This is a genomic window from Sphingobacterium sp. N143, assembly GCF_030325625.1.
GTDB lineage: Bacteria > Bacteroidota > Bacteroidia > Sphingobacteriales > Sphingobacteriaceae > Sphingobacterium.
Window position 1 is genome coordinate 378,598 of record NZ_JACAIS010000002.1, and the last position, 115,343, is coordinate 493,940.

94 protein-coding genes and 1 riboswitch (2 of these 95 only partly in view) are annotated in these 115,343 nt (G+C 41.1%); of the genes, 48 read left to right on the forward strand and 46 right to left on the reverse strand.

Annotated elements, in window-relative coordinates:
- Positions 1 to 103, reverse strand: partial view of an alpha-L-fucosidase gene (locus tag HX021_RS05155; protein ID WP_286588948.1) — the beginning only. It extends 1,778 nt beyond the left edge of the window; only the first 103 of its 1,881 coding nucleotides appear in the window; its start codon is at positions 101 to 103; its stop codon lies beyond the left edge, outside the window.
- A gap of 276 nt (positions 104 to 379) precedes the next feature.
- Here HX021_RS05155 and HX021_RS05160 point away from each other — a divergent pair, with 276 nt between their 5' ends.
- Both HX021_RS05160 and HX021_RS05165 read left to right on the forward strand, forming a co-directional pair.
- Positions 380 to 868, forward strand: coding sequence for an META domain-containing protein (locus HX021_RS05160; protein ID WP_286588949.1), 489 nt, complete (start codon positions 380 to 382; stop codon positions 866 to 868).
- Positions 869 to 1,012: 144 nt separating this feature from the next.
- Positions 1,013 to 2,185, forward strand: a complete 1,173-nt coding sequence (locus HX021_RS05165; protein ID WP_286588950.1) for a trans-sulfuration enzyme family protein — start codon at positions 1,013 to 1,015, stop codon at positions 2,183 to 2,185.
- 137 nt (positions 2,186 to 2,322) lie between these two features.
- Here the strand turns inward: HX021_RS05165 and tpx are convergent, their stop codons facing one another.
- Complete coding sequence (tpx, locus tag HX021_RS05170) at positions 2,323 to 2,823, reverse strand: thiol peroxidase (RefSeq protein ID WP_286588951.1); 501 nt, start codon at positions 2,821 to 2,823, stop codon at positions 2,323 to 2,325.
- A gap of 145 nt (positions 2,824 to 2,968) precedes the next feature.
- Between tpx and HX021_RS05175 the strand changes: the two genes are divergently transcribed.
- The 3 genes from HX021_RS05175 to HX021_RS05185 all read left to right on the forward strand — a co-directional run bounded on the left by HX021_RS05175 (position 2,969) and on the right by HX021_RS05185 (position 6,142).
- A complete protein-coding gene (locus HX021_RS05175) occupies positions 2,969 to 4,195 on the forward strand; it encodes an OmpP1/FadL family transporter (RefSeq protein WP_286588953.1) in 1,227 nt (408 codons plus the stop codon).
- Between the two features lie 25 nt (positions 4,196 to 4,220).
- A complete protein-coding gene (locus HX021_RS05180; RefSeq protein ID WP_286588954.1) occupies positions 4,221 to 5,531 on the forward strand; it encodes an SGNH/GDSL hydrolase family protein in 1,311 nt (436 codons plus the stop codon).
- Positions 5,532 to 5,725: 194 nt separating this feature from the next.
- Complete coding sequence (locus HX021_RS05185) at positions 5,726 to 6,142, forward strand: OsmC family protein (protein WP_286588955.1); 417 nt, start codon at positions 5,726 to 5,728, stop codon at positions 6,140 to 6,142.
- A gap of 113 nt (positions 6,143 to 6,255) precedes the next feature.
- Here the strand turns inward: HX021_RS05185 and HX021_RS05190 are convergent, their stop codons facing one another.
- Positions 6,256 to 7,311, reverse strand: coding sequence for a DUF2157 domain-containing protein (locus HX021_RS05190; protein WP_286588957.1), 1,056 nt, complete (start codon positions 7,309 to 7,311; stop codon positions 6,256 to 6,258).
- Between the two features lie 212 nt (positions 7,312 to 7,523).
- Here HX021_RS05190 and uvrA point away from each other — a divergent pair, with 212 nt between their 5' ends.
- From uvrA to HX021_RS05215, 5 genes are all read left to right on the forward strand, one after another.
- Positions 7,524 to 10,364 (forward strand): excinuclease ABC subunit UvrA, encoded by a 2,841-nt coding sequence (gene uvrA, locus HX021_RS05195; RefSeq protein WP_286588958.1) that lies wholly within the window; start codon positions 7,524 to 7,526, stop codon positions 10,362 to 10,364.
- A 196-nt stretch (positions 10,365 to 10,560) separates the two neighbouring features.
- On the forward strand, positions 10,561 to 12,441 hold the full coding sequence (gene mutL / locus HX021_RS05200) for a DNA mismatch repair endonuclease MutL (protein ID WP_286588960.1): 1,881 nt from the start codon (positions 10,561 to 10,563) through the stop codon (positions 12,439 to 12,441).
- 16 nt (positions 12,442 to 12,457) lie between these two features.
- The gene (locus HX021_RS05205) at positions 12,458 to 13,138 is read left to right on the forward strand and encodes a rhomboid family intramembrane serine protease (protein ID WP_286588962.1); all 681 of its coding nucleotides are present in this window, start codon (positions 12,458 to 12,460) and stop codon (positions 13,136 to 13,138) included.
- Between the two features lie 11 nt (positions 13,139 to 13,149).
- Positions 13,150 to 14,028 (forward strand): rhomboid family intramembrane serine protease, encoded by an 879-nt coding sequence (locus HX021_RS05210; RefSeq protein ID WP_286588964.1) that lies wholly within the window; start codon positions 13,150 to 13,152, stop codon positions 14,026 to 14,028.
- A complete protein-coding gene (locus HX021_RS05215; protein ID WP_286588965.1) occupies positions 13,973 to 15,136 on the forward strand; it encodes an endonuclease/exonuclease/phosphatase family protein in 1,164 nt (387 codons plus the stop codon). Before HX021_RS05210 ends, HX021_RS05215 begins: the two co-directional genes overlap by 56 nt.
- Here the strand turns inward: HX021_RS05215 and HX021_RS05220 are convergent.
- Complete coding sequence (locus HX021_RS05220) at positions 15,126 to 16,736, reverse strand: S41 family peptidase (RefSeq protein ID WP_286588967.1); 1,611 nt, start codon at positions 16,734 to 16,736, stop codon at positions 15,126 to 15,128. The genes HX021_RS05215 and HX021_RS05220 overlap by 11 nt on opposite strands.
- A 411-nt stretch (positions 16,737 to 17,147) precedes the next feature.
- Between HX021_RS05220 and HX021_RS05225 the strand changes: the two genes are divergently transcribed.
- The 5 genes from HX021_RS05225 to HX021_RS05245 all read left to right on the forward strand — a co-directional run bounded on the left by HX021_RS05225 (position 17,148) and on the right by HX021_RS05245 (position 22,211).
- The gene (locus HX021_RS05225) at positions 17,148 to 17,717 is read left to right on the forward strand and encodes a hypothetical protein (RefSeq protein ID WP_286588969.1); all 570 of its coding nucleotides are present in this window, start codon (positions 17,148 to 17,150) and stop codon (positions 17,715 to 17,717) included.
- Positions 17,718 to 17,897: 180 nt separating this feature from the next.
- A complete protein-coding gene (fumC, locus tag HX021_RS05230; protein ID WP_286588971.1) occupies positions 17,898 to 19,295 on the forward strand; it encodes a class II fumarate hydratase in 1,398 nt (465 codons plus the stop codon).
- 48 nt (positions 19,296 to 19,343) lie between these two features.
- Complete coding sequence (locus tag HX021_RS05235; protein WP_286588973.1) at positions 19,344 to 19,829, forward strand: fumarate hydratase; 486 nt, start codon at positions 19,344 to 19,346, stop codon at positions 19,827 to 19,829.
- Positions 19,830 to 20,044: 215 nt separating this feature from the next.
- Complete coding sequence (locus HX021_RS05240) at positions 20,045 to 21,199, forward strand: MFS transporter (RefSeq protein WP_286588976.1); 1,155 nt, start codon at positions 20,045 to 20,047, stop codon at positions 21,197 to 21,199.
- Between the two features lie 10 nt (positions 21,200 to 21,209).
- A complete protein-coding gene (locus HX021_RS05245) occupies positions 21,210 to 22,211 on the forward strand; it encodes an acyltransferase (RefSeq protein WP_286588977.1) in 1,002 nt (333 codons plus the stop codon).
- A gap of 19 nt (positions 22,212 to 22,230) precedes the next feature.
- Here the strand turns inward: HX021_RS05245 and HX021_RS05250 are convergent, their stop codons facing one another.
- Together HX021_RS05250 and HX021_RS05255 are read right to left on the reverse strand one after the other, a co-directional pair.
- On the reverse strand, positions 22,231 to 22,695 hold the full coding sequence (locus HX021_RS05250) for a copper resistance protein NlpE (protein WP_286588978.1): 465 nt from the start codon (positions 22,693 to 22,695) through the stop codon (positions 22,231 to 22,233).
- 205 nt (positions 22,696 to 22,900) lie between these two features.
- Positions 22,901 to 23,275 carry a DUF3127 domain-containing protein gene (locus HX021_RS05255; protein WP_028071867.1) on the reverse strand — a complete coding sequence of 125 codons (375 nt, stop codon included), beginning with the start codon at positions 23,273 to 23,275 and terminating at the stop codon, positions 22,901 to 22,903.
- A 77-nt stretch (positions 23,276 to 23,352) separates the two neighbouring features.
- On the opposite strand from HX021_RS05255, the gene HX021_RS05260 reads away from it, so the two are divergent.
- The 8 genes from HX021_RS05260 (at position 23,353) to HX021_RS05295 (ending at position 33,310) form a co-directional block, all read left to right on the forward strand.
- Positions 23,353 to 24,531 carry a THUMP domain-containing class I SAM-dependent RNA methyltransferase gene (locus HX021_RS05260; RefSeq protein ID WP_286589315.1) on the forward strand — a complete coding sequence of 393 codons (1,179 nt, stop codon included), beginning with the start codon at positions 23,353 to 23,355 and terminating at the stop codon, positions 24,529 to 24,531.
- On the forward strand, positions 24,524 to 25,171 hold the full coding sequence (locus HX021_RS05265; RefSeq protein ID WP_286588979.1) for an HD domain-containing protein: 648 nt from the start codon (positions 24,524 to 24,526) through the stop codon (positions 25,169 to 25,171). Before HX021_RS05260 ends, HX021_RS05265 begins: the two co-directional genes overlap by 8 nt.
- Before the next feature lie 242 nt (positions 25,172 to 25,413).
- Entirely contained in the window at positions 25,414 to 26,181 is a 768-nt protein-coding gene (locus HX021_RS05270; RefSeq protein ID WP_286588980.1) for a glycerophosphodiester phosphodiesterase, read from the forward strand.
- A 15-nt stretch (positions 26,182 to 26,196) separates the two neighbouring features.
- Positions 26,197 to 27,033 carry an endonuclease/exonuclease/phosphatase family protein gene (locus tag HX021_RS05275; RefSeq protein ID WP_286588982.1) on the forward strand — a complete coding sequence of 279 codons (837 nt, stop codon included), beginning with the start codon at positions 26,197 to 26,199 and terminating at the stop codon, positions 27,031 to 27,033.
- A gap of 110 nt (positions 27,034 to 27,143) precedes the next feature.
- The gene (locus HX021_RS05280) at positions 27,144 to 27,953 is read left to right on the forward strand and encodes a DUF4197 domain-containing protein (RefSeq protein ID WP_286588983.1); all 810 of its coding nucleotides are present in this window, start codon (positions 27,144 to 27,146) and stop codon (positions 27,951 to 27,953) included.
- Between the two features lie 120 nt (positions 27,954 to 28,073).
- Positions 28,074 to 29,336 (forward strand): peptidase T, encoded by a 1,263-nt coding sequence (gene pepT / locus HX021_RS05285; protein ID WP_286588984.1) that lies wholly within the window; start codon positions 28,074 to 28,076, stop codon positions 29,334 to 29,336.
- A gap of 22 nt (positions 29,337 to 29,358) precedes the next feature.
- Positions 29,359 to 29,928 carry a nitroreductase family protein gene (locus tag HX021_RS05290; protein WP_286588986.1) on the forward strand — a complete coding sequence of 190 codons (570 nt, stop codon included), beginning with the start codon at positions 29,359 to 29,361 and terminating at the stop codon, positions 29,926 to 29,928.
- A gap of 208 nt (positions 29,929 to 30,136) precedes the next feature.
- On the forward strand, positions 30,137 to 33,310 hold the full coding sequence (locus HX021_RS05295; RefSeq protein WP_286588988.1) for a TonB-dependent receptor: 3,174 nt from the start codon (positions 30,137 to 30,139) through the stop codon (positions 33,308 to 33,310).
- Positions 33,311 to 33,378: 68 nt separating this feature from the next.
- Here the strand turns inward: HX021_RS05295 and HX021_RS05300 are convergent, their stop codons facing one another.
- The 9 genes from HX021_RS05300 to HX021_RS05340 all read right to left on the reverse strand — a co-directional run bounded on the left by HX021_RS05300 (position 33,379) and on the right by HX021_RS05340 (position 45,695).
- Positions 33,379 to 34,086, reverse strand: a complete 708-nt coding sequence (locus HX021_RS05300; RefSeq protein WP_286588989.1) for a hypothetical protein — start codon at positions 34,084 to 34,086, stop codon at positions 33,379 to 33,381.
- Positions 34,076 to 34,624 (reverse strand): RNA polymerase sigma factor, encoded by a 549-nt coding sequence (locus tag HX021_RS05305; protein WP_286588990.1) that lies wholly within the window; start codon positions 34,622 to 34,624, stop codon positions 34,076 to 34,078. The genes HX021_RS05300 and HX021_RS05305 overlap by 11 nt, the downstream gene beginning before the upstream one ends.
- Before the next feature lie 110 nt (positions 34,625 to 34,734).
- Positions 34,735 to 37,332 carry a TonB-dependent receptor gene (locus tag HX021_RS05310; protein ID WP_286588991.1) on the reverse strand — a complete coding sequence of 866 codons (2,598 nt, stop codon included), beginning with the start codon at positions 37,330 to 37,332 and terminating at the stop codon, positions 34,735 to 34,737.
- 553 nt (positions 37,333 to 37,885) lie between these two features.
- Entirely contained in the window at positions 37,886 to 39,142 is a 1,257-nt protein-coding gene (locus HX021_RS05315) for a YeiH family protein (RefSeq protein WP_286588993.1), read from the reverse strand.
- A 122-nt stretch (positions 39,143 to 39,264) separates the two neighbouring features.
- Entirely contained in the window at positions 39,265 to 41,046 is a 1,782-nt protein-coding gene (locus HX021_RS05320) for an acyl-CoA dehydrogenase FadE (protein WP_286588995.1), read from the reverse strand.
- A 131-nt stretch (positions 41,047 to 41,177) separates the two neighbouring features.
- On the reverse strand, positions 41,178 to 42,353 hold the full coding sequence (locus HX021_RS05325; protein WP_286588997.1) for an acetyl-CoA C-acyltransferase: 1,176 nt from the start codon (positions 42,351 to 42,353) through the stop codon (positions 41,178 to 41,180).
- Between the two features lie 18 nt (positions 42,354 to 42,371).
- On the reverse strand, positions 42,372 to 42,752 hold the full coding sequence (locus tag HX021_RS05330) for a four helix bundle protein (RefSeq protein WP_286588999.1): 381 nt from the start codon (positions 42,750 to 42,752) through the stop codon (positions 42,372 to 42,374).
- Between the two features lie 35 nt (positions 42,753 to 42,787).
- Positions 42,788 to 45,214 carry a 3-hydroxyacyl-CoA dehydrogenase/enoyl-CoA hydratase family protein gene (locus HX021_RS05335; RefSeq protein WP_286589000.1) on the reverse strand — a complete coding sequence of 809 codons (2,427 nt, stop codon included), beginning with the start codon at positions 45,212 to 45,214 and terminating at the stop codon, positions 42,788 to 42,790.
- A 40-nt stretch (positions 45,215 to 45,254) separates the two neighbouring features.
- On the reverse strand, positions 45,255 to 45,695 hold the full coding sequence (locus HX021_RS05340; protein ID WP_286589002.1) for a MarR family winged helix-turn-helix transcriptional regulator: 441 nt from the start codon (positions 45,693 to 45,695) through the stop codon (positions 45,255 to 45,257).
- A gap of 275 nt (positions 45,696 to 45,970) precedes the next feature.
- Here HX021_RS05340 and HX021_RS05345 point away from each other — a divergent pair, with 275 nt between their 5' ends.
- Positions 45,971 to 46,933, forward strand: coding sequence for an isopenicillin N synthase family dioxygenase (locus tag HX021_RS05345; RefSeq protein ID WP_286589004.1), 963 nt, complete (start codon positions 45,971 to 45,973; stop codon positions 46,931 to 46,933).
- Between the two features lie 110 nt (positions 46,934 to 47,043).
- On the opposite strand, the gene HX021_RS05350 is transcribed toward HX021_RS05345, so the two are convergent.
- From HX021_RS05350 to HX021_RS05360, 3 genes are all read right to left on the reverse strand, one after another.
- Complete coding sequence (locus tag HX021_RS05350; protein WP_286589005.1) at positions 47,044 to 47,811, reverse strand: porin family protein; 768 nt, start codon at positions 47,809 to 47,811, stop codon at positions 47,044 to 47,046.
- The gene (locus tag HX021_RS05355) at positions 47,811 to 48,920 is read right to left on the reverse strand and encodes a PCMD domain-containing protein (RefSeq protein ID WP_286589008.1); all 1,110 of its coding nucleotides are present in this window, start codon (positions 48,918 to 48,920) and stop codon (positions 47,811 to 47,813) included. The genes HX021_RS05350 and HX021_RS05355 overlap by 1 nt, the downstream gene beginning before the upstream one ends.
- A gap of 234 nt (positions 48,921 to 49,154) precedes the next feature.
- Entirely contained in the window at positions 49,155 to 49,517 is a 363-nt protein-coding gene (locus tag HX021_RS05360; protein WP_286589009.1) for an MmcQ/YjbR family DNA-binding protein, read from the reverse strand.
- A 328-nt stretch (positions 49,518 to 49,845) separates the two neighbouring features.
- On the opposite strand from HX021_RS05360, the gene HX021_RS05365 reads away from it, so the two are divergent.
- The gene (locus HX021_RS05365; RefSeq protein ID WP_286589010.1) at positions 49,846 to 50,445 is read left to right on the forward strand and encodes an ankyrin repeat domain-containing protein; all 600 of its coding nucleotides are present in this window, start codon (positions 49,846 to 49,848) and stop codon (positions 50,443 to 50,445) included.
- 91 nt (positions 50,446 to 50,536) lie between these two features.
- Here HX021_RS05365 and HX021_RS05370 read toward each other — a convergent pair whose 3' ends face one another.
- Positions 50,537 to 51,091: a thioredoxin family protein gene (locus HX021_RS05370; RefSeq protein ID WP_286589011.1), complete on the reverse strand. Its 555-nt coding sequence runs from the start codon at positions 51,089 to 51,091 to the stop codon at positions 50,537 to 50,539.
- A gap of 263 nt (positions 51,092 to 51,354) precedes the next feature.
- Between HX021_RS05370 and HX021_RS05375 the strand changes: the two genes are divergently transcribed.
- The 3 genes from HX021_RS05375 (at position 51,355) to dnaK (ending at position 56,905) form a co-directional block, all read left to right on the forward strand.
- Positions 51,355 to 54,039: a TonB-dependent receptor gene (locus HX021_RS05375; RefSeq protein WP_286589012.1), complete on the forward strand. Its 2,685-nt coding sequence runs from the start codon at positions 51,355 to 51,357 to the stop codon at positions 54,037 to 54,039.
- On the forward strand, positions 54,032 to 54,868 hold the full coding sequence (locus HX021_RS05380; RefSeq protein ID WP_286589013.1) for a GLPGLI family protein: 837 nt from the start codon (positions 54,032 to 54,034) through the stop codon (positions 54,866 to 54,868). Before HX021_RS05375 ends, HX021_RS05380 begins: the two co-directional genes overlap by 8 nt.
- Positions 54,869 to 55,000: 132 nt before the next feature.
- Complete coding sequence (gene dnaK / locus HX021_RS05385; protein WP_286589014.1) at positions 55,001 to 56,905, forward strand: molecular chaperone DnaK; 1,905 nt, start codon at positions 55,001 to 55,003, stop codon at positions 56,903 to 56,905.
- A gap of 108 nt (positions 56,906 to 57,013) precedes the next feature.
- Here the strand turns inward: dnaK and HX021_RS05390 are convergent, their stop codons facing one another.
- From HX021_RS05390 to HX021_RS05400, 3 genes are all read right to left on the reverse strand, one after another.
- Positions 57,014 to 57,691, reverse strand: coding sequence for a TIGR02117 family protein (locus HX021_RS05390; protein WP_286589015.1), 678 nt, complete (start codon positions 57,689 to 57,691; stop codon positions 57,014 to 57,016).
- 184 nt (positions 57,692 to 57,875) lie between these two features.
- Positions 57,876 to 58,787 carry a nucleotidyltransferase family protein gene (locus HX021_RS05395; RefSeq protein ID WP_286589017.1) on the reverse strand — a complete coding sequence of 304 codons (912 nt, stop codon included), beginning with the start codon at positions 58,785 to 58,787 and terminating at the stop codon, positions 57,876 to 57,878.
- 134 nt (positions 58,788 to 58,921) lie between these two features.
- Complete coding sequence (locus HX021_RS05400; protein WP_286589019.1) at positions 58,922 to 60,463, reverse strand: helicase HerA-like domain-containing protein; 1,542 nt, start codon at positions 60,461 to 60,463, stop codon at positions 58,922 to 58,924.
- A gap of 193 nt (positions 60,464 to 60,656) precedes the next feature.
- On the opposite strand from HX021_RS05400, the gene HX021_RS05405 reads away from it, so the two are divergent.
- The 5 genes from HX021_RS05405 (at position 60,657) to HX021_RS05425 (ending at position 66,278) form a co-directional block, all read left to right on the forward strand.
- A complete protein-coding gene (locus HX021_RS05405; protein WP_286589021.1) occupies positions 60,657 to 60,968 on the forward strand; it encodes a hypothetical protein in 312 nt (103 codons plus the stop codon).
- Between the two features lie 233 nt (positions 60,969 to 61,201).
- Positions 61,202 to 62,737 carry a SulP family inorganic anion transporter gene (locus HX021_RS05410; RefSeq protein WP_286589022.1) on the forward strand — a complete coding sequence of 512 codons (1,536 nt, stop codon included), beginning with the start codon at positions 61,202 to 61,204 and terminating at the stop codon, positions 62,735 to 62,737.
- 93 nt (positions 62,738 to 62,830) lie between these two features.
- On the forward strand, positions 62,831 to 63,478 hold the full coding sequence (locus HX021_RS05415; RefSeq protein WP_286589024.1) for a carbonic anhydrase: 648 nt from the start codon (positions 62,831 to 62,833) through the stop codon (positions 63,476 to 63,478).
- Between the two features lie 165 nt (positions 63,479 to 63,643).
- Entirely contained in the window at positions 63,644 to 65,314 is a 1,671-nt protein-coding gene (locus tag HX021_RS05420) for a glutamine--tRNA ligase/YqeY domain fusion protein (RefSeq protein WP_286589026.1), read from the forward strand.
- 298 nt (positions 65,315 to 65,612) lie between these two features.
- Complete coding sequence (locus tag HX021_RS05425; protein ID WP_286589028.1) at positions 65,613 to 66,278, forward strand: OmpW/AlkL family protein; 666 nt, start codon at positions 65,613 to 65,615, stop codon at positions 66,276 to 66,278.
- Positions 66,279 to 66,418: 140 nt separating this feature from the next.
- Here HX021_RS05425 and HX021_RS05430 read toward each other — a convergent pair whose 3' ends face one another.
- The 5 genes from HX021_RS05430 to HX021_RS05450 all read right to left on the reverse strand — a co-directional run bounded on the left by HX021_RS05430 (position 66,419) and on the right by HX021_RS05450 (position 73,077).
- Positions 66,419 to 69,448, reverse strand: coding sequence for a glycosyltransferase family 117 protein (locus tag HX021_RS05430; protein WP_286589030.1), 3,030 nt, complete (start codon positions 69,446 to 69,448; stop codon positions 66,419 to 66,421).
- A 273-nt stretch (positions 69,449 to 69,721) separates the two neighbouring features.
- The gene (metF, locus tag HX021_RS05435; protein ID WP_286589033.1) at positions 69,722 to 70,678 is read right to left on the reverse strand and encodes a methylenetetrahydrofolate reductase [NAD(P)H]; all 957 of its coding nucleotides are present in this window, start codon (positions 70,676 to 70,678) and stop codon (positions 69,722 to 69,724) included.
- 70 nt (positions 70,679 to 70,748) lie between these two features.
- Positions 70,749 to 70,851, reverse strand: a riboswitch (SAM riboswitch).
- Positions 70,852 to 70,952: 101 nt separating this feature from the next.
- Positions 70,953 to 71,804, reverse strand: a complete 852-nt coding sequence (locus HX021_RS05440; protein WP_286589035.1) for a hypothetical protein — start codon at positions 71,802 to 71,804, stop codon at positions 70,953 to 70,955.
- A gap of 101 nt (positions 71,805 to 71,905) precedes the next feature.
- Positions 71,906 to 72,430 (reverse strand): ribosome maturation factor RimM, encoded by a 525-nt coding sequence (rimM, locus tag HX021_RS05445; RefSeq protein ID WP_286589037.1) that lies wholly within the window; start codon positions 72,428 to 72,430, stop codon positions 71,906 to 71,908.
- A 122-nt stretch (positions 72,431 to 72,552) separates the two neighbouring features.
- Complete coding sequence (locus HX021_RS05450; protein ID WP_286589038.1) at positions 72,553 to 73,077, reverse strand: 30S ribosomal protein S16; 525 nt, start codon at positions 73,075 to 73,077, stop codon at positions 72,553 to 72,555.
- A 336-nt stretch (positions 73,078 to 73,413) separates the two neighbouring features.
- On the opposite strand from HX021_RS05450, the gene HX021_RS05455 reads away from it, so the two are divergent.
- Together HX021_RS05455 and HX021_RS05460 are read left to right on the forward strand one after the other, a co-directional pair.
- Complete coding sequence (locus HX021_RS05455; protein WP_286589040.1) at positions 73,414 to 76,767, forward strand: UvrD-helicase domain-containing protein; 3,354 nt, start codon at positions 73,414 to 73,416, stop codon at positions 76,765 to 76,767.
- 7 nt (positions 76,768 to 76,774) lie between these two features.
- A complete protein-coding gene (locus tag HX021_RS05460) occupies positions 76,775 to 79,654 on the forward strand; it encodes a PD-(D/E)XK nuclease family protein (RefSeq protein WP_286589042.1) in 2,880 nt (959 codons plus the stop codon).
- Between the two features lie 42 nt (positions 79,655 to 79,696).
- On the opposite strand, the gene HX021_RS05465 is transcribed toward HX021_RS05460, so the two are convergent.
- The 3 genes from HX021_RS05465 to HX021_RS05475 all read right to left on the reverse strand — a co-directional run bounded on the left by HX021_RS05465 (position 79,697) and on the right by HX021_RS05475 (position 82,577).
- Complete coding sequence (locus HX021_RS05465; protein ID WP_286589044.1) at positions 79,697 to 80,563, reverse strand: cupin-like domain-containing protein; 867 nt, start codon at positions 80,561 to 80,563, stop codon at positions 79,697 to 79,699.
- A gap of 260 nt (positions 80,564 to 80,823) precedes the next feature.
- A complete protein-coding gene (locus HX021_RS05470) occupies positions 80,824 to 81,594 on the reverse strand; it encodes a uroporphyrinogen-III synthase (RefSeq protein ID WP_286589045.1) in 771 nt (256 codons plus the stop codon).
- A gap of 11 nt (positions 81,595 to 81,605) precedes the next feature.
- Complete coding sequence (locus HX021_RS05475) at positions 81,606 to 82,577, reverse strand: DUF4271 domain-containing protein (RefSeq protein WP_286589047.1); 972 nt, start codon at positions 82,575 to 82,577, stop codon at positions 81,606 to 81,608.
- 122 nt (positions 82,578 to 82,699) lie between these two features.
- On the opposite strand from HX021_RS05475, the gene HX021_RS05480 reads away from it, so the two are divergent.
- Entirely contained in the window at positions 82,700 to 83,266 is a 567-nt protein-coding gene (locus HX021_RS05480) for a DNA-3-methyladenine glycosylase I (RefSeq protein WP_286589050.1), read from the forward strand.
- A gap of 41 nt (positions 83,267 to 83,307) precedes the next feature.
- On the opposite strand, the gene HX021_RS05485 is transcribed toward HX021_RS05480, so the two are convergent.
- Both HX021_RS05485 and HX021_RS05490 read right to left on the reverse strand, forming a co-directional pair.
- Entirely contained in the window at positions 83,308 to 83,850 is a 543-nt protein-coding gene (locus tag HX021_RS05485; RefSeq protein ID WP_353621019.1) for a phosphoribosyltransferase, read from the reverse strand.
- Positions 83,834 to 86,014 (reverse strand): biosynthetic peptidoglycan transglycosylase, encoded by a 2,181-nt coding sequence (locus HX021_RS05490; protein ID WP_286589052.1) that lies wholly within the window; start codon positions 86,012 to 86,014, stop codon positions 83,834 to 83,836. The genes HX021_RS05485 and HX021_RS05490 overlap by 17 nt, the downstream gene beginning before the upstream one ends.
- A 285-nt stretch (positions 86,015 to 86,299) precedes the next feature.
- On the opposite strand from HX021_RS05490, the gene HX021_RS05495 reads away from it, so the two are divergent.
- Positions 86,300 to 87,361, forward strand: a complete 1,062-nt coding sequence (locus HX021_RS05495; RefSeq protein WP_286589054.1) for an Mrp/NBP35 family ATP-binding protein — start codon at positions 86,300 to 86,302, stop codon at positions 87,359 to 87,361.
- Between the two features lie 111 nt (positions 87,362 to 87,472).
- Here the strand turns inward: HX021_RS05495 and HX021_RS05500 are convergent, their stop codons facing one another.
- The 5 genes from HX021_RS05500 to HX021_RS05520 form a co-directional block, all read right to left on the reverse strand.
- Positions 87,473 to 88,240 carry an exodeoxyribonuclease III gene (locus HX021_RS05500; protein WP_286589055.1) on the reverse strand — a complete coding sequence of 256 codons (768 nt, stop codon included), beginning with the start codon at positions 88,238 to 88,240 and terminating at the stop codon, positions 87,473 to 87,475.
- A gap of 30 nt (positions 88,241 to 88,270) precedes the next feature.
- Complete coding sequence (locus tag HX021_RS05505) at positions 88,271 to 89,029, reverse strand: peptidylprolyl isomerase (RefSeq protein WP_286589058.1); 759 nt, start codon at positions 89,027 to 89,029, stop codon at positions 88,271 to 88,273.
- The gene (locus tag HX021_RS05510) at positions 89,030 to 89,377 is read right to left on the reverse strand and encodes a hypothetical protein (RefSeq protein WP_286589059.1); all 348 of its coding nucleotides are present in this window, start codon (positions 89,375 to 89,377) and stop codon (positions 89,030 to 89,032) included.
- A 138-nt stretch (positions 89,378 to 89,515) separates the two neighbouring features.
- A complete protein-coding gene (locus tag HX021_RS05515) occupies positions 89,516 to 89,956 on the reverse strand; it encodes a low molecular weight protein-tyrosine-phosphatase (RefSeq protein WP_286589060.1) in 441 nt (146 codons plus the stop codon).
- Between the two features lie 311 nt (positions 89,957 to 90,267).
- Positions 90,268 to 91,818 carry a Do family serine endopeptidase gene (locus HX021_RS05520; protein ID WP_286589062.1) on the reverse strand — a complete coding sequence of 517 codons (1,551 nt, stop codon included), beginning with the start codon at positions 91,816 to 91,818 and terminating at the stop codon, positions 90,268 to 90,270.
- A 231-nt stretch (positions 91,819 to 92,049) separates the two neighbouring features.
- Between HX021_RS05520 and dapF the strand changes: the two genes are divergently transcribed.
- Complete coding sequence (gene dapF / locus HX021_RS05525) at positions 92,050 to 92,829, forward strand: diaminopimelate epimerase (protein WP_286589064.1); 780 nt, start codon at positions 92,050 to 92,052, stop codon at positions 92,827 to 92,829.
- A gap of 93 nt (positions 92,830 to 92,922) precedes the next feature.
- Positions 92,923 to 95,808 (forward strand): DEAD/DEAH box helicase, encoded by a 2,886-nt coding sequence (locus HX021_RS05530; RefSeq protein ID WP_286589065.1) that lies wholly within the window; start codon positions 92,923 to 92,925, stop codon positions 95,806 to 95,808.
- A 4-nt stretch (positions 95,809 to 95,812) separates the two neighbouring features.
- On the opposite strand, the gene HX021_RS05535 is transcribed toward HX021_RS05530, so the two are convergent.
- The gene (locus HX021_RS05535) at positions 95,813 to 96,622 is read right to left on the reverse strand and encodes a helix-turn-helix transcriptional regulator (RefSeq protein ID WP_286589068.1); all 810 of its coding nucleotides are present in this window, start codon (positions 96,620 to 96,622) and stop codon (positions 95,813 to 95,815) included.
- A gap of 192 nt (positions 96,623 to 96,814) precedes the next feature.
- Here HX021_RS05535 and HX021_RS05540 point away from each other — a divergent pair, with 192 nt between their 5' ends.
- Both HX021_RS05540 and HX021_RS05545 read left to right on the forward strand, forming a co-directional pair.
- Positions 96,815 to 97,963, forward strand: coding sequence for an HlyD family secretion protein (locus tag HX021_RS05540; protein ID WP_286589070.1), 1,149 nt, complete (start codon positions 96,815 to 96,817; stop codon positions 97,961 to 97,963).
- A gap of 6 nt (positions 97,964 to 97,969) precedes the next feature.
- A complete protein-coding gene (locus HX021_RS05545; RefSeq protein WP_286589072.1) occupies positions 97,970 to 99,547 on the forward strand; it encodes an MFS transporter in 1,578 nt (525 codons plus the stop codon).
- A 202-nt stretch (positions 99,548 to 99,749) separates the two neighbouring features.
- Here HX021_RS05545 and gltX read toward each other — a convergent pair whose 3' ends face one another.
- Positions 99,750 to 101,270, reverse strand: a complete 1,521-nt coding sequence (gltX, locus tag HX021_RS05550) for a glutamate--tRNA ligase (protein WP_286589073.1) — start codon at positions 101,268 to 101,270, stop codon at positions 99,750 to 99,752.
- Between the two features lie 119 nt (positions 101,271 to 101,389).
- Here gltX and HX021_RS05555 point away from each other — a divergent pair, with 119 nt between their 5' ends.
- From HX021_RS05555 to HX021_RS05575, 5 genes are all read left to right on the forward strand, one after another.
- Complete coding sequence (locus HX021_RS05555) at positions 101,390 to 102,619, forward strand: sensor histidine kinase (protein ID WP_286589074.1); 1,230 nt, start codon at positions 101,390 to 101,392, stop codon at positions 102,617 to 102,619.
- Positions 102,600 to 103,148, forward strand: a complete 549-nt coding sequence (locus HX021_RS05560) for a DinB family protein (protein ID WP_286589076.1) — start codon at positions 102,600 to 102,602, stop codon at positions 103,146 to 103,148. Before HX021_RS05555 ends, HX021_RS05560 begins: the two co-directional genes overlap by 20 nt.
- On the forward strand, positions 103,114 to 103,539 hold the full coding sequence (locus tag HX021_RS05565) for a hotdog fold thioesterase (protein ID WP_286589078.1): 426 nt from the start codon (positions 103,114 to 103,116) through the stop codon (positions 103,537 to 103,539). The genes HX021_RS05560 and HX021_RS05565 overlap by 35 nt, the downstream gene beginning before the upstream one ends.
- 300 nt (positions 103,540 to 103,839) lie before the next feature.
- The gene (locus HX021_RS05570) at positions 103,840 to 105,132 is read left to right on the forward strand and encodes a sugar MFS transporter (protein WP_286589080.1); all 1,293 of its coding nucleotides are present in this window, start codon (positions 103,840 to 103,842) and stop codon (positions 105,130 to 105,132) included.
- Positions 105,133 to 105,466: 334 nt separating this feature from the next.
- Positions 105,467 to 106,312, forward strand: a complete 846-nt coding sequence (locus HX021_RS05575) for a DUF2911 domain-containing protein (RefSeq protein ID WP_286589081.1) — start codon at positions 105,467 to 105,469, stop codon at positions 106,310 to 106,312.
- A 47-nt stretch (positions 106,313 to 106,359) separates the two neighbouring features.
- Here HX021_RS05575 and cdaA read toward each other — a convergent pair whose 3' ends face one another.
- Entirely contained in the window at positions 106,360 to 107,154 is a 795-nt protein-coding gene (cdaA, locus tag HX021_RS05580) for a diadenylate cyclase CdaA (protein WP_286589082.1), read from the reverse strand.
- A gap of 60 nt (positions 107,155 to 107,214) precedes the next feature.
- Between cdaA and HX021_RS05585 the strand changes: the two genes are divergently transcribed.
- On the forward strand, positions 107,215 to 107,931 hold the full coding sequence (locus HX021_RS05585) for a pyridoxine 5'-phosphate synthase (RefSeq protein WP_286589083.1): 717 nt from the start codon (positions 107,215 to 107,217) through the stop codon (positions 107,929 to 107,931).
- Positions 107,932 to 108,032: 101 nt separating this feature from the next.
- On the opposite strand, the gene lepB is transcribed toward HX021_RS05585, so the two are convergent.
- From lepB to HX021_RS05610, 5 genes are all read right to left on the reverse strand, one after another.
- Positions 108,033 to 109,601, reverse strand: a complete 1,569-nt coding sequence (lepB, locus tag HX021_RS05590) for a signal peptidase I (protein WP_286589084.1) — start codon at positions 109,599 to 109,601, stop codon at positions 108,033 to 108,035.
- Positions 109,602 to 109,617: 16 nt separating this feature from the next.
- Entirely contained in the window at positions 109,618 to 110,361 is a 744-nt protein-coding gene (dapB, locus tag HX021_RS05595; protein WP_286589085.1) for a 4-hydroxy-tetrahydrodipicolinate reductase, read from the reverse strand.
- A 170-nt stretch (positions 110,362 to 110,531) separates the two neighbouring features.
- Positions 110,532 to 111,254, reverse strand: coding sequence for a DUF5683 domain-containing protein (locus tag HX021_RS05600; RefSeq protein ID WP_286589086.1), 723 nt, complete (start codon positions 111,252 to 111,254; stop codon positions 110,532 to 110,534).
- A gap of 1 nt (position 111,255) precedes the next feature.
- A complete protein-coding gene (locus HX021_RS05605; protein WP_286589087.1) occupies positions 111,256 to 112,191 on the reverse strand; it encodes a ParB/RepB/Spo0J family partition protein in 936 nt (311 codons plus the stop codon).
- Position 112,192: 1 nt separating this feature from the next.
- Positions 112,193 to 112,990 carry a ParA family protein gene (locus HX021_RS05610; RefSeq protein WP_286589088.1) on the reverse strand — a complete coding sequence of 266 codons (798 nt, stop codon included), beginning with the start codon at positions 112,988 to 112,990 and terminating at the stop codon, positions 112,193 to 112,195.
- A 227-nt stretch (positions 112,991 to 113,217) separates the two neighbouring features.
- Here HX021_RS05610 and HX021_RS05615 point away from each other — a divergent pair, with 227 nt between their 5' ends.
- The gene (locus HX021_RS05615) at positions 113,218 to 113,739 is read left to right on the forward strand and encodes an NADPH-dependent FMN reductase (RefSeq protein WP_286589089.1); all 522 of its coding nucleotides are present in this window, start codon (positions 113,218 to 113,220) and stop codon (positions 113,737 to 113,739) included.
- Between the two features lie 155 nt (positions 113,740 to 113,894).
- On the opposite strand, the gene HX021_RS05620 is transcribed toward HX021_RS05615, so the two are convergent.
- A protein-coding gene (locus HX021_RS05620; protein WP_286589090.1) for a M16 family metallopeptidase crosses the window boundary here: on the reverse strand, positions 113,895 to 115,343 show its 3' portion. Its footprint extends 1,497 nt past the window's final position; 1,449 of the gene's 2,946 nt are visible here — the last part of the coding sequence; its start codon lies beyond the right edge, outside the window — the gene reads right to left on this strand; it ends in the stop codon at positions 113,895 to 113,897.

The window sequence follows — 115,343 nt, forward strand, 5'->3', positions numbered from 1 at the left end:
ACTTCAATTGGCGTTCGGTAGGCAAAGCTCCGTAAGCTTTTAATGTATCGGGTTTAACAGTTCCGCTGGAGAGCAAGATGGAGGATAGCAAGATTGTCAACATATTCTTTATTTATCTTCTAGAAAATTAGGTTGTAAAGTCCTAAGATAAGAAGTTTAATCACATTTTAAATGTAAAATTTCTGTATTATGGTCTATCCATATCAATCAATCGATTGTCATAGAAAGCTCCAGCCTTATTCTACTGTCTTCAGTTGTACTTTTTTAAGAAGTTAACCCCATCGCGCAACTCCTCACCTCGGTTGAGGATAAGATTGGCATGATAATTATAAGCTTATAGTACAGAAAAAGGATTGTTATATTATTATTAGAAATGATTATGAAAGGAAACTTGATGATTTTGGCAGTTGCCCTGGCTTTCTCAACGATTGCCTGCAACACAACAGGAAAAAAAACAGAAGCCACCAGCACTGGAGACACAGCGACCATGGTACAAAAACCAAGTACTGTCGATAACGCTTCATTGGAGGGAACCTGGGAGCTTAAATCGCTCACCACTCCTGAAACAGCAGGGAAAGCGCTCAATGAGCTATTTAAAGATAAAATCCCGACATTGACATTTACGACAAAAGACCATAAAGTGGAAGGCAATAATGGTTGTAATGGTATCGGTGGGACCTATGAAAGTGAAAAAGGAAATTCCATCAAAATTGGCGACAAATTGATATCTACCATGATGCACTGTGAAAATGCTGCTTATAATGAATTTATGAATGGTTTGAAATCCACCACAAATTTTGATGTAAAAGACAATACGTTGACCTTCATCTCGGGGGACATTGTTGTGATGCAATTTGTTAAAAAATAAAATAACCATGGTTACATGGCCGGCATGTATGCCGGCCATTTTTTTTTGTTAGGTACGCATGTCTTGTGGTAATGAATCAAAAAAATGAGTTTTTTAGTCAGCAGGTCTACCATTTAAAAGTTTCATCTCGTACCTTTACACATCATGAAACAAGATCAATCTAAAATCATACGAGAACAGGTCGATCGTTCAGCACTTCGCGAACATTCGACTCCGTTATACTTAACGTCAAGTTTTATCTTTGACAGCGCAGAGCAAGGTCGGGCAATCTTTGCGGAAGAAGAGCAGGGAATGGTGTATTCCCGTTATGCGAATCCAAATACGACTGAATTTATCAACAAAGTCTGTATTATGGAAGGCGCTGAAGCAGGTTTATCCTTTGCTTCGGGGATGGCCGCCGTATTTGCTTCTTTTGCAGCAATTATCCAAAGTGGCGACCATATCGTTTCGTCACGTGCGATATTTGGGTCCACTCATCAGTTATTTACACAGCTTTTCCCACGCTGGGGGGTCACAACAACTTACGTCGATGCAGCTAACCCCGAAGAATGGGAAAAAGCCATACAGCCAAATACGAAAATTATCTTTTTGGAATCACCATCTAATCCCGGACTGGAGCTGGTTGATCTGGAATGGTTAGGCAAATTCAAGGAGAAATACCCGCATATCATTCTTTCCATCGACAACTGCTTTGCTACACCATATCTTCAGAAACCGATTCAATATGGATTTGACCTTGTCATCCATTCTGCGACTAAGTATATGGACGGACAGGGCCGTGTCTTGGGTGGTATCGTAGTTGGGAAACAGGAATTGATGGACAAGCTGATGTTCTTTATCCGCCATACCGGGCCAGCCTTATCCCCATTCAATGCATGGATTTTGTCCAAAAGCTTGGACACCTTGGGAATCCGTATGGACCGCCATTGTTCAAATGCTCTTGCTTTGGCAGAGACCCTCGAAAGTCATCCTGAGATCGAGGATGTCAAATATCCATTCTTACCGAGTCATCCACAATACGAGCTGGCGAAAAAGCAGATGAAAGCCGGTGGTGGTATTGTAACCTTTGTGGTTAAGGGTGGTTTTGAACGTGCAAAAGCGTTTGTTGATCAATTGGAAATGATCTTATATACCTCAAACTTGGGGGATTCACGATCAATCGCGACACATCCGGCTTCTACGACACACTCCAAATTATCCGAAGATGAACGCCTAAATTTAGGCATCCAACCAGGCAGTATCCGCCTATCCGTTGGTCTGGAAGATCAACAGGATATTATTGATGATATCCTACAGGCATTGGAAAAAACAAAATAGATGAATAAAAAAAGCGTGCTTCAGAAATTGAGCACGCTTTTTTATTGTCTTGCATCTTGAGGCACTAGTTGTGTTCAGCTTAACGCTTGCTTATATTCTCCTTCATCTTTGTTCCAGCGCTAATCTCCCGTGCTTATTTAGTTCAACGAAGCAATAGCCGCTGCATAGTTTGGTTCATCTGCAATTTCTGCTACTTGTTCTTCATATAATACTTTTCCGTTTTCATCCAATGTGATGACAACACGGCTCAGCAAACCTGCCAAGGGCCCATCTGCAATTGTCAGTTGGTATGCATCCGAAAAATTTGTATTTTTATATTCAGATAATGTCACGACATTATTCAACCCTTCTGCGGCGCAGAAACGGCCTTGAGCAAAAGGTAAATCTTTTGATATACACAACACTACAGTATTGTCCAATTGTGACGCTTCTTTGTTGAAGGCACGTACAGAAGCCGCACAAGTTCCGGTATCTACACTAGGAAAAATATTTAACACAACTTTTTTACCTTTGAAGTCTGCTAGGGATTTATCGGAAAGATCTCCTGCAGTTAATTTAAAATCAGGCGCTTGCTCGCCAACCTGAGGCAAATTGCCTTTTGTGTTTACTGGATTGCCTTTAAAAGTGATTGTAGCCATATAATATGATCGTTTAATTTTTAGTATCCTTGCACTTAAAGGTACGAGCAAAAAAAATATTACACAACATTTATTAATTTTAGTCAAACATTTATTATGTTAGCATTGTATTTTAAAGAGGAATTAACCAAAAATAAACACTAGTATGAAGAAACTATTATTCTCAATACTTTGTGCAAGTCCGTCGCTCTTGTTTGCACAAGGATCACAAGTGAATCTACAAAGTCCCAAAGCTGTCGGCATGGGAGGTGCAGGCTCGGCCTACTTTATAGATGAATCTTCCATTTTCTATAGCCCGGGTGCTTTGGCAAAAATGGACCATAATGCGATTTCCGTCGCAGGGAATGCTGTTATGTACAAATCCGCGTTTCAAGAAGCTGGAAGCACTGTTGTTTATCATACTAGAAATCAGGTTTCAACGCCATTTTCAGTATTTGCTGCCATTGGTCCAAAAAACTCCTGGTGGAAGGCTGGTATTGGTGTTTATACGCCTTATGGTGGGGCTGTAGACTGGGGAAAAGAATGGATCGGCAAATTCAGCCTGGTCAGTTTGTCTTTGCGTGCCATCTACATCCAGCCTACCTTAAGTTTCAAATTGACTGACAATTTCAGTATTGGGGGTGGTTTTGTTTACAATATAGGTACCGTTGATCTAGAAAATTCCGTTCCAGTATTTTATCCAGATGGCCGTGCTGGGCTTGCAACATTAAAAGGTACGGGTACAGGTACGGGCTATAACGTCGGTATCCACTATAACCTAGACGATGATTTTGCTTTATCGTTAAGTTACCGTTCAAAGGTCGTCACCAAGCTTAAAGATGGGGATGCGATTTTTGAAGTTCCTGCATCCGTGGCAAGTAATTTCCCCGAGGGCAATACCTTTAGCGCTGAGCTGCCTTTACCTTCAACATTTGCTGCAGGGATAGCCTTCCCTGTTTCAGAGAAACTGAAGATGGCGATCGACGCAACACTTATCAACTATGATGTCTACAAGGCACTGGATTTCGATTACAAGGAAAATACGCCTGTACTACAGGACACGCATTCGCCGAAAAAATATGATAAAGCGGGCTCCGTTAAAGCCGGATTGGAATACATTGCATCCGAAAGCCTGCAATTGCGTATCGGTGGAGGAATTATTTCAACGCCTGTACAACAGAGTGCATATGTTTATCCGGAGACACCTGACAATACGCGGTACCTGATATCTGGGGGGCTCACGATTAAGCCCTCTCCAAAATTTGATATCACCGGTTCATTTGCCTACCAACGCATCATGGCCCGTCATTCAACGAATGTCGACAGTCACCTTTCGGGCACCTATGCGACCAATATTTTTGCACCCGGTATCGGTATAAGCTATAAATGGTAATTATTAACAGCCTAATTTGATAAAGATGAAAAAAAATAAACTCTATATAGGTGCGGTGTTCGTACTGCTATCGATCGCCTCATGTAAACCGTCTCTGGACGAATATACCCCATCTGCGGGCGCTGTCGACTTTTCGAACTACGTTGCCATTGGAAACTCATTGACCGCAGGTTATGCTGATGGCGGGCTTTATTTAGAAGGACAAAAAGTAGCCTACCCTAATTTGATTGCTGAGCAATTAAAACAAGTTGGTGGTGGCGAGTTTAAATCTCCGTTCTTTAGTGAAGCACAAGCCAACGGTTCGGGTTATATTACCCTGACCGGTTTAGTCAATGGACAGCCGGTAACTGCGCAGGTAACTGATAAGTTGGCTTACCGTTCGGCTTCGCCAAAACTATTGACCAAATATACCGAACCGATCAACAACTTAGGCGTACCGGGTATGCGTATGGATATGGCTTTTGCTGAAGGTATAGGATCTCCAGCAGGAAACATGTATTTTGAGCGTTTATTGCCAGATGCAGATGTCATGAAGACCTATTTTACCTACTCGACGACTCAAAAACACACTTTTTTCAGTTTTGCTCTGGGCAACAATGATGCCCTTGGCTGGGCAACAAATGGTGGTGTACAGGATGGACCAACGTCAACATTGACATCAACGGCTTTATTTACCTCTCTGCTAAACAACTATGTCACGGCTTTAACTGCTGGCAAACAAAAAGGAGTCTTGGCCACCATTCCTGATGTCACTGCAACACCGTATTTTACTACAGTTACACGTACAGCTTTATTGGCAGCAGTCAATGCTACCAATCCGCCACAGCCTGTTAAGGATATTTATATTACTACAAAATCAGGTCCTAGAGCGGCAACCGATAAAGATTATTTTGTTCTTCCTTTTTCATCAACTGGTTTATTAGGGAAACCGAATGGCGCTCAAATCCCATATGGTTTGCACCCACTGAACCCAGTAGAAGACAAATACGTACTTGACGTAAATGAAACTGCGACTGTCGTGGAACGCATCAATGAATACAATGCAGCCATTAAAGCTGCAGCAGCGTCAAAAGGACTTGCTGTCGCGGATGTGCACGAGTTCCTGAATAATGTCAAGGGGGGAGTACGAATCAATGGACTTGCTGTCAGTGCCAAATATATCACTGGAAATGCTTTTTCACTGGACGGCATTCACCTCACTCCCATCGGAAATGCATTGATGGCAAACATTTTCATCAATGCCATCAACAGTACGTACAATACCAAAATCCCTTTGGTGGATGTAGCGCAATACCGTGGTGTAAAATTACCGGATACGGTTGCTCCGACAAAATAAGTTGTAGCCAACATACTGACAAAAGGCAGACGTTTATTCGTCTGCCTTTTTTGTATATTTGTGTAACATGGATCCAGATTGACTAGCCCAAGTATCAATGCATGAAAATAACAGGGTGAAGTGATATTTGGGTTCGCCAATAGTAGCATGACGTTCAATAAAAGCGGGCAAAAAACGAATAAAGAAATACGAAGATGAAAATCAAATTAAACCGTGTCAACCAAGCTGTGCATTTCGAGGCCAGCAGTGAATTATCTCCTGTCAAAGTTAACATCGATGGCTCTGAAGCTATCGGCGGTGAAGGCAAGGGGGTCCGCCCCATGGAACTGGTGCTCATGGCAGTAGGTTCTTGCAGTGTCTTTGACCTCCACAGCATATTGGTCAAACAACGCCAGCAAATCGATGATATCCAGGTCGAAGTCGAAGGGAAACGCCGGGATGAAATTCCACAGACATTTACGGATATCCACATTAATTTCTCTTTAAAGGGTAACATTGACGAGGTGAAGGCCGCAAAAGCTGCTGAGCTGGCTGTCAAGAAATACTGCTCCGTACATGATATGCTTGCTGCTGGTGGGGTAAATATTACCTATTCATTGAAAATCAATTAATATTATCATCCGACAGGATCTCCACCAAGCGATGCCCATTACCCTCACCTATTCTATTCCTGGAAAATAGCTGTGGCAATGGGCATTTTTTAGGTCCGGGATCACCAATACGATCAGCCCTCGATTTCTTCTTTCCGCCTATTCCACAGTTTTTCGGCCCAGCGACCGACAAACCAAAATGAAACTGCAAGGATCAGAAAAAATACAGCCCTATTGATATTGTCCCAAAGGTATTCGACATATCTGGTATAGATATTAAGTACTAAAAACACAAAGCCCACCTCACGGGTGACATTGTCTTTGGCCCTCAACCCATAGATCACCAAGAACGCCGAAACTGCAGTTGATAATATTCCCCAATAGAGCATATGATACTGGCGTACGGTGGTCCACTCATAAAAATCTGCATAGTTACCGAATATAGATAAAGTCCATAATGAGACCATCAGATAAATCAGTCCAATAATATAACTAATGGGCTGAAAAACCCGCAGCTGCTCAAATCGGGGTTGCGCCCAAACCGCTGCCGCCGTGATCAGAGCGCCAAAAATGGTAAAACGCAAGGGATAATTCATCCCCCAAAATTTAAATCCCCAATTACTATGATAAGCTGTTTCAGTGGCAAACCATACCCCTAAGGCAATCAACATAAAAGTCCAGATCAGCTTGCTATGGAGCTTTACGGCCAGCAGCCCATAGATAGCAACAGAAAGCAGGAATAAAAAAGAATAATGCATGGTGTCTTTGTCCAATACCTTTCCCATAAACCCGATGCAAGCAGCTGTACCAAATACACCGATCAGCATCATGGTTTCTGTGGAGAGATGCTTATAGGGGTACCGTTTTTTATACCGAAAACCCAAGGTATAAAACAGTACGGCAACCGCCGCAAAGAAAAAACAAAACAGGATATTGGGAGCTTCATACAGTGAGTCTACAAAAGCTAAAAAAGTAGCATCGGTAAACAAGGAGAACACTGCAAATACTAAAGAGGCAAGGGCGATCCAGAAGGCATAACGTGCCAGCTGTCCCCAGTCAAAACTTTTGACATCGAGACTTTCCATAAGTTCATTGGCCTTCTGTTCGTCCAACAGATTTTCTTTTTTCCAAAATCGGACAATATCTTCAATCGATTGCTTCTCCTGTTTGCTAACGTCGTATTTTCGCATATGTATTACCTTATTGACCTCCATCCCTAATCCGATCACAAGATAGCAATATCCTTTATATTGACAACCACATAACCGCATCACCAGAGAGCTAAATCACTTGTATATCACATTTTGTTCCAAAAGTCAAATGGGCTCGCATAATTCCTTTAAAATCTGTAATTTTGCATGTTTTGCATTTCATCCCTTAACGGGGACTTTAAGGAGTTTTCATGACAGTAAAAAAGGGCCCAGATTTGGGCGAACAAAGTGAAGTTCAAGTATTTGGCGCACGTGTACATAATCTCAAAAATATAGATGTTTCTTTTCCAAGAAATGAATTGGTCGTTGTTACAGGCTTAAGTGGCAGCGGTAAATCTTCCTTGGCTTTTGACACCATTTATGCGGAAGGTCAGCGCCGTTATATGGAAACATTCAGTGCCTACAGCCGTCAATTTTTGGGGGGCATGGAGCGCCCTGATGTCGACAAGATATCGGGACTGAGCCCGGTTATTTCCATCGAACAAAAAACCACAAGTAAGAATCCACGCTCCACAGTAGGAACCATTACTGAAGTCTATGATTTCATGCGCCTTTTGTTCGCCCGTGCCGGGGAAGCTTTTTCTTATATGACGGGAAAAAAGATGGAGCGGATGTCTGACGACCAGGTCATCGAACGGATCCTCACTGAATTTGAAGGACAGGCATTGAATATCCTGGCCCCAGTTGTCAAAGGTCGTAAGGGACATTACCGTGAACTTTTTGAACAGATCCGCAAACAGGGTTACGTCAAAGTACGTGTTGATGGTGAAATACTGGATCTTGTCCCTAAAATGCAGGTGGACCGCTATAAAATTCACGATATCGAAATCGTAGTAGATCGGTTGAAGGTAGAACGCGAGGACATGAAACGCTTGCAGACTTCAGTCATGCAAGCCATGAAAACTGCAAAAGGTATTATCAAGGTTTCTACCAAAGACAATCAGGAACAGTTTTATAGCCGTTATTTGATGGATGCTGAGTCAGGAATTTCCTATGATGAACCACAGCCAAATACCTTCTCATTCAATTCACCCTACGGGGCTTGCCCGACGTGCGATGGACTGGGTTATATTTTTGAAATCGACAAAGATACCGTCATTCCGGACAAAAAGCTAAGTATTCAAAAAGGTGGTCTTGCGCCTTTGGGGCCGACCCGCGAGAATTGGACATTTGAGGTCCTGAAAGCAGTAGCAAAAAAATTAGACTTCACAGTCACCACAGCACTGGAGAAACTTCATGCGGAACAGATCGATCAGCTCTTGTTTGGCAATAAAGAAGAGCCGATTGTCGTTACGGTATCCTATGGGAGCTACGGTGCCCGTGAGTATCGCGTTGAATTTGAAGGTATCTTCAAGATGCTTGAAGAATTTTCAGGAAAATCTTCGGATGAAACTCCTTCTCTGGATGATTTTAGAACGAAGGTAACCTGTCCAAGCTGCCATGGTGCCCGCCTGAAGAAGGAATCCCTGCATTTTAGAATTGCAGACAGAAATATTCATGAGTTATCTACGCTCGATATCGCTACACTGAAAGCCTGGTTTGATCAAGTTGAGCACAAGCTAGATGATCGGCAATTGGTCATCGCTACAGAAATTCTTAAGGAAATCCGTGCCCGTCTGGGCTTTCTCTTGGATGTCGGCTTAAATTACCTGACTTTGGACCGCACTGCCAAAACACTTTCAGGCGGAGAGGCTCAACGGATCCGTCTAGCGACACAGATCGGCTCCCAGCTGGTCAATGTGCTTTACATCTTGGATGAGCCAAGTATCGGTTTACACCAACGGGACAATGAACGCCTAATCAATGCGCTCAAAAACCTGCGTGATATCGGCAACTCAGTACTGGTGGTCGAACATGATAAGGATATGATCTTACATGCGGACTATGTGATCGATATGGGACCTGCCGCAGGCCTTCATGGTGGCACGGTAGTGGCCGAAGGCAGTCCTCAGGAAATCTTAAAATCTGATTCTTTAACTGCGGCTTATCTCAATGGTAAAAAAGAAGTGAAGATCCCTGAAAAACGTCGTACAGGCAATGGTAAAACATTGACACTGCATGGAGCAACAGGACACAACCTAAAGGATATTTCTGTGGCGTTTCCACTGGGTAAGCTGATCGTTGTCTCAGGTGTCTCGGGTTCGGGCAAATCCAGCTTGATCACAGGCACTTTGTACCCCATCTTAAATAAACATTTCTTTCGGGCTAAGGCTACACCGCTGCCGTTCAAGAAAATCGAAGGCTTGGAACATATTGACAAGGTCATTGAAATTGACCAAAGTCCGATCGGACGTACGCCGCGATCCAACCCTTCGACGTATACAGGAGTATTTTCGGATATCCGAACCTTATTTGTTCAACTTCCGGAGGCGAAGATCCGGGGGTATAAACCGGGGCGTTTTTCATTCAATGTCAAAGGGGGCCGTTGTGAAACCTGTCAGGGTGCCGGACTGAAGGTCATTGAGATGAATTTCCTTCCTGATGTTCAGGTTCCTTGTGAAACATGTCATGGAAAACGCTACAACCGAGAAACTTTGGAGGTAAGATATAAGGGAAAATCCATTTCAGATGTGCTTGACATGAGCATCAATGACGCCGTAGATTTCTTTGAAAATGTACCGAGCATCTACCGGAAGATCAAAACTTTACAAGATGTAGGATTGGGTTACATCACTTTAGGTCAGTCATCCACCACATTATCGGGAGGGGAGGCGCAACGGGTTAAGCTCGCTACGGAGCTTTCAAAAAAAGATACTGGAAATACTTTTTATATTCTTGACGAACCGACTACAGGACTTCATTTTGAGGATGTCCATGTACTGATGGGGGTAATTAACCGTTTAGTAGATCGGGGGAATACTGTACTGATCATCGAGCACAATCTCGATGTGGTCAAATCTGCAGACTGGGTCATCGACATCGGCCCTGAAGGAGGAAAAGAAGGTGGTCAGGTGCTATTTGAAGGTACACCAGAGAATTTAATTAAAAATAAGAAAAGTGAGACTGCACGTTTCTTAAAATCGGAGATGTAATTTTGTACGTTTTTCATGGCTCAATTGTGCTAAAAAGCAATTCAGCGCGCGCTCATACGAGCGTTATAGCACATTGGCATGCCATGGTTCTCGTCATGTTTTTTTCATATTTAAAAATAGGTCATACGGAATATCCAGTTGATTTTCATCCGTGTTTGTGCTGTCTAAACATGGATATTTCGTAGCTTTGTACTATATGTCGGATATTATTCAATTACTTCCAGATAATGTTGCTAATCAGATTGCGGCGGGAGAAGTGGTGCAGCGACCAGCGTCTGCCATTAAAGAATTGATTGAGAATGCCATTGATGCTGGAGCTGACAAAATAAAACTTATTGTTAAAGATGCAGGCAAATCGCTCATCCAGGTTATTGACAATGGCTGTGGTATGAGTGTAACAGATGCACGTCTTTGCTTTGAACGCCATGCGACTTCAAAGATCAGAAAGGCTGAAGATCTATTTGCGATCCGCACCATGGGCTTCCGCGGTGAGGCCATGGCCTCCATTGCAGCGATTGCACAGGTTGAGCTCAAAACACGTCGTATAGAAGATGAACTGGGTACTGTCGTTGAAATCGAAGGCTCAAAGGTGGTCAATCAATACCCCGAAGCAGTTGCTGCAGGAACAAATATCTTAGTCAAAAATCTGTTCTACAATATTCCTGCCCGTAGGAACTTCTTAAAGAGCAATTCGGTGGAAATGCGCCATATCATTGATGAATTTCAACGTATCGCATTATCCAATCCGCAGATTTTCCTTACTTTACATAGTGATGGCAATGAAATTTACCATCTGCCAGCCGAAACACTGAAACAACGGATTGTCCATATTTTCGGGAATAATTACAACCAACGGCTAGTTCCTGTGGAAGAAGATACTTCCATTATCAAGATAGAAGGATTTGTCGGCAAACCTGAATTTGCCAAGAAGACCCGTGGTGAACAGTTCTTTTTCGTCAATAAACGTTTTATACGGGATCCTTACTTGCATCATGCGGTTATGAATGCCTATGAAGAAATTCTGCAGGCAGAAACATTTCCTTTTTACGTTCTGTTTATCGATATTGACCCCGCCCGTATTGATATCAATGTACACCCAACGAAGACGGAGATCAAATACGAGGATGACAAAGCCATCTATGCTATCATCCGTTCAGCAGTAAAGCGGTCTTTAGGTCGATATAATATCATGCCTTCGCTGGATTTCGAACAGGAGACGAGTTTTTCCAATTTGATCACAAAAAAATCACTGGATGAGATCATTGTTCCAACGGTGACTTTTAACCCCGACTTCAACCCCTTTGATACGGACAAATCAACGTCAAATTATTCGCGATCGGATCATTATGCTGAAGGATTTGCCAAGAAAACGGGTGGGATACCAAGCAACTGGGACTCCTTGTATCAAATTGTTGAAAAAGAAGAATCTGTTCAGCTCCCCTTACATACCGAAGCGGAATTGGAAACAGACCGCCCACAACATATCCAGGTAGAAGATAAGGCCTCTTCCAAGCTGTTCTTTCAGTTACACAACAAGTATATCGTTTCGCAGATTCATTCGGGCTTTATCCTGATTGACCAACAGTCGGCTCATGAACGTATTCTTTTTGAACAATTCCTTGCGCAACTGGATCAGCATAAAGGTCTGAGTCAGCAGAGCCTGTTTCCGCAGACTATCGATCTGAATGCCGCAGACAACGAATTGATGAAAGACATACTGGATGACATCAATGGGTTAGGATTTCAAATTCGTGAATTTGGAAAAAATTCTTATATTATAGATGGAATTCCTGCAGACCTCGGTACTGGCTTTGATGAAATAAAGATGATCGAGAAGATATTGGAAGATTATAAAAACAATCAATCCGAGTATAAGCTCGCTAAGCGGGAAAATCTCGCGAAAAGTCTTGCCCGCAATGCGGCAATCAAGCCAGGCACACCGCTTGACAACACGGCTATGGCAGAATTGGTTGATAAGCTCTTTGCTTGTCAATCACCCAATACTTCCATCTATGGCAACCCGGTGATCGTAACATTTACATTGCAAGAATTGGCTGAAAAATTTGGCAAAAACTAGAAGATAAAAAAACAAGATGTTTCCACAATTGACTCCCGTTATCAAAAATTTACTGATCGTAAATATTGTATTCTTTTTAGGATCACAATTTGTGCCTATTGCAGATGCCTATCTTCCGGTTTATTATCCTGATTCACCTTTTTTCAAAATCTGGCAGATCATCACCCATATGTTTATGCATGCTGATCTTGGCCACATATTTTTTAATATGTTCTCTTTGGTGATGTTTGGCCCTATGATCGAGCATGTCCTTGGTCCCAAACGTTTTCTGAACTTTTATTTAATATCCGGCATTGGAGCCTGGTTTCTGTATACTGCAGTCAATGGGATCCAGTTATATCAAGCGACAGGATCATTTTTTCCACTCCATGGAATGAGTGGCAGTGAAATCCTTGCCTTATCGAATACGGGCAACTATGAAGCCCTTACGTATAGAATACCGATGTTGGGAGCCTCAGGTGCCGTATACGGTGTGTTACTGGCTTTTGCCTACCTTTTTCCAAACATACCGCTCCAATTTTTGTTTATCCCTGTACCGGTCAAAGCGAAATATATGATCGGTGGTTTTATCTTGATCGAGATCTATATGAGCTTGTCCAGACCCGGCGATTCGGTGGCCCATTTGGCCCATGTTGGGGGAGCCTTATTTGGCTACCTGCTGCTTAAAATCTGGAAGATTAGAAAAGGAATTTATTAATATCGTATGCAATGAATAATATCGGTTTAAAAGATTTCTGGAGACAAACATATAAAACAGGCTCACCAATTCCCTTGGTGATCAGTATTCAGGTATGTTTATTTGTCCTCATCTATTTTTTGGACCTTCTTTTTGAGTTAAAGATTGTTTCCCAGAGTTTTCTACAGCCTATTGTACAACGATTGAGCTTACCAAGTAACTTTGCCGGTTTCCTAGCGCAACCTTGGTCATTGATTTCATCCAATTTTGTATATGTACAGTTGTTAAATTTAATTTTTGACAGCCTTTGGCTTTACTGGGTAGGTCAGATATTCTTCACTTTTCTGAACAAGAGACAATTTTATTTTGTCTATATCTGTTCATGGCTTCTCAGCAGCATACTTTACGTAGGCTTTGGCTCCATTCTTCCGATGCCCAGCACACTGCATCTAATGGGTGGAGCGCATCCTTTAGCAGCCACGCTAGCCGCAGTTGTCGTGCTGGTCCCTAACTACGAATTGCGTCTTTTACTATTCGGCACAGTTAAATTAAAAGTGATTGCCATTATCTATTTTGCATTGGAGTTCTTATTTTTCACGATCGGGAACAGACCTGCTGCAGTTTCGTATTTTGCGGTCATACTTTTCGGAATGGCTTTTACTTATGCCCTCAAGTCGGGTATGGACTGGTCTACAATTTTTCAGAGAAAACAAAAAAAACCTGCAAAAATGAAAGTTGTTGTAGGGAATAACATACCGACACATCGGAAACATCGTTATGACTTACCCAATCAGGACGAAATTGATGCCATTTTGGACAAAATTTCTGTCTCTGGCTACGAAAGTCTGACAAACCATGAAAAAGAAACGCTCTTTAGAGCAAGCAATAGTGGCGACAAGGTTGATGGATAGAAGGACATTTTTAAGACGAAAACTTGGATTCATAAGTAAAACAATGTTCCTGGCGAATATGCTTGCGGTCATTGCATTGCTGTTGAGTTATGCCGCTACTTTTATCAATCCAAAATCTTTTTGGCCAATTGCATTTTTAGGGCTGGGTTACCTCCCTATTCTCATCGTGAATATCGGTTTTATCTGTTATTGGCTACTCCGTAAACGTAAAATTGCACTTTATTCACTGGTGACAATCTTGATCGGCTGGCCCTTTTTAACTAAACACTGGAACATTCGGAAAGAAAATGGTCCTGTGCCACCTGAAACGCGTACGCTGCGTGTCATGACCTTCAATGCGCACTTATTTAAAAAAGTGGACGATGAGAAAAAAAATTTTAAAGCCGATGTGGTCCATATGATCGACAGCATATCTCCTGATGTCATCTGTTTCCAGGAATATATCAGTAAGATCAAAGGAAAACATGTCTTTTCGGAAGAATTCAAAGATAAACTGGATTACGACTATTTCTTCTTTGAACCAAGCTCCAAGAATGACTATGAGGCCTATGGTATGGCTGTCCTGTCCCGGTTTCCGATCTACGATTCGGGCACCATCAGTGATAACCATTACGGCATCAATAGAATCAGCTATGTAGACATCAAGAAGCAGGATACGCTGATCCGTGTTTACAATATACATCTACGGTCATTTGCCCTTCAGAATGAGGACAAGGAGTTTATCCAGAATCTGTCCAACAAGAATGAGAAAGACAATACCGCCCCCCGCCGGTTGAGCAGAAAATTGAAAAATGCGTTTGAACTGCGCAGTGAACAGGCTCATTCGCTGAAAAATCATATGAACAATTGTCAGTATCCCTACGTGGCCGTTGGGGATTTCAATGATACCCCAATGAGCTATTCGGTCAATTTAATCGGTGATGGCATGTATAATGCTTTTAAGGAAAAAGGACATGGCTGGGGTGTTACACATCATGAGCTGCTGCCTATTTTTCAGATCGATTATATCTTTGCCAGCCCCAAGTTTGAAATCCTGAATTATCAGGTAGTCAAACAAAAGTTATCGGATCACTATCCAGTATGGTCCGACCTCCGACTTAAGCCTTAGGCACCTGATATCCCAATGTTTTTAACCCTATTTCAATAAACTTATCCTTCCGGTTTTTGATCTTATAATAGGCTTCTCTTCCGAAATAATAGCGTCCTACTAAGGCCTCAATATCGGACTGGATCAAATCATGGAGATTTTCCGCCTCGCGGGCAGTGACAGCAATATTCTTTTGGGTGTTCAGATAGTGAATAAATAAGTCAAATTCTGAAGCGGGTAAATGGTAGCCACTGATAAAATTTTCAATGGAATATGCGGGTAAATGTCGGGTAAATCGATCGTACACAAATTCCTCTATCGCATTGGAATGAAAAATCTCCCGATACTTTGCACTTGTCTCATTGGTATCGATCGGAATATTCACATCGGGTAAAATCCCACCGCCACCAAAAACCAGCTTGCCTTTACTCGTTGTAAACATTTCTTTCTGGCTATACTCGGTATCGAGTGTCCAGAGATCAAAGCCGGTCATATATTTGGCTACGTCAAAATTAGCACGGGTATATTTACGTTGAATACATCTGCCAAGTGGCGTATAATAACGTGCTACTGTCAGGTTAACCGCAGAGCCATCAGAAAAATCAAACTGTTCTTGGACAAGCCCCTTTCCATAAGATCTTCTTCCTACAATGGTGGCTCTATCCAGATCCTGCAACGCTCCACTCAAAATTTCACTGGCAGATGCGGTACTTTCATTGATAAGGACAATAACACGTCCCTCTCCAAATTCTCCGGCTTTCTCCGAATAATAATCCCGACGTAATTCATTGGCGCCTTCAGTGTACATCAACAACCGCTTCTCTTTAAAAAACTGACCTGCAAGATCAATGGCTGTATGTACAAATCCACCACCATTATTTCGCAGATCCAGGATAAGGTCCTGGGCACCACTTTTACGCAAATCAATCAGGGATTGTTTAAATTCATCGGCCGTTTTGTGTCCAAATCTCCGAATTTTGATATAGGCCGTCTTGGGGGCAATCATATAGGAGGCATCTAAACTGGAAACATTCACCTGATCACGAATGACCTTGAGGGGCGTATGTAGTTCCTGACCATTCCGCTGAATGGAGATCAGCACGGCAGAACCTTTTTTCCCCCTGATCAACCGGTCAATTTCAGTTTCAGTAACTTTTCCGCTGGCTAGGTCTTTATTGCCGATCTTCAAAATGCGATCCCCAATCCGCATCCCACTTTTCTCCGCTGGCCCCCCTGACACCAAGCCTACCACAAGCAAGGTATCTTTCAAACGAAAATACTCCACACCTATCCCATCAAAGGACCCTTCGAGAGTCTGATGTTTTGCCAACACCTCTTTGGGCCGCAAGAAGGTAGAAAAAGGATCAAGCCGGGAAACGACATGTTCAATAGCCTCATCCTGTACGGTATCAATACTGATATTGTCCACGTAGTTTTCAGAAATCAGCTGGATAAGGTATTGCAATTTGTCGGAATTTCCCCGGGAGCTTAAGCTGGAGAAGGTTGTCTTTTGGTTATTTCCCTGTTCTTCGGCATAGTTCTGTCCCAACAGTAAGCCAAGAAGCAATACTGCAGCATATGTAGCAGCTACGAAGATATTTCGCTTAATACTTTTTTGCATGGGGAACCATCATAAACTTATAAAATACCCATTTTTGAAAAACACAAACATGGATAAAAACAAATTATATACATATGAAACCCTCATCAACCCAATACACGCGCATACACAGGAATGAACCAGATTGATTTAAATAATCGGTGCATAATAGTTTTTGATGGCTTCTATCCAAAAGTAGCAAGTTTATTCGGTTAAACGAGTAAATTGACGCATATTTTTACATAAAAAACAAAAACATCAGGCTCCTGTCCCACAGCATTAAACGGGATGATTTCTCTGGTCCAGCAAGTTTTTCATACGGAACGAAGCCATCCCTCCCACACAGCCGTAAATTTGTTGTTATAGCCTGCAAATAAACTTGCAAATAACCGTAAATTTATCTTAGTTTGAAGCAGAAAAGGAATTTATTATATGCATGAAATCGAACCATATTACAATTGGCGTGACTACTATATTGCTGCCGAGGACGAACAGTCTCCATTCTATGGCACGGTTTATAGCGAATTCGATTTTGACAAGCAGATCTATAACTTTTTATTACATCCACAATGGGATGAATTCGGTTCGCTCACCCTATACTTGAAGATCTTATTTGTCGATTATGAGCTTCAATACTGTATTATCGAGCTAATTGGGGAATGGAATGATGCCATCTATAATGACATCATGTTACTCAAAAGAGAGATCATCGATGTATTGATCAGTCAGGGCATCAAATATTTTATCCTTATTGGTGAAAATGTTTTGAATTTTCATGCTTCAGATGATTCTTATTATGAGGAATGGTTTCAGGATATTGATGATGGCTGGATTGCCGGTATCGGCTTCCGGGAGCATGTCATTGAAGAATTCCAGCAGCAGAATATCGATTACTATATCAATTTTGGCGGAGCCCTGCATGAACTTTCATGGCGGACCTTAAAACCGAAACAGGTGTTTCATCATGTCAATGAGTCATTGACTAAGCGTCTGGGCTATTGAGCCGTACGTACTCAGATTCTGGTTACACAAGCCCACGGGCCACTTACTGTTTCCATTTTTTAATTTTTACCGCTTAATTTTGACTTTTTACCGTATTATCCTGTAACTTTGTACATGGTGTATCATGTGCTGAGCACAGATCACTTTTTTATTTTTACGTTTTACTTATACAAACACAATATGTCATTCAGAATTGAAAAAGATACGATGGGTGAAGTTCAGGTACCTGCAGACAAATACTGGGGTGCTCAAACAGAACGTTCACGCAACAACTTCAAAATCGGACCGGCAGCTTCTATGCCACATGAAATCATCGCGGGTTTTGCTTATCTAAAAAAAGCCGCAGCTTATGCAAACCATGAGTTGGGTGTATTACCCGTAGAGAAACGTGATGCTATTGCTGCGGTGTGTGACGAAATCCTGGCGGGTAAACTGGATGATCAATTTCCATTGGTAATTTGGCAAACAGGATCGGGTACACAGTCCAACATGAATGTAAATGAAGTTGTGGCCAACCGTGCCCAAGTATTAGCTGGACATAAAATCGGAGAAGGCGAGCCGGTATTAAAGGCGAATGATGATGTTAACAAATCACAGTCATCTAATGATACCTTCCCCACCGGAATGCACATTGCAGCATACAAAGCTGTGGCGGAAGTGACGATCCCGGGCGTGGAAAAATTACGCGATACTTTAGCAAAAAAAGCGGAAGAATTCAAAAACGTCGTTAAAATTGGCCGCACCCACTTAATGGATGCAACACCATTGACTTTGGGCCAAGAGATCTCAGGCTACGTGGCCCAATTGAACCATGGTTTGAAGGCATTACGAAATACACTTTCCCACCTATCAGAGCTTGCTTTGGGTGGTACAGCAGTGGGTACAGGATTGAATACGCCAAAGGGCTATGACGTGGTTGTTGCCAAGTATATTGCTGAATTTACGGGTCTTCCTTTTGTAACCGCTGAAAATAAATTTGAAGCATTGGCGGCTCATGATGCTATCGTGGAAACTCATGGTGCATTGAAACAGTTGGCTGTAGCATTGAATAAAATTGCGAATGACATTCGTATGCTGGCTTCAGGTCCACGTTCGGGTATCGGTGAAATCCTGATCCCTGAGAATGAACCAGGATCATCAATAATGCCAGGTAAAGTAAACCCTACACAATGTGAAGCCTTGACAATGGTTGCTGCACAAGTAATGGGCAATGATGTCGCCATCACCATCGGCGGTACACAGGGCCACTACGAACTGAACGTTTTTAAACCTGTTATGGCCGCAAACTTCTTACAGTCTGCCCGTTTATTGGGTGATGCCTGCGTTTCATTTGAAGAACACTGTGCTGCCGGTATTGAGCCAAACTACAAACGTATTAAAGAATTGGTTGACAACTCATTGATGTTGGTAACGGCCTTAAATACAAAAATTGGTTATTACAAAGCTGCTGAAATTGCACAAACAGCGCATAAAAATGGCACTACATTGAAAGAAGAAGCTGTACGTCTGGGTTATGTAACTCCAGAGGATTTTGATGCCTGGGTAAAACCAGAAGATATGGTTGGAAGTTTAAAATAAGCTGTGACTGTTATTTCATTAAAAAATATATTATCAAAAACATACCTCTTGGCTTTTGCCATAGGTATGTTTTTCATTTTTTCTGCCTGCCGATTCAATTCGGATATGCAAAGTGAAGGTGCTTCCTTTTTACAGGGGGAATGGGTACAGGATAGTATCCCCGGGCAACAGCAGATGATGCAATTTACCTTGCGGGAATTTAGGTTTACCTGCGACTCCGTGTATGCGGTCATGCACGTAAATAACAAGGTACAAACGGTTCCGGACAGCTGTTATAACCAGGGTTCTTGGACAGAATATGCCAAAGGCATCTATGTTCTACGGGGGGATTCGATCATTGTCGATGGCATCTATACCAAAGTCAATGGCAAGCAGAAAATCTCGGGCTGCTATCTTTCGGGGCAATATATCCCCCGGTTCAAGGTGGTGCACCATTCCGCTGACTCCGTCGTTTTGGAAAGCCGGTTTGACCAACGCCCTATTGTGCTCAGAAAAACCAAAGATATTACCTGCATACCTAAAAAGAGATATTAGTATTAAGATATTAGTATTGAGACTTTACGTGTTCAAGCAAGCGGCTTACGAGCTGTCTTTAATCCTTGTTATCTATACAGGCCTTTGGCAGACCTACTTTTACCTTTTCTTGATCGATAGGCTCGTCTAAAGGGATTATTACATCGATGGACAAATCAACATGTGATAACCCGTTTTTTATTTTTACTTTTGCCTATCAACTTCCAACCATCCATATGAACAAAGGAATTATTGCTTTAGCTTTTGGAGGACTTGCCATCGGGATGACCGAATTCACCATGATGGGCATCTTACCGGATATTGCTAAGGATCTACACGTTGAGATTCCCACTGCAGCCCATTTGATTGCCCTTTATGCATTGGGTGTCGTGGTCGGAGCCCCAACACTGGTCTTATTTACGGGCAAATATCCACCAAAAAAGGTTTTGCTCTTTTTAATGCTGCTCTTTTTTATTTTCAATGGCCTATTCAGTATTGCCCCGGGGCAATTCCTGATCAGCCTATCGCGTTTCATGGCGGGACTGCCGCATGGGGCATTTTTCGGTGTAGGGTCGGTGGTGGCAGCCAAGCTCGCCCCCAAAGGAAAAGAAGCACAGGCCATCTCTATTATGTTTACGGGAATGACCATTGCCAATCTTGCTGGAGTGCCACTCGGCACTTATCTGGGCCATCATTATTCCTGGCGGCTCACCTATGGTATTATCAGTATATTAGGACTCATTACTTTTGCGGCAATCTATGCTTGGATGCCAAAAATTGAGGCTTCCAAAAGCAATAATATCTTCAGCCAATTGAGTTTTTTCAATAAAAAAATTGCCTGGTTATTAATGGCTATCATTGCCATTGGCACGGGCGGGCTATTCGCCTGGATCAGCTATATTGCACCGTTGGTCACCAATGTTTCAGGTATTGCAGCAGATCGGGTGCCACTGATTATGATCCTGATCGGCATCGGTATGTTTTTCGGAAATCTTATTGGCGGAAAATTGGCGGATACCATCTCCCCCACCAAAGCAGCCATTGCAAGTTTTTCAGCCATGGCACTTTGCTTGATCATGGTGTACTTTATATCCCCACTGGGCTGGACGGCTTATCCTTTAGCATTCATTACTGGATTGGTTTCCTTTACCATCGGCTCCCCTACACAACTTATGTTGATACGGGCTTCCAAAGAAGCGGCTACATTGGCTGCTGCCGGTGGACAGGCAGCTTTTAACCTCGGCAATACATTAGGCGCATTTTTAGGGGGGATCCCGATCACGTATGGGTTAGCTTATAATACCCCATCTTTGGTCGGTGTGGGTATGGCCAGCATTGGTGCTTTGTTGACATTGTTGTATCTTCGGGTTTACGACAGCAAAAGCGCATAATCAATAAGCAATGCCCAGAAGTAGTTATATTAGTGTACTGCGTATCCTTGCGATATTTCTCGTTATCCTGATTCATTCTTCTTCGGGGTATCTCAACAGTTATGCCCCCAATTCCTTCGATTGGAATTATGCCAACTGGATCAATAGCTTTTCGCGCTATGCAGTACCCCTTTTTGTCACCATTTCTGGAGCCTTACTGCTACAGAAAGATGAAAATATAGGGCCATTCTACCACAAGCGCTTGCTCAAAATTGTTCCACCGTTTCTCTTCTGGACGGTCATCTATTTAATCTATTATTTCATTAGGTACATCGATTTTGAGCTCGTCAGTTTTCCACAAGTTGTCAACATTGTGTTAATTCGCTTAAAATCAGGAAGCAATGCACATCTATGGTACCTATATATGCTTATCGGACTCTATTTAGCGATTCCTTTTTTACGGAAAATGATCCGAAACTGTTCGAAAAGAGAAGTTGAAATCTTTTTGTACCTGTGGTTTGCAGCATTGTTTTTCACCAATGGATGGCTCAATGCTTATCTGCCCAATCTTGATCTCGTATTTTTCTCCGGTTATATCGGCTATCTCGTACTGGGCTATTATCTTTATCGGTACCCAATTACAAACAATATGTGGTCAAGTCTACTGTATTTTGTGTTCTGCTGCTTGATTACGGGGCTGGGAACTGCCGTCTTAAGCTTTGAAAAAAGGGAATTTGACCCCAGCTTATATAATTATCTTTCGCCCAATATTGCGCTCAGCACGGCTTTTATTTTTATTTTTTTTCAAAGCATGAAACTCCCAGAACGCCTGCATCCATTCTGGGAATTTATCGACAATACGAGCTTTGGCATCTACCTCTGCCATATTCTATTACTGAACTACATTCATCCATTGGTGCCTTTATCTACCTTATGGAAAATTCCTGTAGCCGCCGTGCTCACACTGTTGTCCAGTGCGCTATTGACCTATTGTTTGCGAAAGCTACCACTGGGGAAATATGTCAGCGGTTAATCCAACCGAAGGTTGCTGTTTATTTTTCGCCTTCAACTTTATTATAGACATAAAGGTGCGCGTTTGGTCCTTCAATTTCATGACCTTCTTGGTCTAAACCGATTAGTCTATTTTCGCCTACTTTCAACTTCATATTGGTTTCTTTTCCGGTCAGATGAACCACGGATCCGTTATCGTGCCACATCACTTTACCCGAATCTACGACTCTGCTGTTCTTATTGATGTATTCACTAGTTATGGAGAAACTATTATCATTTTTTAGTGTAATATTGGTCTTGATACCCTCACAGTCCGCGCAAGGAATGGTTGCTTCATAGGTCCCTGCCCAGTCCAAAGAGTTTTGGGAGGTATGGACGGTGTCCATGGCCATGGATTCGTGTCCCAGGGAATCCGTTGTTGCTGCTTGTTGATTATCTTTTGAGGTTTGATTGCAGGCGCTCAAGGAAAAAGCAGCCAAGCAAAAAAATAATACTGTTGATTTCATCGTGGTTATCTTTTGATTTAAAATATCTTATAACAAGCAATTTCAGCGCCAAGAAAAACATTTTGTTGGAAAAAACAATTTTCCTTAAAAAATAAAGAAGGCTTCGGTCGGAAGCCTTCTTTCAGTATGTTATACTGCGGCAATATAGGCATCAGACCAACGATCTAAGCCCTATCGCAACAGAAATGAGACGTTTTATTTCAGACTAAAATGGTAAATCATCATCATCTGATGAGCCGGATAAATCAACCGGGGCTGGCATATCCGCGTAACCTGGAGAAGATGGTGCTGGAGCAGCGTTTCCTAATTTTGTTACACGCCATGCTACCAATGAATTGAAATAAGTCGTTACCCCATCTTTATTAGTCCAGGGACGACCGCGTAGATTAAAAGATACCTCGACCTCTTCACCAATAGCAAGGTTATCAAAAATTGAAGTTCTGTCTTGTGTTGCTTCAAAGCGGATATATTCAACAAATTGTGGGTTTTCGGCATAAGCTACAATCATATCACGTTTTTTGAATGATTCGGTCACTTGTTGTGTCGCTCCTATCTCGTGTACTTTTCCTCTAATTTCCATAATCAAAAAAATAAATATTAAAGCGTAAAATTAAGCAATTTTTGAGGAAGAGTTTAATTAACTTTGTACAAAATATGATGGAAGTTTTCAACACCCCCAATAAAGTTATTATAACGTGCAATAAACGCTTATCGCCTTATTTGCAACAGGAAGTTAAAGCGTTAGGTTTTGACATTGTCAGAGCATTCCCTACTGGAGTCGAATTAAAGGTCAGTATCAATGATACGATCAAACTCAATCTGAACTTACGCACGGCTTCCCAGATTCTATATTCCTTAAAGGAATTTACGGCAAACAATCCTACGGAACTTTACGAAGAACTGAGTAAGATTGCCTGGGAGGAACTGATTCAGTTTGACGGATATTTTTCCGTCAGCTCGAATGTGGACAATGAGACGATCAGCACCCCGCTGTTTGCCAATGTAAAGGTCAAGGATGCGATCGTGGACCGTATCAAATCGAAGAAAGGCATGCGCCCTAATTCGGGACCGGACAACAATAAAGCTGTGGTACATCTGTACTGGAAAGATGACCGTGCCGAGATTTTTCTGGACACCTCGGGTGAAACGCTTGCCAAGCATGGCTACCGTAAAATTCCGGGAAAGGCTCCTATGTTGGAAGCTCTTGCGGCTTCTACCATTATCGCATCAAAATGGGATGGTGCCTCTCCCTTTGTTAATCCGATGTGCGGATCTGGGACACTGGCCATTGAAGCTGCATTGATTGCTACAAATAGAAAACCTGGCTTATTGCGCATGAACTACTCCTTTATGCATTTCATTGGTTATGATGAGACTGTATTCTTTCAGGAGCGCAGGTTGTTAAAAGATCAGATCAACAAAAAGGCAACTCCTCAAATTATTGCCACAGACATCTCTGAAGAAGCGATCAATGTTTCAAAAATGAATGCCCGCACGGCTGGGGTCGAACAATTAATTTCTTTTGAGGTATGCGATTTTGCCGAAACTCACGTTCCTAAAGAAAGCGGTGTCATCCTATTTAATCCAGAATATGGAGAACGTTTGGGTACACATACGAAACTGGAAATCACCTATAAGCGTATGGGTGATTTTATGAAACAGGAGTGTAAAGGCTATCGGGGCTATATATTCACAGGGAATCCGGATCTAGCAAAGAAGATCGGGCTCCGTGCGTCCAGACGCGTAGAGTTTTATAATGGTAAATTAGATTGTAGATTATTAGAATACGAATTATACGAGGGTACTCGCGAAAAAACAAAAGTATTGTATGAATAACATTATTGAACGCACAGTCGCATTTGTGCAAGATCGTTTGAAATTTGCAGAAGCAGGCCACGATTGGTCGCATATTCAGCGCGTATGGAACAATACGAAGTTAATTTTAGAAGATGAGGAAGCTGATGTCATGGTCTGTGAACTGGCAGCATTGCTGCATGATATCGCCGACAGTAAATTCCATGAAGGTGACGAAACAATTGGCCCTCGTGTTGCTGGAGAGTTTCTGGCGAGTCTTGAAATTTCTCCTGAAATCATTGATCATGTCAAGAAAATTATCTTTAACATGTCTTTCAAGGCAAGCTTAGGGGAAATCTCTTTCCATTCGAAGGAAATGGAAATTGTGCAAGATGCTGACCGTTTGGACGCTATCGGTGCAATTGGTATCGCCCGTGCATTTAGCTTCGGCGGAAACAAAGGCCGGGAAATGTATAACCCTAATATTCCTGTGCAGGAGTATAAGGATAAAGAAGCCTACAAACATTCGGAAGCACCGACCATCAACCATTTCTACGAAAAACTATTGCTATTAAAAGACAGAATGAATACCAACGCGGCCAAAAAGATCGCTGCACATCGGCACCAGTATATGCTTGGATTCCTGGATGAATTCATGGCCGAGTGGAATGGTAAAAAATAAATTACAGTTAACAATTCCTAAATATAAAAGTGGTACTTTAGATCTTGTGAATCAGGATAGGAAGTACCACTTTTTTTCTGAAATCAACCGGCTTTTAAACAACCCCATATGAAATATCCAGCTGTAAAAACGTAAACACGGATGATACGCTGGATATTCCATAGGCCTTTAAAAGGCAAAACGAGTGTAGTGGACGCATTGATACCAATGAAAACATGCACTTATCAATAATTATTTATATTATGAAAAAACACCTTTTTACCTGCCTGACACTGGCAATGATCATTTCATCTTCGGCACTATTTGCCCAGACAAAAGCAATAGCGCATCGCGGAGTATGGAAAAACAGTCATCTTCCACAAAATTCAATAGCTTCACTAAAAGCAGCGCATGACCTTAAACTCTTCGGCTCTGAATTTGATGTACACCTGACTAAGGACAATGTGTTGGTGATCAATCATGACAACGATTTTTATGGAATTGATATCGCCACCGCAACCTATCAGGAGCTGCTGGCCAAGAAACACCCTAATGGGGAATCCATCCCCACTTTGGAGGCCTATCTCAAAGCTGGCAAAAAATTGAAAGGCTTACGTCTTATCCTTGAACTAAAAACCAACAAGCTAGGTTTGGAGCGTACGCTTGAGTCGGCAACAAAGGCTGTCGAGATGGTCAAAAACTTAAAAGCTGAAAAAGTAACGGATTATATTGCTTTCAGTTTTGAAGCTTGTCAAAAGATACACGAGCTGGCTCCAAAAGCCAATATTCAATACCTTAACGGCGACAAATCTCCGGCTGATGTGAATGCTGCTGGCATCAATGGACTGGATTATCATTTTTCAGTCTTTAAAAAGAATGCGAGCTGGCTGCAAGATGCACATACACTCGGCATGAAAGTAAATGCCTGGACGGTTAATACGCAAGAGGAGATGAATAACCTGATCGACCAAAAAATTGATCTCATCACTACAGATGAACCCGAATTGTTGATGCAAGTATTAAAAAAATAAAAAATTACAGTTCTAATGAGAAAATATTTAATTCTATTTACAGCGATCTGCTTCTCCTACATTTCTTATGCACAAGACTTTATTGCTGCATCGTATAATATTCGTCAGCGAAATACCGTAGATACGGGCAATATGTGGAATGACAGGAAAGTCCCTTTGACCAACCTGATCAAATACCATGGTTTTGATATCTTTGGCATTCAAGAAGGTTTCTACGATCAGGTTCAGGATCTGAAAAAGCTCCTTCCTGGATTTGATTATGTTGGGGTAGGACGTGATGATGGTGCACAGGAAGGCGAACATTCAGCAATTTACTATAATACCCAGCGATTTACAGCGATCAAAAGTGGTACTTTCTGGCTTTCCCCCACAGATACCGAACATCCTAACAAAGGCTGGGATGCAGCATTACCACGTATTTGTACCTGGGGTATTTTTGAAGATAAGGCCAACAAAAAGCGCTTTATTTTCATGAATACGCATTTTGACCATATCGGTCGAACCGCACGGACTGAAAGTGCCAAATTGATCTTAGCCAAAGCGAAGGAATTTGCTAAGGATCTCCCTTTAATCTTAACAGGTGACTTTAATGTTGACGAAAAAGATGAAGCCTATTTCACACTTGCCAACAGCAAAGTGGTCACCGATGTGCACGAGATGTCCCCAATCAGATACGAACCGAACTCCTCATTCAATGGGTGGGGCAAAAGTATTCGGACAATAGGCCGCATTGACCATATCTTTATCACCAAGCCTTTTCAGGTAAAGAAATATGGTATCTTGACGGATACATACATGAGTAAGTTTCCATCGGATCACTTCCCAGTGGCAACCACGCTCTCCTGGAAGTAGCCGGACAATTTGTAAGCATGCAACTTTTTATTCCGTATAGAACAGCAGACTCCTTTTGGGGTTTGCTTTTTTTGTCGATATGCTTAATTTTGACAACAAAACAAATCAAGATGAAATCTCCATTATTATATTGCACTTTACTTGTCTCAGGGCTCTTCTATTCCAGTCATAGCGAGGCACAGATTTTAAAAAAAATCACCGAATCATTGACCAAAGCTAACCAGACGCAGACTGATAGCACAAAAACGGCTACTGCTGCCACGACATCACCTGCAGGTTCCAGTACAGTGTCATCGTTGTCCAGTAAAGATGCCTCTTTAGGTATCAAACAGGCTTTGAGCAATGGACTTAACCTGAGCATTGAATCTCTTGCAAAAAAAGATGGTTTTCTAGGCGATGCAGCAGTAAAAATATTGATGCCTACAGAGGCGCAAAAAGTTGAGAAGGCACTCCGTGCGGTAGGTATGGGCAAGCTCTGTGACCAATTTATCCAAAGTATGAATCGCGCAGCTGAAGGAGCCGTTAAAGAGGCCGCCCCAGTATTTGTCAATGCGCTTTCAAAAATGACCATTACCGACGCAACGAATATCCTATTAGGGAGTAAACCGGATGCTGCGACAACATTCTTCAAAACCAATACATCTGCAGAGCTGACCAATAAATTCAGTCCTGTTATCCAATCGGCCATGGGTGCCAACAACGTTGACCAATATTGGACACAACTGACCTCAGCCTATAACAACCTGCCATTAAGCAACAAAGTAGAAACGAATCTAACAGCCTATGTGACTCAAAAAGCAATAGATGGCCTTTTTATAAAAGTAGCCGATCAGGAGTCAAAAATCAGAAATAATATCGGCGGCAGCAGAAACACCAATATTTTGCAGAAAGTATTCGGTTATGCCGATGAAAAAAAATAAGAACCTTCACAGTTCCAATAAACAAGACTTGTCAGTTTATTGACAAGTCTTGTTTGTTTTTACCCGAAGCCCGTTAGAATTTGTAAATTTGGTCATCCTTATCACATTAAGGCGATTACAATGAGTACATTTGAGATTAATAACATAAGTGCCTTTTCGGTTTCGGAAAGATTTCAGCGCTACGTACAGATTGACACACAATCAGATGCAAATTCTCCGACATGCCCATCGACTGAAAAGCAGAAAAATCTGGGCCGGTTATTGGTAGAAGAATTACTGGCATTAGGTATTTCAGACGCCGCAATGGACGACAATGGCTATATTTATGCAACGATCCCTTCGAATACAACAAAAAATGTCCCGGTCATCTGTTTCTGTTCTCATATGGACACTTCACCGGATTCTTCAGGTAAAGATGTCAGACCATTAGTACACCACAATTACCAAGGACAAGATTTGGTGCTTCCAGATGACAACAGCATTATCATCAAATATGCGGAGCATCCTGATTTGGCCAATCAGATTGGAAACGATGTGATTACTGCTAGCGGGACGACATTACTGGGCGCTGATGATAAAGCTGGTATAGCTGAGATCATGGATGCAGCACGCCTATTGATGAAACATCCGGAGATCAAGCACGGTGATATCAAGATCTTATTTACTCCGGACGAAGAAATTGGCCGTGGGGTTGACAAAGCTGACTTAAAGCGTTTGGGTGCTGACTTTGGCTACACGATGGATGGCGAAAAAGCGGGAACAATCGAGGATGAGACTTTTTCAGCTGATGGAGCAACATTAACAATACACGGTGTATCTGTTCACCCAGGATTTGCCAAGGGAAAGATGCAGAGCGCCATCAAGATTGCCAGTGCGATCATTGATGCACTCCCAAAAGATCGACTTTCACCTGAGAGCACCAATAAAAAAGATGGATTTGTGCATCCTGTACAGATCAGTGGGGCCGTGGAAAAAGCTGAAATTCAATTTATCGTTCGTGACCATGTGACCGCCAATCTCAAAAAACATGAAGATGAGCTTGAGGCTATCGCCAAATCGATTGTAGAACAATATCCAAACTGCACCTATACTTTCGCTGTCAAAGAACAATACCGTAATATGAAAGAAGTCTTGGATCAACATCCGGAAATTATGGAAATCGGTATGGAAGCTATCCGCAGGGCTGGTATGGTTGCCGAAAGAAGAAGTATACGTGGTGGTACAGATGGTTCACGCCTTTCTTTTATGGGTTTACCATGCCCCAATATTTTTGCCGGTGGCCATGCTTTTCACGGAAAACAGGAATGGGTATCCGCACAAGATATGGAAAAAGCCGTCAAAACTATCCTGCATGTTGTATCTTTATGGGAAGAGAAAGCATAAAATAACGCATAAAATCAATCATATGACATTGAAAAACGACGTATTAAAAGCAATACATTACAGAAGATCCGTATTTCAGGCATCTTTTACAGAAGAAGAAATAAGCAAAGAAGACATTATCAGCATACTGGAAGCTGCCAATGCTGCCCCCACACATAAACGGACACAACCTTGGCGTTTTGTCATCTTTCGCAAGGAAGGTTTGCAACGCTTAGGCGCGGAATTATCACGTATTTACAAGTCAGTCACACCGGCTGAAAAATATACTGAAGCAACAGAAATCAATATGGGCAAAAAAGCAACACAATCGAATGTTGCCATTGCTCTTGTTGTTAACTACACAGGTGAAGTTCCTGAATGGGAAGAACTGGCCTGTACGGCTGCTGCCGTAGAAAATATGTGGTTAGCCGCACATTCACTCCAGATCGGCGGTTACTGGGCTAGCCCGGGACTGATCAATCATTTAGGTGCTTTCTTAAATCTGGAAGAAAACCAAAAATGTATCGGACTGTTCTACCTGGGGCACCATCAATCAGATGAACGTGAGCCTGTCCGTACACCTATTGCAGATAAAATCCGCTGGGAGGAATAAGCACAAGATTTATATGACCAAAAAAGCAAGGGCCCGAGTAATTTCGGGCCCTTGCTTTGTTTTTCTAGTTTGTTCGTATCTGTCAGATCGCACCGCCAAAGTTTTCTTAAATATTTGATAATATGGGTTTAACCATTTAACAATGTTATACGGATAATTTCGCAACATATTTGTGACACATACTGATCAACTTAAAACGAACATTATTATGCAGAAAAACATCGTTTGGTTTCTACTCTTAACCATTATCACGTTTTTTCAGATTCCGCACCGAGGCTGGGCCCAAGGTACCGAAGCCACGATCACGGGACGAATCACCGACAGCAATGGACCTATAAAAGGCAGCTCGGTATCCGTTAAGAACGAATCCACGGGTTTTAGACAGACTACTTTGACCAATCAAAATGGTGTCTATACCTTTCAACAATTGCCGCTAGGCTCACCCTACACGGTCATGGTCAATCACGTTGGCTATGCTGAGCAAAAGAAAACGGACTATAAATTAAGTTATGGAGACGAGCTCAATGTGGATTTCCATTTATCATCAGCAGAAACTCAGCTTGAAGAGGTCGTTGTACAGGGGGCCGCTGCTGATCTGAAAAATAAAATCAAAACATTAGGTGCATCGACCGCTATTACAGCCAATGATCTTAAAAAAATGCCTGTTAATGGGCGGAATTTCTCCTCTTTGATTGATCTTTCTCCTGTAAGCAGCGGAACCAATCTGGCGGGACAACGCGCCTCGTCCACAAATTTCACGGTAGACGGGATGAATTCACGTAGCACAGTCGCTGGTGGTAACAGTGGTGGAGCTTATTCGATCTCCATGGAAGCGATCCGGGAATTTAAAGTGGTCACTAATGATTATGATGTTACTTTCGGCCGCAGTGGTGGTGGTAGTGTGACAACGGTCACTAAATCAGGGACGAACGTACTCACCGGAAGTGCATTCACTTTTGCCCGGGCAGACTGGCTTTCAAGTAAATACAATCTCAATGGTACCTCACGGAAACAGAAATTTTCAACTTATCAATATGGTTTTTCCCTGGGTGGGCCAATCATCAAGGATAAAGCTCATTTTTTTGTGACCTGGGACCGTCAGATAGATACCCGTCCGCTTCAGATCGCAGATATTCAGACGCCGGAAGATATTGCACGCTATAAAGTGACTCAGGCAACTTTAGATGATTTTACCCAGATTGCAATAGATAAATATGGTGCCAGTGCAAACCGCCTGTTCGGATCATTCGACAAAAAGAAAAAAACGGATGCTGCATTTGCCCGGATCGACTGGCAGCTCAATGAAAAGAACTTGTTGACCATACGCAACAATTTTGTTTATGACGCTGACAACCAACAGGAAGGCGACAATACTGGCATCAATGCGTATGAGTCCTATATGAATAGGAAGTATATCAACAATAGTCTCATGGCCTCCTTAAGGACTTCAATCAGCTCCAAATTGACCAATGACCTGAAGATACAGCATTTTTATGAGCGGTCGGAAGCTCAGCATAATGTGGATGGTTTTGATCAGTCGCACAGTATTCCAAGAGCTATCGTCGAATCCATTCAATCGACAGATGGGGCCAATGAATACACAAACTCCATCCAGCTTGGCGGACAGCGATTCTCGCCCGAATGGTTCAATGGGAACATGCTGCAATTGGTCAATAACCTATACTACAATACGGATAAGATAAAATATACTTTTGGGGCGGATATCATGTACACGAATATGGATTTCCGTTATGGCAGCGAGATGAACGGTCGTTTTTACTTTACTGGCCTGCAAAATTTCGACAATCTGACCCCTTATCGCTATGCTCGAGATGTTTACATGACTGACAAGGAAAACACGGTGGTCAATAATCTCGCGGTTGGCGTTTATGGACAGATGGAAGCCCAAATTACCCGTGGTTTAGATGTGGTGGCCGGCTTACGTTTGGACAACACCAAGTACCTTAAAAAAGCGGCTTTCAATCAAACTGTATATGATGAGCTGGGACTTTCAACAGACAATGGTATAAATACATTCCAGCTACAGCCTCGTGTACAGTTCAATTGGGATATCAACGAGGAAAAGAAAAATATTATCCGGTTTGGGGCCGGAATATTCGGTTCGGCACTAAACCCATATTCGATGTTGAACAATATGTTGTTTGACGGTTCACGGATTGCGGGTGTGGATATCACCGATCCGGCATTAATACCTAAGCCCAATTTCCCTGGTTATCGTCAGGATCCCGATTCGGCACCAGGACGTGAGCTTTTAGATAACCCAAAAATTGAAAAACTCGTCACCATCAATACCAACAGTAAAGATGTGAAAGTTCCCACAGTCTATAAAGCGAACATCTCCATCAACCACTTTTTCACCCCTTCCCTACGCATCGGTTTAAGTGCTTACGGAACTTGGGGCCGTAACAACTATATGTATGTAGACCGCAATATGGTGGAAGATCCATATTTCAGGCTTGCTGCCGAAGGCAATCGGGGAGTATATGTCCCTGCTGCAAGTATTAATACAAGCAATGGTACCGCTAACTGGGTCAACAGTCGTAAAACCAAGCAAGTAGGTCGGGTTTTGGAGATGAACAGTGAAGGAAAAAATAACGCATACACGGTCGTGCTGGATGGAACCTACCGTTATTATAAAGATGGTCAGATCACCATGTCCTATACCTGGAATGATACCAAAGACAACACCTCCTATAATGGTAATGTAGCCAACACAGCAACTTTATCTTTGATGGTCAAAGATGATCCACGTGACTTAAGTAGCATGACCTATTCAGATAATCAATTCAGACATAAAGTTGTTTTCTATGGGACAATGCCTTCATTGTGGGGCGTATCCATGGGATTGCGCTTTAGTGGTATCGCCGGAACACGGTACTCCCTAGCGGTCAACGGAAATGTCAACGGTGACTTTGTCAGCTCAAATGATCTTGCCTTTGTCTATGATCCGAACAATAAAAATACCCCGGAGTATATTAAAAATGGCATCCAGGCAATATTAGATGATCCAAATGCTGAGAAAAGCATCAAAAGTTATATCAATGACAACTTAGGCCAGGTTGCTGAACGGAATGGTGGTGTAAATGGTTTTTATGGCGTGTTTGACCTACATCTGGCAAAAAACATCAAGTTTTATAAAAACCACGGTATTGAAGCCTCCATCGATATATTCAATGTGGCCAATCTCCTGAAGAAAAGCTGGGGTGTGGGGCATAATCTAGGAAAACAGAACCTCTATGCGATCAAAAGCTTTGATGCAGCCAACCAACAATATGTTTATAAGATGAGTTCTGGAGTGGGGGTATCCAACTTAAATGGTAACCCTTATCAAATTCAGCTTGGCCTGAGATATGCTTTTTAAGCATTTAGAACCACTCAAAAATAATATTGCCATCCTTAGGAATGGCAATATTATTTTTACCAAGATCATTATTTCGGTTCTATAACAAAACAATGCGGCGGCTTTATACTGCTCACCTGTACAGCAGTCTTTTCTTCCTTGACGGGGAATGTGATCTTTAAACGACCTTTTGTCCCCTCCCATTTGGGGCCAGACCGCAGCAATCGAATAACCTCTTCAACAAGAGATTGCATGGTTTTCCCTTCAGCTTGAATATGGATAGGCAAACCATCTTGGCCTACCGCAAAATGGATGATGACCACTCCTCCTTGTGCAGGCATCATTGCATGTGTATTTAAATAGGTCTCCAATGCTTTCCATCCCTCTCGCGGTGTCGCATCGCCACCATCCAACAATGGTTGAATGGCGATGCTGTTTTCAGGTTCGCTCAATTCTACATCGGTTGTGCGCTCAGCCTTTCCATCAAAGTGCTTGAAATAGAGTAATGCCAATAGGGTTACAAAGATCACTCCTGCCGTGGCACCGATCGCTAGTCGTTGCCAGGTATAATATTGTGCATGTCTCGTAGCGATCGTTTCTTCTACCCGGCGGCTTAGCCGTTGCTGCAACAAGCTTAGCTGTCGCGCATCTACGCCGTTCTGCAATCGGTATCCATCTATGGCATCTTGCAAAAAGGGGTCTTCCAATGCTTCTCTTTCCAGTTGAAACATTTCCTCCCTGCTCATCAAACCATGGATGTAATTATGAATTCGTGATAATTGATAATTATTTTCCATTTTCTTTCCTTTCCATACAGATCTTCAGATTGCGCTTACCATTCTGGATTGCACTCTTGACCTTGTTCAGATCATACCCTGTGAAATCCGCGATATCTTTATAGCACTTTTGTTCCAGATAAAACAACCGCACACATTGTTCCTGTTCTGGACTTAGGGTCTGCATACAGCCTTCCAATTTTTCAAAATCCTTTTCCTCCCACTTCGTATCGCTGCTGTCATTCAGCTTTTGCTCACTTTCGAACAGGTTATCCTCAATATCCACCTGTGATGTACGTTTATCTTTACGTAATTGCATCAGGCAATAATTCTTACTGTATACATGCAGCCAGCTTTTGAAATTGTCAACCTCATATTGACGCAATTTGGTGATAAGTTCTTCAAAAATCTGCATAACAGCATCTTGACTGCGATCGGGATCTTGCAAATATTTGAAGCACACACCATAGAGCAATGACATATAAGGTGAATATAATTTCCCCAACGCAGACAAATCTCCGGTCGTTTTATAATGTTGCAATAACTCTTTTTCGTTCATGCGCTAATCTTTCACCTTAATGATGATATAAGATACGGTTTTCCATAAAAAAAACCAGCCTTATTCAGAGATCGGGCTGGTCAATAAAATATAGGATATGAATTACGGATTTAACGACCTTGTTGCCATTGATACCGGAGTGTAACACCATAGGATCTTGGGTCAGCCACCACACCAGCATATTGACCGTAGCTGCCTGGTGCGGCCAGTAACTGTTCATAGTAATCTTTATTGGTCAGATTTCTGCTCCATAAAAAGATGGAAACTCCGTTTGATCCCCTAAATCCCAAACGAGCATTTAACAGGCTGTAGGCTTCGATATTCAAATATTGTGATGGCGAGGAGCTTGAAGAGAATTTAGAACGATGAAAGAGGTCTGCTCCTAAAAAATAAGATCCATTAATACCGATCAGCTTACCACTTTGATTGGCTTCAGCTCCGAGTGACCAGGACCATTTGGAGACACCGGGCAGCACACCGCCCGAAATATCCTTAAAAGCCTGCGTTCCCCCGACCTCCTCCAGTGGGACAGGTGCATTGGTAAATTTAACGTATTTAGCATCAGTATAAGCCAGGGCTCCATTTAGCCGCAGAAAATGCCCAATATTCAGATTTCCGTCCAATTCCACTCCTTTGACACGGACTTTTTCTGCGTTGGCCAAATAACCGCGGTTTACTCCTGGTTCAGGCGTCTGTACCTGTGTCTGATAGTTCTTGATATCTGTCTGATAGATGGATAAATTAAGTATGGCGTTTCGGGTCAGGTTGGTCTTTATACCCAATTCCTTATGATGAACATCTTCTGGTTTGACTTCGGCCAGCTCCAGCAAAACTGCTCCATTGGCCGTTGGCAGTCCCCCAACATTAATTCCAATAGGCTTATAGCTAATGGAATAAGTTGCATAAGCATTAACCTTTGGATTGAATCTGTATTTAGCAGATAACTGTCCCGAAACATTTCCAGCATCGGCATTAACCGCAAAGGTCTGATTGGTATATACGCCATTTTTCAAGGCCAATAATGCCGGATCTGATGTTTCCAGTCCACCATAAGTCTGCCGGTCATAGTTTGCGACCTTTTTATCGTAATTATAGCGTACCCCAGGCAGGATGTGCAGCTTGGGTGTGATTGCCCAATCAATCTGTGTATAGGCTGCCAAGCTTGTGCTTTTGATACCGTAGACTGTTCTGATACCAAAGTTGTCGAATAAGCCTGGAGTTTCCCAAAGTGGACTGGTTGAATTTTTCTGAAACCGCCAGAATGCTGATCCGGCCTCTTCGGTATGTACGGGATCTGTGCCCAGATCTTGCCATAATCCAAACAGGCCAACAACGCCACTGACACGCTCGCTTATTTTTCCGGAATATCTGAACTCTTGCGACCATTGGTTATGGACCGAATTACCTGCGGATACGGTGTACACGGGAAGCCCTAAATAATCACGGTCATTGAGTGGCACCCAGGTCCACTTACGCCAAGCTGAGGTCGATGTCAATGTTCCCGCACCGATCTTGACATCAGCATTCAATGCGATCCCCCCCAATTTATTGTCGGCTTTGGATTGGGTATTGAGGTCAATCTTACGTTCAAAGGCACTTTTATAGGGGAGCTCATAACCGAGGTCTTTGACAATGGCGTCGAATTGTCGGTAATCTGCCCGCTGTGTTCTGACCACACCTGCAACAGCCCAGCCGTAGCCATCTGGCCGCTGGGAAGAAACATCTCCGGAAAGTGCCAGCTTGATATTCTCCGTTGGTGTAAACAACAATTGCCCCCTAAATCCAAGATTGTTGATATCATTGATCTTTTGGTTGGTATGCACATTGAAAAGGTTGCCATCCCGCTGGGTCCCTGAAAAGGATGCCCGGGCAGCCAATTTTTGTGTCAATGGTCCCGAAATGGATGTTTTTGCCTGAATAAACCCCTGATTGCCATAGCTCACTTCCACATTGGCCTCCGGCGTGAACTGAGGCAGGCGTGAAGTAATATTGAACGCTCCGGCAGTCGTATTTTTACCGAATAAAGTCCCTTGGGGGCCCCGGAGGACTTCAATCTGATCAATGTCAATAAAATCCAACCATGTCGCCGCGGGTCGTGCGATATAAACACCGTCCAGATAAAAACCTACTCCTGGGTCAATACCATCATTGGTGAGCCCATAAGTCGACCCTAATCCCCTGATATTTAATGTTGTATTACGCGCATTGGAGGCATAGAGCTGAACGCTAGGTACAAGTTCTTTTAATCGGTTGACATTAAAGGCTCCAGCATCTTCCAATGCTGCGCCACGCAGGATAGAAACAGGAATCGGAACATCCTGCAATTGTTCTTTGCGACGCCGGGCAGTTACAACCACCTGATCTAATGCCTCCAATCGTGGGCTAATTTCGATTACTGTAGGGGACTGATTCACCACAATATGCCGTGTCTGATAGCCGACAATAGAAACAGTCAGTGAAAAAGGTAATTTCTGTCCGGTTACAAATTGAAATACCCCTTTGCTATCCGTTTTTACCTGATGGGTAACAGCCTCAAGCTGCACCGTGACACCTTGTAAGGGCTCTTTGGTAACTGCATCAATCACCGTTCCTATTAATGAAGCATTGATTATGGGTTTGGGATTTTCTACCTGTGCATAGGTCTGGAAAGTGCCTGTCAACAGCAAGCTAAAAATGACGCTAATTCGAAAAATAGCATTTTTTTTCATAAATTTATTGTGTTTAATGGTGAACCTAAACAAGTGCCAACGCCAATCGATACTTGTTTCATTGTTAAAACTTTGGTTAAAAGGGGAAGCCTAGGCTTCCCCTTTTCTAATATAAGAGTGTGTAAGAGAGAAATTTAGTTTTTAAAGTTGTTTTTGAGTAGTCTTCTTGTTTCATGTCCGTAATTTAAGTATCCATACTTTTACTGTTATCCTCTCAAAGATCAAGGATATGACAAATATAGAAATATTTTTTAAAAGACTACTAATTTAGTAGATTTTATATTTTTTTCTCACAGCACCCTGTTAGTATTTAAAAATAAGCTATTTACAGATACACTATCGATTAAAAACGGATATTATTTCACAGGAAATCATCTGGCGCGCTCCATGCCGCGCACTCAAATAGCCATGCAGACGGACTGCTTTTCAGCTTGGAAACAATTTTCCAGGAGGAAGTCTCCAATTAAAAAGAGGTTTCCGAAATATTTCGGAAACCTCTTTTTAATTGGTACTCCAGCCAATAATGGATGGATTTGTCTGCTGGCTTTTATTTTTATCGAAACAGAATTAATGCAATCAATAGTGTTACCATGACATTGAAGGTCTGGGCGATCAAAAATGCATACAATGGTTTCTTATTATCTTGCACAAAAAGGTCCTTGAAGTTTGTCTCCAGACCAATGGAAGTAAATGCCAGGGTAAACCAGAGTCCTTGCAGATTTTTCAAGCTTCCTTTCACAGCATCGACCTTTTCGGGAGATATCACAAATGAGAAGAGCAGGGATGCAAATACAAATCCGAGGACAAACTTTGGAAAGCGTTCCCAAATGATTTTTAAGGTAGGTTTATCTCGTTTAGTTTCCTCATCCACGGATTTAGCATAGGTCCAATATATACTGATCGCAAACGCGGCTAACCCTAATAGTACATTTTGAGAGAATTTGACAATCGTACTGATTTTTAGAGCGTCTTCTCCAACAAGGGATCCGGAGGCAACGACTGCTCCCGTGGTGTCGATACTTCCACCGAGCCATGCTCCGGTGACTTCCTGAGAAAGCCCCATCCATTCGGCCATATAGGGCATAAAGATCATCATTGGGATTGCGGTAATCAGCACCAAGGAAATGACATAAGACAGCTTTTTACTATCGCCTTTAATGGCCCCCGAGGTCGCTATGGCGGCAGAAACCCCACAAATGGAAACCGCGCTGGAGAGCATCAGGGACATCTCTTTATCTATCTTCAGTTTTTTACAGATCCAAAAGGCAAAATACCATACCGACAGTACAACAGCCAAAGCCTGAATAAGACCTAGTGAACCAGCCTTGAGGATATCGCCGAAAATCACGGTTGTACCCAATAAAATCAATCCGATCTTGACATACAATTCTGTACTCAAGGCTTCTTTGAACCAGCTGGGTAACTTAAAGCAATTACTGATAATCAAACCAATGATCAAACTAAAAATAACAGCCTCGAGATTATATTCTTTCACAGTGGCATTGCCTGCCAATAGCAGTGCAAAGACAGTCAGCACAAAGACGACAGGAAATACAACCAGCAAATGTTTTACGGGTTTTCCCAGTAAAAATGCGCCTAAGATAGCGGTTACAAAAACAAAGATAAACTGCTGAAAAAGCTTGATCAGGTTGGATGAGTCCATGATCGTTGTAAACAGTTCGGATGAGTTTCCCCATGAAAAATTGGGGACTGGTGCTACTATTCCTGAAAGTGCTAGGAAGATGGTGGCAAGTCCAAGGATAACGACTACCCAATCTTCTGTAAATGCAAATGATCTTGACGATGTCATATAATGGTTAAGGTTTAAAAAACTAAATTTAGTATAATTCTTGCTACTTTTTATTATTGTAACACAAAAATGGCCGAAGATTGCTCCCCGGCCATACAACCAAAACCAATAATCATGATCTATCAGAAGCAATATTTGCCTTCATCGATCAGTTTTTTTGCGATACGCTGACGTGCATCTTTGATATTGAAGGGCTGCGCTTTTGTAAACCTGCGCAATCCAACGAGCATCATGTTTAATTCGTCGCCTTCACCAAAGGAATACAGTGCTTCTTTACCTGCCACATGTATTTTATCTATCGCACCGTATAAATAGATTTTCGCCATATCAGTCGCATAGTCCGCCTTTTCGGAGGCGGTATGAACGAGCTTTTCTGCACGTAACAACACAGACTCGGCGATGTAAACGTAACCGATAATGTCGGCAATATTCATCAGGATCTCTTCTTCTTTTGAGAGTGACATCATCAGTTTCTGAACTGCTGCTCCGGCGATGAGTAAACCGGCTTTCTTGAGGTTGGCGATTATTTTCTTCTCTGCTGCGAATGGTGCATCGTCTTCTTCTCCAAAATCAGGGATGGCCAAGAGTTCCCCTGCCACAGCCTGGGCTGGTCCCATCAGATCCAGTTCTCCTTTCATCGCCCGTTTCAACAACATATCCACAATCAACAATCTATTTACTTCATTGGTGCCTTCAAAAATTCGGTTGATCCGTGAATCACGGTAGGCGCGTTCCATTGGGGCATCTGCAGAATAGCCCATACCGCCATAGATCTGCACACCTTCATCGACCACATAATCCAGCATCTCTGAACACCATACTTTGATAATCGCACACTCGATCGCAAATTGTTCAACGGACTTCAATTTGGCCTTGGCCTCCTCCATCCCACCTGCAATCAATGCGTCATAGGCATCATCAATATTTTGCCCGGCACGATAGGATGCGGATTCCACAGCAAACAAACGTGTTGCCATCTCAGCCAGTTTGTATCGAATAGCACCAAATTTAGAAATCGGCAAGTTAAACTGTACGCGTTCATTGGCATATTGAACGGCATGATTGATGACCATGCGTGCAGAACCATTCGTTGCGGCTCCAAGTTTGATACGACCGATATTTAGAATATTAACGGCGATCTTAAATCCATTTTCCCGATCGGAAAGCATGTTTTCAACTGGCACCGGGCAGTCATTAAAGAAGATCTGACGAGTAGAAGATCCTTTGATCCCCAGTTTATGTTCCTCGGGATTCATGGTGATCCCGCCGAAATCTTTTTCGACAATAAATGCGGTCAGGTTTTTGTCGTTATCGATTTTTGCAAATACAATAAAGATATCAGCAAATCCACCATTGGTAATCCACATTTTTTGACCGTTGATCAGATAGTGGGTTCCTTCGGCATTTAGTTTTGCAGAAGTGCGGCCCGAATTGGCATCCGATCCGGCATTGGGTTCTGTCAGACAATAGGAAGCCTTCCATTCACCAGTTGCGAGCTTAGGAATATACTTCGCTTTCTGCTCGGCATTACCATAATACAGGATGGGCAAAGTGCCGATACCAGTATGTGCAGATAAGGCTACTGCAAACGAGAATCCTCCACCCACAGCATCTGCAACAAGCATCGAGGTATTAAAATTCTTGCCAAATCCACCATACTCCTCTGGAATTGACACCCCCAACATCCCGAGTTCACCTGCTTTATCCATCAGTCCAGGCATCAATCCTTCTTCTTGTGCGTCAATGCGATCAAGCTTATTTAATACTTCTGTATCCAAGAAATCCAAACAGGTCTGCCGAATCATTTTCGCCTCTTCATCAAACTCTTCTGGAATAAAAATAGCTGTATAGGGAGTCTCTCTAATCACGAACTCACCACCTTTGATTGCTTTATTTTCGCTCATTGTTTTTTTAGCTTTGAGGTGCATCCCCATGTTGGCTTTTGACCGTCCTGGTTGACACCATATTTTTAAATACTTTTATTTGCTATGAGATTAGCGAATAATGTTGGTTATCCTATTTTTTAGGTTCCTGCTTAATCCAATAGTTCAAAAATACCAGCGGCTCCCTGCCCTGTCCCTACGCACATCGTCACCATGCCATATTTTTTGCCACGCCGTTTCAGTTCATGCAAAATCTGAACGGTCAACTTCGCTCCTGTGCAGCCCAGGGGATGACCCAAGGCTATCGCCCCACCATTGACATTGACTTTTTCTTCATCAAGCCCCAGTTCACGAATAACGGCCAAAGACTGGGAGGCAAAAGCTTCATTCAATTCGAACAAATCAATATCTTCTTTTTGAAGCCCTGCTTGTTTCAATGCTTTAGGTATCGCATAGATTGGCCCGATTCCCATGATCCGTGGCGGCACCCCCGCAACAGCGAAACTGATCAGCCTGGCAATGGGTTTAATGCCCAGTTCCTTCACTTTTGCTTCAGACATCACCAGCACAAATGCAGCACCATCCGATGTCTGGGAGGAGTTTCCCGCTGTTACTGAACCGTTGGCAGCAAAGACAGGCTTTAACTTAGCCAAAGCTTCCAGGGATGTATCTGCACGTGGTCCTTCGTCGGTATCCACCACATATTCACGCGTAGCCATCTTTCCATCTTTCAGGTAGTTCTCTTTCACCCTTATCGGCACGACTCCCTCTTTAAGGTGACCATTCTGAATGGCCGCAACGGCTTTTCGGTTGGATTTGAGTGCAAAGGCATCCTGATCTTCACGGGAAACATGATAATCTTTTGCTACGGCCTCGGCTGTCAGCCCCATCCCCCAATACCAATCGGGATGTTCTTTAGCAACAACAGGGTTGGGCACAATTTTCCAACCGCCAAAGGGCATGCCGGACATCACTTCAACACCACCGGCGACAATAACATCAGCCATACCTGTTTTGATCTTCGCTACCGCTGTAGCGATCGTTTCCAATCCGGAGGCGCAATACCGATTGACGGTTACACCGGGCACCTTATCTGTATCTAATCCCATCAGGGAGATAAAGCGAGCCATATTCAGGCCCTGTTCTGCCTCGGGCATGGCATTGCCCACGATGACATCGTCTATATCTTCTTTATTTAAATTTGGCACAGTGGACACAAGATGCTTAATCACATCTGATGCTAAATCATCAGCCCGCATAAAGCGAAATCCTCCTCGAGGTGCCTTACCTACTGCTGTACGAAATCCTGCTACTATGTATGCTTCCATTATTTGAGATATTAGTAGTTAGATATTAGTAGTTAGATTCTTGACCTTAAGCAATAGCTTTTGTTGAAAAATGTAGTTCATTTTCTGTAATTCCTCCAGCTTTTCCAAAAGACCCTCTAAATCCTCTTCTGATAAATAACCTAAATTTTTTGATATTATTAACTGTGTTTCGACTTCATATGTTGACGCATGCACTATTGCCAAAAACTGAACAAACTCTTTATCCGAATTTCTTCCTGCACCCTCAGCAATATTTGAAGGAATTGATACAGCAGCTCTATTTATTTGTGAAATGAGATTAAATCGTTCACGGTCTGGGAAAATAGCTGTAGCTCTATATACATCAGATACCAACGTGATAGATTTTTGCCAAAGTATTAATTCCTTATAATTATGCATATCTAAATACTATGTACTAAATACTTTTGTCTATCCTAATTCCGTAAAGGCTTCCCTTTTGTCAACATATGCTGAATTCTTTCGAGTGTTTTACGTTCAGCACAAAGTTCAAGGAAGGTCTTGCGTTCAAGATCCAATAAGTATTGTTCGGATACTTCCGTTGGTGAGGACAGGTTACCACCACACATCACCCAGCCCAGTTTTTCCGAGATTTTGCGGTCATAGTCGGAGATATAATTTCCTTCACGCATTGAAGATGCACCGACATATACGATACCCAAACCCTGATTACCCAGCACTTTGATATCGTTTCGAGGCACTGGTTGCACATATCCATCCGCAAGTTCCAGCGCTTTTGCCTTTGCATCCGCAAGCAGGCGTGCGCGGTTCATCGTAATCGCAAATTTATCCTTCTGCAAATAGCCTAATTCGTAGGCTTCGTAAGCCGAGGTTGATACTTTCGCCTGGCCAATAGTCAGGAATTTATCCTTTAATGTATTCTGTACGATCTGGTCATCTTTAAATTCTTCAGAAGCCCGCAACGTAAATTCCTTGGTTCCACCACCTCCTGGGATCACACCGACACCTAATTCCACTAATCCCATATAGGTTTCGGCATGGGCCTGCACAAAGTCTGCATGCATTGAGAATTCACAGCCACCACCCAGCGTCATCTGAAATGGGGCGACAACAACTGGAATGGATGAATAACGCAAACGCATGGAGGTATTCTGAAAAGCACGAACCGCCATATTTAACTCATCAAAATCTTGCTCTACCGCCATCATGAAAATCATGCCGATATTAGCTCCTGCGGAGAAATTTTTTCCATCATTGGAAACAACCAATCCACGGTATTCTTTTTCAGCCAGATCTATCGCTTTGTTCAATCCCTGAATTACATCACCGCCAATGGTATTCATCTTGGTATGAAACTCGCAATTGATGATGCCATCACCAAGGTCAATAATAGAAACGCCAGTATTTTTCCAGATTGTTTTGCTTTCACGGATATGGTCCAATACGATCAGATCTTCCGCTCCAGGAATAGGTTTATACGATTTGGAGGCGATATCATAATAATGACGGACGCCATTTTCTATTTTATAGAAAGATTCATATCCGGCATCCAACATTTCATGCACCCAGGATGCCACTTCCCCATCCTGCCCTGGCAAACGCTTCTCCTCAGCCTTGATTTTAGTCAAGGTTTCACGCACGCCCAAAGCATCCCACACTTCAAAAGGCCCTAACTCCCATCCAAATCCGGCACGCATGGCATCATCAATACGGAAGAAATCGTCTGTGATTTCAGGGACACGACGTGAAACATATTCAAACAAGGGATAATGCATCGCACGGAACAGTTCCGCTGCTTTATCTGTTCCCTGTTCGTATACTTTCATCCGTTTATGGATATCTTCCACAGGTTTGGTAGCCTCTAAGGTTGTGGACTTCACCTTTTGCTGCGAGCCAAATGTTAATGTTTTAAGATCCAGGGAGAGGATTTCAGAATTACCATCCGCAGCTTTTACCTTTTCATAGAATCCTTTTTTTGTTTTCTCACCTAACCACTTGTTTTCAACCATCTTATTAATAAAAGCTGGCAGCTGGAAGACGCCTTTTGCTTCGTCTTCGGGAGCGTTCTGCGCCAGGCCGTTGGCGACATTCACCAATGTATCGAGCCCGACAACATCAGCCGTACGGAAAGTTGCCGATTTGGGATGCCCCATCGCAGGTCCCGTATATTTATCCACTTCTTCAACGGTGAGCCCCAGAGCTTCCACCAGATGTGTTACGGCTAGCATCGAGTAAACACCGATACGGTTACCGATAAAGGCGGGTGTATCCTTACACAGCACAACGGTCTTCCCCAGCATCTTATCACCAAAATGAAGGATAAAATCAACCACTTCTGGCTTCGTGTGGGGAGTAGGAATCACTTCCAATAAAGGCAGATAGCGCGGCGGATTGAAGAAATGCGTACCGCAGAAATGATCTTTAAAATCTTCACTACGCCCTTCTGTCATCAGATGAATAGGAATACCAGAGGTATTGGAAGTAATCAATGTGCCTGGTTTACGGAACTGCTCTACGCGATCAAAAACAGATTTCTTAATATCCAAACGCTCGACAACGACTTCAATGATCCAGTCTACCTGAGCGATATCTTTGAGGTTATCGTCAAAATTGCCAGTTTTGATACGTTTTACAAATGATTTGCTATAAATTGGTGAAGGATTTGTCTTTAAGGCAGTTTCTAACGAAGTATTGACGATCCGATCTCGAACGGCCTTACTTTCCAATGTTAGACCTTTCGATTGTTCTGCAGGCAGCAGTTCACGGGGAACAATATCCAGCAACAAAACTTCGATACCAATGTTAGCAAAATGACATGCAATTCGCGAGCCCATAACACCCGAACCGAGAACTGCCACTTTTCTAATATTTCTGTTCATCATAACATATTTATCATGCACATCTGTACATTTGGTTTAACTTCTACACAGTTACTTCTTCCTTATAATTGTTGGCAAGCTCATTGAGCTTGGCCAAGGAAGCAATCAACTGATCTCGTTCCTTTTCCGAGAAATTATCGGCCAGATACTGATTAAAATTGCGAACGACATCTTTGGCAATTCTTCTTTTTTCACGGCCTAGATCAGTCAGGTAAACTTTTACCGAACGCTTATCTGTTGCACTGGTTTCACGGTAAATGAATCCTAAGGACTCTAAATTATTCAACACCCGAGATAAACTTGTTGTTTTTACTCCTGTCAAATTTGCAATCTGAGAAACAGGCGTACCCTCTTTATGGATATTGATCAAAATATAACCCGCAGCCTGGGTAAACCCATATTGTGAAGCAATTTGATTATATTTATTGGCGATAGTCTGCCATCCTGTTTTCAAAAAATAGTCGATTGTCTGATTTTGGTTCATAAGCGTACGCTCAAGCTATTTATTATGCTTGCATAACAAATATAACAGTTAGAATTAAGAATAACAAACTGGAAAACACAATTTTTGTCATTTATTCGTCAGTACATTTTTAAGCTATCATTTTCTAATTTTCAGTTTCAAAATTAAATTGTGGAAAACTTTTAAATACTGATACACAATATCATAAAATAATATGGAAGACTTTTATTAACAGCTCATGTGTAATAATCAAAATTAATTGCGTTAAATTTGTCCTGAACAAATATCAATATCGTATGGCTTTAGTAAACATACCTCGCTTGGATCTGTTGCATTATACACAAGGGACCCAAGAGCAACGGAATCAATTTATTCAGGATATTGGCAGAGCTTTTAATGAAACTGGCTTTGTAACGATTGCAAATCATGGTTTATCGAAAGAATTAATTGAGGAATTATATCAGGTGGTTCCAGAATTCTTTGGTTTACCAACGGAAACAAAAGAAAAGTACGAATTTCCGGAACTTGCAGGTCAACGCGGCTATACAGCAAAAGGAAGAGAAAAAGCAAAGGATGCCAAGACCCCAGATTTAAAAGAATTTTGGCAACGCGGACAGACCATCGTTGGTGAAGAATATTCGAAAACAGAATTTCCGGACAATCCTGAAGTAGAAGAAATTCCACGTTTTAATGGTGTAACTGCTGAAGTCTACAAAAAATTAGAGGATACAGGCCGTGAGCTCCTGAAAGCAATTGCTACTTATTTAGATCTTGAGGAAAACTATTTTGAGCAATTTGTGATCAATGGAAACTCGATCCTACGTGCAATCCATTATTTTCCGATCAATGATCCAGATGCCTTGGCTCCGGATGCCGTACGTGCAGGTGCTCATGAAGATATTAATTTGATCACCCTGTTAATTGGGGCCAGTGCCGATGGTCTGGAAGTATTGACAAAAGATGGCGAATGGTTTCCAATCAAAGCAAAAGGTGAAGATATTGTGATCAACGTAGGCGATATGCTCCAGCGCCTGACCAACAACAAGCTCAAATCAACAACCCATCGTGTGGTCAATCCTCCGCGTGAAAAAATGGGAACTTCACGTTTTTCGATCCCATTCTTTTTACACCCGAAATCGTCCATGAGTCTGGCTTCACTAGATTCTTGTATCGATGCAGAGCATCCTAAAGTATATGAAGATTATACCGCTGGCCAGTATTTAGATGAACGGCTGAGAGAGATCGGATTAAAAATGTAACCCAAAGAGCAGATCACTTGATGAGTTCGACCTTGCAATAGGCCATGGTGCACTGGACAAATTCATTCATAAAAAAGGCCAATCGATGATTGGCCTTTTTTATGAATGAATTATTTTAACTTATAGCCTACTCCTACATTCATGAAAATATTATGCAATCCAAAACTGATACTTTCAAATCCTGTCTGCATAATATTATTGAATCCGTAATCAACCTGTGCCAATCCGAAGAATTTCTGGTTAATCGCATAATGCGCCCCTAAGCTCATCCCTACATCAACACTACGTATACTTTCAGCGAAGTCATAATCGGCATTATCGACGATAATCTTATTGCCTGTCGGCTGTTCGTGTCTCAGATAGCCATTATATGCTTCTCCATAGAATTCTTTTTTTACTGCAAAAGAAATGTATGGACCAGCTTGGACGTTCCAGCGGTTTGAAATCTGATAAGTCGCCTGTACGGGAATTGACAGGTAGAGATTGTGAACTTTAGTTGTAATATCTCCAGTATAATACCCTCTTAACTCCTCTTTTGCATCATTTACGGCATTAAAGGTTGTCTTATATCCCTTAACATTCGCCTCGGTATCCATTCCTTTACCTTCAAAGGTCAAACCTAAGGACAGCCCCCAACTGGAATCAATGTGGTAATTGGCCCTTGCCCCTACGAAAAATGGAACGTTGGGATGATAACTTTTAATTTTTCTAATTTCCCGTGGCAAGGATAAAGGGGCCGCTCCTCCGATCTTCCCCCCTAGCATAACATGGAAATCCAATTTACTTCCAAAACCGTCAATGGTATGCTGAGCCTTAACCGTAGTCCCCATACAAACGATTATTGCGATCAGGATAATACTATATTTTTTAATTTTCATTACTTCTTTGTTACAATTTTGAGTTCATCTACCATTAACTTACTTCCAACAGCCCCGATAAAACTGTCTCCATATTTACTGGAGGTCATTACGATAGCAATGCTATAGTCTAAATTAGCGACATCAGTTTCATCGACTAATTCCTTATAGACAAAAGGTATTGTAAACTTCACAAAACCTACCCCTTCAGTAGCGCCACCATTTTCCAGCCGGGCAATAGCCACTATACTTGGATCCGTCAAAATATTATGCCCTGTCAAATAAGACACTTTCTTCTTTGGATCTGGTTCGGATGCCATCAGCTTCTTGCGGTTATAGAAAACAGCATAGATATCACATGAATCTTTGCTGTTCACGGGATTCAGGTTTTTATCTGTCACCTTTGCCCCTGGGCTATATTTATAGTATCCTTCCAACGTTAATGGCATTTGGTTGAAAGGCAGACCAAACTGAGTCGCAGATAAAGGATCTGATAATACGGGCCCCGTATCAAATGAACCAATAAATAGATTTCCGGCCGCTATGGGTTTTTCAAACATCGCTCCAAAAGCACCGGTAAGTTTAGTCTCCAACAATGCCGCTCTTGTCCCAGAGTATGCTTCAGTGCTCGTTTTAGTGGGATAAGATTCAGGCTCCTTTACTCCGCCTCCTAAACTCAATGTAAGTGAAAAGCTCGGATTCCCGGATGCCCAATTATAGAAATCTTGGCCATCAATCTTATTGAAGAAAATGGTATACTTGTCATCCTTATCAATGGAAAAATCCTCAAATCCATACTCCGTGGGGACAAAGCCACCATCTGTTTTTACGATTTTAACCAGGTAATTCTTCGTAAATTGCCTATCCTCAGAGGTAACTTTATAATATACGCCATTCTTTAACAATTGATCGACAATAACTTTGTTGGTATCTTGTTCACCTGATGGCATCGCCAAAGAATCTTTTAAAAGTTCAATCGAAGCCCCAGGTGTTAAATCAAAATCCATATTCAGCTTCGTAAGATCATCGATATTGGGCTGTAAATAGAGCGTAACCTGATTATTTGAAATTACGGGATTCAACAGAAATACATCTTCGGCAGTCCGAACGCCCACAATATCTGCTTCCATATTGAGCGCTTCTTCTTTTATACAACTACCCAAACAAAATAGTAGCATAAAACAAATTACCCCCCTGTAAATTCGCCTTTGTTTCATAAAATATAGAATTAGTGTAAATTAAGCATCAATGTCATTAACCTTTCCATTGAGATCTGGCAAAGCTACTACTCTCGGTTTCAAAAAAAGTCATTTCTATGACCTTTTCTTTCCTAGGCAACTAATTCTTTACACGGCAGAAAAGGATTAGCTGTTTTTGATTTCCTGTTTAACTTTTCCAGGGAGGCTTTCAACAATTAGGTTATAACTATGCAAAATAAGTTCTTCCAATGCCTTATCGTCGAGCTCCCTGTTGGCAATAACTGTATTCCAATGTTTTTTGTTCATATGATATCCCGGAAGCACGGTCTGCTCGTATCGCTCGCGCAACTCAATGGCCCGCTCCGGGTCACATTTAACATTAAATCGCAACTCATCAATCTGATCAAGGCCTACCAATAGAAAAATTTTTGCACCGACCTTAAATACCAATGTATCTGGTCCAAAAGGGGTTTCCTCAGTGACAGGCCCCAAGGCTAAACTATAATCTCTTAAATCTTCGATATTCATATGTAAATAATTTATTCGATGTTTTCATGCTACGTCAAGGACAATAAGTTGCTGTACTATCGGGCAAGAGCATTTCCTCATTTCTGTTTTTAAATCAACTGCCCGCTTAATCACTGCTAAACAGCCATATATATAAATTTGACAATAATCCATATAAATCTAACAAAACAGCCCATCAATTTAAATCTAAATTTGTAATACACTCAAAAGCAAATAGAAGCAAAATAAATAGAAACACATATTTAAATCATAAATCAACATGGGAAAATGGTATTTTAAGATCGTTATGCTTGTTATGCTATCATTATTATGTGTACAATGTAAAGGCATGGAAACAACACAGCAGGAAAACATCGTTGAGGCCGTCTCCAAAGGACAGGTTGCGGTGGTCACAAAACTCTTAGAAGCTGGCGCTGACGCCAACCAGCGAGGGGCGAACACTAAACCGTTGCTATTGATCGCAACGGAAAATAGGGATATTGAAATGGCTAAACTGCTCGTAAAGCATGGTGCCAATGTAAATAGTCAGGACAATATATTGAACAGTGCCTTTCTATATGCTGGTGCATCCGGCTATACAGAAATGGTCAAACTCTATCTTGACCATGGCGCCGATTTCAACATCTTTAACCGCTACAATGGTTCAGCACTGATTCCCGCCTGTGAGCGGGGGCATGTGGAAACTGTAAAATTACTGGCAAACACCAAGGGCTATCCTATTGATCATATCAATCGGCTGGGATGGACAGCACTTTTGGAAGCGATCATCTTAGGTAATGGAAGTCAAAAATATGTTGATATCGTCAAGATCTTACTGGAAGCCAAATGCGACCCGAATATTGCAGATCATGAAGGCGTATCGCCGTTGGAACATGCTAAACGGAAGGGTTTTACCAAAATTGTCGAAATACTGGAGGCCAATGACTAACCGGAATAGAACTAAACTATTAAAAACAGCTTTTTAAACATACAGCCTATCGGTCATGATAGGCTGTATGTTGCTATGATGTATTGTGATTTTATTTTGTCAAAAGCGCCTGGATCTCCTGCTGGATCTCCGCCCCCTTGTCCGTGTTATACCACTTCTGAATCTCTTCTTTGATTTCGGAGAACTCTTTCCCCGCTCCCTTTAAATGTAGAAACAATTGCTGGCAGGCTGCCGGTCTGGGTCCCCATACCGCCATATCCTGACCTTCCTGATTACGAATAACCAAGATTGGAATCGATTTGCCCCCATTGGTCAAATAGGATTCAATCAGAAAAGGTGCGCTGTCCCGAAGTTGAATATCCAGTGTAATATTTGGGTTTTTGGCTGCCATCTTAGCGAGCATGGGAACGGAATGCGCAGCATCTCCACACCAAGGTTCTGTAATGATAATCCAATGCTGCGGCTCTGAAACGGTCGTGATAAATTGCTGAAAATCCGCAGTAGGCTCAAAACGTTTCAACCAACGTCCCATTCTTGCCCAATTCATTTTAGTATACTGATAATATTCTTCATCCAGATAGGCGGGGTACTTTTCAGGATGATTTAAGATATCTTCAAATTGCCGTAAATACTCTTCAAATGTCATAACATCTATTTTGTGCACAAAGGTAATTTTTACTTCCAACTTTGTCAAAAATCCTTGGCCCAACAATCTGTACCAGATGTAAAAAAATACAGAAGAGTCTCACTGATTGCTGAAACACATCTAAAAGGTTCTGTTAAACGGTTATCCATAAGTGAATCCATCCTATTGGCTTTACGTAATATGCCTCAATCATGGTACATATACTAAAGATTTTACATGGATTAATGGAGAACTCATTTATCTTTGAAAGATACAATCCGTAAATGAAAAGACTAGTTCATCTCATACTATTATTTTTCGCCATCAGCAATGTCTATTCCCAGACGAGCATCAAAGGGAAGGTTCTCGATAAAGCTGACAATAAGCCACTCACAAATGCTTCTATCATTCTGTTGAACAGGGATTCTGTGCTCCGATATTTCAACAGAGCGAATGAAGAGGGAAAATTCCTGTTAAAAAATATTACCCCTGGAAGCTACATTCTCTTGGCCACCTATCCTAAGTTTGAACTTTATACAGATACCATCGAGATTGTGGATAAGGATATTGACCTGCATGACATCAAGATCAATTCCCAAAAAAATGTACTTGAAGAGGTCATCGTCACCCGCAGGCTGCCCATCACATTAAAAGGAGACACAATAGAATATGATGCAGGAAGTTTTGAAACCGAAAAAAATGCCAAGCTGGAGGATCTTCTGCGACGTTTACCTGGCTTTACGGTTTCTGGGGACGGTAATATTACTGCTCAAGGCAAGACGGTACAAAAGGTTTTTATTGATGGCGAGGAGTTTTTTGGTTATGACCCCAAAATTGCCATCCGCAATGTACGTGCTGATGCAGTGGATAAAGTGCAGCTCTATGAGAAAAAATCCGAAGAGGCTGAGCTATCGGGGATAGATGACGGTGTCAGGATCCAGACGGTCAATGTCGTTTTAAAGGAAAAAGCGAGAAAGGGTATTTTTGGAAATATGGAGGCGTTGGGCGGTACAAAGGAACTGTATGCAGGGAATTTATTTGCTGCCAAATTCAATAGAACCGAACGAGTCGGTATCACCGCCAGCCGCAACAACATGGGGAGCTCCAATGGCCGGGAGGGATCGCTACGGATGAACAACCAGATCACAGGAGAACCACTTAACACCGCCTTTGGCGCCAACTATGAGAACCAGTTCTTCAAAAAGACCTTAAAAGTAAATGCCAACTACAGTTATAACGACAACAGTAATAAGAACAGATCGGAAAACTATAATAAAAATATTTTACCCGATAATTCCATATTGGAGAAAACCAGCAAAAGCAATAACGAAAGAAGCACACGCAGCAATGGAGTCCGATCTCATTTTTCCCTTCGCCTGGATTCAACACAACATATAGACCTCCAATCCAATGGGAACTGGTCGGACAACTATGGTTTGAACTTATCTGAAAGTTTTACAGCGGATGGTTCGGGAATAGCAATCAGCAATTTCAAGGAGAATACTGAATCGACATCATCCAGTCGAAGCAATAATTTTCGATTAAACTATCGAAAACGGTTAAAGGCAGGCCGTTCTTTCAACCTCATGGTCGGGAACAATGCCAAGGAATCGGATTCGGAAAGCAAAGTAAATTCTACGACTTATTTTTATAAAAATGATAGCACAGCACGCATTAACCAAACCAGATTTGGCAAAAATAAGGGCAATGATTTCTCTTCTTCCATAAATTTCAGTAATCGAATCAATGATTTTATCAATCTTGCACTGGGTTATAGTTTCCATCACGCCAGAAGTACCAATACACAAAATGCCATAGACAATGTCACCCAGCAGTTTGATTCATTATATTCACAAAATCAGATTGATAATAACACTAACCAAGGCGTTAATATTCACTTCTCCTTTCGAAAGGAGAAGTTTGAGGTCAATTTTTCCAATCGCACATTTTACAAGAATCAGCAACTGAATGACAGTTACCGGGCAGTTGACCTTTCAAGAAATTTTTGGGACAATAATTTGAATGTTGACGCCAACTATAGAATATCGAATAGCCGTAATGTTCGTTTATCCTACCAAAGCACGAATATCATCCCTTCTTTTGAACAGCTACAACCATTGCAACCTCAAACCAACCCGCTGTTTCAACAGATCGGAAATCCAGATCTAAAACGTGCCGTAAACCATAATATCGCCGCAAACTACAATGCGTTCAGCTTACTGAAAGGGACAAACATTAATATCAATGGAAATCTATCCTTCGTGAACAACCCTATCGTAAACAAGACCACGGTACTGGAAAATTCTGCCCAGATCAGCAGCTATGAAAATTTATCTGGTAAATCCAACTGGAACAGTTCATTGAACATCAATCATATGCAACCCTTGGCTAACCGTCGGATTAACTTTAATAAAAGTGCCAATATCAGATATAACAACAGCTATAGTTACACGAAATTTGAGGGCGGTCAGTCCAAAGGTGAATTTCTCTTGAACAATGCAAAAAACATGGTTTTTACCTTGGGCTCGAGTTTAAATGAACAAAACTCAGAAGGGTTTGATTTTGACCTTTCCTGGAATACAGGAATCAATGTGCAGCACAACTCCATCAATACACAATACAATGCCACAAGTTTTGAGGGCGGTGCTTCAGGATATATCAAATATTTTCTCCCCAAAAAATTCAATATGCTGACAAATATATTTTATAGTTATACAGGCCCTACTAAACTTTACAAGAAACCGATCAATCAATTTTATACCAATATAGAACTTCAAAAGAAAGTACTGAAAGATGAAAGCATGACACTCAGCCTTAAAGCCTTTGATATATTCAATACGTTCAACAATACACGTCGGAACGGTAATGACACAAATTACGCCGAATCCGTTCTGCAGGTATTAACACAATATTTTTTGGTTGGCATCAAATGGGATTTCAATAAATACTTGGGAAAAGGAAATGATTAAAACATATTTAATTTGTATTATCTGCTGCCTACTAGGCTCATCCCTGCAGGGGCAATATGCTTATTTTGGGAATAGAGGAACCATCCATTTTGATAAGGTTACCTATACCAAGGCACGGATGCGCCAATTGTCTAATGAAATGAGTTCAAAAATGCCAGACAGGGGTGCTGGTATGATGGAGTACCTGGATAAAGTACCGGATTCGTATACTGAAAAACTGACTCTTTTCTTTGACGAACATGCCACTGTGCTCATGCAGGATGACAGTAGCGGGACGACCGCCACTAAGCGGGGAACCATGCGTAATAGAGGAAGAGGAGGCAGCAGTCAAAGGATGCGGTTCAACCAGGGTCCCAACAATAAAAATGGGAAAGTCCTGTATCAGAATTTAAAGACAAGTATGGCGGATATTCAGCTCGATATTGATGAGAAATATCTGTTATCTGAGCCTTTGGACAGTATCACCTGGCGTTTTACGGAGGAATTTCGTTCTATCGCCGGTATAAGTTGTCGAAGAGTAAATGGAGCTACGAAAGACTCCCTCTATTTGATTGCTTATTACACAGAAGAAATTCCTGTTTCAGCAGGTCCTGCGCTAAGTCATGGTTTGCCAGGCATGATACTGGGCCTAGTGATCCCGGAGATGCATATTCAATACTGGGCAACGCACATTGCGTACGGCAATAATTTAGTGCCTTCGGACTGGCGGGACAAGAAAGCCAAAAGCATGAAGTTTGGTGAGTTTACAGATCTCTTTGGCAGATATATGCCACGGAATCGCCAAAATGAGTCAGCAAAAAAAAGGATTCTGGAGCAACTTGTCTATTGAAAATGTCAGTTTGGCAGTACCTCAGGACAAATTGATGACAAATAGTGATTTTTTTACAAAACATTCGGATTGGCATAAGGGTTGATAATAGACAGATAGAATTTATTTAAGTAAAAAATTAAAATACAAGATATGTCTAAAATTATAGGAATTGACTTAGGTACTACAAACTCATGTGTCGCCGTAATGGAAGGTAACGAGCCTGTAGTAATTACAAATAACGAAGGTAAGCGTACAACGCCTTCAATTGTAGCTTTCGTCGAAGGTGGTGAACGTAAAGTTGGCGATCCAGCAAAACGTCAGGCAATCACCAATCCACATAAAACGATCTATTCTATTAAACGTTTCATGGGACTTTCATATGATGAGGCTGTAAAAGAAGCTGAGCATGTACCCTACAAAATCGTTAAAGGTGATAACAATACACCACGCGTAGAAATCGATGACCGTAAATATACTCCGCAAGAGATCTCTGCAATGATCCTTCAAAAAATGAAGAAAACTGCGGAGGATTTCTTAGGTCAAGAAGTCACTGAAGCTGTGATCACAGTACCTGCATACTTCAACGATGCACAACGTCAAGCAACAAAAGAAGCAGGTGAAATCGCTGGTTTATCTGTGAAACGTATCATCAACGAACCTACTGCTGCTGCTTTAGCTTACGGTTTGGACAAAGCACACAAAGACATGAAAATCGTTGTTTTTGACTGTGGTGGTGGTACACATGATGTTTCTGTTCTGGAGTTGGGTGATGGTGTATTTGAAGTAAAATCTACTGACGGTGATACACACTTAGGTGGTGATGACTTTGATAATGTAATCATCAACTGGTTGAATGAAGAATTCAAAAACGAAAACAATGGCTTTGACTTGAAAAAAGATCCAATGGCATTGCAACGTTTGAAAGAAGCTGCTGAAAAGGCGAAAATTGAATTATCGAGCGCAACTTCTACTGAAATCAACTTACCATACATCACGGCAGATGCAACAGGTCCAAAACACTTAGTTCGTACATTATCACGTGCTAAATTTGAGGCTCTGGCAGCTGACTTGATCAAAAGAACAATTGCCCCTTGTGAATCTGCATTGAAAAATGCTGGTTTCAGCAAATCAGATATCGACGAGATTATTTTAGTCGGTGGTTCTACTCGTATCCCTGCAATCGTTGACGCAGTAAAAGCTTTCTTCGGAAAAGAACCTTCTAAAGGTGTAAACCCTGACGAAGTTGTTGCTTTGGGAGCTGCAATCCAAGGTGGTGTATTGACAGGTGAAGTAAAAGACGTTTTATTATTGGATGTAACTCCACTTTCATTGGGTATCGAAACAATGGGTGGTGTAATGACTAAATTAATCGAAGCAAATACGACAATCCCGACCAAAAAATCGGAAACATTCTCTACTGCTTCTGACAACCAACCATCTGTGGAAATCCACATCTTACAAGGTGAGCGTCCAATGGCAAGCCAAAACCGTACAATCGGCCGTTTCCATTTGAACGACATCCCACCTGCACCGCGTGGAGTTCCTCAAATCGAAGTTACTTTCGATATTGATGCCAACGGGATCATCAAAGTATCTGCAAAAGATAAAGCAACCGGTAAAGAGCAAAACATCCGTATTGAAGCTTCTTCAGGTTTGTCAGATGATGAAATCAAACGCATGAAAGAGGAAGCTGAGGCAAATGCTGATGCTGACAAAAAAATGAAAGAAGAAGCTGACAAAGTAAATGCAGCTGACGCCTTGATCTTCTCAACTGAAAAACAATTGAAAGAATATGGTGATAAAATCTCTGCAGACAAAAAGGCTCCTATTGAAGCTGGACTGACTAAATTGAAATCTGCATATGAAGCCAAAAACTTCGCAGAAATCGATGCAGCTTCTGCTGAATTGCAAAATGCTTGGAATGCAGCTTCTGAAGAAATGTATGCGGCTTCTCAAGGTGGTGCGCAACAACCCCAAGGAGATGCTGGTCAAGCACAAGGTGGAAACCAAGGTGGTGATGATGTAACTGACGTAGATTACGAAGAAGTAAAATAATCATCCCTCCTGATAAATAAAAAAGCTCCGAGCGTTCTCTGCTCGGAGCTTTTTTATTTATGGGACATATAGCGATCTATTTCTTTGAGAAGATCCTAATATGTACCACTATTTCCGATAATGGCTCATTATGCCTTTGTCTAATATCGCCCAAATGCCAGCTGGCATACCCGCATGCTTCAAGGCAGTATTGGTCCAAGTATTACATGAATAGAATAAGCTATAGGATCCTTTGGCCTCATAAAAGGCATCTGAATCATCATATTGCGCATCGGTATCTACCAAAACTGTCCTTCCGTCCTTCCAATCTAAAGAATCGCGGATATACTTCACTAGTTCTTTGTACTGTTGCGGACTGATTTTATACCCAAAGCACAATTCATTTTCTTGCATAAAGTTATAATATGTTACGTGGATAGCAGACTCACCCAATCCAAATGCAGCCACCAAGGCCGTGGATGCCTTTAGATCCTTCCATTCTGGTGTATCTAAATAAAAACCTTTATCTCCCCAACCAATACCAACATACTGGTATCCCGATTTTTTTCCTACCGTGTTTGTATAAGGAAACAGGTGCGTCCAATCCATCTCTTCATGGATGACAGGCAATATAATATCGGTATGAACCCCATTGGATTTCACATATACCTGTACTGTTCTATCAGAAATTGTCTCCCTGCCAGAGACCGGAATTCTCGATAGTATATATTCGGCAACAATATAAAGCACACAAAAACCTAAAAATCCCAAAATAATATAACCGAACATCTTCGCTACTTTTTTCATCTTTAAACGATTATTGACGGACATTTTCAAGCTAACTTTAGCCGGATATCTCCACCCACAGCCCCATATATAATGGCATAAAGACATTGACATCGATCCATGATCTCTATTCCAGATTTATAAACATAAAAAAAACCTGTATTGCTTACAATACAGGTTTAATATAAGCTATTTCTTCTAGCTCTTAAAATAACTTCTCTGGATACACACCATCTGCAACCAATTTAGAGATTGATTCTTGCACAATGGGCTTGTCTTCTTTGTAAGTAACTCCAAACCATTTGGATGAGGTAGGGATGACTTTGAAATCAGCCATTTTATGTTTTACCATATAATCTGGAACAGAAGGGATAAAGAACTCTGCTTTTACATTCTCCTTATTTTCTTCAACAAAAGCAGGAAACATCGTCTGTGCGACATCAAATATCTTTGGCGTAAAGCCCCAGAAGTTCATCGAAACACGGGTCTGTGGATCCAAATCATGCTCCACACCATTTTCTTCGTATACGATTTTACGGCTATCGCCTTCACCTTTATAATATATATTTGTACGTTCCGTTACACTTTCCATGTGTCCCGAAGGGCTGACTTCACATACACCACGTGATACATAACCGTAGTCAGACATGGTATTTCCTACCTGGAAGCCCATCAAGGACATTTGTTGATCTGAAACTTCAGTCGTTAAAAATTCGGCCATTTTTTGAAAGGAGTCCGAGCCATAGAAATCATCCGCATTGATGACACAGAAAGGTTCATTCACTTTATCCTTAGCACTCATCACGGCATGTGCGGTACCCCAAGGTTTTGTTCTTTCAATGACATGATTGACGCCAAATTTTGTTAAATCGAAATCCTGAAATGCGTAGTCCACTTCGATCTTACCTTTCAACTTTTCATCAAACACTGCTTTCATTTTATCCAGGAATTCTTCACGGATAATGAATACAACTTTTCCAAATCCTGCACGAATGGCATCATAGATTGAATAGTCAATAATTGTCTCGCCGTGTGGGCCAAAACCATCTACTTGTTTTAAAGAACCATACCGGCTAGCCATTCCTGCTGCCAAAATCAAAAGGGTTGGTTTACTCATATTTAAATTGTATTAATAGAACTTTCTTTTCGTCCTCAAACTTAGCTAAATTTGCCTGTAAAAGCAAATATATAGGCCTTTCTCTCCACGTTGGAAAGGCTCTGACCTACGAAAATATTTCAAAAAAATCAGCGTTATTTCTTCTTCAAAAATGCATTTAATAATCCTGTTGCCAATTTCCCTAAGAACTTGGCTCCTTCCCTGGCTAAAGTTGTGGTCGCTGTTCGCTGGGCCGCCTCCAAGGGGGTCTGTCTTCTCGAAGTCGGTCTACTTGCTTTAGCAGCTTCTTTTTCTGCTGCTGCACGTTGCTGCTCCTGTGCAACGACCTGCATTTTCTCATCAACGATCTCCGCTGCAGAACGGTTTTCCTGTCTTTCGTGATACTTTGCGTTTAAATCGGACTGATCAATAATCTGCTTGACTGTTGCCTCATCTGCAGGTCCCATCACTGCACGTGCAGGAACTAAATGAGTTGCGACCACCTCTGTCGGAATCCCTTTATCATTCAGTACGGTAATTAATGCCTGACCTGTACCTAGCGAAGTTAAGATTTGATCAATCTCATAAAAATCGGATTTCGGATAGGTTTTTACTGTTTTTTTCAGATTTTCAGCATCATTGGGAGTAAAGGCACGCAAGGCATGCTGCACACGGTTCCCCAATTGTGCCAATACCGATTCGGGAATATCAGTAGGCGATTGTGTACAGAAGAATACCCCAATACCTTTAGAACGGATAAGACGTATGATCTGATCTACTTGAGACAGGAATGCTTTCGATGCACCATTAAAAAGAAGATGGGCTTCATCAAAGAAAAACACCAATTTCGGTTTATCAAGATCTCCTACCTCGGGCATATTTTTAAATAATTGGGCAAGTAAACTCAATAAAAAAGTAGAATACAATACCGGCTGATCCTGCACATCAGAGATGTTCAGTAAACTAATCATGCCCCGGCCATCGACCTTCTGGAACAAATCATTGATATCAAACTCTTTCTCGCCAAAGATGTGTGCCAGTCCCTGCTGCTCCAAAGCAACAATTTTACGGAGAATTGTTCCAGAACTCGCTGAACTTATTTTACCATAATCATTTTTAATCTCTTCACTTCCGGGCCCGTCCGACAGATAGGTCAGCAGTTTTTTTGTATCCGTAAAATCAATCAAAGGCATTTGATTGTCCTGTGCATATTTGAACATAGCTGCCAAAACACCGGTCTGTGTCTCATTGAGTTCCAGAATCCTTCCGAGTAAGACAGGTCCAAAATCCTCGACAGTAATGCGCATCGGAATCCCCTTGTTTCCCGACAATGAAAAGAGTTCGACCGGGAAGCTTGCTGGTTCAAACGGTATACCAACAGCATTTCCACGGTCGGTCAGCGCTTGATTTGTTGTCCCCGGCATAGCCAGTCCTGAAAGATCCCCTTTTACATCCAACATAAATACGGGTACAGCGGCATCTGACAGCTGTTCGGCAATCAACTGGAGTGTTCGGGTCTTACCCGTGCCTGTGGCTCCAGCAATCAGACCATGTCGGTTCATCATTTTCAAAGCTAAGTTCACTTTTGCCTCAGCTAAAATCTCTCCATCCAGGATACCGGCCCCCAAGTATATAAATGCCCCTTTGGGGTTATAAGAAGCTTGGACCTTTTCGATAAATTGTTCTTTATTTGCCATAAAAAAGGCTTAATATTTGTGTTTGTATACTCAATTGAAACCCTGTAAAAAATAATCTTTCCGTCACAATTTCGTGCCAAAATTCATTTTTTATGCACTATTAATTTGAATTTAACATAGAATTACTATTTTTACGATGATAAAACAATACGATTAAAGGTAATAAAAAATGTTAAATAAGAGATTTAGATTCATGGCTGCATTTTTATGTGCACTCATCTTTTTCACAAAGATGGCCATCTCTATATCGCCTATTTTTTCTGACAGTTTAGACCAAAATACAATCTTACAAATTGTTTTACAGCTTGAGATTGAAAACAATAATGGCGCAAGCAGTGACACCCTTGAAACTGCCTCAAAATTCTTCAATACAAAAACAGATGAATCTATTGTATTCGAAACTATTCTCGTTGAGAACCAAGGAAAACAAAAGAACTATCTTAAAAATGAGAAAAGCATTTTAGCTTTTCATCCTACGGTTCCAACACCGCCTCCTAACTGTTAATAAATACATCCCTTTGGGATGTAACCCATTTATCCCCATGCTGTATCCAGCATGTGCGGTTCTTATTGATTTTTCAGAATGCTCCGTCCATTATAGACAGCAAGGCTTTTAATCGGTATGACTTGACTAATCCGATTGTACTGAAGCGCTGATCCGATATATTCGAGCTCAATACATTAGTGTTGGGTCTGGAGACTTCATGAAAATTTTATTTACAGATAAACACAAATTTTATGTTTGGAACTCGTACGTCTGCTTTTCTGAAACTTTCGAAAAGAGACTTAAAATATGACTTCCCTGCTAGTGTTGTGGTGTTTTTGGTGGCACTTCCATTATGTTTGGGAATTGCAATGGCCTCCGGTGCGCCATTGTTTGCAGGATTATTGACTGGTGTAATTGGAGGAACTGTTGTCGCTTCAATCAGCAAATCACCACTCAGTGTAAGTGGACCAGCTGCTGGTCTTACCGTAATTGTCTTGGGCGCTATTCAGAGCCTTGGGGCTTATGAAACATTTTTACTCGCCGTTGTCATTGCTGGCGTGATACAGGTTATTTTAGGCATACTTAAAGCTGGTATGATCGGAAACTATTTTCCTTCAGCTGTGATTGTAGGCATGCTGGCAGCGATTGGTATTACGATTATTATGAAACAGATCCCCTTAGCTTTAGGCATGATGGAAACCCATGCTTTTGAATTGGACAACGGACATGGTATTGGTGCTTATTTTGACACCATGGCTTCCGCCATTAACTTTGGGGCATTGATTATCTGCGCATTGTCCTTGGCAATTCTAATATTCTGGCCTTCTATTCCCAAGCTCAATAAAGTTCCTGCTCCTTTGGTTGTGGTTATCGTAGGTGTAGCTTTGGCCTATCTCTTTAATGGTTCTTCCTTCCAGCTGCACGACAAACAGTTTGTGCTGGTTCCAATTGTCGGATCATTCACAGAGTTTACAGGATTATTTACCTTACCGGACTTTACACAGGTAATCAATAAGGAGGTTTGGATCGTTGCATTCACCATCGCCATTATTGCCAGTCTGGAGACCTTGTTGAGTATTGAAGCTGTTGATAAGATCGATCCATACAAGCGCAACACACCGACCAATCGTGAGCTCATGGCTCAGGGAATTGGTAATATGACCAGCGGGCTTTTAGGTGGCTTACCCCTGACCTCTGTGATCGTGAGATCTTCAGCAAATGTCAATGCTGGTGGTAAGACAAGGCAATCGGCTATCCTACATGGTATTTGGCTGCTTGCAGCAATGTTAGCAATTCCAAGCTTATTGAATATGATCCCACTGGCCTGCCTAGCTGCGATTCTATTGCATACGGGTTATAAGCTGGCTAAACCAAGTTTATTTACATCCATGTATAAGAAAGGCTTGGACCAGTTTATCCCATTTTTTGTTACGATTGTAGCGATTGTATGTACTGACCTACTGATGGGTGTTGGCATTGGCATCGTGGTGGCAACATTTTATATTCTAAAAGCCAACATGAAAAATGCTTTTAAATATAACATAGAAAGGGAAGAAGAGGAGGACAAGGCCGTCATTACACTGGCAGAAGAAGTCTCGTTTTTGAATAAAGTTCCTATCCAACAGAAATTGTATAGTTTGCCAAAATCTGTAAGTAAAATACGTATAGACGGGACATTTAGCAAATTTATCGACAAAGATGTCATTGAAGTGATCAAGGACTTTGAACAGAATGCGAAAAGTAAAGGCAAAGAAATAGAGCTTTTACAGGTCGTATATAAAAAATAAATTGTTTCACATGAACAATTTATTTAGACATTTGTATTATATAATTAGGAAATTGAAAAAATAGCCTTAGTGGCAAAAGTGAAACAAATAAATATGGAAAATAAAGATTTAAAAATAGGATTTGACAATATCATTAAAGGAAATCAAGAATGGATGGAGTTTGTAAAAAATGACTCAACAGGACGTTTCCAACAACTTGCTAAAGGTCAAAATCCTGAAATTCTTTGGATAGGTTGTGCAGATAGCCGTGTACCGGCCAATGAGCTGACGGGTACAAAACCCGGAGAGGTTTTCGTTCACCGTAACATTGCCAATATGGTTGTTCACTCTGACATGAGCTTACTTAGTGTACTGGATTATGCGGTCAATGTATTAAAAGTAAAACAAATCATTGTTGCGGGACATTACGGATGTGGTGGCGTGGCCGCTTCTTTGAGCCGTACCCAATATGGCATTATTGACAACTGGCTAAGCCATATCAAAGATGTTTATCGCTTGCATAGTGCTGAGATCGATAGCATCCAAGATCCAGAGAAAAAAGCCGACCGCCTCGTGGAGCTCAATGTTCATGAGCAGGTATTTAATCTTTGTACCACCTCAATTATTCAAAATGCATGGAAAAATGGGCAGGCACTTGCTGTCCATGGAATGGTGATCAACATCGGTACAGGCGAGCTGATCGATCAGGGTTGCACATTTACAAATAACGAATCCCTTGGAAAGGTGTTCGCTTTCAAATAGTAACAAATCGGTAAAAAGGGACAGCTAGCTGTCCCTTTTTTATTTCGGTTTACATTTACTAATTAGGGGCATATAGACTTTTTTTTCGTACTGCCATTGTCTTTTCCAGACTGATATCTCCACTCTCCTAGCTAATATCTCACTTCTAATAATTAACTTTGTATTATGAGTGAAGAAAAGTCATTAAATTTTATCGAGGAAATTGTCGAAGAAGATCTTCGTACAGGAAAACATGGCGGACGTGTATTGACACGTTTTCCTCCTGAGCCAAATGGTTACCTCCACATTGGTCACGCCAAATCCATCTGCTTGAATTTTGGATTAGCACAGCAGTACAACGGCAAGACTAATCTCCGCTTTGATGACACGAACCCTGTCACCGAGGACACTGAGTATGTTGAAAGTATCAAAAAAGATATTCAATGGCTTGGATTCCAGTGGGCAGAGGAATTATATACTTCAGATTATTTTGAGACCCTATACAATTATGCCGTTTCCCTCATAAAAAAAGGACTGGCATATGTCGATGACAGTACAGCAGAGGAGATTGCTGCAGCCAAGGGAACGCCCACTGAACCTGGTATTCCGACGCCATATCGCGATCGGACTGTAGAAGAAAATTTAGTCCTATTCGCAGATATGCGTGCAGGAAAATATAAAGATGGAGAAAAAGTACTTCGTGCTAAAATAGATTTAGCCAGCCCGAACATGCATATGCGTGATCCGCTGTTATATCGTATTAAACATGCACATCATCACAGGACAGGTGACCAATGGTGTATTTATCCCATGTATGACTTTGCGCACGGGCAATCGGATTCTATTGAAAAAATCACCCATTCGATCTGCACATTAGAGTTTATCCCGCATCGTCCTCTTTACGACTGGTGCATTGACAAACTGGAAATTTTCCCGTCAAAACAATATGAATTTGCCCGCTTAAATATGACTTATACGGTCATGAGCAAGCGTAAATTGCTGCAACTGGTTAATGAAAAATTTGTTGAAAGCTGGGATGATCCACGCATGCCAACAATCTCTGGGCTAAGAAGAAGAGGTTACACACCGGCCAGTATTCGGAATTTTTGCGATAAGATCGGCGTTCAAAAGCGTGAAAACATGATTGATGTCAGTCTTTTGGAGTTCTGTATCCGAGAGGACCTCAATAAAACTGCCTGGCGCAGAATGGCTGTGCTTGACCCGATAAAGCTCGTGATCACCAACTATCCGGATGGACAAGTGGAGGAACTAGTCGGCGAGAATAACCCTGAAGTAGAAGGTGGTGAAGGCTCACGTTCTATTCCATTTTCAAAAGAACTTTGGATCGAACGCGAGGACTTTATGGAAGATGCTCCAAAAAAATTCTTTCGCCTGGGCCCTGGACTTTCAGTACGTCTGAAACATGCTTACATCGTAACCTGTCATGACTTTGTGAAAGATGAAAATGGAAAAGTAACAGAAGTACACTGTACCTATGTTCCAAATTCCAAATCTGGGGAGGACACTTCAGGATTGAAAGTAAAAGGAACGATTCACTGGATCTCTGTTCCGCATGCCAAAGAAGCTGAAGTGAGGTTATATGACAGATTATTCAATGATGAAAACCCTGCAATAGCAGAGGATTTTAAAGCATCCATAAATCCTAAAAGCTTACAGGTGATAGAACGTGCTTATATTGAACCAGACTTGGCCAATGCCGTGCCTGGGAAAGGGTATCAGTTTATCCGTTTAGGATACTTCACCTTGGATACACACTCCACGCCCGCACATCTTGTATTTAACCGTACAGTCACATTAAAAGACTCTTGGGGAAAAGAGGTGAAAAAGAACGCTTAAACATTATTTTCTATATAAAAAAGGCCGGAATCAGTTCCGGCCTTTTTTATATAGAAAATGGATATTGTCATCTGCTCGACACCGCCAATCTTGCCGTATTAACACCCTTTCAGCCTCAGCAAAAATCCATATCCGGAATCTACCCTGCCCCCATTCTATTTCAAAAAAAGCATAAGTTATAAAGTTACTGCATTTACTTTCGGCATCATATTGTCTCATTCATTTATCCAGTTGTTATCGTCACTCTTTTGCGAGGGTATTACCTCTAGTTTTATGCTATACAAATACCCTTCATAATATGAAAAAGTTATTTTTAATTGCACTCACACTTACCCTAGGCGCCTTAAGCCTACAAGCTCAAACTATCCCCAGCCAGCGCTGGCAAATGAGACTCAGAGGTGTAGCGGTCATGCCCACCGAATCGGCCACCATCAATACCATTGGCGGCAATATCAACATCAACTCGAAGTTTATTCCTGAACTGGACTTCACTTACTTTTTTACAAAAAACATTGCGGCTGAACTTATTTTAGGAACGACAAAACATAAAGTCCATACCAGGGGTTCAGATCTAACGGCAATTGGCGGTAGCTCATCCTCAAACGTGGACCTGGGCAGCGTATGGCTATTGCCTCCGACACTGACAGCACAATATCATTTTTTCCCAGACGGTCCTATAAAACCATATGTTGGCGCTGGGATAAATTACACCATATTCTACAATGTAGATGCAGGATCAACAGTAAAAAATGTGCAATACGATAATGCATTCGGTTTTGCGACTCAATTGGGAGTCGATTTTAAATTATCTGACAAGTATTTCCTGAATTTAGATGCCAAATACATTCTCTTACAAACAGATGTCAATGTTGACGCATCAAACCTTGCTCCTAACTTATCCATTCCCGCAAAAGTCGACATCAATCCTTTTCTGCTGGGTTTTGGAATCGGCATGAGATTCTAATATTTGGCTCATTTTCCTATCCTATATGTATCGAGGCCCCTTCCTATATGTGGAAGGGGCCTCATCTGATTTTCCTGATCAATGGCTCATTTGTCAGATTCTTCCAAAGCTCCATTAATAAAATTCATCCGGAAGACTATTTATTCTATACCATACCAATTTTGATACTGCTGCCTCATGCCCTCGACACGTGCAAACCTTTTGGTATCCTTCGTTTCCAATAGAATAGCTCGATAACGATCGACAGAGTCTAATCCAATCTGAATATCATTCCATTCGAAGCTCAAGTTTTTCTTATCTGTCACTAACTGATGGAGGTATTCCATCTGTTCAGCAACATAGTCGAGATTGCGGTCCACCATGTTATTAGCCAGCTGCTGTTGGCCCGACCGATACAGACTATCGATAATATCGACATGGTTGATTGCATCTGACATGGCATATACCCGATCCGGCAATTGATCATATGCTTTTTTTGCTACCTCCCCAGCCTGTTTGACCTGACCATTCGCTAAGAGCAGTCGTGCAGCTTTTCCAAAGATGTCCCGGGCATACATGCCTGCAAAACGGAAAGAGTCTGTATCCAAATATTGAGCATGCTTCATATTACCCCAATGATACGTATGCATAATATTGTTATATAGAGCTTCAATATTAATCAATGATGCCTGTTCACTTAATTTTCCCATCGACTTGTCTGCAGTAGCAATAGGCATCAATCGAGAGGTAAAACCTTCATTGACCAAATATTTATCCAATCCCAGTTTAATATCGCTCGGAAGCATATTTGAAAAGTATACAGGCCTCTCCCAATGGTTATTTTCAAGCACGGATAACAAGGTTAAATCTGCCCTGGTCAGATGATCATTCGGGATCTCCCATTCCATGGTAGACACAATAGCGTTCTGCAGATAAGCCGGAACAGCCTTTTTCTTAACGACCTCATCTTTATCAACGCGCAATTGGACTCGCTTGGATGGAAAATAGTTTTCCATATCCCCTGAATTCAATTGAACTTTATATTCGGGATCATCCGAAGTGACAAACTGTAATAACTGCTGTATATCGACCGCTTTATCAAGTTGTCTATCCACAAAAGGAATATAATCACGAACTCCTTTTTTCGTTTTTTCAGCGGGGATCATTACTGGTAGACCTGCTGCTTGATATGTTGGTTGCTTAGCCTGTTGCATATACCAGTCCCCAGTAAGGTAACTTAAAACGACAATACGAACATCTGGGCGCACCCCTTCCACTTCCTGTAAATACCACAAAGGGAATGTATCGTGATCACCATAAGTAAATAAGATCGCATTTGGGGCGCAGGCTTCGAGGTAATTAAGCGCCACATCTCTCGCCAATGATTTTTCAGAACGGTTATGATCGTCCCAATTCTGATGAACTAAAATAATTGGTCCACTCAATAAAGCAAATGATAAACCTGTCGCCAAGGCATAGCGGGTCCGAGCAAAACGCTGAAGGAACCGAACGAGTGCAATTGTTCCCAAACCGACCCAGATCGCAAAAGTATAAAAAGAGCCCACGTAGGCATAATCCCGTTCGCGCGGTTGCATTGGTGTCTGGTTGAGATAAACAACGATCGCTATTCCTGTAAAGACAAAAAGCAAGGTTAATACAACCGTATAAGGTTTATTGTTTCTATACAACCAAATTGCACCGGCTATTCCCAGCAATAAAGGCAAGAAAAAATAAGTATTCCGGCTCGGATCATGCTCTTGTGAAGGCGAAAGTTTATCTTGGCCACCTAGGCGCCAATTATCCATTGCTTTAATCCCAGATAACCAGTTACCCTCGCTATAAGTTCCATATCCCTGCTTATCATTCTGCCGGCCCACAAAGTTCCACAAGAAATAACGGGTATACATCTCTCCCAGCTGAAAATTGAAGAAGAATTTAAAATTATCCGAGAACCGTGGTTGTTGACCTTCTTGTAGGTTGAGATAATTTCTATAATAAGCTTGATGATTTTCATCTTGGCTATATATACGCGGGAAGAAGGTCTCTTTATCAAATTTGTACCTATCCACCTGTGTGAACGGTGTATAGGTGGATTCATCTTTTCTATAACTAGTCCTACTTTCCACTCCAACTACCTGTGAATCATAATAGGGACCTTTGAGCAGCGGTTCGCGGATATACTGCTCCCGTCCCAGGTATCCTAAAAAAGAAAACACATTATCTGGCGCATTATTATTCAAGGAAGGATTCGCTTTACCTCGAATCATGACCATGGTATAAGAGCTATAACCAAATAGAATAAAACAAAAGACCAATAAGGCTGTATTGAGTGTATATTTTTGCTTTTTATAAGAATAAAATAAGCCATAAACAATTGCACCGACCAATATGAGGCATAAAAACAATATTCCAGAACCAAACCCTAACCCTAAAGAGTTCACAAATAAAAGATCTACTTTGGAAGCTATGCCGACCAACCATTGAATAATCCCCCACAGAACTGCCCCCAGGATCAACACACCTAATGCAAAGGCCTTTATAGTGCCTTTAACATTTATTTTGGTTGTTTTTCTAAAATAGACAACCATTGCTATAGCTGGGATTGCCAAAAGATTCAATAGATGGACTCCTATCGAAAGCCCCATAACGAAGGCAATAAAAACCAGCCAACGGTCGCTTCCTTCTTCATCCGCACGTACTTCCCATTTTAGAATTGCCCAAAAAACAACGGCTGTACACAATGAAGACATTGCATATACTTCGGACTCTACAGCCGAATACCAAAATGTGTCGCTGAAGCCAAATGCCATAGCGCCAACTACACCAGCCCCAAAGATCTGGAGATAAGCCGATAATGGAACTTGTTTTTGCTTGCTGACAATCTTCCTGGCGATTGCTGTTATCGTCCAAAACAGGAAGGTAACTGTAAGACCACTGCAAATTGCTGAACCGATATTCATCCAGTAGGCAACCCGTTCAGGATTAGCCATAGCGAAATTGGAAAATATATTCTGAATAAGAAGAAACAGCGGAGCTCCCGGTTGGTGTGCCACTTCCAATTTATACGCACAGGCAATAAATTCACCACAATCCCACCAACTTACCGTTTTTTCTACTGTAGCCACATAAACTAAAGTAGCGACAAGCCCGCATATCAAGCCAATAAGAGAGTTTAATCTACTATATGTCATAAGTCAATAGGTTTATGTTTAATTTTTTTTAAACATTTTAAATTAAGCAGTTATATTGATTTGATCATGTTAATTAACACTATTTAACATGGCCCTAAGACTAGAAATATGCTCTTTAAAGCCGATGGATATTAGGAGAAAGGGAGCGGATGCCTTTATGAAAAGCGAAGTTATGTGGTCTTATCAGCGGGAGGTGTTATAGGTGCACAAGCTTCTCCTGGTCAGTAAATGGACGATAAAAGACGGGGGCTTTTTACCCCGTCTTTTATCGTCTTAAGCTAATTTTTCAACAATCTTTTTCGTAGGGCCAGGATTACTCATCGTGTAAAAATGTAAGACTGGTGCGCCAAACTTGATCAGCTCCTGGCATTGTTGTACCAGCCACTCCTCTCCGACCTGCCGTACCTCAGCATTGGTCTTACATGCGGCAACGGCATCACTCAATTCTTCGGGAATATCCAAATGGAAAATCCTTGGCAAGGTTACCAATTGCTTTTTTGTTGTTAAAGGTTTAAGTCCAGGGATAATAGGAACATGGATTCCATTATCTCTGCATTTTGTGACAAACTCTTTATATTTCTCCACATTAAAGAACATCTGGGTCACGATAAACTCAGCGCCCATATCGACCTTCTGTTTGAGATACTTAAAGTCCGTATTAAAATTAGGGGATTCGAAATGTTTCTCAGGATAACCAGCCACACCTATACAAAAATCCGTTTTTTCTGATGTCACGATATCTTCATGGAGATACTTTCCTTTGTTCATATCAGTGACCTGTTCCAATAGGTCTGTGGCAAAGGAATGCCCTCCTTCTGTGGGAATAAAATCCGCATCACCTTTGCGGGCATCACCGCGTAATACCAAGACATTATCAATACCCAGAAAGTTCAGGTCAATCAATGCATTTTCGGTTTCTTCCTTGGTAAATCCTCCACAGATCAAATGTGGAACCGCATCCACTTTATATTTATTCATGATAGCAGCGCATATCGCTACTGTTCCGGGACGTTTGCGGTAGGAGACTCGTTCTAATAATCCACTTGCATGCTCCTTGTAGATATAATCCTCACGATGGTAAGTCACATCAATAAAGGGAGGATTAAATTCCATCAGCTCATCCATGGTTTTAAAAATACTTTGGATACCCTGTCCCTTGGCAGGAGGCAATAGCTCAAAAGAAAATAATGTTTTTCCTTTTGCATTCTGGATATGATCGGTAATCTTCATTAAAAAACTGTTTTTAGTTTGGTTGGCTTACATCGAAACGCACAAGTCGAGGCTTTGTCTATCTACATGTAACTTATCTTTCCCACATGGAGCAGGGTAGAATTTAGCACCTTGAACAATACAGGTTGCTAAGGCTTCATTGGGTCTAGTCCCTCGGCCTTTCTCTATAAGCGTTGCTAATATCGTTTTAAAAAACCAAAAGACAAAAATATTTTTACGAAAATCTAAAAATAACATGTCCCGCAATAAAGAGACTTTGATGTTTTTAGCAGAACTATTCTTGGGCCGCCAGGCTGGTACGTAGATTTTTTAAATGAAATGTGATAAGGAGAAGCCCCGTCACCTGATACTTTTCTTTTTGTCCTCCTTTAAATCCGTCCAAAAGGTATTTATAGGCGACAGCAGCATTTTCTTTATTATAAAACAGCTCTTTCCACGCGTTAGGAACATCGTCCCATTCTTTTAAAAAAATCCCATTCTCAGCATAGATAATCGGAGATTCAATCGCATCCATTTTATAATCACGATGAATGCCAGCGTTTGAAATATGCTGGAAATAGGCAATTGAATAGTCCAAAAAATTCAGTACACGGGACTTCACTTCCCGTTCCGTTTCAGCGCGTATGGGAATATTACGCCACATATTGACTTCATGGTCAAATTTACTTGGCGTTTCGCGTAAAGGGGTCTTATCTAAAACTAGATTGATATAAAGAGGTTCTGTATTGGGTACATGAGCAGAGTTGAAAGATGAAAAAACACCTTTTAGTTGAACGAAGTCCTGTTTGACCTGAATGATCTCCAATGAAAGAGAACCTTTTTCCGGATCTTTTAGCTCGATCCTGCCGTTCTCAAATCGATAGGTACCATGAAGCAAAATATCATCAATGGCCAGCACAAATTTCTCCTGATCACGCAAGGCAAGAAAAGAGCGATGATAATACGGATTATCACAATATGTATCCGGTTCGGCATCCTGTGGTTTCTCTTCTCTCGTCCTAAGATAAACCTCATCTGTATAGCCACAGATGACTTGGTAATTCCCTACCGGAAATGCTTTCCTTTCTCCTAAGAAAGAACAGGCCGACAAGCATACTATTGAAATGAGTAGCAATATTGATTTCAAAATAGTCAAGTTATAGCAGTCAAGAATCTCAGTAATCTAAAACCAAGATAAAAAATTAAGCCAATAAAGTGTACTATTTGTTTGAATCCACCAATATGAGATTACTCTTTGTACAGATCCACCAGACCTTCTGGCAGCTCGACCTCGATAACCTCTTCTTCGCCATCGATACCCAATATCAGGTCATCCGACAGTGGAAACATCAACTCTTTGCCTTCCATATCAACTGTAGCAACAAATTGCTGCGGAAATTCCTGTACATCAATAATTTCCCCCAATTCACCATGATTTTCATCGATGACCAGAAAACCGATTAAGTCTGTATATCGAAAGTCATCCGGATCACGTTCTGGCATTTTATCATTAGGAAGGTAGATTTTTTTGCGCACCAGTGCCTGTGCTTTATCAATATGATCCACATCTTCGAATGTAACATAGGCCGTACTATTTTTTTGCAGTTTTATGGTATCTACAAAATACGGCACGAGCTTTTTGTTCATTTCCAAAAAAACGACATCCATATCTAAGCCCTCGTAGTCTTCAAATTCAAAAAACACCTGCATTTCTCCTTTCAGGCCTCTTGTTTTACTGATATAACCGATGTAAAAGCTTTGATCAATAGTCATATTTTAGTATTGAGATATTCGTAATAGGATATTTTCTAATTTTACTTTTTAAAGTACCCGACAGTGAGTAAAAAAAGCCGGCTCAGGATTGAGTCGGCTTTTTCGAATACTTTATGAAAGAATTAACCTTCAGTTTCTTCTGATGCAGGAGCTTCAGTCTCTTCAGCAGCAGGTTCTTCTTCCGCTACAGGAGCATTTTTAGCAGCTACAGCAGCAGCTTTTTCTTCTTTTTTCTTAGCTTCAGCAGCTAGAGCAGCTTTTTTAGCTTCAGCTTTTGTCTGCGCTAGACCATCTTTTTTACCAGTGATTCGAGCTTCTTGAGCTTCAGTCCAAGCTGTAAATTTAGCTTCAGCAGCAGCCTCATCAAAAGCACCTTTTTTCACACCACCTTGAAGGTGTTTTTTGTAAAGAACGCCTTTGTAAGAAAGGATAGCACGAGCTGTGTCAGTTGGTTGAGCTCCCTTATTCATCCAATCCAAAGCTTTTTCAAAATCCAAAACGATAGTTGCTGGATTAGTGTTTGGATTGTAAGAACCGATACGTTCGATGAATTTACCATCACGTGGAGCGCGAGAATCCGCTACGACTACATGGTAAAAAGGACGTCCTTTTTTACCATGTCTTTGCAATCTGATTTTAGTTGCCATTTTTTAATTTTATTTTATGTATTCAACATATCCCCCGAGCTTCATGCTAGAGGGGACGCAAAGATAAGTATTAAAAAGAAAAAATGAAAACAAAAAAATGCTTATTAACTCATCTTCAGAAAAAAACAGCATTTGCCATTCGTGTCAGTTCGGTATCATATGTAGTTTTTTACCCTTAATCATTAACGGCAAATAAAGTGAGACCAAGCGGCCCTCTGATCAAAATGATTATAGGCCTAAGAGATGGAATAGCTTATAGTAGGATCCTGAAGATGAAATATAGGCTGGTAAACTAAATTTTTTGTCAATTCACTTTTTACTTTCTACCTTCATTCTATGAAATCTGTTGCGCCATTAAAAATTCTTAAAGCTTCGGCTGGTTCAGGAAAAACCTTTAGCTTAACATTACACTATCTGACCTTGTTACTTTCCAATGAAAATAGCTACAAAGAGATACTGGCTGTAACGTTCACCAACAAGGCGACTGCGGAGATGAAGGAAAGGATACTCTTCGTACTTCAAGGCCTAGCAACTGGAGACCCTAATCCTAAAATTGAAGATTTCAGAAAATTATTGCTACTGCAACAACCTGACTGGTCCCCCTATCTTATCCAAGAAAAGTCTTACCGTGTCTATCGGCGCATCCTCCATGATTATAGCCACTTTACAATTAGTACAATTGATGGTTTTTCACAGAAAGTCATCCGCGCTTTTACCTATGAGCTCAATCTTGATGCCGCCTATAAAATCGAGATGAATGTCAATAAGGTGAAAAACGATTTGACCATCATGCTCAATCAACTACTTGATGAGCGACCTGACCTGCTAGACTGGATCATTGCCTATGCAGAGAAAAAGATCGCAAAAAATGAAAACTGGAACTACCGGCAGCAGTTAATGGGGCTTGCTAGCTTGATTTTTTCTGAAAATTTTCAGGAGTTTGACGGGTATATCAACTCAGCAAACCCAAAGGAGGTTTTCAATCTCTTAAATCAAGAAATAGAACAAAAGATAAAATCTTTTACTGAAGCACTCGCATTGGCGATCGAAACCTTCAGTGAAACCTTCAAAAAATTTAATATTACGGAACATGAGCTTAAAGGCAAATCACGCAATAAAATCATCGCTGCCAGTAAAACCAGTAAGAAAGTCGAAAAATTAAGCGCTTCGGAGATAGCCAAGACTTTGGAAAGATATGTGCAATTGATCGACAACGAGGAGGCTTATACAGACAGTGACAAAAATATACGCTATGATCTAATCGCTGCTCTTGCCCCTATCCTGCAGTCTTTTCAATCCTTACAGGACAACCTATCGGCATATATTGCCTATCAGGCTGTACAGAACAATCTGTATTACTTACGTTTGCTTAAGGAGATGAGTGACCTATTGACGCAGTGGCGTAAAGACAATGGCGCTCAATTAATATCGGATTCACAAATCTTACTAAATAAGCTGGGCTTAGACGAGAACAATGACCCGACATTCATTTGGGAAAAAATAGGTAACCGTTTCAATTATTTTTTATTCGACGAATTTCAGGACACTTCTCGTATTCAATGGAAAAATTACAGTCCTTTACTTATCAATGCACTCGCAGACGCCAATGGCACAGTCAGCGAACATCTGATCGTCGGAGATGTTAAACAGAGTATCTATCGGTGGAGAAATGGAGACTGGCGCATATTGCTTCAACAGGTCGAACAACAAATCGGACATACCTTTCATCTCGATGAAAGCGCCAGAACCACTTTTATTGAAAACGGAAGCCTTGACACCAATTTTCGAAGCCTTCCAAACATCATCAGTTTAAACAATTATCTGTTCAGCAGTATTCCCCTACGTTTGCAACAGATACTCAATGAAAAGGTATACGAAAGTTTAGATGAAAATGGTAAGAGTTGGTGGACCAACTCCGGCAATGATACTATGCTTATCAAAGCTTATGAAAACAGTAAACAGGATATTCCACCACACAAACAAGATAATCATAACAAACTGGGATCTATAGAAATATCTTATATCCCCGTATCAGATGGGCGCTACAGAAGAAATCAGGTTATCGATGAATCATTACTTCTCTTGTGTCAGAAAATCAACGAATGGCTGGATTCGGGACGGTATCAGGCCCGACAGATCGGTATTCTTGTACGCAGTAATGCACAGGCAAAATTGGTCATCCAAAAATTGATGGATTTCAAAAAGGAACAACAGCTCTCTTTTGAAGTCATATCTGGGGACGCACTATCATTAGCGAGCAACGACGCTGTTCTTTTATTGATAGAAACATTAAAGGCGCTAGTTTATAATTCGGACAAACACAGTATACATAAAGCAAAAATGGTCTATTTATATCAGACCATACAGCAAAATAGTGTCGATCAGACCGCTTGGTTGGCATTTGCCTCAAACAATATCCATGCGCTGAAGGATTTTCTACCCCAGGCCTTGCTCGATTCTTGGGAAACTTGGCAAAAACAACCTTTAGTACATCTGATCGAAAAACTCATCGAAATATATGGTTTCACGTCGGCACATAATATCCATCTGCCTTATCTTTTGGCATTTAAGGATATCATTGCAACATTTTCAACGAATGGCGAACGAGGAATTATTCAGTTTTTGGATTTTTGGGAGGAAGATGGCAACCGAGCAGTGCTCCCTTCGAATGGGGAAATCAATGCCATCGAAGTAACCACCATACACAAATCAAAAGGGTTGGCCTATGATGTAGTCATGCTTCCATTCTGCTCATGGGATCTGGACGGAATGATTAATGGTGACTTTTGGATCGAAACAGCCAATACTCCCTTTGCACAATTGGGAAAGATCCCCATAAAATATACCTCTACAGTCGGAAAATCTGTATTCTACAAGCAATACTTTGAAGAAATGTTATTCAACTATATGGATGCTCTCAACACTTTTTATGTCGCAACAACACGTGCGGTAGAACATCTTTATATTACTGCACCGTCCTTCAAAGAAACTGTCGATAAAAAAACTGGCGAAATAACTGGTTATGATGTCAGGAACGAGTATATCAGTGATCTACTTTATCAGGTCCTGAATTCCCCTGAATCTCCTTTTGTGCTGGAAGATGCTCATATCTTTATCGATCAAATTATCGAACAGCAAACCTATCAAATGCAAGAAGATCATATCATATCACTTCATCATTATCCCATCTCCAAGGAGTTGGAGATGGCCCTGGAAAAGTCTAGCACTCGTTCCATCAATGATGTGATGCTGCTCGAGAAGGCAGCACAATATGGCATATTGGCCCATGAAATCATGTCACAGATCTCCAAACAGGAGGATATCCCTAAATTAGTACGTCAATTTATTCAGGAGGGTATTCTATCCAAGGCGGATGAACCTTTCTTGATGCAAGAGATCAACCAGATATGGCATCATCCCACGATCCATCACTGGCTCACAAGCGGGGCATATAAAATCTGGAATGAAGCCAGTATTATTACTTCCACAGGTGAGACGATCCGACCGGACAAAGTGTTCACATCGACAGCAGAAACTATTGTACTAGATTTCAAATTCACGCAAACAGATTATATCGGTCATAAATATCAGGTAGACAACTATAAAAAGAACTTGGAGAATCTTGGTTATAGTCATGTTAAAGCCTACCTCTATTACGCAAAGTCCAATCAGTTAATCGAAGTAAAATAAAATCACGATGCAGACAGCCTTTTTAAAATTAGTAGCAGAAGATATTCAAAAACGTTTTGGAAATGATTTGAGTGATATCGCCATCGTGTTTAACAACAAACGTCCGATTACATACCTCAAAAAGCATCTTGCAAATGTATATGGCCAAGCTATCTGGTCTCCTCAATTCTTTACTATCCAAGAATTTTTCAAATTATCAACCGATGCCACTGAAGCCAGTCCTTTGGGACAATTTTTCCATCTTTATAAAATCCATAATGAGCTTTTGGCTACGGAGGGCAAGAGCCCTGAGTCCCTAGAAGAATTCTATCCCATTGCAGAGATTATATTGAGCGACTTTGGACAACTCGATTATGACTTGGTCCCTATTGAACAGATCTACCTGGAGCTTTATGACAATACTAAAATTGATATTGCTTTTCAACATCTGTCTTCAGAGCAACAAGGATTTATCCGTCAGTTTTGGCAATCTTTTTCCATTGCAGGGCATAGTGGTGTCCAGGAACGCTTTTTACAGCTTTGGAAAAGACTGCCGATATTATATGATAAATTTAAAGAACGGCTCCGTGCTGCAGGTCAAACCAATTTTCCGACGATTTACCGCGACCTGGTTGAAGGCCGCGCTCCCTATCAACAATTTTCATCTTCATTTCAACAGATTTTATTCGTTGGCTTCAACGCATTAAGTAAAGCCGAGGCGAAGTTATTCAAACAATGGCAAGACGAGGGAAAGGCACTATTTTATTTTGATACGGATGCCTATTACCTAGAAGATACGATGCAGGAAGCAGGTTTATTCATTCGCAGAAACCTCTTTCAGACCGGGTTGGTCAATGCACTTGGCGATAGCCCCAATATTATTGGCAACAGAACCTCAACAGTGAATCTATATGCAAGTACAGGTCGGGTAAGCCAAACGAAATTATTGTATGATATTCTCCAGCAACATACTGAGGGGGATCAAAGCGCAGCGATTCTGCTCGCCGATGAAAATTTACTGGTTCCCTTATTACAGAGTCTTCCTGAGGTAAACCCCAATATTACAACTGGATACCCCTTAACTCAATCTCCTATCTATGGGATATTAGATCTCTGGATGGAAGTACACCTGGAAATATCTCAATACAAAAAACGTAAACTTTCTTATCAGCTGGTCGAAACATTTATCAACCACCCATTGACCTTGGTTTCAGTGGGCGATAAATTGCAAATTCAAAAGGAAATTGCAGAAAAACAATTGTTTGAAATCTCTTTGGAAGATCTGCGGTTTAAAAGTTGCTTTCCACAATTTTTTGTTCCAATAGAAAATGCTGCACGACTGATTCCATCGCTTATTCAGTTGATTGAGGACCTGTTGCACAGCATCTCCTCACAGGAGCGCATACGTCAGATCGACAATAACCTGTTAGTGGAAACAAAGAAAACACTCCATCAATTGCTACTGGGCTTTGATACCATTGATCCCTTAAGCATCAGTTTTCAGATCGGTCTAATAAAAAAGGCCATATCGCCAATAAATTCGGCTATTGAAGGGGACCCGCTACATGGGGTACAGATTATGGGACTTTTAGAGAGCCGATGTTTAAATTTTGACAATGTATATATCCTTGGCGCAAATGAAGGTATTCTGCCGAAAACAGCAAACTCCCCAACCTTTATTCCAAATAGCCTCAGAAGTGCCTATGGACTCCCTATCTTGGAAAATCAAGACGCACTGTCAGCCTATCTCTTTTACCGGCATTTTCAATATAGCGAAGGCATACATATTTTTTATAATGGTATCGTAGACGAAAGTTCAAGTGGAGAGGAAAGCCGTTTTATCAAACAGTTGGAATTTGAAAGTAAATTTCATTTTGAACGCCGAGTTCAGCAACAGCCAATACAATTTGCCGATAAAGCCGCAGAGATTATCATCGAAAAACGAGATGAAATCTGGGCAAAAATGTACCAGGATTTTATTGTCAACCAAAAAAGAATATCGGCAACAGCGCTTACTACGTATTTACAATCTCCCTTACAATTTTTTTTCAAGCATATTGCCAATATCAAAGAACCGCCATCTATTTCACAAGAATTTGAAATGAACAAATTAGGGACCATTATCCATAATGTAATGGAGCGTATCTTCCTACCCTTTAAAGAGCTTACGGATTTTACATCGACCAAGGTTCTGCTCAAACAAGTTGACCAGATAGAACCGCTTGTTGTCCGTGAAATTGGCCTTCAATATCAAACAGCACTAAATTCGGCCAGTGATCTAAACAGTTTGCAGCGCATTATGCTAAAGATCGCCAGTGAATATGTAAAGATGTACCTTGAATATGATATAGCCAATTATAAAGCGTTCCGTATCATCGAGCTGGAAAACGATATTGACTATACGCTCCCCTTTCCAGTAGAAATAAACGGAAAAGCAGAACAGGTTACTTTATATGGTATTATTGACCGGGTTGATGAAGTCATCACGCATGATGATCGTATCATCAGCAGGATTGTGGATTACAAAACCGGAGGAGATTCGGTTCTATTCAAAGAAATTGATCAAGTATTTGCGCCAAACACAGAAAACAAAGCAATGGTCCAAACCTTATTCTATGCCTATGTATTCGAACAAAAAACAGGGAGAACACAACTAGAACCTCATCTTTATGTTGCACGGAAAATGCGTGAGGAAGGGACTTTATTCAATGGAAAAGAAGGAGTATTAACCGCTGAGTTTCTTGCTTTCCAAAAGGAGAATTTTATAAAATTTTTAAGCAACATACTTACGGAGATTTTTAACCCCAATATTCCCTTTAGACATAATCCTGAAGCTGTCATTTACCCAAATGATCCTTACACCTTATTCTATCGAGAGGCAAGCAAATGGGCGGAAATGGAATCATAACTAATGAAGGGGGCTTAAAAGAGCCCCCTTCATTAGTTATGATTATTTATTTCTTTTTATTGCATTATTTGCGCGTCGTTTGGCCGTATTTATCTTGTAATGAAACCAATGCTCTTTAAATATTTTCCGCATCGTATTATCAAAATGCCTTGTGATGAATAGATTACGTGCTCCTTTCAGCTTTTCACTAATCGAATTAGCCAATGCTCTGACGGAGATGGAATATCCTTCGGTCTCATATTGTATATAATGCCACCACCCTGCAGGCATATACAGGGTTTCTCCAGGATGTATTACAGCTTCATATCCCTCCAAATACTTGATTCCGGGGAATTCTTCTTCATTGCTATGCTTTGGATTGGCAATGCTATGGAAATTATAGGGCAGTTTATACATCAGATCGGACTGATCATTAGGAAAAAGCCAAATACGTTTCAATCCCTGAAACTGTGAAATGAACACATGTGACATGTCAATATCAAAGTGATTTCGAGTACTCGAGCCTTCGCCACCAAAAAACATAAAAGGTAGCCATTGGAGCACCTTACCTCCAGTGACATCGTTATAAATAACATCCTGTTTCAATTCTGGACGTATCTTGAGAAGATTGAACAAAAACAATCGCAACTCTGTGGGTTCTTTTGTGATCAGATCCAAATATTCTGCAAATGTCATCTGTCCTACAGGAGCACTGGCAGCACGGTCCATTGACTCCTCTTCCTTTCCATAGACATCAATCTTAATATCACCGGCAATTTCCTTGAAATAATCATAATTCCATTTTTTCCATGCAGGACTGTCTGCACTTATAAAATCTGTTATGACTACCGGAAACCCTGGTTTTAGATAGTTTTTTAAAAAGTCTTCTGATCGAATGCCCGAAATTTTATCAACTTGCTTTAACTTCACGACTGACTAATTTTGCTTACATTACAAACATAAAAAAAATATTTCTACCAAATTTTAAAAATACAGCTTCTGCCTTATTTTTAATTGGAATAGATAATTCCAACACAATTTAATAGAAATATAACTAAAATAGCAATGACAACCGTCACTTTTATTCTATTTTAATAACACCATGGCACTTATTGAAGAACAACAAATGTTCCAATAAATAAAAAAGGGTTAAAAAACCCTTTTTTATTTATATAAACCTAGAATGGTTATTATTTATTTACTTTTTTGATATATTCTTCAACAGCCATTGTCATACTAGGAGCCTTTGGTGTAGGGGCAGGAATATCCAAGATCAATCCATGGTCCAAGAGAGCCTGCTGAGTGGAAGCTCCAAATGCAGCAATACGGGTGTTGTTTTGTTTAAAATCAGGGAAATTCTCATACAAGGACTGAACGCTTGAAGGACTGAAAAATACAATGATATCATAAAACACATCCTTCAGGTCATTTAGATCACTGACCACAGTTCTAAAAAGAACCGCTGGAGTGAATTTATAGCCATTCTGTTGTAACCAGTTACTTGTTTCTTCATTGGCAACATCCGAACATGGGAAAAGGAAATTTTCTGATTTATGCTTTTTCAGGACTTCTTCTAAATCTTTGGCCGTTTGTTTTCCAAAGAAAATCTTGCGCTTTCTATATTGGATATACTTTTGAAGGTACAAGGCAATCGTTTCTGAAATACAGAAGTATTTCATTTCCGCAGATACTTCGTATCGCATCTCCTCACATATTCTAAAATAATGATCTACCGCATTTCTGCTCGTAAATATTACCGCAGTATGATCTGCTAAATTAACTTTATCCCTACGCACATCTTTGGCAGGAACTCCTTCTACATGTATAAAACCCCGAAAGTCTAATTTTAAGCCATATTTCTTTGCTAAATCATAATAAGGGGACTTATCGTTTTCAGGTTTTGGTAATGTCACTAGTACACTTTTTACCTTCTTTGCTCTTTCTACGTCTGAAGTTTGCATATTAACCAGTTTTAGCTCAATAATCTTAACAGTATTAATATTGGTGCTATTTCTAGGCAACAAAGGTACAAAATTAAATAGGAAATTGAAAATTTATACACAGACATAATATGAGCCGCCGTTTTAAGAAACCGGTAAAAAAACAATAAAACGGCCCCCACGATAGCAAAATTCAAAACCATCCCCACAGCTGCCAACGGTACCAGGCTCAGCGTTAACAGTATGGGAAGCATAAAAAACAGGGTGTTGAAATAAATCAAATATAACACGGTAACATATTCTTTTACCAGTTTGCGGATTTCAAAAACAAAAGATAAAAATCGGATGAAACCAATTTTCAGCGCAAACAATCCGCCTACCATACCAACGGTCCTGATATAATTTGGCAGTGTGATAAAGTCGAACCGGTCTAGCTCATAAGCATAAAATAAGCTGACAAAAAGACCAATTGCTCCGGAAAACAATATAAATAGAAAAATAAATGGCCATGAAGTTAAGATGGTGTCTTCCTTACTTACTGATAACAGGACCCGATCATCAAAATACCCTTGAAACACAAGTTTAATATCAGAAGGGAAAAAAACACGGATCAATCCTACCCCGAAGATCAAAAATAAAACAGCAAACAATATCCAATTTTCCCGATGTGGCTTTGGTATGCCATACTGCCGATCCAAAGCATTATTTTGTATTGTCCCCTGAAAGTATTGTTTTGCATCAAAATTATTCACATTATGAATAACCAAAACGCCATTCTCCTGGGTTATGACTTGATATCGTTGTTGAAGAGCCGGATTTAAAGAAGCTAGAATCTTCTGATTCGCCGTATGCAAGGTATCTCGACCAATCGCAGAGCTATCTACAACAGCAATACTATCCTTGCCAACCGGCCGTATACTCCGCCGCTGTGCATTCAGCTCCATCACCGAAAACACCAATAGAATCACCAATAGAATATGATATTTAAAGATGTCAATTTTCATTAGAATAAACTACTTCTTATCGGCACTGAAGATAACTCAAGCCGTTTTTACATTTCGAAATTCTTTTATGGCCGTAAAGTTAGGATAAAAAGTTATATTGCATCCAAAAATCTTTATACATCATGCACAAGGAAATAATACGCTGTCAATGGTGCGGATCAGACAGACAATACACAGACTACCATGATCAAGAATGGGGGCGACAGGTTAAGGACGACAAGACTTTATTCGAATTTTTAATCCTGGAATCTGCACAAGCTGGATTAAGCTGGATCACCATCCTACGTCGAAGAGCTGCTTATCAAGAGGCTTTCTCAAACTTCAATGTTGACCGGGTTGCCGAATATACTGCAGATCATGTGGAGATGCTTTTAAAAGATTCTGGCATCATCAAAAACCGAAATAAAGTTGTATCGACGATCACCAATGCACAGCTGTTCAAAAAAATTCAGGCTGAACATGGCAGTTTCTACAATTACCTATACAGCTTTTTACCTGAACAGAAACCAATTATAAATCATTGGCCCAGCCTGCAGCATATTCCAGCCACGACAGCGATTTCTGACAACATAGCAAAGGACATGAAGAAAAAAGGGTTTAAGTTTTTTGGTTCAACCATCTGCTATGCTTACATGCAGGCAGTAGGCATGGTGAATGATCATATCGAAACCTGTTCCTTCAAATACTAATGCAAGCAATACATTAACATTAGCAGTCTATATATTGTTCACTAAACGGGCACATTTTTATAAATATCAGGTAGGTTGCGGCACAAGCCATTAAAATCCATGCCATACCCCACCACAAATTCTTTACTGATCTCAAACCCGACGTAGGTCAATTCTTCAAAATGATATTGTAAAGCTTCGGGTTTCACTAAAAGTGCACATGCAATTACACTGGCGGGGTTCAGCCGCTTTACAGCATCCAATGTATGTTTAAGTGAATGGCCCGAATCAACAATATCTTCAACGATAATAACGTCCCGTCCTTCTAAGTCAATACCGAGCCCCAGAAGTTCATTCAGCTCCGATTGTCCTGTCCCAATATAGGAAGCCAATTTAATAAAGGACATTTCACAAGGAACGTCAATCTGTTTGAGGAGATCCGCCATAAACATAAAACAGCCATTTAAAACGCCTATAAAAACGGGTTGCTTATGTTCGTAACGTAAACTGATGTCTATTCCCATAAGACGAACACGTTTCTGAATCTGTTCCTCTTCAAATAAGGGTTCAAAGAGCAGTCCATCGATTTCAATTTTTTTCATCATCCTTTTTTTCTTTTCCGTCCTTCTTTCTGCCAAGTATCTTATCAAATAATGATCTTTTCGGTTTTTCCTTTTCGGTCGTTTCTTCTGTTTGTTTTTCAGGAAGTGACTTACTTTCCAAGCTTTTAGGAAGTGATATGCCCTCCAAATTATCTGCGGGGGATGTACTTTCCAGGTTTTCAAATAACAGAGACTCATCTCCCATATCAACTGTGTCAACCTGATCTACCACAGCAGGTCGCGCAGAGCGCAAGTGGGGTAGCAAAACAACGTCATAAAAACCATAATTTGATCTAGTTGAATCAACACCAATCTGACCTGTTTTGGTCATAATATATCCATAGGTATTAAAATAACGAAGCATATTGCCGCGCAGATGTCCGGTCCAATCGAAAAAGTTCAATCCCTTTTTAGGACGAGGAACAATACTGGACAGGAATATACTTTCACCGAGGCCCAATTGGGCAGGTGTTTTACCAAAATAATAGCGGGCAGCCTCAGTAATTCCATATACGTTATTACCCCATTCAATGACATTCAGGTATACCTCATACATGCGTTTTTTACTGACTTGCTGCGAACGTTCCATTAACCAGACGAGGAGTATCTCCTCCAGTTTTCGGACGACCGTTTTATTACGATTGAGGAATACATTTTTTACCAGTTGCATAGAAATGGTGCTCGCTCCCCGTTTAAAGCCCTTCTCCTTGATATTTGTGACAATAGAGAGTTTGAAAGCCTTTTCCTCAAAACCTTTATGTTTAAAGAAAAACGGGTCTTCCGTATTGATCAGGCTGATCTGCATATAACGGGAAATCTGATCCAATGGTGTGAAATTAGGATTCTGCGGTCCGACGACGATCTCCCGCATTGGTTTGCCGTCCTCATAGGCGGTATAGGTAAAAGGGGTATTTAACATAGCGATATTCGCTTCTCCCCATTTCACTACGTTCAGATCACGGTCGTCAATTTTAGAGGAAAAGAGAAGATTATCGGGTTTCTTAAGCTCCAAAGCGAAATTTAAGTCATATTGAATATGCCCTTCCACCTGAATATCCTCCAAGCTCGGGAATAATCCCGCTGGAATGGCATCAAAAAAATGTTGTGCTTCAATCTTTTCCGTATGAATGGCAAGAAAAATTTCTTTCTTCGGCTTATGTACATATTTCATATAAGGGGAAAATATAAAATCCTTTGCCTGTACGGTACTTTCTTTACTAACTTCAATCGAAGACGCGCCAATATTAAGCGCCCCCTGCATCGTCGCCTCCGGGAAAATCACATCTTTGCTGGAAATACGCCAGTGATTTACCTTTAAGTTCTTAAATCCCCACTGTCCATGCAACTCGAGCAGTTCTTTATTTCTTCGATGAGCCTTGTCCAATCGGAAGGATATTTCGTCGAAGCTAACTGCAAGGCCAAATTTACGTCTCAGTAAGGGAAGATCTACCCCCTTCTTATCCGAGAAAAGACGCAAATCACATTCTTGGTTATCTGGATCTATTGTGCCTGTTAGGTTCCAGGCAGCCTCATGGCTGTTGAGCAAAAACTTAGACTCCATATCACCACCATCTATGACTGCAGACGGGATGACGATCCGTTGTGAAGTACTATCATCCTGATATGAAAGCTCCAGATCTTTCAAATCTAGATCATTCGGGATTTTAAAAAACACATTTTTTAACAATCGATCTGCGAGAGCTGCTAAATTCTGCTTTGGATTATCATTTTCAACGGTATCTTTTTTCTGTTTTTTAAACAGAAAATCATAGTTACTGATAGTATCTTTCTTTACAAGAGAAACTGCACCATGATCCAATACCACCTGTCCCAGTTTAACATCACCAAATAGCAGGGGCCATAATTTAACGGACACAGTGAGGTCGTTGATCTGTGCCAGTGGCGCCCTGTTTTTAGGTAATAGCTGTATGTTTTTAAACTGTACAGCATTCATTCCCTGAAAAGCATAATACTGGATCTTGAGTTCCATATCATACTTTTCCAGCAGCTTAGTCTTGGCTTTATTGATTGCCCCCATGAGCATGGCATCTCTTTTCTGATAAGCGTAGGTGCCAACAACGACTGCCAAAATCAAGAAGACTGCTAATGTGATATAAAGCCATCGCCATTTGCGGGACTTAAGAGCTGTTATAAATCGATTGGACATAAATTACTTTCTTAATGCAAATGCATGCATATTAACAATCAAACTTAGATAAATTTGCTTTTATATACAATTATAATTATCCTGAAACCAACATAAATGCCGATACTTGGGAAACCAGCTTATCCCCACCTATTATCCATTAAAAGGTTGGCAGCACGAGAACAGATGCACTGCTTAGAAAGACAGTATACTATCAATTCTTAATTCCTATTAAAAACAAACAAATGACAGGAAATTGATCCGCATTGAGTAGTTTTGTATTCCATGATTTCAAATGAATAAGCAATGGTTACCAAAGAACAAATACTAAAAGCATTATCTTATGTGGAAGAACCTGACCTGAAAAAGGATCTTGTCACATTGAATATGATACAAAATATCCAGATCGAAGGGCAGAAGATTGGTTTCGACGTGATTTTAACAACCCCAGCATGTCCATTAAAAGACCATATAGAGCATGCTTGCCGAAATGCTATCGCCCACTTTATCGATAAAAATATTGAAGTCCAAATCAATATGACTTCCAATGTCATTGGTAAACAGGGAGCTCAGGTTTCAGGCATTAAAAATATTATCTTGGTTTCTTCGGGCAAAGGTGGTGTGGGAAAATCTACCGTGGCTGCCAACCTAGCCTTAGCGCTCCATGCTAAGGGAGCTAAAACAGGACTCTTGGATGCGGATATTTATGGTCCCTCTTTACCGATCATGTTTGGACTCGAAGGTGCCAAACCCGGTTCTGTGGAGATGCCAGATGGTCAAACTAAAATTCAACCTCTCGAAAAATTTGGCTTAAAATTGCTTTCTATCGGTTTCTTTACAGATCCCAACCAACCCATTCCTTGGCGTGGTCCGATGACGACCTCGGCAATCAAACAGCTTTTCAATGATGCCAATTGGGGTGAGTTGGATTATTTGGTTGTGGATATGCCTCCAGGAACTGGGGACATCCATATCACCGTATCCCAGACCTTCCCTATTGCTGGGGCTGTGATTGTCACTACACCACAGCATGTGGCGCTCGCAGATGCAGTGAAAGGAATTGGCATGTTTTTAATGGAAAGCATCAATATTCCTTTATTGGGAGTTGTTGAAAATATGGCTTACTTTACCCCAGTAGAACTACCTGATAATAAGTATTATATTTTTGGCAAAGATGGCGGAAAACGTCTTGCAGAAGAATATAAAGTACCTTTCCTCGGTGAGATACCATTGCTCAAAGGCATTTCTGACGCTGGTGACAATGGTTTTCCTATTGCAATTGATGAAGAAGATCCTGTGACAAAATCCTTTCTGACCATTGCAGAGAAAGTCGCACAACAGCTTTCCATCATTCACAGTCAGGCCTAAAAAAATATTAAATTCCCCAGTCCAGTAGCCTTTGCTCTACTAAGCTGAACACAATCACAACATAAAGAGGCTTTCCTCAAGTAGATGAAAGCCTCTTCTATATTTCAAAATTTAGATCGCTAAATCCAGCAAAACGGGACAATGATCAGAATGAACAGCCTCAGCTAAGATCTTTGAAGATTTAATATGTGCTTCCAACGGTTTGGACACCATATTGTAATCAATGCGCCAGCCCAAATTTCGGCTCCTAGCACCGGCACGATAGCTCCACCAAGTATAATGGTGTGGATCTGGATTTAAATGTCGGAATGAGTCAATATACCCCGAATTGATAAAATTTTCCATCCACTCACGCTCTGCAGGCAAAAAACCCGAAGAATTGGCATTTGACTTTGGATTATGGATATCAATGGCGCGATGACAGATATTATAATCTCCACACACCACCAAATTTGGTTTTTCAATCAACAACTTATCACTATATAATTGAAAATCATCCAGGAAACGGTATTTAAAATCCTGTCTAACATCCCCGGTTGTACCGGAAGGAAAATAAGTACTCATCACCGACACTTGATCAAAATCTGCCCGGATAATACGGCCTTCAAAGTCATAATCTTCATGGCCGCAGCCATATTCAATGTGTATTGGCGAAATTTTGGTAAATAATGCAACACCACTGTATCCTTTCTTTTGAGCTGGATACCAGTAATGCTCATAGCCCATTTCCTCCAATAAAGCTACTTCTGGAATTTGGTCTGGGCTCGCCTTAATCTCCTGGAGACAGATCACATCTGCATCTACGGACTTCAACCAGCCTAACCAGTCCTTTTTTAAGGCTGCACGCAAACCATTCACGTTGTAGGTTACTATTTTCATATTCGAGTATTGAGTAGTTGGTCTATTAGATTAATAATCTTTCGATGAGAACAGGTCCGCGATTTTTGAAAAGATGCTATTCTGAGGCTTGAGACCTTTCAGTTCACGTTCCAGATTGAGTGCCTCTCGTCTAGTCAGTACATGCATCGTCATTTTTTGATCGGTATTTGGCCGGTCATGTGTGTCTGTCGTTACGGCTGCAATCTGATCAATCATATCGACTCCTTGAACCAGCTCCCCAAATACAGTATAATTCCAATCCAGATGTGGCGCCCCACCGATAGTAGTATAGGCCTGTCGCTGGGCTTCCGAAAACTTCTTACCATTCATCCGTGTTTTTTCCAGACGGTCGAGATCTTCAGAAGTGAAGACCTTTCCCTGCACTAAATAGAACTGTGAACCAGAAGAAGCTTTCGCAGGATTATTGTCTCTCGCTGCACCAATCACCCCCTTTTTGTGAAAAAGTCCATCTTCAATTTCCGCAGGAATGGTATACCCTGGCCCTCCATTACCAAGTTGTGCTCCCCCTACGGCATTCCGTGAGTCCGGATCACCTCCTTGAATCATAAAGTTCTGGATAACGCGATGGAACAACGTCCCGTCAAAATATCCACTTTTTGCTAATTTCACAAAATTATTGCTGTGTTTTGGAGTTTCATTATACAGACGTAAGACACAAGTACCCTTATCCGTAACAATTTGAACATATTTATATTCTGGTTTCGCCGCAAAAACCATTAACTGCAAAAAGCAGAATACAGCGACTAAAAAAACTTTAAAAAATCTCATTTAAATAACGTTTAGTTCCTCAAAATAATCGATGATCAAGGACTTCATGATAAGCTCTTGTTCCAATAGAGTATAATTAGGAATAGGTTTTACCAATTCCCAATGTGGCCATCCTTCTTCATCCAAGCCTTTTAAGCTATAAAATCCCATCGCACTAAAAAGCCGGCAAGTGGCAATGTGCATGAGCTCCTCCTTTTCACGTTTTGAAAAATTCTGAGGGCCTTTTCCCAATTCCTGCACACCAATAAGGAATAAACATACCTTGATGTCAGGTTTTTCCATATCAAATAAAGAAGCGATTTCTCCTTGTAAGAGGCTCCACTTCTTGTTAACTTCTGCTGCTTTCATTTTTTTTGTTTTAAACAAACTAAAATAAATTTGCCCTTATTTGCAAATCTACTTCCATCACGATCCTAAGTGCTGACAAAGCGAATACAATCAGATGGCAGACCAGGTAATTCATCAAAGAACGTTACGATCCATTGTTTACGATGAGATAGCCTCTGTCACAACTTCTTCACAGCGTTGATCGATCATCTGAAAAACCGGATCGAACAGATTATCATCAAAATATGGATCCGGGACAACATCATCTTTTAAAAATAATTTTACTTTATGCAGGTTATCCTGATTGACAGCCTGTGCGCATACATCAGCAAAGTTCTGATGATCCATCACGAAAATAAGGTCATATTCATCAAAAAATGCAGGCTGGAAATACCTCGCCCGCTGGCTGGAGATATCAACACCATACTTCTTAGCAATTGCGATAGCCCGACGATCTGGTGCCTCACCGATATGCCAGTCACCGGTACCAGCAGATTCAACAACCCAATCCAGTTGCTTATCTTTTACTTTTTGTTTTAATATCCCATGCGCCAATGGCGAACGACAGATATTCCCCAAACAAACCATTAAAATCTTCATTTGAATAAATTATTATAAAGTCATAAAAATAGCTTAAACAGCCCCCTCCACTGTTGCTGCAACAAGGTATTCATACCCCTCAGTATACGCCGCATCCCACAATAAGAACACATCATGCTTTCATTGCCCCGTCACTATTTGGCAACAATTATATTTCATCATGATGTGTACACCTTAAATGCATCATAAGCCCAGCATAACTTGATCCCGCAAAATAACTAATCTTAAATTATTAAAGAAAAAAAAGGTGGCCTAACCTAACAGTTAGAACCACCTAAACTATATTAATCAACCAATTCTTAATTCAATCTTTAATATTCCACAGGGAAGCTCAACTGAACTGCTCCACCTTGAGGAGAGACCCCTTTCAAGCGCACAATATTACGTTGCGTAGCTCCTAGGGCGGCTTCCACATCATCAACAGTATTTACAGCCTTTCCGTTCACTTCAGTGATCACAAGGCCTCTCTCGACACCAAAGTAGTCAAAGATACCGCCACGATTCACTTGGGTTACCACAACACCAGAATTCACACCTAGCTCTTTTTTCTTCGCTGCAGAAGCTGGAATAAAGCTTGCACCTAGCTTGTTGTAGATTTCTGTTGCACTTTTTGATGCTTTTCCACCAGCACTATTTGCAGATTTCAGCGTTTCTTCACCTTTCAGTGTCATTGAAACCTGTTTTTCTTTACCGTCACGTTTGTAAGCAACATTCACTTTATCGCCAGGACGTAAGCGACCTATTGTCTCACTCAAGACTGGCGATCCCGTAATTACTTTGCCATTGATTTTAGTCAGAATATCGCCTTTTTTGATACCGGCTGCTTCGGCAGCACCCCCGCTCACAACATCTTGAACATACAATCCATTAACATCTGTAATACCTTTCTCCTTAGCAAGCTCAGGTGTTATTGGCGTATAACTCACACCGATATACCCACGTTTTACATTACCAAATTCAACAAAATCATCAACAATCTTTTTTACCAGGTTGACCGGAATAGCAAAACCATATCCTGCATAAACTCCTGTCGGAGAAGCAATAGCAGAATTAATACCGATCAATTCACCGGAGGCATTCGTTAGGGCACCGCCACTATTACCTTTGTTAATGACAGCATCAGTTTGTATAAAAGATTCAATAGCTGAGCTTACAGGAATCTGATCCGTACCACCACCAAATGGATTGCCACGTTGTTGCTGTCCTTCTCTAAGGATACCGATATCACGACCAGTAGCACTGACAATACCTGCTGTCACAGTAGATTGTAAGCCCAATGGATAGCCAAAAGCCAATACCCACTCACCAATATTAACATTGTCTGAGTTGCCCAATTTCACGACCGGGAGCCCTTTCCCTGAGACCTTCAGCAGTGCGATATCCGTGTTGGGATCGCGACCAATCAACTTGGCTTCAAATGAACGCTTATCAGTCAGGACCACCTCAATTTTGTCGGCATCCTCAACCACGTGATTATTTGTCACGATGTAACCATCATCCGAGATAATCACACCTGATCCAGAAGCCTGCACAGGTTGTGACTGCATCTGACGGCGTCCTTGTGGCATTCCAAAAAACTCTTCAAACATATCAAAAGGTGACCCCTGTGACTGTTGAGAACCTTTTCGACTATATGTCGTCTTAATATGTACTACGCCGGGCTGCACAGCCGCAGCAGCTTGTGTAAAATCAGGATTACCCGTTGAAGAGATAACGCCTGTTGGGTTACTGGCAAAATAAACTTTTTGTTTATCCTCGAAGGACATGCTTTCGAGTTTCTTATTCTCAATAAGCTTGTAACCACCTAATGCTACCGCTCCACCGAAAACAGCTGTTAATAGCGCTAAACCGACCTTATTCATAAACTTATCTATATTTTTAAAATGTCTTAATATAAGCTGATAACTTTTGCTCTTAAAATTACCGATTTTATTCGGATATGTTCAAATGTAATACCATTTCAAGGCCTTCGGAAAATCCGACACGTTAAAAAATGTTAATTGCGGGACAAATACAATTATTTTAACAATTCTTAACTTATTTCAGCTTTTTTGTAACAAAAAAACGTATTTTTGTTACTATAAATCAACATAATGGCAGCTAAAGTAAGATTCTCAAAATATCAAGGAGCAGGAAATGATTTCATTTTAGTAGACAATCGCGATAATTCATTTAATCGTGCTGATGAGACATTGGTAGAAAAATTATGTGACCGTCGGTTTGGTATCGGCGCAGATGGGCTTATGCTTCTCCAAAATAAGGAAAACTACGATTTTGAGATGATTTATTATAATGCCGATGGCAAAGAAGGGAGTATGTGCGGCAATGGTGGGCGTTGCATTGTCGCTTTTGCGCATGATTTGGGACTTATTACTGACAAGACTGTCTTTTTGGCAGTAGACGGTGAGCATCACGCTTCCCTGTCAGACGATCTTGTCAACCTGCAAATGATCGATGTTAATGAATTTTCCCGTGATGGTGAAGCTTACATCTTGCAGACAGGCTCACCCCACTATGTCTCCTTCGTTACTGGCCTAAAAGAAAAAAATGTATTCCAAGACGGTTATGCTATCCGCAATAACGATACTTATCGACAAGAAGGTATTAATGTAAACTTTATTGAGGCAGAGGGAAATGGTTATTTTTTACGCACCTTCGAACGCGGTGTCGAAGATGAAACCTATGCCTGCGGCACTGGTGCCACCGCAGCAGCAATGACAATAGCGCTTGAACAAAATTTAGAGGGTGATATCAACATCCCCATCCGGGTACTGGGCGGACAGTTGTATATCTCATTTCACAAAAATGGTCATCATTTTTCAAATGTCTTTCTTAAGGGTCCTGCCAAATTCGTCTTTGAAGGAAACTACTAGGTTGAGTTTTTTAAATTTCATCCCCCAAATTGTGGTTAATGCCATATTTTATTGTATATTAGAAACCTTTATTTACGAGGTACGCTATTTTTAATGCAACAGTCAAAGTCATTTCCAGTATACAAAATCGTTTATTCTATATGTGAGCATCCTTACCTTGGCTATCTCATTGAGCCACATATGGTCAAGCTCAATCCGAATGGAACCTACTCCCTGCGATACCAACGTATATTTAGCAATACTGTAGATGCCTATGCTGCTGATTTGGATGAAATTGATTATAAGCTGATCCGACTGTTGGATGAGATCGAGCAAACCCACCTCATCAAAAAATATTATAAAAAAGCAATCCGACCCGTCGATTTCTTTTCCAAAGTTTTCGACAAGAAGCTCTATGATCTCTTGCGACCTAAGATCGATGAAAAGATGATCCAGTTTTTTGAATCTATTGGCGACAAACCACTTTTTATGATGAGTAAAGATGGCTATCCCGCAGATCAAGAAATCAAATTGGCAACATCAGCTGCCTCTATCTTATTTCATTTCCGTCGAAATAACGAAGAAACGCGCTATTTTCCAACCATCAAATATGAGAATCAACGATTGGAATTCATGTTTAAAAATGCTATTGTATTGACCAATGTGCAAGCATGGCTTCTTTTAAACAATACATTGTATTATTTTGACCAAGCGCTTGAAGGGAAAAAACTAAGTCCCTTTCTCAACAAACGCTATATCTCTGTCAGCCGTCATACAGAAAAAAAATATTTTGAGACATTCGTCTGCGGACTCATAGAACGCTACCATGTGTATGCAGAAGGTTTCGAAATCCAGACCCATCAGCATCAGGCCGTCCCCTTATTACATCTGATTTATGTCGAAGACGGGATTTCACAGTTACAGCTGCAGTTTAAATACGGTCCGCACTTATTTACTGCTGGGGCGGAGAATAAAGTAACAGTACGCATGGAATACCATGAAGAGAATGATTTATACCTTTTCCATCGTGTCCGACGATCCCTACAATGGGAACAGCAACAAGGCGATAATTTAAAGAAATTGGGGCTTGAAGAAATTGACCATCAACTAGGCTTGTTTACCCCCATCCTTGAGTCGGGTAAGCGTGCCACAATATTTGACTGGATGAACAGCCATCAGGAGGATCTTGATGCTCTTGGCTTTGAGATCATACAAGATAGTGAAGAAAAGCGCTTTTTTATAGGCCATACCTCATTGGACATTTCCATTGATGAAGGCAATGACTGGTTTGATATCAGTGCCATTGCAAAATTTGGTCCTTATGAAATTCCTTTTATTCAGCTCCGAAACCATATCCTCAATAATATCAAAGAATTCACTTTGCCCAATGGTGAAATTGCAATGATTCCTGAAGAATGGTTTGCACAGTATAATCACCTATTCCAATTTTCAACCGATAGGCATGAGCTCAAACTCAATAAAGTACATATCGGCCTACTCTTTGAAATCAGCGAACATACTCAGCTGGTATTCAACCGAAAATTACAGAATTTAACAAATTTTGAAGAGATTACCGACATTCCGGAACCAAAGCATTTCAAAGGGCACCTTCGGCCCTATCAGAAGGCAGGTTACAACTGGTTTAATTTTCTCAAACAATATAAATTTGGTGGTTGTCTCGCAGATGATATGGGCCTAGGAAAAACTATCCAGACCCTGGCGCTGCTTCAACAGCAAAAAGAATTGCCGCAAGAAGCCCAAGAGGGACGTACATCATTGTTGGTCCTGCCGACCTCATTAGTTTATAATTGGCAGAAAGAGGCCCATCAATTTGCTCCTCAACTCAATATCCATCTGCACACCGGAAACAATCGGATTAAAGATGCCTCACTTTTCACCAACTATGATTTAATCATTACCACTTATGGCATTGCGCGTATTGATGCGGATATCCTGAGTAGCTTTTATTTTAACTACATCATTTTAGATGAAAGCCAAAATATTAAAAATCCAACATCCAAATCTTTCAAAGCTGTAAAAAGTCTGAAAAGTAAAAATAAGCTGGCCTTGAGCGGTACCCCTGTGGAAAATTCAGTATCGGATCTTTGGGCACAGATGCATTTCACAAATCCTGGTTTATTGGGGAGCTATATCTATTTTCAAAAAGAGTTTGTACAGCCTATAGAAAAGAAAAAGGATGAAGAAAAAGCACAACGACTTCAAGCAATTGTAAAACCCTTCATCTTACGGCGAACAAAAGATCAGGTCGCCACAGAACTGCCGCCAAAGACCGAACAGGTGCTCTACTGTGAGATGACAGAAAAGCAATCCGAGCTTTATGAAAAAGTAAAATCGGAATACCGAAATGCCATACTTGACGGACAACTGGACAGCAAGCCAAAATCCACACAGATAGCACTATTACAGGGATTGACCAAACTTCGTCAGCTTGCCAATCATCCAAAAATGGTTGACGAGAATTTTCTGGGGGATTCTGGAAAGTTCGATGCTGTTATCGAAACACTTGAAATGGTGATGCGACGTGGCAACAAAGTGTTGATCTTTTCTCAATTTGTAAAACAACTCAATATCTTTCGTCAATATTTTGACAAAAAGGGAATAAACTATGCCTATCTCGATGGGGGAACCAGAAATCGTGACGAGGCGGTCAACCAGTTCCGGCAAAATAATGATACCAAGCTGTTTTTAATATCCATCAAGGCGGGCGGCGTTGGTCTCAACCTGATCGAAGCCGATTATGTCTTTATCTTAGACCCATGGTGGAATCCTGCTGTTGAACAACAAGCTGTAGACCGTTCACATCGTATCGGGCAGACCCGAAATGTGTTTATTTATAAATTTATCAGCAAAGATACCGTTGAGGAAAAGATCCTGGCTTTACAGAACAAAAAGAAATCCATTGCTCAGAGCCTCATTACCACAGAAGAAAGCTTCATCAAATCACTTTCTCAGGAAGATCTGCAGGAACTCTTAGCCTAAACAATCAATGCTTATAAGCATTGATCTTCGACATGTAAACCGACGGCCGGATACCGGTCACCCGAGTGAAAATATTACTGAAGGAAGACAGCTCATTGTATCCTATACGTATGGCGATTTCTAGGATAGAATACTTATTCTCGGACATTAACTCCAAAGCCTTAGAGATTCTTATAGCCCGCAAGAACCGAATGTAGCTGATTCCCATATCTTCCTTAAAAAGCCGTGACAAGGACCTGCTGCTCATGCCGAATTGTGTGGCCACCTCCTCAATGGTAAAAGGCTGATCGATATTCATGTTCAAGTACCTTGCAATATGCCGAAGCTTCTCGCTTTTGGGATAAGGATGCTGAATTGGAAAAGTATCTATCGGTGCATTCATCTCCGGAATAAGGGCTAGCATCGCACGCAGTAAGCAATATTTTGTATAATCATTCCTTTTATTGATCCCCCCCGACCAGTCCTGCGCAAACAGAAACATTTCCCGCATCAGGTCATTACTCAGAAAAATATTTGGCGTGGAAAGGACTTGCTGCAATTCTTTCGGCTCTTTAAAATAAAAACTATATAAATGGATCCGCGAGCTTGAACTCTCCAAATGATAGGCAGTATGTGCAGGAATCCACATATAAAACCGCCCCGGAAGATACCAGTGCCTGGTAGCAGTGAACACATGGATTATTCCACCATCAGCGTATAGCAGTCGCCCTTTCTGATGCAGATACTCGCGCGAATCAATCCGATCCACATGCGTGTGCGCGACATAAAAATCATAATTATCAGCATTAATTGCCGTAAGCATTTCCTGATCCATCCCTTAAAAGTACAATTTTTCATTAAATGGCGCAAATGAACAGATATCAGTCCGACTATACAAAATAAACAACACCAGCCTGCTGTATCTTTGTGCACAGTCCCAGCTCCCTTGCTCCAACGAATGACTTTAACGATTCCCATTTTAGAGCAATCTGTTCAATAACAATTTATAACGCCAATAAAGAACGTTATGCATTCAGCATGGGGAGAAATGAGCATCTACAAGATTGATGATAGATCAAACGATTGTAGCATCTGGAGAGAAAAAATAGATTTTGACAGAGAACAAATGAACAAAGAAGAAAACAAAGACAGAACAAAAGGATTTAACAAAGTTTTAGTTGTGTTTGCTACCATCTTACTCTTGGTGGGGATAGGAATTTTAGTCAAACATTTACTATTTACTCATCATTATGTCACCACCAATGATGCCCAAGTCGATCAGTACGTCACCCCAGTTGCCAGCAGGATTTCTGGCTTTGTAAAGGAGGTAAAATTCGATGAAAACCAATATGTACACCGGGGTGATACTTTACTGATCATAGATGCCAGCGAGTACCAGACCAAGGTGGATATGGCCAATGCTGAACTGCAAAGCAGTCAGAAAAATGCTGTTGTCATCGCCAAAAGTGCTCATGTTGCAGCCAATGGCATTGCCATCCAAAAGGCACGGTTAGACGCGGCTAAAGTCAGTGTATGGCAGACAGAACAAGACTACCGAAGATTTAAAAATTTACTTGAGGCAGATGCAGCCACCAGGCAGCAATACGACAACGCCAAAGCTGCTTACGATATCTCGCTAGCGCAGCTCAACGCCATGCAGCAGGAGTATAACGCTGCACAGTTGAACAGCAACAAAGAAAAAGCCAATGAACTGCCTGCCAAAGCCAATATCAACCTTAAAAAAGCGGCTAAACACAATGCGCAGCTTTTCCTTTCCTATACAGTAGTAACCGCTCCATATGATGGTTTTGTTGGTAAAAGAACTATTCAGCCGGGACAATATGTAAAAGAAGGACAGACTTTGGTCAACGTGGTCAGCGAAGAAAAATGGATCAATGCAAATTTTAGGGAGACACAGCTTGAAGACCTGACTGAAGGTAAAGAAGTCCTTATACAGGTTGATGCATTTCCCAAATTAAGGTTCAAGGGTAAAATACACTCTTTCTCCCCGGCCTCTGGATCCAAATTCTCGGTAATACCACAGGACAACGCAACCGGAAATTTTGTCAAAATAGAACAACGCATTCCGATCAAAATCGTCTTTGCCCCACAACAAGATCTAACAAAATTACGTGCAGGCATGAACGTCATCATCCATGCATCGCACCAATCGTAATTACACATGAATCCAAATAAATCTTTATATTATAACTGGGTACCCGAATGGATTAAACTTCCCATGATGATTCTGGCCATGTTTCCACATCTCATGCTGATGTCTCTCTTCCATTCCAATACCACATTTACAGCATCCGCATTAGAGATCGAAGCGGAAGATATACAGTATTTTCTCTCCTTGATGTACGGCGCCATTGTTGTTGCCCTATTAATATTCCAACGGTTGTTCGCATTCTTTAGGGTAAGGACTTATATCCTGCTGACCTGTTCCCTATCAATCCTGGTACTGCTCGCTATATCAATGACCAGGGATCCCTTTCTCATTGGTATCCTAAGAGTAGTTGAAGGAATTTTCTGCGTGCTTGAAGGGGCATGTTTCCTGCCCATGCTGATGATGCAGATTCGGCACACCAAAAATCGCACGATTGCATATTTCTTCCTATATACCTTTATGCTAACCGGGTCTACCATAACCACTTCACTTTTAAAAGAGAGTATAATGGACTACGGTTGGGAAGATATGATCCATGTCGTGCTGTATTGGCATTTGATGGTGATTGCCATCGCGTTGCTATTCTTGAACAACAACCGATTAGGCAAGAAATTTCCACTCTATCAATTGGACCTGGCAAGCTGCCTTTTTCTACTCATTTCATTGAGCTGTGCAGCATACGTGTTGATATATGGTCGCAAATACTATTGGTTCGAACACAGCAATATTGTGATCGATTTTGCGCTTTCCCTAATTTTCGGGGCCCTTTTTGTCATTAAACAGTATATGGTCAAGCGACCATTATTCCATTTCGAGGTTCTGAAGTACAAAAATGTTATTATTGGTGTTATTTTATTTTTTCTCTTTTATATCATTCGCAGCAGCCTTAACAATGTATATACAGTGATGGCCAATGTCTGGAAATGGCCCTGGCACTATATTATAGATATTCAATATATCAATGTCATTGGCACCATGCTGGGCGTTGGCAGCTCAGGAGTACTATTACTTCGGGATGTATCACCTAAATACATATTTGGTTCAGGATTTTTGATCTTGTCGGCCTCCTGCTTTCTCTTTGTGCCGACCTTCTATCCTGATACCACGAGTTGGACCATAGGGCTGCCCTTATTTATTCAAGGAATCGGACAGGGTTGGCTTTTTACCCCACTTGTCATCTATATCTTAACCGGAGTAGCGCCACATCACGTCGGCAATGCTGGCTTAATGGGTACCACAGTACGGTTTTGGAGCACCAACATTGGTTTCTCACTTGTTCAGAATATCAGCTATTTACTCAACCAAAAACACTTTATTCAGCTCGAACAAACATTGAACAGCAGTGCCGCACAAACAGCTCACTATTGGAATACATTGCTAGATAAATATACAGGTATACATGGGGATCTATTGGCCAACCAGCTTGCAAGTAAAAGCCTATCGGTGACGGTAAGTCAACAAGCTTCCTTAATAAGTAATATGGAGATATTCACTTATCTCGGATTTTTGGGAGTTCTAATTACCGCGCTAATTTTCCTGTTTGGACCGGCCAAAGCGATCTTTATGCGGCTCAAAATCCCGCATTTATAAGATATCAGGCAATTAATGTTCAACCTTCGGCAGACAAACATCACCCATATACAGTCAACAAACCTGGGACCTCCCCCGTATAATGAGGAAGACAAGTATAAAATAGCGAAGCTCTTGACCGCCAAAGAACAGATACTTTCAATAAAAAAGGTTGTTGACAAACCAATGCAACAACCCTTTTTTATGTTATAAAGTATAAAACTTATGCGTTAAATTCCTTCAGTGCTTTTTCGATACGTTCGATCACTTCCTGTTGGCCCAGTAATTCAACAATTTGAAATACATCTGGACCAAATTTGCCTCCTACAAGCATGATCCGGAATGGCATCATCAATTCCCCCATTTTCATGCCTGAAGTTTGGATAGCATCTTTGAAGAAAGGCTCAAGTGCTGAAGCTCGCCAGTCATCAAAACCTTTAAATGATTTCATTATATTTTCGAAGAATGTTGTTTTTTCTGCAGACCATTTCGGTTTTATGGCATTCAAATCATAGACTTCGGGCTGGATAAAAAAGAATGAAGCTTGTGACCAAAAATCTTCAACAAAAGTTAATCGTTCTTTAACAGCTTCCACGACCCGGTTCACATACGTTTCTTCAGCTTTTACCTGATGGTGGGCCAGCACTTCATTGATTTGTGGCAATAAAGTGTCGCTTGAAGAGCGTTTGATCCATTCATGGTTAAACCATTTTGCTTTTTCAAAATCGAACTTCGCTCCTGCTTTGCTGATCCGGTCCACGCCGAACTTCTGAATCAATTCTTCCAATGAAAAGAGTTCCTGTTCAGTACCATCATTCCAGCCCAGCACACCCAACATATTGACAAAGGCTTCAGGCAAAAAGCCCATTTCACGAAATCCTTTTGTTGTATCTCCCGATTTAGCATCTGTCCAATTCATGGCATAGACCGGAAATCCCAATCGATCCCCATCACGTTTGCTTAATTTTCCATTTCCGTCAGGTTTTAAAATCAACGGCAAATGTGCCCACATGGGCATGCTATTTTCCCAGCCGAGATATTCCCATAACAGAATATGTATTGGTGCTGAAGGCAGCCATTCCTCACCACGGAAAACATGCGATATCTCCATGGCTTTATCATCCACCACCACTGCCAGGTGATAAGTTGGCATCCCATCAGCTTTAAGCAATACCTTGTCGTCCACCAAATTCGTATCGAAAGCGACTTTTCCACGTATCATATCCGTGAATGTTACTGTTTCATCTGTAGGAATTTTTATGCGGATGGTATGTGGAGTCCCAGCCTCCAAAAGTTGTTGAGTTTCGGTTTCAGTAAGGCTCAGCGAATTACGCAGCGTAAGCCTATTCTCATGGCTATAACGGAAATTAGGTTGTAATCTGCGTTGTTCTTCCAATTCCGCTGCTGTATCGAATGCATAATAGGCATATCCATCCCGAATAAGCTGTTCAGCATATTGACGGTAAGATGGTTTTCTTTCACTTTGACGGTAAGGCCCGTATTCTCCACCTTTTAAAGGACTTTCATCAGGTGTCAAACCACACCAAGTCAAACATTCGTTAATATATTCTTCCGCTCCCGGTACGAAACGGGTTTGATCCGTATCCTCAACGCGTAAAATAAAATCTCCCTGATGCTGACGTGCATAGAGAAAATTAAACAAAGCTGTACGCACACCTCCGAGGTGAAGACCGCCGGTAGGGCTCGGTGCAAAACGTACTCTTACTCTTCTTTCTGAACTCATGTCGCAAAATTACCACAAAATTTTGATTTGGGCAGTAGTATAGACTCCAAGGTGAAATAAAAGTGCAGAAAACAGACATTTATTCAGTAATTTGCAATTGAGTACACTAATACGGAATCATGAAACCCTATCAGATAAGCCAACAACGCTGGAAATTTATCTTGCTCATCTTTGCTGCTATCATTGCAGTGGCATCTTTGGTTTACACCAATTATCTTGTTCGGAACCTGGCCTATGCCGAGCGGTCGAAGGCAGAAGTTTGGGCTATGAGTACCAAAAATATCATGACCATGCCGGATGTCGATGATGAATTTATTACCTTTATATATGCTGTACGCGACAGTTTAAATCTGCCTGCAATTATCACCGACGACCAGGGGGAGATTATTTTTTGGCGCAACCTGGATTCCACAAAGACGAACATCAAGTCCGCAGACAATGATAGTGTTACAAAACACCTGGATTATGATCCCGATTATTTTCAGAAACAACTGGCCTTTATGAAAAAAAGCCATCCCCCTATTACATTGGAATTAGGGAATGGTCAGAAATGGCACGTCTACTACAAGGACTCCTGGTTTTTGCAACAGCTTCGTGTTTTTCCCTACGTACAGTTATCGCTTATCGCACTTTTCCTGATCATTGCTTATACTGTTTTCAACTCCATACGAAGATCCGAACAAAATCTGGTCTGGGTAGGTTTGACAAAAGAGGCAGCCCATCAGCTGGGCACCCCCATATCTTCTTTAATGGGTTGGCTAGAGCTTATTCGGATCAAATTTGACGCTGAAGAAGATGACACATTAAATGAAATGGAAAATGATATAAAGAGACTGGAGATTGTTGCCGACCGCTTTTCAAAGATCGGCTCAACGCCGGTATTGACTCCCCATAATTTATACGATGTCATAAAAAATTATATGGATTACTTCCGTATCCGGACCAGCAATAAAATTATATTCGAATTAAAGGGTGCCCCCCATATTGAGGCTAAACTCAATATCCCCCTATTTGATTGGATTATTGAAAATTTATTAAAAAATGGCGTAAATGCGATTGGTGCAGAAGGAAAGATAACTGTTAATATTTCAGAAAATATTGCGAAAGAAGAAATTTTTGTAGACATTAGTGATACGGGCAAAGGAATTCCGAGGTCTAATTTTGACTCTATCTTCCAGCCTGGTTTTACGACAAGGAAAAGAGGTTGGGGACTTGGCCTTAGTCTAACCAAAAGAATGGTACAATATCATCAAGGACAAATTTTTGTTAAAGAGTCTGAAATAGGTAAAGGAACAACAATTCGAATAATCTTAAAAAGCAACTTAAAATATGAAGCCACTCAAATCTGACGAATATCCGGCAGTCTATGCACCCTACATCGAGACTGTAGTCGATAACGTGTTTGATGCATTAGAAGAACAAACCCTCTCCTTTCCAGCATTCTTGGATACTATCCCGGAGGAAAGAGGCAATTTCAAATACGCCGAGGACAAATGGACTATCAAAGAAGTCGTCGGTCATGTCATTGATAATGAGCGTATCATGGCCTATCGAGCATTACGTTTTTCACGCAACGACCTGAAAGAGCTGGCAGGATATGATCAAGATTATCTCATTCAGTACAGTCGTTACAATGATCGCACGTTAGAGAGCCTAAGCAAAGAATTCACTTACCTGCGCAAGGCAAATATGATGCTTTTCAGAAGTTTTAATGATGCCGAACTAGAGCGAAAGGGCATGGCTTCCGAACGCCTGACGAGTGTCAAAGCCTTATTATATGTTATCGCTGGACATCTCAATCACCACCGCATCATCATTCAAGAACGTTATTTAAATTCAGACGATGTCAAAAATTTGGTTTCAGCCTTACAACATTGAGCAGATCAATGTCTTCTTCGACAAATACCTATCGGGTTTATTGGAGATACGGGCTACTGAAATTGATGAAAACACCATCACAGCCACCATGCCTGTCACCGACAATGTTAAACAACCTCATGGTATATTACATGGTGGTGCATCCGTCGTTCTCGCAGAATCATTGGGCAGTATCGCCTCCAATTTAGTGGTTGATCCCGAAAGATATCGAGGCGTAGGACTTGAGGTAAATGCCAACCACATACGTCCCGTCAGCAGCGGAATTATTACGGCGAAATGTAGCCCCATACATATCGGTCGGTCAACACATATATGGGAAATAAAAATGTATGATCGTTTCAATAAATTGAATTGCATATCGCGACTGACAGTCGCGATTGTCCCAAAATAGGAGATAGCACCTGAGTTGCTAACTCGACTTATCAGAACTCAACAATTTGAAATCAACTATATTTACAGAAGAAGAAGAGTAAATTTCACAATTTATTCTTCTTTTTTTTGCCAATTAATTATCAAAATACCATAAAAATAACCCTTTATTTATTTCCAATTTTCAAGAAAATTAAGTAGTCTTGTAGGATGGATATTTTAAAAATCGGTAAAAATGAAGCGCAATCGTTTGTTTATCCCTTCTTCTTATCGGTTCATCAATCCATGAACGATAACTTAACTAAATATAATAAAACAAAACATGACCACTAATCCTAACGTTGGTAAAACAGCTTTTCGCCCTATGGCCATCTGCTGTGGATTATTTTTTATCCTCGGTTTTATTACCTGGGCAAACGGGACATTAATTCCATTCTTAAAGATCGCTTGTAACCTAGAAACAGATTTACAGGCTTTTTTTGTAACTTTTGCTTCTTACATTGCTTATTTTTTCTTAGCACTTCCTAGCTCTGTTATTATTAAAAAAATCGGTTTTCAAAATGGTTTGGTTGTCAGTCTAGTGATATTAGGTTTAGGTTCACTGATCTTCATTCCTGCAGCTGATAGCAGAAGTTATGCCTTATTCTTAACAGGGATTTTTATCCAGGGCTCTGGAATGGCTTTACTACAAACGGCCGTAAACCCCTATTTAAGTATCATCGGTCCTATAGACAGTGCTGCACAACGTATTTCCATTGCTGGTTTTTTCAATAAATCCGCAGGGATCATCGTTCCTATATTATTTGGAACACTCTTTTTGAAGGATGCCCAAAAAGTAACTGAAAAATTAGAGGCTACCACGGACCTTGTGCAGAAGAATGCAATTTTAGACGACCTTCTTCAACGTGTACATACACCATACATCTCACTTGCAGTCATTTTTGTCGCTTTTGCCATCTTCCTAAAATTCACCCACCTTCCTGAGGTTGATGTCGATGCGGAAGAGGAAAGCAGCGAAGAAAATGGAAATGCCGTAACTAAAAAAAGTTCCATTTTCCAATTCCCACATCTATTTTTGGGATCGCTGGCAATTTTCTTCTGTGTTGCTGTTGAGGTAATGGCAGGCGATATTATTGGCGTCTATGCCCGTGAATTAAAAGTAGATCCCTTCTTCACGACCTATGCAACAGCCTTTACATTGTCATGTATGTTAATTGGTTATATTATAGGTATTATCTCCATTCCAAAATTTGTATCGCAACAAATGGCACTGCGCATCTGTACCATCATTGGAATTACTTTTACGCTGATATCTGTTTTCACGACAGGTACCACATCCTTCGTATTTGTTGCCTTACTCGGAATTGCAAACTCCTTGATGTGGCCTGCCATCTTCCCACTAGGAATCAAAGGTCTTGGCAAATTCACCAAAACAGGATCTGCCATTATGATCATGGGTATCGCAGGGGGAGCAATCTGGCCACTGGTATACGGTTATCTTAAGGATCACCTACATATCGATTTTCAACATGCATTCTTATATGCGATGATTCCAGGGTATTTATACATCATGTATTTTTCAATAGCTGGTCATAAAGTTGGGAAAAAGAATTAAATCAATCCTACTATTAATAAATAGAAAGGGCATCTAAAAAAAATAGATGCCCTTTTTTCTTAAATTCTTATTATTTTTAGGAGATGAGATTTAATCTCAAAAGGATCATATCATCAAGATATCCAGAAATCAATACTGCAACGACCTACTGTTCGTTTGAACAGCCGACAGCATCGTGGTCTTGACTTAAATGGGATGGTGATTTGAGAACATATTATGAACAAAACACTGTTTTTATGAAACGCACATGGTCTTTCGACATGTGCGCTAGAGCAGCTGAAGATAGTAGAAACACCCCAAAAGGAAAAAATAACACGAATAAATAATGACTCAAATGAAAAAGAAGTTCTTTTCGATTGCCTTTGCAGCAGCCTTAATGTTTACTGCAACAGAATCCTTTGCACAGCTAAAGCTCCCTGCTGCAAGTAGTGCGCAGACCATTACACAAGGTTTAGGGATTGAAAACATCACCCTTAACTATAGTAGACCAAGCATGAACGGTCGAAAGATATTTGGAGACCTTGTCCCTTACAATGAAGTTTGGCGTACGGGAGCCAATACCAATACGACATTAACTTTTGAAGGTGATGTCACTTTAAATGGCCATCAGCTTGCCGCGGGTACATATGCGCTATTCACCATTCCCAACAAATCTGAATGGACAATTATTATCAGCAAGAATACCAAACAATGGGGTGCTTATGCTTATAATCAAGCAGAAGATGCCTTGCGCTTTAATGTAAAACCGCAAAATCTAAGCAGTCCCGTTGAAACATTTACAGTATCCTTTGATAATGTCACGACTACAGATGCAGTGCTCAACCTTTCCTGGGAAAAAACAGCCGTGAAAATTGACCTTAAGGTCAATCAGCAAGCCAAAATATTAGCCTCTATCGATGAAGCTATGAAAGGTGAGAAAAAACCATATTTTGCTGCTGCTCAATACTACTTCAACAACAATTTAGATCTCAATAAAGCATTGACATGGTTTGATGAAGCCGCCAAAGCACAGCCAAAGGCTGCCCATGTATTGTACTGGAAAGCAAAAGCGCAATTAAAAGCTGGAGATAAAAATGGTGCGATCGCAACAGCAACCAAGGGAGTTGAGGTTGCCACTGAAGGGAAAAATACGGAATATATTAAATTGAATACCCAAGTCATCAATGCTGCAAAAAAATAGCACATTGATTGTATAAAAAAGGGCGGTTCCCATAGAATCGCCCTTTTTTATAGTTCATCTTTTAACAATTGCTCCAGTTCTTCAGGAGAAACGTTCATATTCACATTTCCATCTTTCGCAAAGGAAATCTCACCGGTTTCCTCAGAGACAATGACCGCAACAGCATCAGAAATCTCTGTTACACCAATTGCTGCGCGATGCCGCAACCCAAACTGCAAAGGGAGATCCTCACTATCGGACAATGGCAGCACGCACGATGCAGTCATGATCTTAAAGTCTACAATGACCACAGCTCCATCATGCAGGGGGCTGTTTTTATGAAATATACTTTCAATTAGCCGCTTGGAAATATGGGCATTGATATACTCGCCACTACTCTGGTAATATTCTTCATCAAAATATTTTGAAAACACCAGCAATGCCCCGGTTCTTGTTCGAGACATGCTTCTACAGGCTTCGATGACGGGTTTCAGGTCCTCTGTTAAATCTTTCTGTATAACCTTTTTATTGCCTAAAAAAGACCAGAATATTTTCTTTCGCTTCATGGATATATTTTTTCCCACATGTAGCAGAAATCGGCGGATCTCCTGTTGGAAAACCACAATAAGGGCGATGGAACCTACAGAGATAAATCCTCCGAATATCTCCGTCAGGAGGCGCATATGCATTTGTTTGACGACTATATATACGCCGTAAAACAAGGCTACCCCGATCAGGATATTTACAGCAATGGTTCCTTTTATCAGACTATAAATATAGTAGATAATAATAGCGACCAATATGATATCAATAACGTCCAATAGACGAAAGCCACTAAAAAGGCTATAATCGATTCCATCCATATATGCAAGTTAAAAAAAAATAGATATTATTTGTATTTTTACATCACAACATACAGGAAAATGACTAGACTTTCAGTAAATATCAATAAAATAGCTACCCTTCGCAATTCCAGAGGTGGAAATAACCCAAATCTGCTATCAGCTGCATTAGCGTGCGAGCGTTTTGGTGCTCAGGGGATCACAGTACACCCGAGGCCAGATGAGCGACATATTCGTTATCAGGACGTTTTTGATCTGAAAGCCAATATACAGACCGAGCTCAATATTGAGGGAAATTGTCAGGAACAAAAATTTATCGATCTGGTATTGGCGAACAAACCTGCACAAGTCACCCTGGTTCCTGATGCAGAGGGACAGCTGACCTCCAATCATGGCTGGGATACCATTAAACATCAAACCTACCTCAAAGAGATGTGCGCATTGTTTAAAGATGCGGGTATACGTGTTTCAATCTTCGTAGACCCGGTGGAGGAAATGATCGAAGCCGCTGCAGAAACAGGAACTGATCGTGTCGAATTGTATACAGAAGGCTTTGCCAGCGAATATGGTTTCGATAAGGAGGCTGCTATACAGCCTTACTTCAAAGCAGCATTAAAGGCCCGTGAAGTCGGTTTAGGATTAAATGCAGGTCATGATCTGGATTTGAATAATCTACAATATTTCAATCAGCATATCCCGGAATTATTGGAAGTAAGCATTGGTCATGCGCTCATTTCGGATGCTCTATATTTAGGCCTTGAGGAAACCATAAAACGCTATTTGGCCTGTTTAAAATAAGCAGATCCAACGAGCGGTGGACAACCAGCTAAAAAGGGCTTTTCTGAAAAGAAAGCCCTTTTTTATGCTTCAAACAACGGTTGCTTGATCTTTGTCTAAGATTAATGAATTCCTTTAAAAATACGGTTCCAACGGATTTTCGATAGACCTGTACCGATATCATCCCAGCTCATCCAGGTAAACAATGCTTTGCCTACAATATGATCTTCCGGCACAAACCCCCATCCCCTTGAATCCAATGAATTGTGACGGTTGTCTCCCATCATCCAAAAATAGTCCATTTTAAACGTATAATGATCAGCTTTCACATCGTTGATATAGATACCATCGGTACGCTTTTCTACCTTATTATTCTCATAGACACGGATTGCACGTTCGTATATTGGCAAGGTCTGTGCATTCAGGGCCACCGTCCAGCCCTTCTTAGGAATCAGGATAGGACCAAAATTATCAAAATCCCACTTGTATTGTGGGTCATAAGGGTACGCACCCTCACCCACTGGGCTTCTTCTGATTTCTTTTACATTTGACCAGGATTGTACTAAAGCCAATTCGTCTTTCGTCATAAACAGCTGATATACCCCTGGCTGCTGATCAGACCCCATAGCCTCAATCCGCAGTTCCCGTAACCGGTCCATATTTAACGGCGTACCATCTGTCAGCACAATATAATCTAGCTGGCTTTCAGGAGGGTCAAACCCAGGCTGGTCGTTCACGAAGAGTTTGGCATCCTTCATAAAAATTTTATCCCCTGGCAATCCGACACAACGTTTAATATAATTTTCGCGTTTATCTATTGGCCTAGCCTGAATAGTAAATTGAGCATTTACCGTTTGCCATCCATAGGTTCTAACTAAATCATAATAACTTGCGTTCTGATTTTCCAGTGCAACAGTATCTCCGGCGGGGAAATTAAAGACGACTACGTCATTTCTTTCGATCTGCTGAAATCCGGGGAGCCGTTTATAGGGCAATTCAATCAATTCAGAATACGCTTTCCCCCCTGTTATTGGCATAGTATGATGGGCAAAAGGAAATGCGATCGGTGTGTTTGGAACACGAGGACCATAATTCAATTTACTCACAAACAAAAAATCACCGATCAATAAGGTACGCTCCATAGACCCCGTTGGAATCATATAGGCTTCAATCAAGAATCCACGGATAAGCGATGCCGCCACAGTTGCAAAAACAATGGCGTCAGCCCATTCACGGACCATAGATTTCTTATACGGATATTTGATTTTATACTCTTTATACGATTCCTGCTCAATTTCAGCAAGCTTCTCTTCAGTCAATTCCACACCTTCCTGTGAAGCTGCTTTTATATTTTTTGCATATAGACCATTCAAAAAGCGAACATTATTATCCTTTGCCCACATAGGCAATACGATAAACGGAACCAGTACCGCGGCCGCATTTTCCCAAAAACGGCGTTTTCCAAAACAATGAATAAAGTCCAGGTAAAGGTTATAGAAAACAAAAATATTAACGATAGGGATCAGAAGTAAGATAACCCACCATGTTGGTCTTCCTGTCAATTTAGCCTGTATATATTGACTATAAAAAGGCACGATTGCTTCCCAGCCTTTTCTGCCAGCTTTAACAAACAACTGCCACAATCCATATCCCGATATTGCTGTTAAAACCGCAAAGATGATTAATCCCATGATTTACTATTTAATACTATTTATTAAAATCAAAAATTTCAGTTACTTGATAGAATCCTTTTTTGCCGTTCAACCATTCGGCAGCTACAACAGCTCCCAGTGCAAAACCGTCCCGGCTATGTGCAGTATGTTTAAATTCGATCTGGTCCACTTCAGAACTATATAGGACGGTATGTGTGCCCGGGACTTCCTCGATCCGGTGGCTTTCGATCAATAGCTCCTGTGGTTTGGGAATAATTTCATCCTGCTCACCAACAACCGTATTGACCCAATTGTCTTTGACGTCACTATTCGCTATGATTCCCTCGGCAATTGTGATGGCAGTACCACTGGGTGCATCTAGCTTATGGATATGATGAATCTCCTCCACCTGAACATCATATTGTTTGTAAGGCTGTAGTGCTTTTGCCAGCATCCTATTGATGTGGAAGAATACATTCACACCGATGGAGAAGTTAGAGCCATATAAGATTGAGCCGTTAGCCTCCAAGCACCGGGCTTTCACGCTTTGCAATTGATCGTACCAACCTGTTGTCCCCACAACGATGGGCACACCCGCTTCCAAACAGAGGTTCATATTATCCAGGGCAGCAGACGGCACACTGAAGTCAATCGCCACATCAGCTCCCTTAATATCATCAACCGTTAGGCCAGGACGATTATTTTCATCCACAACTAAAAAAATCTGATGGCCTCTTTTCAGTGCATATCTTTCGATAATCTGCCCCATTTTGCCATACCCCAAGAGAATGATGTTCATATATTTAGAAAAAGTATAGTTTATTTTTAAAATTAAAAAATTCCAATGAAATATTCACGATTGCTACGCACAAATACAAATCAAAATGATCTGGATATGCCATATAACCTGAAAAGATCTGATGATTTCCCCCAGTGCAATAGGCATATCTCATTTTTAACAGGGGTTCTTTAATTGATCTTCATTGACAGCTTTAGCCCAACAGTGGGTTTAAAAGTATATGTCCCGGATGCATAGCTAGCATCCATCAATGTTGGCCCTATTGAAAAAACTGTTTTTTTGGGTTTATCATCACCGATATTCCAGCGATATTTCAGCATGGAATCAATATAAGCTTCTGCGACATTTAAGCCATATACACCCAGTGTCAACAGAACCATGAGATCACGGTTTCGCCTTGCATTGTCTTTAGCACGGATAATTGATTCTTGCGAAATACCGATATAAAATGGATCTATCGGCCTTCCTTCAGCTTGGGCTTGTAGCACTCCCAGCAATTCTTTATAATACCTGTTATTGAAGTCAAAAACGAGAACAGTTGTCAATAATCCACCATAGATAGCGGGTACTTTGATCCACCAGACACCTCCATTAGTATATTGTCCCCAGCCAGGCAGCACTAAGGAACGCTTCCATGCCTGTCTATTTTTTGCTTCGATGGCAAGCCGCGCAGAATCCTTCACCACAACCTTTTCCTTTGCCTTCTCCTCTTCTTTCTCCCGCTTTTTACGTTCCTTTCGGGATTCCTTTTTTACGGTATCCTGCACTGATTTTTGCTTCAGGCTATCAGCTTGGATGATGGGTACCTGTTTTTTGGAAATCGTATCCACCGTCTGCCCCTTTACGAGCACAACCGCGAATACCGCAAAAATCAAACTAATTAACTTGGTCATATTACCAGTCTAACAATTCAAGAATACGGCTTAGATCATCTTCAGATTCAAAAGGAATTTCAATAGCTCCCTTTCCTTTGGCACTTTTCAGGTTCAGTTTAACCCGTGAAGAGAATTTCGATGCCAGATCATCTTCAATTTTCTGGAGCTGAAATGACATTGGGGCCTTATCTTTACCCGTTTTCTTTTTCCCCCCTTTTTGCAACTCACGCACTAATTCCTCCGCTTTTCTCACCGATAAGCCTTGATCTATAATCAGCTTAAAAATATACAATTGTTTGTCAACCTCAGCAATGTTGATCAATGCTCGGGCATGCCCCATGGTTAAGGCACCATCACGGATGGCTGCTTGAATAACAGGTGGAAGTTTTAATAAACGCAAATAGTTTGTTACAGTAGAGCGGTTCTTACTAACCCGTTCGCCAAGTTCCTCCTGTTTTAAGTTACACTCTTCAATCATACGCTGAAAGCTCAACGCCACTTCGATAGCATTTAAGTTCTCCCGTTGGATATTTTCAATAAGTGCCATCTCCAGCATCTGCTGGTCATTGGCCGTACGGATATAAGCAGGAATTTCAGTGAGCCCGGCCAGTCTTGAAGCCCGAAGACGGCGCTCCCCCGAAATCAATTGATAGTTACCATCCGAAACTTTACGTACTGTAATGGGTTGAATCAAGCCCTGCAGGAGAATGGACTCTGACAATTCCTGTAAAGCAACAGGGTCAAATTCCGTACGAGGTTGAAACGGATTTACAGCTATTTCTTCCACTCTGACATGGCTGATGCTGCCTGTCTCTTTCGTTGATGGGACTGCAGAAGGCTTTACGAGCGGAGCCTCCTCGACATGTTGATTATTCTTAGCAGGGATTTCTACACTATCATTTAATAGAGCACCTAAACCTTTTCCCAATCCTGTTTTACGCTGATGTGCTGCCATATTATGCGGTTACTGTTGTATTCAATTCATTAAGATGCCCATTTTTCTGCAATATTTCACGCGCCAAATTCAGATAGTTGATCGCTCCCTTACAGGAAGCGTCATGCATGATCACAGAAATACCAAAGCTCGGAGCTTCACTCAAACGGGTATTTCGCTGAATAATGGTATCAAAGACTAAATCTGTAAAATGTGTTTTCACTTCTTCAACAACCTGATTGGACAATCTCAGACGTACATCATACATCGTCAATAAAATACCTTCTATCTCCAAGCTAGTATTTAAACGGTTCTGAACAATTTTAATTGTGTTCAATAGTTTCCCAAGTCCTTCTAAAGCAAAATATTCACATTGAACGGGAATAATAACTGAGTCGGATGCCGATAGGGCATTGATCGTAATCAGGCCCAACGATGGAGAACAATCAATAATGATAAAATCATAATCCTGTTTTACCTGATCCAGGATTTTCTTCATCTTATATTCACGTTCATGCATATTGATCATTTCAATCTCGGCTCCCACCAAATCAATATGGGCCGGCAAAAGATCCAGATTTGGGGTTTCTGTAGATTGAATAGCCTCACGTGGGTCCAAGTCATTCACTAAGCATTCATATACGCTTGCATTGATTGTACGAGGGTCAAAACCAATCCCAGAAGTAGAGTTTGCCTGAGGATCCGCATCGACCAACAATGTCTTATATTCCAAAACCGCTAAACTAGCCGCCAGATTAATTGACGTTGTGGTCTTTCCGACCCCACCCTTTTGGTTTGCGATTGCGATTATTTTTCCCATCTTGAATGAAAACCTTTCTTAATTAAAATGTCATTTTATCCTACATTTCACTTTTCTGAAGATCAATTTGCTGAAATATGGATCCAAAATTCAAATAAGCAAAACAAATTCAGCATATTTTGTACTTTTGATTGATCGAAAGCACATATCCTCAGGATGCTAAGATACAAAAAATCAACATATGTATCCACTTTGAAAGATTGCTTTTTATAAGTATCAACAACACAATGATTTTAATAATATCCGGAACAAACCGTCCCAATAGTAAGACGTTAAAAATAGCAAAATGCTACCAGCAATTACTTGATCGCAAGTCCGTTGAAAACGATCTCTTTTCCTTATCAGATCTGCCACCAAACATTTTAGAAACAGATCTTTATGGGAAGAGAAGTCCTGAATTTGGACCCATCCAGCAAAAGGTCAGTGATGCTGATATGTTTATCTTTATTGCCCCTGAATACAATGGAAGCATTCCCGGCGCACTGAAACTTTTTATCGATTGCTGTTCATTCCCAAGCAGCTTTTACCACAAGAAAGTAGCCCTGGTCGGATTATCCTCAGGAAGATATGGAAACCTCCGTGGCATAGATCACTTGACAGGAATATGCCATTACCTCAGAATGCATGTGCTCCCACTCAAAATATTTCTTCCCAATGTCCAAAATGAGCTGAACGAAGATGGAGAGCTGTTCAAAGAGGACACCATGCAATTTATCACCGAACAGATTGAAGAGATTGTGCGATTTTGAGGAGCAGGTAAAAATAGCAGATTGTAACAAAACTAAAGGCCCTCAGCATATACTGAAGGCCTTCTTTTTGACGTTTGAACCAAGAATAAGCTAGCATTGATAAACAAAGCCTGCTCAATCAAAAGCTACGATTTTAAATATGGATATCTAAACAATTAATAGCCAAATATCTCTTTTAAGTCTAGTTTTTTCACCTCCCCAAGCTTCGCTAGATCTTCTGGCTTTAGGCTGTCCTCTTTCGCCACAACACAGTAGACATATGGCTTTTGGCTCATTTCTTTTTTATGGAAGGTATTCAGGTCAGCATAAGTCAATTTTGGGGCCTGTTCATAGATCGCTTTACGAATATCGGTGGTATTCCCCAAGCGTTGCGCAGCAAGATAACTGCCAAGCACTGCGGCATTCAGCACACGCTCACTAGCAATGGATTTCTGTAGACTTACTTTCGCAATATCCAGTCCTTTGGCACTTTCCGGCAAAACATCCAACAGTTCATTCATGCCTTTGATGGCATCGTTGAATTTATCGGCTTGTGTTCCGACATAAGCCCCTACAGTATAATGGTTACTCTTTTTATAGGGCTGGCCATAGTAAGCATAAGTAGAATAAGCCAGTGCCTTTGATTCCCGAATGGTCTGGAAGACAATACTTCCCATACCGCCCCCAAAATAATTATTGAAGAGTGAGACCGTTGGCGTCAACGCGCTTGAGTATCCCTCCGAAGTTCTGTACCAGAATACTTCCGCCTGCTTCATATCAAAATTGGCAAAAAGCACCTGATTTTTAGCCGTCGGAAGTTCACTAAATACCTGCCCTTTTCCAGCTTGCACATAGTCTCCCGCACCTTGTTTTAGCGGTGCTGCCTTTGCCGCAAAATCACTGGCACTCAATGGTCCAAAATAAAGCAGCGTATGCTTCATCTGGGCAAGATCATGCAGCGCCTTCACCAGATCTTCCGCTTTCAACGCGTCCAGTTCCGCATCCGTAAACACGTTGTTGAACGGATTTTTGGCCCCATATTTCGCATACGATTTTAGTCCTTCCATAATCATGGACTTATTTTCTTTTGCATTAGCACGCGCCTTCTTCAGACGGGCAATATACATCTTGAAGGCCTCTTGGTCCGCAACACAATTACGCAACAGATCTTGTATCAGGTGCTGTGTTTCAATAAAGTTTGAGTGGAGTCCCGAAATAGACACCATGGTTTCCTCATTTCCGGCCGATACCGAAAAATCAGATGCCAGCTGATAAAAGTCCTTGCTGAACTGTTCGCTGGACTTATCTTTGGTTCCTAAAAACTCAAGATAACCTGCAGCCAAAGAAAGCAGCTTATTATTCCATTTTCCAATATCAAATCGATATGACAACGAAAACAGCTCATTATCATTGTTTTTCACCGCTAGTACCGGAAGGTTATTGGCTGTCGCCTTTTGGACATCCTTATCATAGTTTACCCATACCGGTTGGATTTTATCCTCAGGCATAGCTTCCACCTTCTTCAAGAAGTCGGATTGGTCATCCCTATTGACGGTAACTGGTGTGATTTCAGGTTTAACAACTTTAACAACATTGTTATCCACACCCTTACGTTTATAAACAAC

Bases quoted from the DNA above. Each gene is read 5' to 3' on its own strand.
- HX021_RS05160 (WP_286588949.1), top strand. From the start codon at position 380: ATGAAAGGAAACTTGATGATTTTGGCAGTTGCCCTGGCTTTCTCAACG.
- HX021_RS05165 (WP_286588950.1), top strand. From the start codon at position 1,013: ATGAAACAAGATCAATCTAAAATCATACGAGAACAGGTCGATCGTTCA.
- tpx (WP_286588951.1), bottom strand. From the start codon at position 2,823: ATGGCTACAATCACTTTTAAAGGCAATCCAGTAAACACAAAAGGCAAT.
- HX021_RS05175 (WP_286588953.1), top strand. From the start codon at position 2,969: ATGAAGAAACTATTATTCTCAATACTTTGTGCAAGTCCGTCGCTCTTG.
- HX021_RS05180 (WP_286588954.1), top strand. From the start codon at position 4,221: ATGAAAAAAAATAAACTCTATATAGGTGCGGTGTTCGTACTGCTATCG.
- HX021_RS05185 (WP_286588955.1), top strand. From the start codon at position 5,726: ATGAAAATCAAATTAAACCGTGTCAACCAAGCTGTGCATTTCGAGGCC.
- HX021_RS05190 (WP_286588957.1), bottom strand. From the start codon at position 7,311: ATGCGAAAATACGACGTTAGCAAACAGGAGAAGCAATCGATTGAAGAT.
- uvrA (WP_286588958.1), top strand. From the start codon at position 7,524: ATGACAGTAAAAAAGGGCCCAGATTTGGGCGAACAAAGTGAAGTTCAA.
- mutL (WP_286588960.1), top strand. From the start codon at position 10,561: ATGTCGGATATTATTCAATTACTTCCAGATAATGTTGCTAATCAGATT.
- HX021_RS05205 (WP_286588962.1), top strand. From the start codon at position 12,458: ATGTTTCCACAATTGACTCCCGTTATCAAAAATTTACTGATCGTAAAT.
- HX021_RS05210 (WP_286588964.1), top strand. From the start codon at position 13,150: ATGAATAATATCGGTTTAAAAGATTTCTGGAGACAAACATATAAAACA.
- HX021_RS05215 (WP_286588965.1), top strand. From the start codon at position 13,973: ATGAAAAAGAAACGCTCTTTAGAGCAAGCAATAGTGGCGACAAGGTTG.
- HX021_RS05220 (WP_286588967.1), bottom strand. From the start codon at position 16,736: ATGCAAAAAAGTATTAAGCGAAATATCTTCGTAGCTGCTACATATGCT.
- HX021_RS05225 (WP_286588969.1), top strand. From the start codon at position 17,148: ATGCATGAAATCGAACCATATTACAATTGGCGTGACTACTATATTGCT.
- fumC (WP_286588971.1), top strand. From the start codon at position 17,898: ATGTCATTCAGAATTGAAAAAGATACGATGGGTGAAGTTCAGGTACCT.
- HX021_RS05240 (WP_286588976.1), top strand. From the start codon at position 20,045: ATGAACAAAGGAATTATTGCTTTAGCTTTTGGAGGACTTGCCATCGGG.
- HX021_RS05245 (WP_286588977.1), top strand. From the start codon at position 21,210: ATGCCCAGAAGTAGTTATATTAGTGTACTGCGTATCCTTGCGATATTT.
- HX021_RS05250 (WP_286588978.1), bottom strand. From the start codon at position 22,695: ATGAAATCAACAGTATTATTTTTTTGCTTGGCTGCTTTTTCCTTGAGC.
- HX021_RS05255 (WP_028071867.1), bottom strand. From the start codon at position 23,275: ATGGAAATTAGAGGAAAAGTACACGAGATAGGAGCGACACAACAAGTG.
- HX021_RS05260 (WP_286589315.1), top strand. From the start codon at position 23,353: ATGGAAGTTTTCAACACCCCCAATAAAGTTATTATAACGTGCAATAAA.
- HX021_RS05265 (WP_286588979.1), top strand. From the start codon at position 24,524: ATGAATAACATTATTGAACGCACAGTCGCATTTGTGCAAGATCGTTTG.
- HX021_RS05270 (WP_286588980.1), top strand. From the start codon at position 25,414: ATGAAAAAACACCTTTTTACCTGCCTGACACTGGCAATGATCATTTCA.
- HX021_RS05275 (WP_286588982.1), top strand. From the start codon at position 26,197: ATGAGAAAATATTTAATTCTATTTACAGCGATCTGCTTCTCCTACATT.
- HX021_RS05280 (WP_286588983.1), top strand. From the start codon at position 27,144: ATGAAATCTCCATTATTATATTGCACTTTACTTGTCTCAGGGCTCTTC.
- pepT (WP_286588984.1), top strand. From the start codon at position 28,074: ATGAGTACATTTGAGATTAATAACATAAGTGCCTTTTCGGTTTCGGAA.
- HX021_RS05290 (WP_286588986.1), top strand. From the start codon at position 29,359: ATGACATTGAAAAACGACGTATTAAAAGCAATACATTACAGAAGATCC.
- HX021_RS05295 (WP_286588988.1), top strand. From the start codon at position 30,137: ATGCAGAAAAACATCGTTTGGTTTCTACTCTTAACCATTATCACGTTT.
- HX021_RS05300 (WP_286588989.1), bottom strand. From the start codon at position 34,086: ATGGAAAATAATTATCAATTATCACGAATTCATAATTACATCCATGGT.
- HX021_RS05305 (WP_286588990.1), bottom strand. From the start codon at position 34,624: ATGAACGAAAAAGAGTTATTGCAACATTATAAAACGACCGGAGATTTG.
- HX021_RS05310 (WP_286588991.1), bottom strand. From the start codon at position 37,332: ATGAAAAAAAATGCTATTTTTCGAATTAGCGTCATTTTTAGCTTGCTG.
- HX021_RS05315 (WP_286588993.1), bottom strand. From the start codon at position 39,142: ATGACATCGTCAAGATCATTTGCATTTACAGAAGATTGGGTAGTCGTT.
- HX021_RS05320 (WP_286588995.1), bottom strand. From the start codon at position 41,046: ATGAGCGAAAATAAAGCAATCAAAGGTGGTGAGTTCGTGATTAGAGAG.
- HX021_RS05325 (WP_286588997.1), bottom strand. From the start codon at position 42,353: ATGGAAGCATACATAGTAGCAGGATTTCGTACAGCAGTAGGTAAGGCA.
- HX021_RS05330 (WP_286588999.1), bottom strand. From the start codon at position 42,752: ATGCATAATTATAAGGAATTAATACTTTGGCAAAAATCTATCACGTTG.
- HX021_RS05335 (WP_286589000.1), bottom strand. From the start codon at position 45,214: ATGATGAACAGAAATATTAGAAAAGTGGCAGTTCTCGGTTCGGGTGTT.
- HX021_RS05340 (WP_286589002.1), bottom strand. From the start codon at position 45,695: ATGAACCAAAATCAGACAATCGACTATTTTTTGAAAACAGGATGGCAG.
- HX021_RS05345 (WP_286589004.1), top strand. From the start codon at position 45,971: ATGGCTTTAGTAAACATACCTCGCTTGGATCTGTTGCATTATACACAA.
- HX021_RS05350 (WP_286589005.1), bottom strand. From the start codon at position 47,811: ATGAAAATTAAAAAATATAGTATTATCCTGATCGCAATAATCGTTTGT.
- HX021_RS05355 (WP_286589008.1), bottom strand. From the start codon at position 48,920: ATGGAAGCAGATATTGTGGGCGTTCGGACTGCCGAAGATGTATTTCTG.
- HX021_RS05360 (WP_286589009.1), bottom strand. From the start codon at position 49,517: ATGAATATCGAAGATTTAAGAGATTATAGTTTAGCCTTGGGGCCTGTC.
- HX021_RS05365 (WP_286589010.1), top strand. From the start codon at position 49,846: ATGGAAACAACACAGCAGGAAAACATCGTTGAGGCCGTCTCCAAAGGA.
- HX021_RS05370 (WP_286589011.1), bottom strand. From the start codon at position 51,091: ATGACATTTGAAGAGTATTTACGGCAATTTGAAGATATCTTAAATCAT.
- HX021_RS05375 (WP_286589012.1), top strand. From the start codon at position 51,355: ATGAAAAGACTAGTTCATCTCATACTATTATTTTTCGCCATCAGCAAT.
- HX021_RS05380 (WP_286589013.1), top strand. From the start codon at position 54,032: ATGATTAAAACATATTTAATTTGTATTATCTGCTGCCTACTAGGCTCA.
- dnaK (WP_286589014.1), top strand. From the start codon at position 55,001: ATGTCTAAAATTATAGGAATTGACTTAGGTACTACAAACTCATGTGTC.
- HX021_RS05390 (WP_286589015.1), bottom strand. From the start codon at position 57,691: ATGAAAAAAGTAGCGAAGATGTTCGGTTATATTATTTTGGGATTTTTA.
- HX021_RS05395 (WP_286589017.1), bottom strand. From the start codon at position 58,787: ATGAGTAAACCAACCCTTTTGATTTTGGCAGCAGGAATGGCTAGCCGG.
- HX021_RS05400 (WP_286589019.1), bottom strand. From the start codon at position 60,463: ATGGCAAATAAAGAACAATTTATCGAAAAGGTCCAAGCTTCTTATAAC.
- HX021_RS05405 (WP_286589021.1), top strand. From the start codon at position 60,657: ATGGCTGCATTTTTATGTGCACTCATCTTTTTCACAAAGATGGCCATC.
- HX021_RS05410 (WP_286589022.1), top strand. From the start codon at position 61,202: ATGTTTGGAACTCGTACGTCTGCTTTTCTGAAACTTTCGAAAAGAGAC.
- HX021_RS05415 (WP_286589024.1), top strand. From the start codon at position 62,831: ATGGAAAATAAAGATTTAAAAATAGGATTTGACAATATCATTAAAGGA.
- HX021_RS05420 (WP_286589026.1), top strand. From the start codon at position 63,644: ATGAGTGAAGAAAAGTCATTAAATTTTATCGAGGAAATTGTCGAAGAA.
- HX021_RS05425 (WP_286589028.1), top strand. From the start codon at position 65,613: ATGAAAAAGTTATTTTTAATTGCACTCACACTTACCCTAGGCGCCTTA.
- HX021_RS05430 (WP_286589030.1), bottom strand. From the start codon at position 69,448: ATGACATATAGTAGATTAAACTCTCTTATTGGCTTGATATGCGGGCTT.
- metF (WP_286589033.1), bottom strand. From the start codon at position 70,678: ATGAAGATTACCGATCATATCCAGAATGCAAAAGGAAAAACATTATTT.
- rimM (WP_286589037.1), bottom strand. From the start codon at position 72,430: ATGACTATTGATCAAAGCTTTTACATCGGTTATATCAGTAAAACAAGA.
- HX021_RS05450 (WP_286589038.1), bottom strand. From the start codon at position 73,077: ATGGCAACTAAAATCAGATTGCAAAGACATGGTAAAAAAGGACGTCCT.
- HX021_RS05455 (WP_286589040.1), top strand. From the start codon at position 73,414: ATGAAATCTGTTGCGCCATTAAAAATTCTTAAAGCTTCGGCTGGTTCA.
- HX021_RS05460 (WP_286589042.1), top strand. From the start codon at position 76,775: ATGCAGACAGCCTTTTTAAAATTAGTAGCAGAAGATATTCAAAAACGT.
- HX021_RS05470 (WP_286589045.1), bottom strand. From the start codon at position 81,594: ATGCAAACTTCAGACGTAGAAAGAGCAAAGAAGGTAAAAAGTGTACTA.
- HX021_RS05475 (WP_286589047.1), bottom strand. From the start codon at position 82,577: ATGAAAATTGACATCTTTAAATATCATATTCTATTGGTGATTCTATTG.
- HX021_RS05480 (WP_286589050.1), top strand. From the start codon at position 82,700: ATGCACAAGGAAATAATACGCTGTCAATGGTGCGGATCAGACAGACAA.
- HX021_RS05485 (WP_353621019.1), bottom strand. From the start codon at position 83,850: ATGATGAAAAAAATTGAAATCGATGGACTGCTCTTTGAACCCTTATTT.
- HX021_RS05490 (WP_286589052.1), bottom strand. From the start codon at position 86,014: ATGTCCAATCGATTTATAACAGCTCTTAAGTCCCGCAAATGGCGATGG.
- HX021_RS05495 (WP_286589054.1), top strand. From the start codon at position 86,300: ATGGTTACCAAAGAACAAATACTAAAAGCATTATCTTATGTGGAAGAA.
- HX021_RS05500 (WP_286589055.1), bottom strand. From the start codon at position 88,240: ATGAAAATAGTAACCTACAACGTGAATGGTTTGCGTGCAGCCTTAAAA.
- HX021_RS05505 (WP_286589058.1), bottom strand. From the start codon at position 89,029: ATGAGATTTTTTAAAGTTTTTTTAGTCGCTGTATTCTGCTTTTTGCAG.
- HX021_RS05510 (WP_286589059.1), bottom strand. From the start codon at position 89,377: ATGAAAGCAGCAGAAGTTAACAAGAAGTGGAGCCTCTTACAAGGAGAA.
- HX021_RS05515 (WP_286589060.1), bottom strand. From the start codon at position 89,956: ATGAAGATTTTAATGGTTTGTTTGGGGAATATCTGTCGTTCGCCATTG.
- HX021_RS05520 (WP_286589062.1), bottom strand. From the start codon at position 91,818: ATGAATAAGGTCGGTTTAGCGCTATTAACAGCTGTTTTCGGTGGAGCG.
- dapF (WP_286589064.1), top strand. From the start codon at position 92,050: ATGGCAGCTAAAGTAAGATTCTCAAAATATCAAGGAGCAGGAAATGAT.
- HX021_RS05530 (WP_286589065.1), top strand. From the start codon at position 92,923: ATGCAACAGTCAAAGTCATTTCCAGTATACAAAATCGTTTATTCTATA.
- HX021_RS05535 (WP_286589068.1), bottom strand. From the start codon at position 96,622: ATGGATCAGGAAATGCTTACGGCAATTAATGCTGATAATTATGATTTT.
- HX021_RS05540 (WP_286589070.1), top strand. From the start codon at position 96,815: ATGCATTCAGCATGGGGAGAAATGAGCATCTACAAGATTGATGATAGA.
- HX021_RS05545 (WP_286589072.1), top strand. From the start codon at position 97,970: ATGAATCCAAATAAATCTTTATATTATAACTGGGTACCCGAATGGATT.
- gltX (WP_286589073.1), bottom strand. From the start codon at position 101,270: ATGAGTTCAGAAAGAAGAGTAAGAGTACGTTTTGCACCGAGCCCTACC.
- HX021_RS05555 (WP_286589074.1), top strand. From the start codon at position 101,390: ATGAAACCCTATCAGATAAGCCAACAACGCTGGAAATTTATCTTGCTC.
- HX021_RS05560 (WP_286589076.1), top strand. From the start codon at position 102,600: ATGAAGCCACTCAAATCTGACGAATATCCGGCAGTCTATGCACCCTAC.
- HX021_RS05565 (WP_286589078.1), top strand. From the start codon at position 103,114: ATGTCAAAAATTTGGTTTCAGCCTTACAACATTGAGCAGATCAATGTC.
- HX021_RS05570 (WP_286589080.1), top strand. From the start codon at position 103,840: ATGACCACTAATCCTAACGTTGGTAAAACAGCTTTTCGCCCTATGGCC.
- HX021_RS05575 (WP_286589081.1), top strand. From the start codon at position 105,467: ATGAAAAAGAAGTTCTTTTCGATTGCCTTTGCAGCAGCCTTAATGTTT.
- cdaA (WP_286589082.1), bottom strand. From the start codon at position 107,154: ATGGATGGAATCGATTATAGCCTTTTTAGTGGCTTTCGTCTATTGGAC.
- HX021_RS05585 (WP_286589083.1), top strand. From the start codon at position 107,215: ATGACTAGACTTTCAGTAAATATCAATAAAATAGCTACCCTTCGCAAT.
- lepB (WP_286589084.1), bottom strand. From the start codon at position 109,601: ATGGGATTAATCATCTTTGCGGTTTTAACAGCAATATCGGGATATGGA.
- dapB (WP_286589085.1), bottom strand. From the start codon at position 110,361: ATGAACATCATTCTCTTGGGGTATGGCAAAATGGGGCAGATTATCGAA.
- HX021_RS05600 (WP_286589086.1), bottom strand. From the start codon at position 111,254: ATGACCAAGTTAATTAGTTTGATTTTTGCGGTATTCGCGGTTGTGCTC.
- HX021_RS05605 (WP_286589087.1), bottom strand. From the start codon at position 112,191: ATGGCAGCACATCAGCGTAAAACAGGATTGGGAAAAGGTTTAGGTGCT.
- HX021_RS05610 (WP_286589088.1), bottom strand. From the start codon at position 112,990: ATGGGAAAAATAATCGCAATCGCAAACCAAAAGGGTGGGGTCGGAAAG.
- HX021_RS05615 (WP_286589089.1), top strand. From the start codon at position 113,218: ATGATTTTAATAATATCCGGAACAAACCGTCCCAATAGTAAGACGTTA.